This window comes from Chryseobacterium sp. CFS2 (assembly GCF_036543225.1).
Classification (GTDB): domain Bacteria; phylum Bacteroidota; class Bacteroidia; order Flavobacteriales; family Weeksellaceae; genus Chryseobacterium; species Chryseobacterium culicis_A.
Genome location: NZ_JAZHQU010000005.1, coordinates 57672 through 173014, shown reverse-complemented (window position 1 = coordinate 173014; position 115343 = coordinate 57672). Strand labels below are relative to the sequence as shown.

Here is a 115343-nt window from a genome sequence, read left to right as displayed (position 1 = left end):
TTTCATAATGTTTTATTTTTAATTAAATTGTAATAAATTTTGTTACATTTAAAGATAAAAAATTTTATTCGAACTGGTCAGTGAATTCTTGTAATGTCTTGTCTCCTAAAAAGTTTACCACCAAACGATCTGTTTCTTCAAATAAAGTATTTAAATGATTGTTAATCTCTTTTCCAACACTGCATGCCGGATTAGGATTCTGATTTTTTTTCCCTAATACTTCTGTATTTTTTACGGCTTTATAGATCTCAGAAATTGTAATCACATCTGCATTTTTTGCAAGCTGGCTTCCTCCCTCTTTTCCCTGTCTGCTGATAATCAGGCCTGCTTCTTTCAACACACTGATCTCCTTTCGGACGATCACCGGATTCACATTGATACTACCCGCCATCCAGTCAGAAGTAAGCCACTCCTGAGGACTTTTCGCCAATAAGGTCATAATATGTACTGCCGTAGCAAATCTTGTATTGTTCATTGTAATTACAGTGCAAATATACACATTTTTTAATTGTAACAAAATTTATTACAGTTAAATTTTTCTTAAAGGATTAATTTATCCAGATCAAGCAATAAATAATTGATGTTCTGATTGATGGTACGTGTTGCAGACTGCATCTGATTAAGCATGGCCGCACGGTTATGAAGATCATCTGCCCTGTAAAATCCGCCATCACTGAAAATAACAGATGTATCTGCCGTTTCTTTATTGTCATCAAACTGATAGTGAAGCCATCTCATTTTCATATTCCCGATAATGGAATGTTCTTCTCTGTTCGAAAATTTTTTCTCTGTGTACATATACCAGATGAAAGGAGGAAAATTGGGAGATTCTAACTTTTCTCTCCAGATATCTCTCAAAAGATTTCTCTGATGGATAAACTCCACTTTTTTCCCTTTTGGATTAAGGGTCGCCAGACCAAAACCCGCTCCCAGAACCCCTCCGCCGATGTCAATAGCATTACTCCAGCCCTCATCATGTACAATTCCTCCCGCTATGGAAGCTGCTGCTCCGGCAATAATGGAATAAAGGATCAGTTTATTATTTCTTGACGAATTTAGGTTATCCACATAATTTCCGATCTGTGCTACTCTTTCTCCTTCACAGTCAAATTCTGCGGCCACAGCATCCAATTCCGTAAGAGCAATCGTTATTTTACTGTTTATTTTTGTCTTTAGCTGTAAAACTTTAATCTGGGAAGCAAGGGACGAGTCTTTTTTAAGATCAATAATTTCATGAACCTCATCCAGGTTATCCAGTGCATTTAATATCAGGATACTCTGATCGGAAAAAATCTCTTTTAATTCTTTATTGGCCGCTAAAATGGAATCAGAATTGTGAGAGGGAACTTTATTACTGTAGTTATATTTGAACGGAGCCTTGCAGTAGCTGTCTTTCAACGTAAGAATATTCTGCTGAATAGCCTGATTCTTCCTGGAAACGCAGGAAGTAAGAAGCCCGAAAACAATCAAAAGGTAAAAAAGTTTTTTCATTCAGTCATTTTTTTGTGCAGGATTGATATATTGTATCTCCTTCATTTTCCTCTTCTTCTTTACAATTATCAATACGAATATAACACAAATAAAAAAATTTACCTGAAATCAGGTAAATTTTTAATCTATTTTTAAGAAGGATTATTTAATATCCAGCAATTCAACTTCAAAAATAAGAGTACTGTTAGGTCCGATTTCTTTGCTGATTTCCTGATCTCCATAGGCTAAATGCGGTGGAATAATCAGTCTCCACTTACTTCCAACCGGCATTAGCTGAAGTGCTTCTGTCCAACCCGAAATTACTCTGTTTAAAGGAAAAGATGCAGGTGTACCTCTTTTTACAGAGCTATCGAACACTTTACCGGAAATGGTAGTTCCGTGATAGTGGCATTTTACAGTAGATTTAGGACCTGGTTTTGCTCCATCACCTTCAGTAATAATTTCATATTGCAAGCCGCTTGGTAACTGCACAACGCTTTCTCTTTTACCATACTCTTCCATATATTCTTTACCATCTTTCAGGTTCTTTTCTGCTAATTCTTTTTTACGTTTAAATAACATATCTGCTACTCCCATATTATAATTTTTTACAAAGATAAGGCTTTTTTAAGCTTGGAAGATGGAAGCTCGAGGATGGAAACTCAAAAAATCAAGTCTTTCAACATCAAACAAGATCTTATTAATTCATTCTTATTAAAAACAATTAAATACTACTAATCAACAACTTAAATGAATTATCAGTTAAAATTATACAACCATATTGACTTATAATTTTTTATTAACAATCTTCTTTTCCACAAAATTCAAATAATTGTAATACTTGCTTAACACAGATTTCAAAACTTGGCGTTATAATTGAATTTTAAAAACTAAATGCCAAATCCATTAAAATATAATAAGAAGTTTGATGAACTGAATGAGGAGGAAAAAAAACTTCTGGAAATCAATAAAAAAACAATTGCGGATTTTGTTGAACAATCCTCTTCCATCAGTGATGTCAATTATGCGACCAGAAATGCCCATGCTAAAACGTATGCGGTAGCAAAGGGTATATTCTGGATAGAACCCGATATTCCGGAATCGCTGCAATATTTTTTCGATAAGGAAAAGTTTGACCTTACCATACGTTTCTCTAATGCTCAGCTGAAAATCAAAAACTCAAAGAAAGATATTCCGGCTTATGGGTTTGCTGTACAGATCAAGGATGAGAACGGTGGATTGCTTGCCAATTATCCATTGGTCAATTTTCCTTTGTTCCCTATTAATTCTGTTTCTACATTTTTGAAGTTGTTTACAGCAATTAACCAGCTTTATATGAAGCAATGGAGAAAAGTATTCCCTTTGTGTATTCAGATGGTTAAAATGATTCCTTCTTTATTCACTGGGGATATGCTCCGCAATATGATAAAACTTATCGGGAAGAGAAATGATTTTATTCTGTCCTTTGATTATTATTCTGTAGGTGCCTACCGTTTGGGGGACCAGATTATCAAAATAAAGCTATGTCCTCAATCTGTGGATAAGAATTTTGGAAGAAAGCAGAAGGTCAAGGATTCTTTAAAAAATTATCTGCAAACGAATGATTTTGCAGCAGATGTTTTGATACAGATTTGCAATGATTTAAAAGACCAACCCATCAACAGGCTGAATGTTGAATGGAAAAACTCTCCCTTTATCAAAATCGGCGAAGTCAGAATCAATAAAAATTCATTGTTGGATTCACATAATTGTACGACTGAGCTACTTTCATTCAATCCTTTTGAAAGTAAAATATTCTTCCAGCCTATAGGAAAAATACAGAAACTCCGCGATGAAGCTTATAAAGTTTCCGTGCAGACGAGGAGGAAGATTAACAAACTGCTGCATGGGAAAAACAGTTAAAATAATAATGAATTATAAATGATGAGTGATGAATTTACATGCAGATGTAAAGGTTTTGTTCTCAAATAAAAGAGGTTGTCTCAAAAGTCAAATAATTTGGTCTATGTCATTGACTACGTCGAATCTTTGATTTCTGACGAAGGAAGAATGACACTTTTAAGACAGCCTGCTCTATTTTATCTCAACTTTCGGTCTTCTTCTTTGATAGCAAGGTCATTGATGCTTGCATATCTTTTTGCCATCAGACCGTTTTCATCAAACTCCCAGTTTTCATTTCCATATGCCCTAAACCAGTTTCCATCTTTGGTTTGATATTCATACTCAAAACGAACAGCAATACGATTTTCTGTATGAGCCCAATATTCTTTCTTAAGCTTATAATTAAACTCTCTTTCCCATTTCTTCTGGAGAAATGCTACAATATCTTCTCTTCCATTCACGAAGGTATCTCTGTTCCTCCATTCACTGTTGATGGTATAGGCTTTGGAAACCTTTTCAGGATCCTGACTGTTCCAGGCATCTTCTGCCAATTGAATTTTTTCCAGTGCCGTTTCAAGGGTGAAAGGCGGAAGCGGATGTTTCTGTTCCATGATTTATTGTATTAAATTGGTGACTATTTTTTTTGATTTTACAATTAATTCATTTGATTTAAAAAGCTGGCTTTCTATTATACTGCTCTCAAAAAGCATATAGATATGATCTGAAAGCTCATCATCATTCAATAATTCTAAAAAGAAATTTCTCAGGTCTGCTTTATGGGATTGAATAGCACTTAGGATTTTGCTATTATCCATTGGGATTTCTGACAGAATATTCAGGAAGCTGCATCCCCGGAAGCTTTCCTTTTCATTCATATAAACTAAAAAATCGAAAGCTTTGATGGTTTTGGATTTTGCATCTTTTTCTTTTGCTAAAAAAATATTGAGTTCATTGAACCAATAATCATGTCTCACATTCAGAAATTCCACACATAGGTCTTCTTTGGATTTAAAATACTGATAGAAACTTGCCTTGGCAACTTCTGCTTCGGAAATAATCTGATTGATTCCTGTAGAATTATAGCCTTGTCTTGCAAACAATTGAAATGTGGTTTCTATAATTCTTTCTCTTGGAGATTTCATATTGCTTTTCTTTTCTGGAACAAATGTATGAAAAAAAACAACATACATACCAGTCTGTCTGTTTTTATTTTTAAAATATTTTTATTGGGAGTAAGATTGGAAAACGCAAAGGCGCTAAATTTTTATAAATATCACATATTAAAGCAAGGATTTCATCTTCGATAAAATTGAATACCGCTAATAATATGGCTTTGAATAATGCGAATAATTAATATAAGTAATTATCCTTGCTGAAAATCTATGATTTTCTTGCGCCTTAAAACAGTATTCATATTAATACATTACGCCTTTGCGTCTTTGCATTTTCCAACAAAAACATCAAACAAAAAAGCCTCCGGAATTCAATTCAGGAGGCTTTCTATATATTTTTAAATAGAATTATTTTTCTTCTAATTCTTCTTTCTTCTCTTCTTCTTTTTCAGGGAAGATGATCGATAAGAGAACAGAGATCACCAATACTCCTCCTACAATTCCTAAAGAAACCGGAGACGGAATATGAATCCATGGTGCAATAAGCATTTTAACTCCAATGAAGGAAAGGATAATGGCCAATCCATATGGAAGTTTGCTGAACATGTGGATAAAGTTTGCTAACAGGAAATATAATGATCTTAATCCTAAAATAGCAAAGATATTCGATGTATAAAGGATGAATGGATCATTTGAAATTGCAAAAATAGCCGGAATAGAGTCTACCGCAAAAAGAACGTCAGTAAATTCAATAACACCTACTACCACTAAAAGAGGAGTTGCCATTTTAATACCGTTCTGAATAGTGAAGAATTTATCTCCATCATAGTTATCGGAAACTTTCCAGAAACTTTTGATCAGTCTTGCACCTGCTGTATTGCTGTAATCTTCATCGTCATCATCGCCGCCATCGCCCCACGATTTGATTCCTGCATAAACCAGAAATAATCCGAATAATGTCATTACAACGTTGATTTTTACGGCTTCACCGAAGATGTTCATCTCAGGAAGATAAGTCAGGTTAATCAAACCTACTCCAGCAAAGATGAAGATAGCTCTGAAGATCAGGGCTCCAATGATTCCCCAGAAAAGAACCTTGTGATGAAGGTATTTCGGAACTTTAAAGAACCCGAAAACAAGGATAAATACAAATAAATTATCCACAGACAAGGCTTTTTCAATCCAATAGGCAGCCTGATATTGTGTGAATTTTTCTATTGCCAAAGCATGGCTTTCCGGGCTTCCATCGGTATTGAATACCCAATACACCACTCCTGAAAATACCATTGAAAGCGAGATCCATACGATAGACCATATGGTAGCTTCTTTGGAAGATACTTCGTGACTTTTTTTATTAAATACCCCTAAGTCCAGGAGCAGCATGATAACGACTGTTACTGCAAATCCCCACACCAGACCTGGGTGCAGTTCTAAAATACTTTGATGTTCCACTTGAGTTATGTTATTATATGATAAAAGCAATAGATGTACAGAGTACAAATATTGCTATTTTATTTATCTTTTGATTTACAATTGATTATAGATAATTCATCTGCACCGTCTGGATCGTCTGCTCCAGTTTTTTATCTGCTGTAGGATCTCCTATAGCGTTGAATTTCCATTCTCCGTTTCTCTTATAGAAAACCCCCATTACCATGGCAACATGCCCGTTGAAAGAAGCATCATTGGCAATATCATATTTTGCAAAAACTTCTCTCACATTGGTAGGCGTTCCTTCATAGATACGGATAGAAGCAAAAGGAATAGTTCCGAAATCCTGACCTCTGTAGCTGTTCAAAACCATTGCCACATGTTCTACATTGGGCTCCAGCTGGCTGAAATCTACTGTGATTACTTCGTTATCCAATCCGTCATCTCCATCTACGTCACCCGTAAGGTCATCTCCACTGTGTCTTACAGATCCATTTCTGGATTTAAGATTTCCAAAATAGATTACTTCAGTAACGTTTTTGTTTGAATCATATAAAATACAGCTTCCATCTAAGTCTACTGCTTCTTTTTTAGTTCCAAAAAATCCTTTCTTTTCAATTGCTCCCCAGTTGATTCCTACACAAGCCTGGGAAAGTTCAGCACCATTTTCTTTTTTAAGGTTAATTCTCTGACCTTTTTGTAAGTTGATAGCCATCTTTTTATGTTTAGTTATTATTTACATTTTGCAAAAAAGTGAATCTTCTTTGCTTTCAAATTTCGTCTTAGTTATTGTTCAAATTCAAATTAAGCATTGCCCGCAGAATATTTGTTTCTTCGTCAAAATCAAATATTTTGCTCATAATATCCATATTTTCCAGGTTTTTGATATAGTCTTTCAAAACCCCTTCCACTTCTGCCGGCAACGTACGTTTTCTTTCGTTCATACTGTGTTCCAGCAGTTCATTTTTACTTTTCAGCTGATCAATAATGGAACTCTGATTCGATTGATTTTCAGAAATATCCAGCTTGTCCAGTTCTTTGTCAAAAAGATACAATTTCTTTTCGTCAACACTGAAAATAAAATGATCATCAGACTGAAAGATTTTGAAAAGTTCATAATCATGGGTTCCAATGAGGTAACCACATACAAAACGGACTTTAAACCCTTGTATATTAAGCCTTCCTAACAGTTTTCTTTCAATAGAGTAATCTTTATACTGATATGCGGGAAATGAATCGGATTTCAACAGTGTTTCATCTGCTTCCGTTCTGTAAAATTCCTGAGCATATTTTTTATGAAAGTATAATACATTATCCCAATTGGCTGTAAAACTATCTTCCGTAAGATCTTTATACAACGTTTTCAGATGTTGGGAAAATACACCGCTGTACATTTTCCTGTCGGTCTGAAAACTGTCTACCTGTCTTTCTTCAAAACCTGAAATATATTTACTGTTGATGTTAATTTCATTGATGACCGCCAGCATATCATTTTCCTTCTGCTTTTTAATTTTAGTCAGAAGTTCTATGAGGCTGTCCGTATACTGCAGGTGGAAAAGTTCCAGTTTATTGTAATCCAAAGCCGTATTTTCCTGGAACAGATTGTGGATAATATCTGTTTTGATATAAATTGATATGATATCAATATGTTCAAAAAAATTAGCGAGAAGCTTAAGCTTTGTTAATCTTCTTTTGCTTTGCGACAATATGGTTGCTGCATCATCCCCCACCTTAGTATTCTATAAATTAACCTCTGACATTCGCTTTAAGTTCATGCTCCAATGTCTGAAGATCCTGATCCAGTTTTCTTCTGTTATCTGCTCCCTGTTTCTGGATTTGTTTCACTTCATTCAGTGTATTGATAAGCATTGACGTTGTTTCTTTCAATGTTTCTACAGATACAATAGTTTGTTCGTTTGCTCTGGCAACATTTATTGAATTCTGACCAAGACGCTCTGCATTCTTTCTTAAGATTTCTTCTGTAGTAGAAGATACTTTCTGCTGGATCTCAATATTCTGCTGTTGTCTGTACATTGCTACAGCCAGTGAAAGCTGGTTTTTCCAAACAGGAAGTGTAGTGGTAAGAATAGTCTGTGCTTTTTCAGCAATAGAAACGTTGTTATTCTGTACCAGTCTGATCTGTGGAAGCGACTGCATCATGATCACACGCACCACTTTAAGATCGGCCATTCTTCTGTCTAATCTTGCAATGAAATCTCTCTTATCAGCAATCTGATAATCCTGAAAATTCTGAGGATTCGTTTCCATCTGTGCAAGTTCTGCAGCAGCTCTTTCCATTCTTATATTTCCTGCAATCACAAGACCTTCAATCTGCTTAATAGAATTCACATTGCTTTCAAAGATGGTCTGAAGGACAGCATTATCTTTTGTAGAAGTAATGATTCCTGCATTTACTTTATAAGAAATCTGTTCGATATTGTTGATGATCTTATCGTATTTAGCAAACAGGTTTTCTACCTGAGTCATTACCTTTTTCATGAAGGGTAATTTGCTCAGGAAACTTTTTACTTTATTTCCGTTAAGTTCTTCTACATCTACATAGTTAAGCTCCACCAAAAGATCATTGATAAGCCCTCCTACTTCTCCTGAGTTGGATCTTCTTACATTTCCTAAGAAGCTGTCACTCTGGTTGGTTAATGTTTTCTGAAGCTCTGCCCCGAAATTCACGATAGAACCGGGATTGGCTTCGTCAATAGAGTTTGCAAGAACTTCATATTTCTCACGTTCTTCTGACTGCAGCTGAGTCAGATTTACATTCCCTTCTCTATCCACAAGCACTGCCGGTGCTGCATTTTGAACAGGCTGAGCCGGTGTTGGCGGAACCATTGGAGTGGGTTCAAAGGTTTTAAGAGGTTCTATTGATCCCAGCGGATCTATGGGTTGATTTTCCTGATTGTCCATGATTACTTCTGATAAATTGATACAAACTTCTCAAGGCCGTCTCTCTGTCCTGCACCTACAGCCTCAAATTTCCATTCTCCGTTTCTGTTGTAGATTCTTCCGAATTCTACAGCCGTTTCGATTGAGAAATCTTCATCTAATTCATACTTTAAGATCTCTTCATTCGTATCTGTATTGAAAATTCTGATGAAAGAATTTCTTACCTGTCCAAAGTTTTGTTTTCTTGAATCTGCTTCGTGAATAGTTACTACTACTGTAATTTCTTTAATCGCATCATCAATTTTTGTAAGATCAATTTTGATCTGCTCATCGTCACCTGCTCCTTCTCCTGTAAGGTTATCTCCTGTATGGATTACAGATTTGTCCGGAGACTCAAGGTTGTTATAGAAAATAAAGTGATTATCTGAAACTAATTTTTTGTCGTCCCCAAGCAAAAATAAAGAAGCATCAAGGTCAAACCCTGTTCCTGTAGAAGTATTATTGATATCCCATCCTAAACCTACAGTGAATTTAGGTGCGTTAATATTTTCTCTTTGTCCTTTTTGTAAGTTAATAGCCATAATATAATTCCGTTTGTGTTAAAGTATTGATGTTATTTTCGTATTCTTTTATTAAATGATAATTGTTACTGATCGCCAGCTCCAAAAGCAGGTCCATCTGTTCTCTTTTTACTTTAGACGTAAGATAATCAAAATTACTTGATTCCAGTCCTAAAATATATTTTACAATCCTTGTATTGAACTGAAAACTTTCTTTATTCATCACTTCTGCAACATGGTTCACATTTTTTACTGCATAGTAATTGAAAAAGTTTTCAATTTTAGGATCAAGGTCAAAATTCATCAGTTCAGCATAATACATGAACATAAAGTCCGCCTCCACATCATATTCATTCAAAATTCTGTTGACCGTATATTCATGACTTCCAGTGATTTTTATATCGTCTATAAAAATACAAAGTTTTCCTCTCAAAAAATCTTTATCGATGTAATAAGTATCATTTGCGATCAGATTTTTACGATCTTCAAAATTAAGATTGCCGTAATCTGTGATATACGTATGATTACGATTGATCTTAGATAAAATACTTGACTTCTTTCCTTTCTGAAACAGATAAAAATCCAGGTGTTTTTTAAAGTAAAAGCATAAAAAGTTGGATGCCGTAGGAATAGCCATATAAGGGCTTGGCAGCACAACAATCTCTTTATCGGTATTTAAAAGTTCCTCATTTTCAGAAATAAATCCATCGAATAATTCTTTGGCAAATTTTTCAGCATACGACTTATCGCCATATTTGAAATAGCTGTATTCCGCAGGGGAGAAAGTGAACTCATCCGCCGAATGAATGTGGTGTAAGCTGTATCTTTTATTCATGTTTATTTTTAGTGTTTAAGTAAATGTGCACTGAAACCGAAGTCTTTTGCTCCCTGATAGTCTGCCACCGGATTGTCTCCGATATGCAGGATCTGATGCAGCGGCAAATCCTGATCTTTAAGCTTATTCTTCACTTCCTGGAAAATAAGCGGATTCGGTTTGGAACAGTTGATTTCATCAGAATAGATATGAAAATCTATGTACTGATCCAGATTTTCATGGATCAGAAATTTCCTCATTGTTTTTCCTTTGATAAAGCCTGTATTACTCAGAATATTAATTGTCTTTCCTTGATTTTTGATATCCTCAAAAAAATGGTGGATATTTTCAAAAATTACAACCGGCTTATATTCCAGAAATAAATCTTCGCTTTTACTGTAAAACGCATTAAGTTTTTCCTTATTCAATCGTTTTACATCTACATCCAGAGCACCAAGAATCATCAGATAAATTTCAAAAGTATCTATATTCCCACCAGTAACTTCATTGATGGTATTACAAAGATCATCATAATATTTTACGGTTTTCGCAACTTCCTCTATCGGTTTTTCTACGTTGAAAAATGAGGAGAACAGCTCAACTCTTTTTGCCTTAAATTCAGGATGAGATTTGATTAAAGTGAGCCACAGGTCAAAGGAAAAGTGACAGTGGTTGTGGATGTCGATATCTGTTTTCAATAGGTTTTAAGTTAAAAGTTTTTATTTAGCTTCTTGAAAAAGATTTAAAATTTTTTAATCATCAAAAAGTGTTTACAATACTATTCTTCCCAAAGATAAAATATTTATCATAAAAGCATTACGTTCCATATCTGTTTTAAGATATTTTTATGAAATCCCATGATTTTGACAGGTTCCCAGAAGGTGATTGACGAAGTGTTTACTATCAATCCACAAAAAAATATTTTTAAAAATTCTTTGAAAATCAAAAAAAAATTATAATTTCGCAACCGATTAACAATCAACAATGTCAACAAAAATGATAAATATTATAAACTTAAGTAATCCTGTCAGAGCTGTGTTCTTTGGCAGCACTGAATATTTATCTGAATAGTTCTATAGATCTTTTATACCCAAAAATATATTGAAGACCTGTCTATTCGGATAGGTCTTTTTTGCTGCCCTATTTTCAGACTTTAACAATTCAAAGAACTTCTGTTTTTTGTTAAGATCTCTGAAAATTTCCCTTTGATACAAAATACAAAAATGTTTTGCCGGCTTCATAAGTCCGGAGTGTATTTTGTGCTCATTTTTTTCAGAATCTTTTCTCAACACAGATCTAAAAATCAACAATTTAAATCAAAAAAAATGAAATACAACACACGAAATATAGGGATCATAGCACATGTAGATGCAGGAAAAACAACTTTATCGGAACGAATTCTTTATTACACAGGACTCATTCATAAAATTGGTAATGTAGATGATGGAAATACCACCATGGATAAGGATATTCAGGAAAGAAGCAGAGGGATTACAATTTCTTCTGCTGCCATTTCTACTCAATGGAAAAAAGATAATAATGTGTATAATATCAACATTATTGATACTCCTGGACACATTGATTTTGCCGTGGAAGTGGAACGTTCTCTAAGAGTTCTGGATAGCGTTGTTGCTGTTTTCTGTGCTTCTTCAGGAGTACAGCCACAGACTGAGAATGTTTGGTTTCAGGCTGAAAAACACGGAACATCCAAAATTTGCTTCATCAATAAAATGGACAGAATTGGAGCCGATTTCTTCGCTGTTCTTCATGAGATAAGAACTAAACTGAATGCCGTTCCTCTTGCTCTTCAGATTCCGATTGGAGCTGAAGTACATTTTGAAGGGGTCATTGATTTGGTCAAAATGAAAGCATTAAACTGGACAGATGAAAACGGAGAAACCATCGTGGAAAAAGAAATCCCAGATCATTCTATTGCTGAAGCAGAGGAATACAGAACGATATTACTGGAAACTTTGGCAGAATATGATGAGACTTTTTTCGAGATCTTTATGGATGATGAACAAAGTATCACCGTTGAAATGATATCAGGAGCTATACAAAGAGTCTGCAGATCCGGATCAGCTGTACCTGTTCTCTGTGGTTCTGCCTTTAAAAACAAAGGGATCCAGCCTCTTCTTGATGCTGTCGTAACTTATCTTCCGGCTCCTGATCAGCTTGCTGACCTACAGGGAACGGATCCTTATACGGAAGAAACGGTAACATTGGAAAGAAATGAAGCTGCTGCTTTTTCAGGACTTGTTTTTAAAGTCGTGATCGATAAACATATGGGAAGACTGGCTATGCTTCGTGTATATTCCGGAGCGATACAATCCGGAGATACCTTACTGAATGTAAGAACGGGTGAAAGTTTCAGGATTTCCAGAATTTTACAAATGCAGTCCGATAAGACATTATCCATGGAAGAAGCTAAAGCAGGAGATATTGTTGCTCTAACAGGAATAAAGGATGCCAAGACCGGAGATTCTTTATCTTCTACAGACCAACCGATATTACTGGAAGCGATTACGATTCCAACTCCCGTTATTAGAGTCGCTATTGAACCGAAAACCAATGGTGATGAGAAGTCCTTTGGTTTGGTGCTGGCAAAAATTCAGGAAGAAGATCCTTCTTTGGTGGTTGAAAGAGATCCGCAGACCGGAGAAACTTTATTAAGTGGATTGGGAGAACTTCATCTTGAGGTTACTTTGGAGAAAATCCGTCTGAACCATGGTATTGAAATTAATCAGGGAAAACCAAAAGTTTCTTACCGTGAGGTCTTAACGGAAACAAGAATTTACAGGGAAAAGCTTTCCAAACAAAACGGAGGAAGCGGTCAGTTTGCTGATATCACTTTTGAAATAGGACCAAGGGATGATCATGAATATGGATTGGAATTCATCAACATGATTAAAGGAGGAGCTATCCCCACTGAATTTATTCCTTCTGTTGAAAAAGGATTCAGAGAAGCCATGGAACATGGGCCACTGAAGGGATATCCTCTTGAAAACATGAAGATCACTCTTCTGGACGGTTCTTTCCACGCTCAGGATTCTGCAGCATTTGATTTTGAAATTGCAGCGAGAGAAGGTTTCAAAGCAGCTGCAAAAGGATGCAGTCCTAAATTTTTGGAACCTATCATGCAGGTTGAGATCCAAAGTATTGAGGAATATACGGGAGCTGTCACAGCGGATATCAACAGAAGAAGAGGAATAATTACTTCTATTGATGAAAAATCAGGAAGAAAGATTTTTGCAGCGGAAGTTCCGTTAGCTTCAACTTTCGGATATATTTCTGATCTGAGAACGCTGACAAGCGGAAGAGCTTCCATCAGCATGAAATTGTCGCGCTATGCTTTAGTGCCTGATTTTATTGCGAATACATTAATCACCTAAACAAGCAAGGACTGTAGATTTTTTCTTACAGTCCTTGTTTGGTTTGTTGGGTAATTTTGTTGTGAAAAGTCAATCGTCAATTCGCTGACGCTTGTCAATTTTTTCTCTACTGCAAAAATTCACTATTCACTTGCGAAGCAAAATTCACTATTGACTTCTCCCCTACTTTTCCGGCATCACCTTATAAGTTGGATCTTCCTGAATGCTCACTTCTACTACAGCTTCTGCATTTTTAAGGATTTTCCGGCAGTCTTCACTGAGATGCCGCAGATGTACTGTTTTATTTTCCTGTTTATAGCGTTTGGATAGCTTGTCCAGAGCATCTATTGCACTCATATCTACAATACGGCTTTCTTTAAAATCAACAACTACCTGCTCCGGATCGTTCACCGGATCAAATTTATCTGTAAATGCTGTCACAGAACCAAAAAATAGAGGTCCGTATATTTCGTAATACTTTATTCCATTTTCATCAATATATTTTCTCGCCCTAATTCTTTTAGCATTATCCCAGGCAAAAACCAATGCTGAAATGATAACTCCTACTAAAACCGCTAAAGCCAGGTTATGCAGAATCACCGTAATCAACGCTACGGTAACTCCTACAAAAATATCAGACTTCGGCATTTTATTCACAATCCTGATGGATACCCACTGGAAAGTACTGATTGCTACCATCATCATAACTCCTACCAGAGCAGCCATGGGAATTTTTTCAATGACAGGTGCTCCACAAAGAATGATTATTAAAATAAGAAGCGATGCTATTATTCCTGACAATCTCGCTCTGGAACCTGCATTAAGATTCACCAAAGTCTGTGCTACCATCGCACATCCACCCATTCCGCCAAAGAAACCATTGGTAATATTTGCCAATCCCTGAGCTACGGATTCTTTATTGGCGCTTCCTTTGGTATTGGTAATTTCATCCACCATGGATAATGTCAGAAGGGATTCAATAAGTCCTACTCCGGCCATGATTAAAGCATAGGGAAAAATAATCTGTAAAGTTTCCAGGGAGAAAGGAATCTGGGGAATGTGAAAACTGGGAAGATTTCCACTGATATGGGCAATGTCTGCTACTGTTTTTGTTGGAATATTAAACCCAAGGACTACAGCAAATACGATGATAATAGCCACCAGAGAGGCAGGAACTGCTTTCGTTATTTTTGGAAAAAAGTAGACCACGGCAATCGTGAGGGCAGTTAAACCCGCCATGATGTACAAAGGCATTCCCTGCAGCCAGCTTACCGCTCCACTGCTGTCAGTAATTTTGAACTGTTCTACCTGAGCCATGAAAATAATAATGGCCAATCCGTTCAGGAATCCATACATAACAGGCTGCGGAATCAGTCTCACAAATTTCCCGAGTTTAAAGATTCCTACCATCATCTGAAGGATTCCGGCAAGGGCTACAGTGGCAAAAAGATATTCTACTCCATGAGATTGTATCAGGGCGATTAATACAACGATCGTTGCTCCTGCTCCTCCGGAAACCATTCCCGGGCGTCCTCCCAAGACTGCAGTTACAAGTCCCATCATGAAGGCCGCATACAACCCCGTAAGTGGAGACAACCCCGCAAGAATCGCAAATGATAGAGATTCCGGAATCATCGTCATAGCCACAGTAAAGCCAGCCAGCAGTTCATTTTTATAATTGATTTTTTTTGAAAAATCGAATAAGCTTATAGTATTTTTCATTGATAGGCAAAGGTATGGACTGTCCCGATGGTATACAATTTTTTCTTTTTATGATTTTTTCACTGCCCTATCTATCATCTTGAATAATTCACACATTGGTTCTTATAATATGTTAATTTTAATTAAAATAAATATATAAAGTATGATTTTTACATTTTCAACTATTTTTACGTCTTATTTTTGTTTACATTTGAAAGCGAATAAGCAATTATTTGGTACTAATTAAAAATTCATTGTGTAAAAAGCTGTATATCAATTTATCTATAGCTTTTACTCATAGAATTATGTAAAACCTTAATAGGTTATATATTATTTCACACAAATGGCAGGAAAAGAAGTTTGGAAGAGAAGAAGAAGAAACCCATTGAAAATAAAGAATATATCCAAGTAGATTAAGGTGATCCCTACCCGCCTGTTTTTTAAGATGTTTGGTATGTATATAAATCTGTTTTCTAAGATGAATTGTCTTATGAAGCCTATTTTAGTATTCTTAAATCATACGTTATATCTTTTATCAATTTCAATTTCTTGTGAATTGTTTCCTGTTATTCAAAATAATATATCGCCTGTTTTCGTTTTTTTATATATAAGTTTAAACAAAAGAACAATATTCAGTAAAAATGTTATATAAAGAAATCCATATTGGGAAATTTATTAAGGAGAGGGTTGATGAAAATGAAATAACAGCAGAGAGGATATGCAAATTTTTGAGTAAAGATGAAGAGGCTGTCGAAATGATGTATGACAGCAGATCAATGGATACAGATCTTCTTTTAAGATGGAGCAAATTATTGGAATACGATTTTTTCAGACTCTACAGCTCACATTTGATTTTATATGCTCCACCGTCTGCCATCAACAAGAACCAACAGAAATCTGAAAAAACGCCTTACTTCAGAAAAAACATTTACACTCAGGAAATCAAAGACTTTATCATGAAAAGGATTCTTTCCGGTGAGATGACCCAAAGCGAAGTCATTAAAGAATATTCCATTCCGAAAAGCACCCTCCACAGATGGCTTCAGAAGGGTGACAATGCAAACGGATAAACAGATAAGACATGCGCCCGAATTACAAGAAAATATATATGGATATGCTCAGAATGGAATATCCTGAAAAGCTAAAGGATCCAAAGGTTAAAGAGCTTCTTGAAAAGCTTCATACCAGTGAGGATGTACTTAAGTTCAACGAGAAACTGTTCAAACAGTCCAGAGAAAACCAAAAGCTCAAAACGTATGACCGGCAGACGATGCTAAAATTGCTGCAGTATCAGAAAAAACACGGTCATTCCACAAGCTATATGTCCAGAAAATATAAAATAAGCAGAACTACGCTTTCGAAATGGAAAGGGATGTTTGAAGAAGAGCTTGAAGATACAATGAAAAATGCCGGTAAGTAATCTACCGGCATTTTTTAAAGGTAATAATAAGGAAAAAACCGGGCTGTACGTATGCCGGAGTCGAACCGGATAACCTTGCCGGAGTGACCGGCTTCGCTATTCCTCCCATGATTGTGTTACGATGAATTTTTTCCTAACGACACTTTACAATAGTTATAAAGAAGCTGGAAGTGGAAAGAAGAAAGATCGTAAAGTCTGAAAATTACTCTGACTTTATAGAAAATTATGATACAAAGAAATCTTTCAACGTCCCACTTCCGGCTCCTTATATTATGAAAACAAGGCAATACGCGAATAATGTAGTCGTGCTCTAACCAACTGAGCTACTCTTCCTATTATAGACTGTGTTTTTTGTTGTGGAAGAGACGGGACTCGAACCCGTGACCCCGTCGTGATGAGCGAAGTAACATTTTTCTACGGCACTTGTTTATTTTTAAAATAAAAAGAGGCAAGATTCGAAAAGACTTGTACAAGATCACTTTCATGACCTTCTGGAGTCGAACCAAATTAAACCGAAGTAGGCCTTTTCTACGGCACTCTTTTATATCAATCAAGGTAATTTTTTTCAGAATCTTCCGTGCATTTGCTCTACCTGCTGAGCTACCTCTCCTTTTCGGGGGAAAAGGCAGGATTCGAACCTGCGACCCAATGTTTACTCAATCTCGAAGTATGATTCTAAGACGACACCTGATTTTTATTTTAGTAAGGTAATTAAATCAAACAGAGGCTTATACGGGGTGTTACCATTTCTACTATCTGCGATTGCAGAACAGGATTCGAACCTGTATTACCGTCCCTAAAGAAGTAACTCTGTTTTATGACACTTACTTTCTATGTTTATTCATAGTTATTTGTTTTCTTTTTCCAAAATTATATTGTCACTGCGTATTCTATTTACGCACTTATTTTTTATTTAAATTTGTTCGTTTTGCCTTGAAGCAAAAGAACCAAAAGTTCAAGACTTGGAAACTCCAGCTAAAAATAATCTCTACTCTCTAAAAATTCTAAACTTGCGCGAATTTACCATTAGTTCTTCGTTTCCTTTACTGTGTCGCGCTTCAAACAATAGAATTTTCTTAACGTTCGCAGAGTTTATTTTTTTAACGCCTCCGTTTCCTATGTCACATTTCCATAGCTGTCATCGCCGGATATTTCATCCTATTTATTATTATTTTTTCATGTGTGTGATTTAAATAAAAGAAGTTAGGTTCAAAAAGACTGATACAAGATTATTTACATTCTGGAGTCAAACCAACTTATACCGAAGTAAGTATTCTCTACGACAGTCTTTTATATGATCAGGATAAAAGTGGCGGAACCTTTTACTTTCCCTCTGCTCTATCATTTGAGCTACATTCCGTTTACAACAGGAATGGCAGGAATTGAACCTGCATCTGAAGGATTAACTCGAAGTATGATTCCAAAACGACACCTGATTTTAATTTTTCCATTGAGTTCTTCTATACTTCTTCCAGTTTCTCTGGAATTTTGTGTACTTTGCATTCACCACTTCATAACCATGCGGAAAACAGTACGAACAACCCATTTCATTCCCGTACAAGATTCTTGAAATCTGTACACCGGAAATTTTCTTCGGAAAGTCAGTCAATCCATATTCATTGAATCCGAATTTCTTTCTTACTTTTTTAATTTTTTTCATAAGTATTGAGTATTAACCTCAATACAGTGTTCCTTTTAGATTTGGTTTATGATGAATCATAATTATTCGTTTTATCTTTTGCAAATTTATATCGCTAGTACGCATTCTTTTTACGCACTTATTTTTTTATTAAAAAACCAAGCAAATTAATAATAAGAGTAAATGATATTCAATTGGAAGTTGACGATGAAACTCTTATCGACGGCATTGGTTAGCTAGCGGGCAATCATGTGAAAGACTCTGTCTGTTTTTGGAATCGAAGTAGGTCTTTCTAACGGCACCGATAGTATTAACACTGCAAAATTATATTACATGTACGCAATCTTTTTACGTAGTTTATTTTTTTATTGAAAGAATAATAATTTTATCAATTCAAACAGTTTATATATTCCGAGAATAGGAATCAAAATAATTGATCCAATGAATAAAAAAGTTCCAAGTGTACTTAGAAAACCTGTTTGACTTTCTGGATATTTTCCCTTTTCTCTTATTTTAGCTTTAAAAACAGGAATATGCTTTGTGGCTTTGAAACTATCTTGCTCAAGTTCAGCCATTACTTTCATGGCATACTCATCAAGACATTCTTTGTCTCCTCTGAAAACAATATCTTTTAGAATTGCGCTTCCTGAATTACTCAATGATTTTCTGTAAATCTCCACAGCATTTTTCATTTCATTATTCTCTGAAGTACATAGAATCCAAAATTTACCTGCTTCATCAAGAAATCCTGCTTCAAAATAAATCTGTCCTAATTTTTTTCTCAGGGAAATATCATTGGGAAACTGATTGATCATATTTCTTAGCCTGTCACATGCTTTTTTCTTTCTGCCTGCTTTAAGATCCTGTTCAATTCTGAACATTAAATTACCCATAGTATTATTTTAAATTAAACCAAGTAACCATGTATAAGAGTTTTTGATTCTGTTCGTTTTGCCTTGAAGCAAAAGAACCAAAAATTCAAGACTTGGAAACTCCGGCTAAAAATAATCTACGCTCTCTAAAAATTCTAAAACTTGCGCGAATGTAATATGAGTTCTTCATTTCAATTTCTGTGTCGCGCTTCAAACAGTAGAATTTTCTTAACGTTCGCATAGTTTATTTTTTTAACGCCTCCGTTTCCTATGTCAGTTTCTGATCCCAGCTAAAAGTTCTGAAATTTTTTCGGCTTCGTTAATTTCCATTTTTCTGAGTATTTCTAAGATTCTGTTTTTAAAATTGATTTGTTGTTGCATTACTTTTTCAAATTCTGTCTTTAGCTGATATTCATCTACTTCAAAAATGGCTTTTATGTCTTTAAAATCTTGTAGATTTTCATCTGAATAATCAGAAAACTTAATTTTGCCATTCTCTTTTTTATAGAAAATCCAGGGATGCCCGATCCATAAATCTGACCAATCTGAAGATTCTTTTTGAAAGATTCTTTGCCATTCATCACTATTTCCGATATCACTGCAACAATTTGGAGCAATTTTAATTTCATCATCCATCATTAAAACAATTCCGCCATCAAGGGCCAGTATATGATCCAATACTTCAGGATCATCAAAATCTATATCTTTAAGCCTTGCTTGAACAATGAGTTCCAGATTGTCATCATCAATATCTTCAATATCAACCAGATAAGATCCTTTTTGAATGGTCTTAAAATTGAAATTCAATCGAGAAGCAACTTCTTCCCATTTTGTATACCACTCTTCAGGATCCGGATAATCAGAAATTTCCGGCAGTTCGAATTCTTCTTTAGCATATCTCAGTGGACTAATTTCAATGGTATTAATAAGTTTCATAGCGTATCGTTTTTTTTTAGCCCCGATTGCAACGGCATCCTTTTTCTTAATGGCTTGCAAAAAGCTTTGGCGAAAAAGATACAGTGGAAAGCGGGATTAAGCTCCTAAATATATTGATTGTTTTCGTGGTTATCTGTTTTTATGTAAAAGCAGTGCCTGTTACAGCACTACTTTTTGAATCATTTTTACGGCAGATTTTTTGTCTTCCAAAGCATTCAGTACATCGAAAATTTTGTCGGACCAACCTGCAATAAGGTATACATCATTTTTTCTGACATCGAGCGGCGGCTGACCGTAACCTGCCAGGTCAAAAATATACAGTTTTGCATAAGGAGCGATGGTTTTATATCTGTTCCAAAGGTCTTCGAAAGAATTTCTGTTTCCAGTGCTATCCCACAGTTGGGTATCGGTGAAAAGCATTACTTTATCCACCTGTTCTTTTCTTTTGATCAGATCTTCGATGACCAGATAACCATTGGTAGAATATCCTACTTCACCTTCTCTCTTGTAGAATGCATCTACATTCCTTAAGATACCGTTTTTCGGCATTGGAACTCTTAACCAGCGATCACCAAAGATACCTGTCACCACGTTTTTACACTGTGACTGCAAGATCATAGACATCAGCAAACCGATATCATACAGCAATATTTTACTTTTGCTGGAAACCGCTTTCTGCATAGAGCCTGACACATCCGCGGCAATTACTACAGAAGTGTCAAAGCCAAAACCTTTGATGTTTTTAGCACTTACCACCACCGCATTTTCCAAGGCTTCCAATACTGAAGACAGATAAGGAGAATCTATTGTTTTTAATTCTCTATAGGCTGCCAGGAATCGGAACGGAAGCTGCTTTGAGTTGGATACTGCTTTTTCATCGGAAAGATATCTGCAAACTTTATTCATTGCATCAGGTGATACTCCGGCTTCCAGAATATTCCTCAGGTTTCTCATGGTTGCCATATAGCCTAATTTGTTACTGAAAATCAATTCTTCCCACTTGTTTTTGAAGGCCATTTTTCTTTCTGCATCGTTTGCAAATTTCTTCTGACCCAAAACGGAAAGTTCTACTTCCCAAGTGTAAGGGGTTTCCAGTGTATTATTGGCAATTTTGTTGAAAACAGACTGCTGATTTTCATCTTTAGCTTTCGGATGAACCAGGAAGAGCGCATCTTTCAGGGTTACTTCTGCTTTTCTGTTGTATTTTGCAAACTGATATTCATCAAATTTATTGAATGATTTTACCAAACCTTTCTGAATCTGCTTTGAGAGTTTATTGAGTTTTTTGGTATCCGTTCTTTTATTCGCAAGCTGGTAATACGCCAGTAATTCTGTAATTTCATCCGCTCTCTGTACCACTCCATCTACTGTTTTGCTTACAAGGTCTGTACCGGAAGTCTGCTTTGCCAATTCGGTCGTCAAAACCAAAGGAATGGATCTTAAGTACATATCTTTTCTAGCATACACGGCAAGTTTTGCAACAAACTCAGGGTCGTTTTTTTTGATCAGAGACTGTATTCTTTTTAATCTGTCATTTCCCTTTTCATAGTTGGCATCGGACAGTCCTGTTGTAACAACAGCACTATACAATTCTTCTGCAGGTGTCATCGCATAAGCTTTTGCACCTTCGTAGTTCTGTACTACTTTATTTTCTTTTCTTAAAAAATTAAATTTCATGGTTACTGTTTTTTTGTTAAACATTGGAGAGATTGATACTTCCTCTCTGATTTCTGATGCAAAGTAAAAACAGTATTGCGCAATCTATTTGCGTAGAAAAATTTTCTTAGATTTTTTATTTTAAAATGTAATTAAATGATAATGTATGCTGGATATTTTGTGCTTAAATAACTCTTGCTGATCTTTCAGATTATCCAGATTTCTAAGTTTCGGCTAAAGCCATTTGAATAGAGCTTTCTTATAAGGCGGGCTAAAGCCCACCCCTATTGAATAAAAGTTGAAAACTGATATTGATATTTAATGACAATCTAATTCCTAATTCCTAATTCCTAATTCCTAATTCCTAATTCCTAATTATAAAATCCTTCTATCATTCATTTCCATTTAAGAAATCGTTTATAGTGAGTTTTCCGGAAAGGGTTTTCTAGCTTTGTTATTATTAAAATTAAGCTATGATTAAAGGAATATATGAGACTCATGTTCAGGTGAGCAATCTGGAAAATGCTATAGAATTTTATACAGAAGTATTAGGATTAACACTGGCTCACAGAGATGAAACCAGACCTATTGCTTTTTTATGGGTTGGCGAAGGGAAAGAGTTTATGTTAGGACTATGGGAACAGAAGGAGAATCTTCAGACCAGGCATTTTGCTTTTTCCAGCAGTAAGGAAGATATTTTAAATTATTCAGTAGAATTCCTGGAAAATAAGAATTTAAAGCCTTACAATTTTTTGAAAAACGGCAGTATTGAACCTATGGTATTTGCATGGATGCCTGCACTGGCCATTTATTTTAATGATCCTGATGGAAACCAGCTTGAGTTTATTTCTATTCTTGAAGGTGAAAGCAAACCGGAATTGGGTGTACTGAGCTATGAAGAGTGGATGAAACAGGCCGAAAACTGATAGAAGTATATTCGTTGAATGTAAATACAACGCAGAGGCGCAATAAAAATATGAGCTTACCGTAAAGCTCGTCTCAAAAAATTAAATTTTTGCGCCTGTGCGATTGTTGACAAAATAATAAAATGAGCATCAGCAATTTTTAAACATTTACCAGTTTTTTTACTGCCAATACATGTTTACAGGGTCCTCTTTCACCCTGATATTTACTGAACCATTCGCAGGTACAACGTTCTTTTTCTTCGTCAATGATTACCGTATGATGCACTCCGGTTCCTTCTACTCTGGCTTCTGTTCTTTCTTTACTATTATTTAAAATTTCTACTTTTCCGGATTCTATAAGCTTTTCAGCGTTTTTTATGCGGGGATTGAGCCCGATAATACGGCTTAACTTAAAAGGAAGCCTACGGTAGAAAAATTCTTTTTCATCAAGATCGTAGCCGAGTAATCCCATTGCAGCAAGCCGCCTGGTAATGTTTTCAGCTTTGATAAAACTAATATTTTCCTCCAAAGCAAGTCTCTCCGGATTGAAAGATTGATTAGCATAAGCATATTTATCCAGAACATCAATCCATTCATCTGAAACATCAGAAATCAGACTTTCCAGAATAGCTCCTTCTCCTGAAAAACCTCTCCAGCTTTCTCTCGACAAAGAAAAACTGAATCTGATATTCCCCATATAGAGCTGCCATGTTGTAGATTGTCTATTGGTATGGGAAAAAACCTTCATACAATCAATATAAGGAAGAAGAGGTTCTAAAAGGCGAAGCCTGTTAAGCCCTCCAATACAAACGGCATCTGCAGATTTTACCGGAGAAAAAATGGGTTTATTTCCTCTGACTATCAAATAATAATCTGACTTCACTATCCCTTTCGGCATTCCGCGAAACAGTTGTTGAGTTTGGATTTTATTAAAAGTATGACGTTCCTCAGATTCTGATAAATAGACCTGAACAGTTCCCAGTCCTTTAATCCATTTTGTAGGCAAAGGCACTTTTCTTTCTATTATTTTATTTTCCTCTTTATATAGACCGACTTCTTTCTGCCCTACAGAAAGCATAATCTTTTCATTCGGACGGATACTTCCCAGAGCCGTTATCATAGGCTGATTAAAATCCACATTCGTTGTTCCGTTTTCCAGAAACTCACCATCCAATCCATCAGGCAGTACATCTACTCTTGCATAAACTCCTGCACAGTGTGAGAAACCTTCAAACCTTAATCTTTCATTTCCTGCTGTCACGATAGGATCTTTAAGAAGTCCCATCTGAAACGGAGAAAGGTTAAAGCTGGATTTCACAATATTGGAAAGCGTGATAAGACATCGAGCTAAAATAAAGGGCTGCCCCACATTTCCCCAGAAAAAACAGGGAGCATCTGTATTTTTATGAATTTCACTGTATTTGGCGAGAAACAACTCTTCAAGAGCAGCTCTTCTGACTAAAGAGGATACTCCTGAATAGTTATAAATAAGCGTATCTTCCATAATCTATTTTTTCAGAAGAAGATTGCAGATTTTTTTCAGACTCGAATTTTCTTTCCAGCTGTTTATTTTTTCTATAACTTCTTTATGGACAGATGACTGGTTCAAAGCCAATACTTCATGATAAATTTCAAGAATTCTTTTCAGATTGGTAACCGGTTCTTCCATTTGAAGCAGAATATTGGAAATCAATTCCTCAAGGGCAATATTATGATTCTTACTTACATTCAGCATGTGATGCTGCATAAGATCTGTTAATCTCTTAACCGGAGCCCACTCCAGCTTCTCGTGTAAACCAATCACTCTTCCCAGCCATGCATTATCCATCATCTGGCAAGAAACATGTTCAAGCCAAATTTCAGCAGCTGTCCCACGGATGGTTTTATCACTGTCCAGGAAAATAGTGCCTAGAAACAGATAGCCAATTTCATCCAAGGGCTTTTTGATCTGATACAGTGTACTGGCAGTATTTAAAACAAGGCTTCTTTCATACACTTCTGCAATTCCGGAATAGAAAAGGCAGTACTTGATTACCTTCGCCAGAGCGTTTGCAGGGGTATTGGGAAAGCAAAGCATGAGCGCAGGAATTTCATTAAGCTCTTTCTGTTCAGCAACAAAATATTCCATGAATAAAGGTTCTTTTCTTTTTTCAAGATGATATTTTGGAATGACAATATTCAGCTCCACAGGATAGTATGAGTTTTTCTTATTATCAATTGTTTTCCATTGGTAAGCTCCTGAAAAGAATTCTGCAGGAATATTATCATATCCGAAACTTTTGAATTCCTCAAAAACAGTCTCTGGTGAACGGGTAATCCCAGCTGTCATCCACCATGAAGGGTGTATAAACTTACCTTCAGGATTGCCATTTTTACCAAAGAAAAAAAGCAGCAACTCTTTATATTCACCTTTTAATCTTTTCTCAACTTCCGCAATAGCTTTTGAAGTATCATCTAAAGCACAACGCTGCAGTGCCAGCTGAATATCCAGATGATGAGGCTCTGTATTACTATTCTGATAATGCTCCAGCCTCTCTACCAAAGTAACGGGAGAAATCCAGCATGGAGCATGGGTGATAGGAAATAGCAAAGGAATTTTATCTCCGGATGTTATTTTTTCAACCGCATAGATAGCAATTTCCTTAAACGCCTGCCTTGCAGGACAATCTGCCCCAACTTCTTCTATTGGACCCAATTTTTTCTGATAATTGGAATAAGACTCTCTTGTGGATTCTTCTTCCTGGGTTTTCTGGTATATTTTTTCCAGATTCTTTAGCTGAACCGGATATTCTTCCTTTAAAGCCAGCCCATAATTGATAATTGCATTGCATAACAAAACATTGAGATAAGGGACTTCCCATTTCGCAATGGTTTTACAGGCTTTCAAAAATACAGGTTCTATCAGTTTTACAGATTCAGCATCTACATCTCCGGCAAATTTGATAAACCCTGTCAAAGCAATATCACAATGATAACTATACGGATCATCCATTGCCAAAGGAAGATAGAACATCAGATCTTCAAAATTCTGAAGGATCTGTACTGCATTTTCATCTGCTGCCAGCTGTCGTTTTTCTGAAGCTATCGCCTCAAGTTCCGGCTGTTTTTCTTCAATATATTTTGCCAAAAGAGGACGCACATTGGTGAGTATATTATCTGAATAATGAGAAAGCGCCTCAATCATATTTTCTGAAGCCGGAATATATTTAAGGATAATCTTTGCTGCTTTTGACTGTATCCCGTCATCTTTACTGACAAATGCTGTACTTAAAGCCATTCCAAGCATATCAGGATCCATTTTCTTTCTCTGAAATATTTTTTCAGTAAGCCCCAGACTGGAAACCACTACTGTTTTCACCTCTGAACTCAACAGGTTAGGGAGATAATGTGAAAATTCCTCATTTTTAAACTCAGGAGTTCCCACTATTTTTTTCAAATGTGACAGAATCGTATTCACTGCTTTTGACTGTGAGGAAGCCAGCCCTGCGAGTAATTCATCCTGCAGATCCGACAGTTCTTCTTCAGTAGGTTTTAAAGAGGTAAATGTGTCCATAAACCAGCCTGTAACATTTTTATTAAAGTTTCTGTTAGAAGCCAAAAGACATTCTTTCAAGAATCTTTTTCTTTCAATTTTCTTCTCATTAATCAATTTTTGTACGATAGGAAACCATTCTTTACGGAAGGGCAAAGATTTGGAAGGATATTCACACAAATACCAAAAATGAGTACTGAGGGTTTCAGGATGATGGTCAAGATCCGCCGGATAATTACTTAGGTGATGTCCCAGCAGTTCCGGTTTGGGCTGTACATAGCCTTTCTCTGTCCATCCTAAAATATCTTTATAATTGAATGCCGTAAATTCAGCTTCTACCGATTCATTGATAAAGTCTGAAAACCATTCCGGACATCCCCATTCCAGTATCTGTTCGGTTTGTTCTGCATTACGGAAAAGGCTCCAGTAGTTTTTACCAAAGTTCTTTTTGTCCATGCAGACAAAAGATGCGATATCTATAATGGAGTGTTGGTTTACAGATCCTGCCGTATGGTAGGAGTTTTTAGTCATTATAATTTTACTGATTTCACGGTCCATTTTCTTTATAGACGGTATCAGTGTTTTCCTTTCTTCAATACTAAGCTCTTTTAGAAAGGGGATAATCTCATGTATTTTTTCCTCATTAAGGATCTCATAAAGTCTTTCTTTCATGTGCTTTAATTTGATGTATAAATTTGTTTTCAGGTTATTCATTTTTTCCATTCTTCGGGCAGTCTCATAAGAACTATTTCCTGTCCATACCCATTTTGTTGTAACAGTTTATGATAAAGCCCGAGGAGCTTTTTAGCATTAAAAACCGTTTTCGTAACCGCTGAAAGAATGGGAATCAGCAGCTTTCCAAAAGCAATATTGCAACTGTTAATCAGACTGGTAAGTTTTGAAAAACCGTGGGCAAACCCCTTTACTTGATTCTGTTCAAAACTTAACTTTTTACCAATTATTATTCCCAACTTCATTTCTTTTAAATCATTCAAAACTGCCTTGTTAAATACGGCTTCAAAAGCCGTACCACAGAGTGTTTCATATTTATTAAACAGTCCGGAAAACAGGAATAAATATATCCTCTTCCGGGAAGGTAAATCCAGATTTATCCCAACATTTGGAAGCACTGTATTCTACCCAATATTAAACTGATATACAGCACTTAATAAAATTCCATTATTTTCTACTGTAAAAACAGAGCCTGAAAAAACAGGATGCTCTCTATAAAATTCTGATCATGTCATGATGATAAACACCACCATAAGAATTGAATCATTTATTAAAAAAAACAGTTTTTAAGGAAGGTCAATCTTAACAAAATCAGTCGGTATCTCATTGTATCCGGAATTTTATTCTTTATTTCTCAGTTTAAATATATTACCTCAAAAACCTCATCAATAAACATAAGTTCATTCTTGTCGGCTAAAATAAAAAAAAATGACTGACAGACAGTAAATTATCCCATTAAAGTGAATTTTTTAACAAAATATTAAGTTAATAAAACAACTGTCAGCATACTTCCAGCTCTTAATTAATAATTCTCTGTTTAAAGATATATTACTATAAAAGGATATAAAACCCCTCTGCTTTGAGATTTACACATCATTTGGTGTCTTAATTTTAAAATTTGTACTGCCTTACCATAAAATCATTTTATCATACAGATACGTTAATTTTTTTTAAAATAGTAAAAACAGGGCTGTAATTCACTAAATTTTATATAGTTACAAAATAAAAAACTGCCTCATTATTTGAGACAGTCTTCATTTTTAAACTGAGCTGTAGTTACTTCCCTGTCATTTAATAATTCTTCAGGCACCAATGCAGAATTTTCGCAATGTTTTTGGCATCATCAACTCCTCTGTGGTGCGTACCTTCTAAAGTCATTCCCAATTCACCCAAAGCACGGTTCATTCCTACACTTTTTCTGATGGTAGGATGAATTTCACCGAATAATGTCTTCACATTGATGTGGTCATCGCTCATTGGATAATCAGTGTAGAATCTCCTTGCCTGGTTCTGAAGCATGTTCAGATCATAATTTCCATAACTTGCCCACGTCAGTTCTTCCGAATCATATTCTGCTCTCAGAATATCGAATGCGTCATCCAGCATGATTCCTTCATGATCCAGCATATTTTGGGTAAGAGTGGTAAGCTCCGTACAGAACGGACTTACTTTTGAATGTTGAGGCTTTATTAAAATCCCTTCATTTTTAGAGATCTTCCCGGTTTTTGCATTCATGATGCATACACCAATCTCGATGATCTCGCTTTCCTGACCTCTTGGCGGGCGGTTTTCCCAACATGTTGCTTCGAGGTCTACTATTAATATATTTTCTGTTGTTTTCACGTGTTTAAAATTTAATTGTTAAAGGGCGGAAGATGGATGCAGGAAGAGGAAATTTTTTTATTATAACTAAATTTCCTTCCAGCTTCAGTCTTCCAGCTTCCTTCCTAATTACAGAATCTTAGTTAAAATTCTGGCTGTATTATAAGCATCGTCTGCTCCGCTGTGGTGGGTGCCTTCAAAGTTCATGTTCAGATAATCCAGGGCTCTTTTAAGTCCTATTTGTTTGTGTAATCCGAAATGTCTTTTAAATTCATACATCACATTCATATAGTTTTCTGAAAAAGGATTCTTTATACCGAGCCAGTCACATTGTTCTATAATCTGTTCTCCGTCGAAGTTCCCGTATCCAGCCCAGGTAAGTGGTGCAGAATGGTATTGCTCTCTGATTATTTCACAGGCTTCTTCGAAATATATTCCTTTTTCTTCTATCAGTTGCGGAGTAATTCCCGTCAGTTTTGTACAGAATCTGTTGATTTCTGATCGTTCCGGAATTACATAAATGCCTTGTTTCTGGGAAATTGCTTTTGATGTTAAGTTTAACTTGCAAATTCCTATTTCTATAATATCAACTTTCTGTCCGCTGGGAATTCTGTCGTTTTCCCAACATGTCGCTTCCAGATCGATGATTATAATCTCATTGGTTGTTTTCATTGTTATTGTAAAATGTACTTTGTAAAAAGTAAAATGTATGATAAAGGCAGTTGAATATTAAATGAATATCTTTTTCTTATATCAATCCACTACTTTTTACCAGCAATTAATTTCTGGGAGCAAATGGAGGCGTCCATTTTTTCCTTTTCATCAATTCTTTGACTTCCTCGTAGGAAACGGGATAAAAATTGTGGCAGTCTACCCCTACATCAAAACTCAAAGCCATCTCATCATCCGGCAATGTTCCGTGTGAATGACCGTATAATTGCCAGACACCTCGGTGCGAGCCATTCCAGGTGCGCATGGCATAATGGAAAAGAATGATTTTTTGTTTTCCGTTGCTGTTATCTGCTTCATCAATTTTCAGTTCGTGATAATCTCTGATGGAAGCAAACCGCTTGGGATAGGTTAAAGCTGCCCCTTCGTGATTGCCTTTGATCAGATGGATATTGCCATTTAACCTGTCTAAAATATCTTTGGTAAAATCCGGTTTTCCTAAACTCATGTCTCCTAAATGGTAGACGGCATCACCGGGTTTTATTTTCTCATTCCATCTTTTAATGAGTTCTTCATTCATATGATCCAGTGATTCAAAGGGTCTCTCTGAAAATTTTATAATATTTTCATGACCAAAATGATGGTCTGCTGTAAAAAATATATTGGGTTTCATTTTTTTAATTGTTTTTTTAACTACAAAATTTTCAACACTTTGCTGTCATTCTGAATGAAACAAAGAATCTCTTTCACTTTAAGCATATTCTTCCTTCCTCAGGATGACAACTGTATAGATTATTATTCTGTGAATACTGTAGTTTTAGTTGGTAAATATTTTTAATTAATTTTTACGAAATGCTTTATAAAAAGCAGTTTCAATTTCTTCCTGATCGCTTTCTGTGTATCTTCTCGAAAAGTGAATCGGAATGGCTTCTTTCACCTCGCATTCATTCATGATATTCCCTGATGCGGAAGCAAAGCTGTGATGATTGATCCTGGCAAATTCCTGATCAGAATCCTTATAAAATGTTTCAATATACACCAGATCTGCTCCTCCAAACACTGCTTTTATTTTCTCATAATTGCTTTTGTCTACAGCATGATCCATGATGACACCAAGCTTATAGCCTTCATTACGGGTTAACAAATGAAAAAGATCGGCTGCTTTATAAACAGTTCCTTCAATTTCAATTTCTTTGTCTCTGCTATTATTTTCAAAAGCGGTCTTCAGTTCGCTGATCCATTTTCCTTTTTTAAATCCGGACTCAACCTCATTGAAGCTTACTGTATCTTTTTCTTTAAACAAATAAGCTATAGAATCTGTTTTGTGATCAAGAATGGCAAAATCAACGTTGACATATTCGTCTTCAAAAAGGAAATTTTGGGTATTGATGAGTTCCAGATTCCAGTGTGGCGGACGAAGAGCATAGATATTAATTTCGTCTTTTGAAACAATCTCACGGATTTCATAGGCAATTGCGTTTTCTTCAATCAGATTCCAGGTGTAAGATTTCAATCTTGCCTCAACTTGTTGGTGAATATTTTTCGGTCCACTAATTACAACCTTTTCTCCGCTTCCGATCTGATGTCTGAAAATTCCATCGAAATTTGAAAAGTGATCGATATGAGTATGACTGATGAATATTGCGGATATAGACTGAACTTCTTTCACAGTCAACAAACTCGCTTCTCCACAATCACACAGATAATGCTTTCCGGAATTAGGAATTTTGATTAATATACTGATGTCTTCTTTTAAAAGACTTTTTATTTCTGCCTGTAACATAGTTTTTTCTTTTTTGAACCATAAATCTCTATAACATTTATCATTTTGAATGAATCTTAGATATATTTTCACTTTTAATTGAGATTCCTAACGGAATGACAAACTTACTGCATAATGAAAATCAAGTTTCTAAGACTTATGTTGCCTCTATGGTTTGGTTTATACATAAAAAAGTTTCGGTAAAATTTACCGAAACTACACTTTAAGAGTCATCAACTCTTCTTTTATAAAATCAATTACTAAAGAATTGAACTTTTTATTGATCCTTTTCTGCTCTTCTTTTTCAATAGCTGTAAAAGCAGCAGGGAAATCTTTCTGGAAATCTTCTAAAATATCCTGTGAAAAAAGACCAATCACTTTACCTATTATTTTAGGTTCGAATTCGCCGATTTTGCTTACCACATTATTCAATCTGTTGGCTGTAGCATATTTTTGTATTTCTTCCCAGATTTCCTGAGCTTTTTCACTGAAGTAGATCTGTTTATGAACAGTTTTTCCCTCTTTTTTAACCATTTTGGATTTCTCGATCCATTTTTCATTCTTATTTTTCAGAATGATCCTTGCCCCGTTTCCAAAATATTGGGTTTTCAAAGTTTTTACGATAGTACCTTCACACATATTGTTCTCCAATTCAGGTAATCCCAGCCAAGCCGGAATTTTTGAATTGAAAACATTGGGATACCTCAAAGCATCCTCAAGAGTCCCTTGAAACAAGATTTTAGCATAGAAAAAACCGGTCTCCTCAAAAATATGATTGACTACTTCGGTATCCAAATAGGTAATTCCATTCAGTTTAATATCAAAGGCGTAAAATTCGTTGTAAGGTGCATACTCAATACCTTTCTGTACCTTTACCGCATCTTTTACAGGCTCCACTTCTTTATGTTTGTAACCGCCACCGAACAATTCACCGTAGATGACTACAGTTTCTACATCCGGGTAGATGGTTTTCACTTTTTGAAACACTTCTATTACATTTTTTCTGTAGCGTTCCAATATCTGATAGGCATTGAAAAATTTCTCATCTTTTTCGATGAAAGCAGTTCTCTTCGCGATTTTAATTTCCTTTCCGTCGGTAAAGAAAGAGAAATTAGCCCCGTGAACTTTTTCCTGTACAATGAAAACCTCATCCCCAAAACCCTGCATTCTGATCTGTTCGATCACGCGGGCCTGGTAAGCATTTTCTATAGAGTTATATGTTTTGAAAATCATTTTGTTTTAGTTTTTAATCGTTTCTGATTCGTTTTTCTTCATCTGGGTAATATGCCTTTGGGCATGGAGGGAAAGAAAATAAATATATTCATATACATTAATTTTCCCAAGTTCATTTACTGTCATTGTCGTTTTATACAAGAAACCTTCACCATTTCCCATTACTTCCAGATATTGTAAACACTGAAGATATTGCTGAGTAATGAGGCTTCTGATTTCATCCAGACTCATTTCTCCTTTCGGTTCCATATGTTCCGGTCTTATCCATTCAAAAGCGCCATGCTCACCTACCCTGTCAAAGTTTTCTTTATTGAAACTGTAGTTTTTAATTTCAGATTCAAGGTCAAGATTCAAAGAATTTTTCATTGCTTTTTTGGAACCTTTTTCAATAAGGATCAGTAAGTAAAAATTCGTAAGATAAATATGTTCTAAAATCTGTTGAATCGTCCAACCTCCGTTTGAAGGTTGATGATTCAACGTTTTTTTATCTTTTCTGAACCATTCGTCCACCTCACCAAATGTGAGTTTCAGGTGTACTTTTATATCTTGAATATATCTAAAAATGTCCATTACAGTTTTTTAAAGTTATCTAAAAGGCTAAGAATATTTTCCTTTCCTACAGGGTTCATAGAATGACAGTAGAATTTTGGAAGGTCAAGATAATTGTCCATACAATATTCTATCAGCCATTTGGCACAGTCATACCCTGTCTTTTCGACATATTCCTGAGAATGCTGATCCACATAATGCTCATCTGCCAGATCATGGTCAAAAGAAATCATTTCCGGAAGTCCTTTTTCCAGGATTCTGTTGACAAACTGCTCGTAATTCCGAACAATATGCCAGTCATTTCTGAGGAAAATATCTTGTTTGGTATAATGATAAGCCTCAATCGGGTATCTTATATCATCCAGAAATAGTAATCTTTTTGTTTTTTCCATGATTTAATTTATATAATTTTTAAGCTTCCCGCTTTATTACACCATCATATCAGCACAATTGGAACTTGCGAAGGCATAAGGTTTTGCTTTAAACACATATCCCATTCCAAGAATATATCCCATTGCATCTTTCAATGCGACATTGGATTTAAAATCGGGATCGGTATTAATGTCTGCGTGTACCTCCATTTCCACACCATAAGTATCCAACACAGAGCAGATCGCGTATGCAATTTCTACGGATTTGTTAACCTCATTAAGCATTCGCTCCTTGATACTGATACTCTGTATTTCTCTTTCTTTTCTGATAAAGGTAAACGCTCCTTTTCCCTCACGAATAAATACTACTGCCGTAGCATAATTGATGGCATCTCCGTATACATGAGAGTCTGATCCCACACATACTTTCAGACGGTGTCCGTTTGCCTGTTCGCGGATGATGGCTTCTTCTACCAGCTGTGTGATAGAGTTTTGGAAAAATTTCCCGTTCATATTCTGCCATGTTTGTTGTTGCGTTTCCATTTTTTCTACATGTTTTAATTCATAAATGATTGTTGATAATTGATAAATGATTACTAGAAATCATAATTTCTAACTTCTAGTTTCTAATTTCTATTTTTTGCACTCTGAATCGGATTCGAACCCATACCATCAGTTTTGGAGACTGAGATGCTGCCATTACACTATCAGAGTAAATATTGTTAATTCATTAGGACTCGAACCTAAACTCCAAGAATCAAAATCTTGTGTGCTGCCTATTACACTATGAATCAGTTTTATAATTGATCAATGATGATTGATAATTGATCAATTGCTCAGCAATTATTGATCATTGATCTCTTATCATTTATATTTTGTGGAACAGACAGGAATTGAACCTGTACCTTTAGTTTTTCAGACTAACGTGCAGACCTTCTACACCACTCTTCCGATTATAATTGATCAATGATAATTGATAATTGATGGATTGCTCAGCAATCGTTTATCATTGATATTTTATCATTTATGTTTTTGGTACGGAAAGAGGGATTCGAACCCCCAAAAGCTTGATCCTAAATCAAGAGTGTCTGCCATTCCACCATTCCCGCAGGTTTTTTATTAAGTAATGAGTAATTGGTAATTAGTAATATTTTCTATTTTCATTATTACTTATTGCTCATATTATGTCTAGGTTTGAGAAAATTCTGTCTGTTGATGAACTATGCCTGTTAGTGTTTGTAAAGATCTTCTGTGCTTGACAAACCTTTCTCATTTCCTAATGTATTTTGTTTTAAAAAAGTAAAAGGCTGCCCATTTTTATTGACTAAAGATCTTCTGCTCTTGACAGTCCTTTTCTCTTTTCTTCATTTTCTGTGTGAATGGCAACTGGCCAATTTTTTTTAAATCTGAACTTTCATGGTATTAAATCAATTCAATATTGACCAGTTATTCACATCCAGTACTCTATAAGGGAATCGAACCCTTATTTTCTGCTCGAAAGGCAGGCGTCCTCACCGTTAGACGAATAGAGCATTACCCACTGACCAGGAATCGAACCTGAACGACAAGAGTACATTTCCTGCATGCTGCCATTACATTATCAGTGGTTGGGTGGAAGTAGTAGGATTCGAACCTACTCAGCAATGAAGCAACAGATTTTAACTCTATTACTTTCATTTTTTTAAGGAATCGTTCAATTCGTTCCTCATGTCAGTCTGCCCCGACTCTCCAACTTCGGCGTACTTCCGGATTTTTATGAGCAATTAGTAATGAATAATAAGTAATTCCTCAATTTTCCTTTGAAAAAAGAAAAGGCTTGTCTTTATTGAATGTTTGATTAAAGATCTTCTGCGCTCGACAGCCTTTTTCTTTTATTAATAAAGGATATTCTTTGCTATAGATGATAAAAGATCATTGATAAAGATTCTTATATCTTCTATAGTTTTTACATTGAGAAGGTTATGGGATTCAAACCCACTCAGTTTACACAACGGTTTTGCAGACCGCCCCGACTCTTCCACTTCGGCGAACCATCAGATTAAAAAATAAAGTCTGTCTTAATTTGTTTGATATAAGAACTTCTGCGCTCGACAAACTTTATTTTTACCTAAAAATTTATAAATGATATCTTTTAATTCTAATTCATCCGGAGAGAAGAAAAGCCTGTCTGTATTTTTTGTGTTTGGCGTAAAGATCTTCTGCTCTCGACAAACTTTTACTTTTTCTCCTGAAACAATTAACAATTAGTTACTGTAATTCCGGAAGGACTCGAACCTTCAACCTTCGGTGTATCAGACCGATACTCTAACCACTTGAGCTACGAAATCATTTGTATTCCATAAGGGCATCGAACCCTTGTCGTTCGGTAGAAAGCCGAATGCACTTACCACTATGCTAATGGAACAAATTGTCTGGAAAGCAAGATTCGAACTTGCGACCTCCCGCGTCCAAGACGGGTAAACAACCACCGTTATCTTTCCAGTTTTGCAGATTCACTTTAAAATCCTTTTCCGAGAGACAGTCGGAACCGAAGTTTTTTATGAATCTTTGCGGTCTATGCGAGAATCGAACTCGCAGTGCCCAAGAGACAGTCGGGCAGGTTAGCCATTACCTCAATAGACCTTTTTTTGTGATTCCGAGAGGACTCGAACCTCTAACCCTGGGTTTAGAAAACCCATGCTCTATCCAGTTGAGCTACGGAACCGTTTTTGTAATCCCAGAAAGATTTGAACTTTCAACCCCCGGTTTAAAAGACCGGTGCTCTAACCCATTGAGCTATGAGATTGTTTTGGCTTGTGAATCATTAATAATCAGCTCGCTTTGTGTGCCAATTTTTAATTTCGTAATTCACATTTTTTGTAATCTCAGAAGGACTTGAACCTTCAACCTTCGGTGTCGTAAACCAACGCTCTATCCAATTGAGCCATGAGATTTTATATTGGGTATCTCCGGGGATCGAACCCTGTTCTCCGGTTCCACAGACCGGCGCTTTACCAAATAAGCTAAAGAAACCATAAAAAAAAGCGCCTCTTTTCGGGAGGCGCTTCATATATTTTAACGTAAGAGATCATTAGCTGACCCACGTATATAAGCACCTTTTATCCACAATTCCACGATCAAGAATACACGCAACACCTGTCGGTTCCTGTCCGAATAGTTTTGAATATTGATTGAATATGCTGTGTAACTGTTTCATTTTATTTTTGTTTGTTTCTAAATTATTTTTAACTGAATCCTGAAAATCTGTTGCTTTCAATTTTCGGTTGCAAAGTAAATATGAATTTTTGGAATCCGCAAATAAATTTTCAAATTAAATTATTGATAATCAATTAATTACGTTTAAATTTAAGCATAGAGAATTTCTGTCCGCAATATTTTGCGGATATCTTAATTACCTAAATGACTGTCTCTCATCGGGTTGCTTATCACTCTATTTTATCGTATTAAAGTTTCATTGTTTATTAAAAAATTTTCATGTTTATGGTTATTTTTTTTCATTCTAAATAATTTCTGACCTAAAAAACAAAAAACGCCTCGGTTTTCCGAGGCGTTTCTGTTGTATTTTGTTTAATTTTTTACAAGTTTATAGTAAATAATTTCCAAAGTCAGCACATTTCGCCTCATTCCATATCACCTCATCACGTCCAAATAATCCTTTATTAGAAGGACTTTTGAATAGTTCTGCATTGATATGTGCTCTTTGTATTGTCATAATTTTCTGGTGCAAAGATAAATCTTTTTGGTATCATTTTTATAATATTTACAATTTCTGGAAGGTTTTATATACGCAAAGGCGCAAAATAATATCAAAAAATTGTGCTTTAAGGCGCGAGGATTTTATCTCCGATAAAATTTAATACTGCTAATTAATATTGCTAAATAATGCAATTAATTAATAAGCTAACCTTGTTGAAAATCTTTGATTTTTTTTGCGACTTAAAAAAATTATAGATAAAACTTATAAAACCTTTGCGTCTTTGCAATTTTCCAACAAAAACAGAATTGTTAAGTTATCTTTTATTTCAAGAGTTTCTTATCGTTATGGATCAATTACAATTGATTTGATGAAGCGGATGATATTTCTTTTCCAAAGAGAAATTTTTCTTTAATTTTTTAATCTTTCAATCTTTTAATATTAATTTCTAAACATTTTATTTCTTCCTGTTTTGAATCTTGAGATATCTTTCAAAATCACTTCATCATTTGGATTAAAAAACTTCAGTTCATTCACAATTTCGGATCGGGTGCTTACTTTTTCAGCAATGATTTCATAAGCTATATTTCTTGTAACGGTGTGGAGTTTTGGATCTTTCTTGAATTCATATTTCATAACGTCCAGATACGTGATTTTTTTGTGAGCCGGAGCTTTTTCATATAAATTCTGTATTTCAGACTCCAGTTTTTTAATATCAAAAATATTGGCGAAATAATTATTCAAACAGTTGAAGGCATCTTTATCTTCTTCCCATCCTTTCAGTAAAACTTTTTGAGCCTCTTCTATTTTTTCCATTTTTCTGCGGTATACCAAAGAAGCTTTTACCATCTGACTGTTTTTCACATAATCATCAGCAACCATTTGATAATAGTGATGAGCATTTTTAAGATCGTTGATTTCTTTATAGAGATCTCCTACTTTTTCTTTCTGCTCCATTTCTTTATAAAGATCAATGGCTTTTTTATGTTGCTTTGCTTTTTCATAACAAACGGCAGCATCGGATTTATTGTTCAGCTTTTTTAGGTATACTACTGCTGCTTCATTGTAGAGCTCACCATTTTCTAATGTTTTTGCTCCTCTGTAGTTATCCTGAAGGAGATTCATATAAACTCTCGCAGCTTTTTTATAATCTTTTTCAGCAATGTATTTTTCGGCCAGCTCTTCATATTTGCTCCGGATTCTGTCAAAAAGTGAGTTTTCCAGATAGAAACTGCTGCTCCCACTGCCTTTTCGTCCTGCTGAATTTCTGTTGTTTTGTTCTTTATCTTTTAAGGAAGTGATCACAATGAGGATAATAAACGCCACAATTAAGAAAATACCCAATGTTCCTGCCACACTCCAGAAACTTTCACGGAATAGCTGGGCAACAATTCCGATAATCTTAAACATCGCCAGCAACACGAATGCCGCCATAAATTTGTCTATAAATTTCTGTCTATTCATCATCATCGGATTTTAAAATGGTTTTATCTTCTCTGAAAAGACGATAAAGAAGTAACATCACAGCCATCACAAGTACCCATACAAACCAGTTGTATCCGAACATTTTCACCAGTGGATAAAATAAATACACAAGCATAACCACAAGGATTGTTATTAAAATAAATTTAATCCATGCCGGTACATTATCTCCACCAAGATGTAATGATTTATTTTTAAAGAGAAACGAATACAATCCTACTCCGGCAATCATGAGAATAACCATGTACAGAATATCTGAAACCGGAGCCTTTTTCTCTAGCGGAGTACCTTCTGTACCCAAGCCTTTTACTTTCGATTTGTCTATGGAAGCAGAAGAAGGGTCCACGATATCCAATGTCCCATAAAGTTTCCCAAGTGAATCAGCCATTAAAGCCTTTCTTTTTTTCAGGAGATATTTTACCACATCACCGTTCACGGGTTTTCCTTTGGTATATTGTTTCAGAGAGTCTGAAATTTTGCGTTTTAGTTTTTCAGTTTTTTCTTCAATATGTTTTGTAATTATCTTAGTGTAAATGGTTTTTAATGAATCTCGGCTCTGTTTTTCTTTATTCACAAGCTTACTGATATCTCTTCCTATTTCACTTACCTCTCTGCCACCTGCTTTTTTATAGTTTTCTTTGTCTTCTTTTGTTTTGGATTCTATAATTCCCGCATGAATAAGTTCCTGGGACAATCCTTTTCTCTCCTGATGATACATTGAATCTATCTTAAGATCAATTTCCGAAGTTCCGGACTGAAAAGCAATCATATCAGAAGGAGCCTTTACGGCATTGTTTACAATAGTTCCTGATGAATTATTATGTTCTTCCTGACCTGAATTTGTTTTATCTGAAGGCAGTGCAATCTTTAAAACAATAGCTACAATAATGAGCGCCCAGAATGCTCTACGAAAATTCCTCGTTCCTGCACTTTCTGTTTTCCCACCTGAACCCCCGCCAAATAATCCTTCCAGCCAGGTAAACTTACCAAAACCATCTCCTCGGGAAGTTCCCATAACATCCAGAGAGATGCCTAACTCCACAGCTCTTTCAGGATATTTTTCAATATATTGTAAATATTTCTCTATTTCTTTTTTGTTCCCGGCCATCACTTTTTTAAGGTCAAACGGCAGGCTGTTCATCCATTCTTCTTCAGTTTGTTTTGGTTGTAATGCTTCCATGACTTTTTCGTCATCTATTTCAACCGTATAGCTTTCTATTTTTTGAGGAATTGAAACGCCCTTCAGAGGTTTTCTGATGCTTTCATCTATCGTTCCGGGCTGTTGAATCAGAGCAATCCAATCAATTTCTTCAGACAGCTTTACCAATCCGAATTCAGGATGCATAATCAGAAAACGGGAATCAAGCTGTGCCCAGTCTTCCGGATTTATTTTGGGATAAAAAGTTGTATTTTCAGGAATGAAAAGCCTGTCGTCCACATTTTGAAAGTAAGCATTTCTGCCTATTTCCTGTGGAACATGGTCATTAAAAACCAGAAAACAACCATACAGCACATTGGGAATATCCGCCGGGATCGCATAAGACCTGACCTGGTTCAAACTGATTCCAAGGATTTCCATTTCCTGAAGCCATACCACAGGTGAAGAGCCTCTGATCAAAAGTCCTTTTTTGGGAAAATTATTTTTCGGGAAAGGTTTTATTCTAAGCTCCATAATCCAAAATCTGTTCTATAAACGGTTTTAAAAACCTGTCGCACATATCATCCATGGTTCTTACTTTCAACAGGGCATGCTCCGGAAGATAATATTCTGATCCTCCAAATTCCGTATAAGTTGCCAGTGATAGAAAGCCTCCCAAAGTAGAGGGAATAAAGAATTCTTCAATGCTTTTATTACTGCTTCTGAACGTCAGCATTCCCCGTGAATCGGTAATAATTTCACTTCCATCCGGAAATGTAAATTTATTTTTATTCTGCTCTGCGAAAATTTTAATATCATATTTATTTTTGGAAAAATCCAGGGTGTTTTCAGAAGCACTATATAATTCATTTCCTGAAACAACAAGATTTTGAAAGGTGTTGATTCCGATCTTATTGAAATTATTAACAATTCTCAACCCGCTTCCCTGCAATTTTGCCACTTCGGCTTCTGCTTTTATGGTATTTTTTTCAAATTCTTTTTCTTTTCCGGTAATAGGTTCTATAGAAATGTTTCCATCCATATTGATTTTATAATGGGTAGCATTGTCAGGGTGATGCAGATAAAAATTTCGTCCAAAATAAATCAGTATATAAGATTCCGGAATATTCATCCCTGTAAGATTCTGCTCAGAATATTCTCCAGTATTAAGATTAAGCTTTGAAATCAGTTTCTGACCAGGCTGATACTGACACAGAATAAACTGCTGCTGTCTGTTTTTTGCAAGAGCAAACTGTCCTTTGGGTTTTATGGAAATTTGATCAAACAGTACTTCACAGCCATGATGTGTTTTATAATAATCATAGGAATGTCTGTCATAATAATTATCGGAAAGATAAGTCTTCAGCAATTGTTTTTTTGAACTCAGAATGAAAAATTCGCCTTCATATAAGAATTTGGCAATCTTATTAACAGGTGTTGGGAATAAGATCGGATAATTCTGCGGAAGATCTGTTTTCTTTCCATTAAAGTTCTGAGCAGATTGTTTTTGCTGCGGCGGATTGGCCCACATCTCCTGCAATGGAAGTTTTATTTTCTGAATATGTTTTCTTGCTCCTTTATGATGTTTATAAAAATTAATTTCACCATCTGAAGCTGTTGTCACCAAAAACTTCAGTTTATCTCTGTTCTGATATACAACCCGCTGAATTTTCTCATCATCCATATTGTCCTGATGGGTAATGAAGAAAACTTCAATATCTTTTTGTGAATGGTGTTCATTAAAAAATTTTTCCAGAACTTCTGAAACTTCCAGCACAGGACTTACCTGGTTGAGGTTTTCCACCACTTCTTCCACTTTGTTAAGCGCAATGGGCAGGTTTGTCTGGCCTAGTGCAAAAACTTTACATTCGGAATGGGCTTTCGGATGTTTGATAATGGCTATTGCAGAAGCATAAGCCAATACTTTCGGGGTTCCCCAGTTTCTGAGGGAAGTATCAATCAGGATAATTCTTTCAAAAATATTTTCTTCAGGGGGAATTTCTCTTTGAATATAAAGGGCTTCATTATTTGCTACACGATTCATGAAAACATCATCTTCATTGGCAAATTCGGTGAGAAGCATTCTGTGAAAATCACCTTTATTGGTCATATCAGAAATCCCTCCGATAGGCTGTTCACCTGGAGAGAGATGACGCATGGGAATTTTCAGCCCGCTCCATATTCTTTTAATGAGGCTTCCTACCTGGAAGGTCTTGGGTTCATCAATTAATTCTTTGATAAAATCTTTATCCGTATTGGCCGTTGTTTCTTCTTCTACCACTTCATCTTCAAGCTCTGGCTCATCAATCAAGCCTTTCATGGCATCAATGATGGATTGTACGGTTGGAAACTTTTCGTTCAGATCCAAAGCACTCAGATCTTTTTTCAAAGCTAATGAATCAGCATCTTTTTTTTCTGCGCTTATGGCAAGCTCATGAGGTCTTTTATAGTAGATTTTTAGACTAACCTCTGCCTGAAGGATTGCTACTCTGTTATAACCATTATTAAATAAAGTCAGCAGCAGTACAATTCTGTTTTGTTTCTGTTTATAAATTTTGGGAAGGGATTCTATTTTTTCAAGAAATTCAATTTGTTTTTCCGCATTGAACTCAAAATCTTCTCCACTGTAGAAATCTACTGTACGTCTCAACGGGCCGGCAAAATCTGTATAACCATCCTGCATGGCATACAAAACCATAAGCAATGCTCCAAACGGAGGCCATCCCTGCGGTTGAAGTTCTTTCAGAATCTCCATTACATAAGGCCTGTAAGCAATGGCTCCCACTCCAGGGATGGAGAGGAGATTATTTTCATGATAACCGGAGTCACCGGGAACATCTTCATCCGTTTTCCATTCCCAAAAGTAGTTTTCATAGGACTGGAAATAAGTCTTTAATTCCATTCTCTTGATTTTTCGGTAAGACGGAATGAGCTTACGGACAGGGGACGAAAATCAGTATCTTTTATTAAAATACTATTTCCATTTTCATCCCATAACAACCATCCTTCAAGCTCTTTATTATATTTCTGCTGCAACAGCATACTTACATTTTTAAATTCAAAATCCAGACCGGCAGGCAGCAGATGTTTGCCTTTGGTCCAATAGGCTTTTCCGGGAAAGCTTAATAATGGAACGCCTATAAACAGAGCTTTATCTCCCAGTAACGTCCATTGTATTTTTTCCAGTTTAAACTTAGGCAAAGTGACGATAGTTTCTTTAATATCAGCAATGTTGCTGAGCAGAGCAATTACCGTCTGTTCTTCATCACTTTCTTTCAGTTTTATCTGAATCTGTTCCTGAATTCCAAAATAGTTTTGGTTCGAAGGAGGAAGACGAAGCTGTAATGCCTTGTCTATGGAAATCCAAAGCAATGCTGTTCTCATTTTTTTACTGGGAACTAAAGCATCTTTTCTGAATAAAAGTCCATCACGAAGTTCATATAAAATAAAATCCGGCAATTGTTGTATTTCGGGAGCTACTGCCTGTTCATCCGTAAATCCTTTCAACCAGATTGTTTTATCATCTACAGCAATCTGAACGTTTTTCCAGTCTCGGATTGAGCCCAGAAAATCTTCATCTACCCGGGGAATTTCTGCCCAGAATTCTTTTAAACACTTTGAAGAATCTTCTGCCATAAGCTTTCAATTTCTTGCTGAATATATTGTTTCTGATTCGGATTTCTGATCCACTCACAACGGGTCTGCAGATATCTCAATTTATCTTTTATTACGTTTTGTTCTTCAAAACTCAGTATTCCTTCATTCCATTTTTCCACCAGAATCTTCACATCTTTCATCACTTCTTCCGGATTGGGAGTTTTGTTATGCATTGCCTGTGGATGGGAATCCGGATGATCATCTTTCTCGATCGTTCTGTTGATAATTCCTTCCAGAATTTCAATCTGCTCTTCTGTATCCCAGATATGTTTCAACACCCATAAATCAGAAAGTACGGCTTCTGTTCTCCCACAGATCAGGGCACTTGCGGCAATCAGGTTCTGAAGTTTTACGGCTCTACGGTCTGAAATAGCAATCCCTGTATTTCTAAGACTCATAATGGTATTCAGATATACTTCATAAATGGGTTTAAGGTCTATTGTACGGCATAAGCTCTGGAGCTGCCTGATCTCATCGGCATGGATTTCCGGAACTTCTGTTTCTTCATCATTCTCCAGTTTTCTTCCGGCTAAAAGTACCTGTTGTAAAAGTTCGGGATTTACATAGTCTACATTAATTCTTACCAGAAAACGGTCAAATAATGCATTCAGTGCTTCATCTTCAGGAAGAACGTTACTTGCTCCTACAAACATCAATGCTGGTAAGTGTTTTGTTTCTTTTCCTCTTTTAAAGATCTTTTCGTTGAGGGCTGTCAGAAGTGAGTTCAAAATTGCAGAATTAGCATTAAAGATCTCATCCAGAAAGACCATTGAAGCTTCGGGCATCATTCCTTCCGTGTTGGTCAGAAGTTCTCCTTCTTTCAGTTTTCTGATATCAAAGGGTCCGAAAATCTCGTTCGGTTCTGTAAAACGGGTTAGCAGATATTCAAAATTTTTGCCGTCTTTTACTGTTTTAGCCAGAGTTCTGACAATCGCAGATTTTGCGGTCCCCGGAGGCCCGTATAAAAAGGCATTCTCTCTTGCCAAAAGGCATATTCCCAAAAGATCTACGACATCATTTTTACCTACAAAAGTATCTTTTACGTAGTTAAGGACTGTATTAAGCTGATTTATATTCTGATTCATTGATTTAAAAAATTAAAATTTCCACCACTTTTTCTTCTCGGATTTCTGTTCTTCTTTATTTTCTACCTCTTCATTTCTTTTGCTGAATGAAAAAGCCAGTCTCTGGTAAGGATCTTTAATATCGAAGTATAGCTGCGTTCCATCATCCAGTGTAAGGACATCCATCATCTTATTTCCCTCCTTGATCAGGCTTTGTGAAACATCGTGTTTATTAAAATGCTGCCTGATCAGATCTCTTTCATCGGAAATTCTTGTGATAATATAGGGAGAATCTTTGGTTCCGTCACCTGTTTTTTCAAGGCATTCAAAAATAAGCTGTGCTATTGTCATTTCAATATGCCTGCCTTTTTCATCACCCAATTCTTTGTAAGCAAAATACTTATAAATATGTGCCCTTGGGCTCAGCAGAATATTGACATTGGTATATTGTACAACTTCTTCAAATTTCCCTTCATTCAGTAAATCCTGCATGTTTTCAATATCTTCCGAATAGGGATCGTATTCCGGATCACTGAGTACCATTTCACGGCATTTCAGGAAAGTTTCTTTGGTTGGGTCGGTTAAAAATTCAAATACTTTCTCATACGTTTTCATTGTGGTCTTCGGTTATAGTTTTTAGTTCTCGCCAGAAGGCATCTTTGTGCATTCCGAATTCGGCTATTAATAGTTTATTAATGAACGGAATTTCTGCCAGTTTATAATCTTTTTTTTCAACAATTCTTTCCAGGTAGAGCTTCCGGTAGGTACTGTCTTTTAATTCTTCCTTCCAGTTCACATTCTTCAGGTTAAGATCATATCCTATTCCGGAATAGTGAAACCGGGTCAGAATATCTTCCAGCATGGCAATTAAAGGGTCTTCAGGATCTACAGAGTTTAAAGCAACAATCACCGGCGGTAAAAACCTTAATGATAAGTCTGCGGATAAAATAGAAGAAGTATCCCGGGTTCCTTTAAATCCAGGAATAAGATTTCCAATATTTTTTTCTGTATTTTCTCTGATGAGATAAAGCTGTGCACTGTGATAGAGCACTTTTGCAGCCCATACGGCAGCATCTTTGTTATAAGTCAGTTGATCGGATAGAAACTCAAGTCTTTCTTTTTCGAATTCTGTTTCAAAATAATCTCCTGCATCCGCCTCTTCCTGAGGGGAAATTTTCTGTAAGCTTGAAAAAAGAGTAATACATTCTTCCTTACGAAGCAAAAAGATCGTGTCTAAAAACGGTGACTTGGTTTCCATGATCTAACAAAAATAAAATTATTTCGTTGAGAATAAAATTTTTGTGAAGAAGATTCATGTTAAATGTGGAATTAAAGTGTTGGAAAACGCAAAGGCGCAAAATTTAATATATGTAATGTAATAAGTCGCAAAGATTTTATCTTCGATAAAATTTAATATAGTGAACTATCATTCTAATAAAGTAAATCACTAAGAAGTATCTTTGCTAAAAATCTTTGATTTTCTTGCGCCTTCGCGTTTTCCAACCCTTTCAATTATTCTGAGAAGATTGCTTCGTCGCTAAAGCTCCTCGCAATGACGGTTTAGGCTACGATTTCAATGATATTATTTTCCGGATCAAGGATTACACTTTCATAATAGCCGTCTCCCGTGGTACGTGGCTCTCCTGCAATTTGGTATCCATCATTTCTCAATATTTCTGTAAGCTCATCCACTTTTTGTTCACTGGCTACGGAAAATGCTAGATGAATGATTCCATACTGCTGGGATTTGTAAGAGTTTTCACTTTCTTTAATATCCGGTCTGGTCATGATTTCAAGACGGCAGCCATTCTCAAAACTTAAAAAGTAGGATTGAAAATTTTTAACAGGATTATGGTATTTTTCATTGGAAACCGCTCCAAAATACTTCTGATAGAACGCTCTTGATCTTTCAAGATCTCTGACCCAAATGGCAATATGCTCTATTTTCATTTTTAAAATTTTAATTATTTAATTCCTGCAAATGTAACCGCCCTGTTTCTACAATACCTGCTCCTAATTATTCTTTTATAGTTCTGTATTTGCCAGGTTATGTTTTGAATTATACAAAAGACTTTATCTCAAATCCTATTTAAAGCATTTATTGATAACATCTTATATATTCTATTGATATGAGAAGCCTTCATTGTTTCCATTATCGCAATCACGGAGACAATCTAAAAGTTATTATCTTTGCTCCATTCAAAATAACATTATGAGTATTCACATCAGTGCAAAAAAAGGAGAAATTGCTAAAGTAGTATTGCAGCCGGGGGATCCGCTTCGTGCACAGTATATTGCTGAAAATTATTTAGAAAATGCTAAACTGGTAAGCAAAACCAGAGGAATTTTTTATTATACAGGTCTTTATAAGGGTAAAGAAATCACTGTAGGAGCAAGTGGAATGGGATTCCCAAGTATCGGAATTTATTCTTTTGAATTGTTTACAGAGTACGAAGTAGATACGATCATCAGAATCGGGACTTGTGGTGCTTACAACACAGATCTTAAACTTTTTGATATTTTAAATATTGATAAAGCAGCCAGCGAAAGTACTTATGCCAAATATGCATGGGGAATTGAAGATGAAATCCTTTCTCACCAGGGGAATATCTTTACGACCATCAATGAAACGGCTAAAGAATTATCATTAAATGCTAAAGCCATCAATATCCACAGTAGTGATATTTTCTACAGAAAAGATCCTGCAACTCCGGAAATTGCTACAAAATACAACTGTCCTGCAGTAGAAATGGAAGCTTTCGGTTTATTCGCCAATGCTCAACATTTAGGAAAAAATGCTGCGACTATTCTTACGGTAACGGATATTATCCCAACCCATGAGAAAATTTCTGCTGACGAAAGAGAAAAAGCATTGAATCCAATGATGGAGCTGGCTTTGGAATCGGCAATCAAGAGTTTATAAGAACCGAAAAAGCAAATTCGCTATAAAAAAAGAGCTTTACTTTATCAGTAGAGCTCTTTTTTATAGTTTGAAAAAATTTCTGGCGGTTTCTGTAGTCTCATCCGCCACCTCAGAAATGCTGATCCTCTTCAGATGGGCAACCGTTTGGGCTACGTAAGGTAAAAAGGATGGTTCATTCCGTCTGTTCTGCATTCTGGGCATATTTTTCGGAAGCATAAAAGGAGCATCTGTCTCAATCATCATCCTGTTGAGAGGAATATATCTTATAACATCTTCCAGGTGTTTAAATCTTTTTTCATCACTGATTGCGCCTGTGAATCCTAAATAAAATCCTTTATCCAGATATGTTTTTGCTTCGTTCAATGTTCCGGTAAAGCAATGTACTACGGCTTCGGGTAATTGGGAAAGATATTCGTCTGTGATCTCATTAAACCTTTTAAATGCAGATCTTTCATGAAGAAAAAGCGGTTTATCAACTTCTATTGCAAGCTCCAGCTGAGCTTTGTAACATCTTTCCTGAATGGGTCTCGGAGAGAAATCCCGATCAAAATCCAGTCCGCACTCACCTACTGAAATCACATGATCTTGTTTCAATAATTTCCTGAGTTCATTGATACTTTCATCGTTAAATGATTTGGCATCATGAGGATGAATTCCAGCTGTTGAAAATAGAATTTCCGGATATTCTTCTGCAATTTCTGCAGATTCTTTGCTACCTCTTACGCTGGTTCCAGTGAGAATCATATGTTCTACCCCCTGATCCAAAGCGCGGTTGATAATTTCTTCGTGTTCATTATAGAACTGTTTATTGGTCAGATTAATGCCAATATCAATGTATGTGTTCATTTGTTTTTAAATTTTTTATTATTTCTTTAATCATTGTCTTTAATTGTGGTAATGCCAATGTGCTGCTTTCCCGGATTGAATAGAGTGTTTTGCTTCCCTTCAGAATATAATCGAAATAAGTATCACTTTCAGGGTTAATAAGCACAATCCATTTGGCTCTTATTTTTACTGTTTCTACAATATTGACAGGGAGTGCCGTAGATCCTGAAGTTCCGATGACAAATAAAATATCTGTGTGATCAGCAATATCATAGGCGGTATCAAAATAGTAGTATTTTTCGTTATAAGACTCATCAAACCATAATGTATGAGGTCTTAGCCAGCTTCCACATTTTTTACATTTCAAACCTTCAATATCTTCTGGTGTAAGATCTTCAGTATATTCTTTCTGCTTCACATTTTCAGGAAAGTCAATAGGTTCGCTGCATTCTTTTGAACAACGTACTTTCTGTTTATTTCCATGGATTTCATAAACTTTCTGTGTACCAGCTCTTTGATGAAGGCCATCTACATTCTGAGTGATCAGCTTACATCTCTCTCCCAGAAGATTTTCTATTTCTGTCAGTGCAAAGTGTCCTTCGTTCGGTTGTGCTTCTTCAATAAGTTTCTTCCAGAAAAGATTGTACTGCCAGACTTCTTCTGTTTCTTGTCTGAAATATTTTAATGTTCCAAATTCTTCCGGACGATGGTACTTAGTACCTTTGATCCAGATTCCATCAATGGAGCGATATGTTGGAAGACCGCTTTCTGCAGAGATTCCCGCTCCGGTAAGAAATGTAATATATCCTTTTTTTTCTTTGATAATGGTATGTAAAATTGATTGTAATTCTTCCATAATTTTTAGTTAAAAAAAATAGAAACAGACCGGGTTCGAACCGATGACCTTCCTTTGAGTGGAATATTTTTCCAGTTAAACTACTGTTTCTTGTTTATGTTTCGGCTCTCAGAAGATTAAAGTATTCTGAAGCTGTAAGAGGTCGTATTTCTCCAATAGGAGTTACTTTTTCTTTCAATTCACAGATGAGCAAATCTCCCTGTCTCTTCAAGCATTTTATATAAGGAATCAGATTACTGTGTATTCTGAAGGTAGATGCAATGGCTGTCAAGGCATCACCTTTATATCCCTCCTCTATCCACAGCCAGTGTTCTTTTTCCGTAGACGGACACCAACATTTCACTGCATAAGAATATTCTGCCCGGCTTCCCCAGATGAATACTCCCAATTTACGGTTTTCAACTTCATGCACTTCATAACGGTTAACTTTTTGGGTTAGTTTTTCATTTCCGTTTTCATCATACTCCTGGTAGGCAATTTCAATTTCTTTTTCATTGATCTTTTTGGCTTCAAGTTTTTCCATCAGATTTCCTACGCCATAATAACTGAAGCAGAACAGTTTAAAATTCCGATCTTCTGATTTAAAGAATTCTTCATATTTCATGGGCTCCACTTCCGTCCAGAGACTTTCAATTTTATCCAAAACCTGTGTGAAAAACGGAGTAGCAAAAGACTCCCATTGTCTTTCATATTCACGGGTTTCAAAATTCTGAAAGCTGCTGTGTCTTAATCTTAAGATTGCAACCAGTTTTCTCAAAGGATAACGCTTTTCCTGGAAAATATAAGGGAAAGATGTCCGTGAGACCATGAAATGATCTTTCGTAATATGCAGGTTATTATTTATTTTAAAATAAATATTTTTTGCAATATGTTCAAAGCCATCATAGGTACCGTACAAATAATTGTTGATACATTCCAATGCTGGAAACTTCAGGTCCTTCATCCTGGAATCTCCCCATTCTCCAAGATACTCCAACGATTTAAAATCTGTTGTAGGGTTCACATTATACAAAAACTGAATTTTCCCGTTAACTTTTTGAAGGTGTTCAAAACTATCGGTTTCATGGATAATCAGATCTCCTACTTCAGCAATGTTGGGAGCAACCGTATTATAGGTATTGAAAACGCCTTTCACATATCGAAGAGCATTCAAATTGCACTTTTCAGAACCATTATACATGAAATTTCCATTAATATCAGTCAAAACAGGAAATGATCCTCTGCTTCCTCCATTGAGCATTATATTACCTGATTTCTCAAGCGCCGGAAAAGTAACATAAGAACCATTTTCCATATGAATACTTCCGCTTGTTTCCTGAAGCACCGGAAATGAAGCACTGGTATTTTCAAATTTCAGGTTACCAATCAACTTCTTCAGCACAGGAAAATGATGGGTAAATTTATGCCCAATATGATATTCACTTCTTATTCTAAGCGTACCATGCACGAATTCCAGATTCGGAAATGAAACATTTCGCCCCACAATCGTAATTTTGCCACGGATTTCCTGATGAGGAATTATAATATTATCTCCAAGGATATTCATATCAAAAATACCATCTTTCAGAAGCAAATCCGCCTGAAACTGATACTGAACAGGAATAACATCTCTTGTTTTCAGCAACTTTCCATTCCTTGTATTTACCGTAGCATTCTTTACAGAAATACATCCTCCGATAGTTTCCAGGTTTTTAAAAGTAGTATCAACAATACACTTAAAATTTCCTCTGACTTGTTTAAGGTCGTTCATCACGGTATGACAATGCATGGTAAAATGACGTTCTATTGTTTCCAGTTTTGGCAATTCACAATTTTTGGCGTCAATAGAGAGGTTTCCTGTGATACGTTTCAGCTCCGGAAAACGGCATCCTTCGCCACGCAAAAGCAAGCTTCCTTGTATTTCTGTACAATGAAAGGTGATGTTTTTAGCATACACTTCTATCAGAGCATGGTCATCAAAAACAATATTCGCCCAGTCTTCTTTGGAGAATATTTTATATTTTTTTAGGGTATCAGTCGTATGCATTTTCTATCATTTGAGTTATCGGGTTATATTCCTGCTGGATATATTTTACAAAGTAATCGCTCTCTATACGGAGCATCTTATGCTCATTATGGGTTATAAAGGCATCTTCAGAAATCTGGAATGCTTCTGTAGTTCCGGCTTTAGCATAGATATGATATTCTTCTGTTTTCAACATATGCTGGTTGCTTGTTTTCTCAAGACAGTATTCTTTATAATCCTTTGCCTGTTCTGCAAGATTTTTAATTTTATTACGATAGCTTCGATTTGTTTTTCTTTCTCTCAGGGTAAGAATAGGTTCTGTCACTTTCTTTTCTCTCACTAAGCTTTCTGAGGCTTCTCTTTTTTGCTCCTGTAAAATTCTTTGTCTTTCTTTTAGCATTTCATTACTGGAAAGTTCCAACGCTTTTTCCATTGGGGTTCTTTCTTTCCATTGCATAGGTACCGGAACTTGAACTTCATCAATAATGTTCAGATAAATCAATAATTTTTTAAGCATGGTATTATATTTTAAAATGAAAGCCAAAGAGACCGGGATCGAACCAGCAACCTATCCTCCATGGATATGCTTTTCCTGATTAAGCTACTGCTCTGACTTTCTAATTAGGGAGATAAGCACGATTCGAACATGCATCGATTCCGGGCAGGGAATCGTTTTTCCGTTAAACTATTATCTCCATTGTTTATATTGGAAGTACAGCAGGATTTGAACCTGCAGCTCGTCCGTGCTGAGGACGTATTCCTTTCCTTTTGAACTATGTACTCCTGTGAACGGACAGGAATCGAACCCGCAACCTCTGGCGTGGCAGGCCAGCGCTCTTCCGTTGAGCTACCGTTTCTATGATTGGGAGATAAGCAGGAATCGAACCTGCAACTCATTTTAGCAAAATGTATTTTTCCATTTAATACTATTATCTCCGTTTGGATTTTACCAGGTGTGAACTTTATAGTTTTTCAACAAAACTCCGCTGAAATAATTTCCTTTTATACCTTCTATAACAGGGTGCAGAATTCTGGCCGCTCCATCCACAGAATCCAGTGGCGGAATGTATCCCATCTCAAACTGCTTCTTTCTAAGGCTTTCCTTGGCTCCTGTAGAAATCCATCCTACATCTACGGCACTCATATAAATCTGGTCATTTTCAAATTCTCTTGCAGACGTCAGAGTCATCATATTCAGAGCTGCTTTTGTCATATTGGTATGTGGATGAAAAACCGTTTTATTTTCGTAGCTGAAAATTCCTTCTGATGAAGTGACATTGATGATAAATTTTTCTTTAAACGCTGAGTTTTTCATCAATGGTTTCAATTCTTTGATCAGGAAATAAGGAGCAATATGATTGATGAGATTCACCTCTACCAGTTCATACATAGAAACTTCTTCCAGTGTAGAATTCCAGCTTGTTTTTTCTCTATCATCTACCGGCTGTCCAAAACGGGTAATGGCCACCTGCGTTTCTTCATGATGAGCATATTCCAATTTTGCTATTTCATTTGAGATTTCCGCCTGGTTCGGGATCAGAGTATGGACATCTTTAAATTCTACCAGTTTTTCTTTTTCACGTTTTATAATCGGAAGATAATATGCATCAGGATATTTTATGGTCTGTGCAGCATTATTGATCAGAATATCCAGCGTATCAAAATTCAATTTATAAAAGTCTATAAAATCCTGAATCGCCTTCAGATTTCTAAGATCCAAACCATATATCCAAAGTCTGTCTTTCCAGTTTCATAATCTGCCTCCTGCTGCATAAGCTCCATCGCCAGTGCCGGAAAACGGGTTGTCAAAACCAAATTGGCCCCGTTTCTCAACACCTTCAATGCAGTAGCAAAACCTACTTTCACTCTTCCTCCTGTCAGGATTACATTTCTTCCTGTAAGATTTACCGTTTCAAAACGTTTTTCATAATTTTCTCCGGCACATACAGAACATAATCTGGAATAGAAAGAATGGGCATACTGATAACTTTGATTACAGCAGTAGCAGTTTTTGGGAATCTGAAGTTTTGTGAGTTTTACTTCTTCTTTTTCATCATCATAAAAAGCAGAGACACCAGCCAATGCTTTTTGCATCAGTACCGCATTGGAATTTACAGCCAGATCATGAGATTTCATTTCAGAATAATTTTCATGACGGCTTTGTTTTTTGGCATTCTTATGAATCTTCGTAATCAGGCCTGAAAATATTTTATTATCAGGGTTCAGGAAAGGGTCTTCTTTCAGGGCATTCAAAACCTTAAGACATGTTTCCCATTCTTCGGTTGAAAATTTTTGTTCTGATTGATTCATAGCTTCTGTTTTATATCTGCAAAACTAGAAGCATAGTGCGCAATGTTTTTACGCAGTTAAAAAGAAGGTGAAAAAAGACGAAAAAAGAAAAGAGAAAATAGTTTTAAGATTAAAAAATCTGATTAATCTGTCTAATTTGCAGGCTTATGTATTTTCCCACAGATTTCACAGATGACACAGATGTTTATGCTTTATTTATTCATTGATAAATTTTTCGAGAAAGCCGATCAATTTTGTTCCTCCATGGCTCCATCGGATACCGTGGCCTTCTTTTTCCCGGACTTCAAAAACCAGTTCGTGTTTGTAGTGGAAGAAAACATTCCACCAGGTTTTATGATCAAGAATATCATGGATTTTCGCCATTACTTTCTCCTGTTTCTGCTGATTATTTCCTTTGATCTCACCCCAGAAATCGTCATCCATTCTCCCGATGTGCTTCTCCCAGGCTCTCTGTGCAATAGTAATTTCATTATTAAATGGCTCCTGACAGGCATTGATCAACATTGATTTCAACGGAGGAATTCCATTTTCATCACGAATACTTGCAGAGGTTAATCTTTGACCTAAGATATTCAGCCAATGTTCAAACGGAATGGCTTCCAGAAGTTTTGCTTTTACCTCATCGGAATGGTTACTTTCAAGAATGGTAATAAATTGTTCAAAGCTTTCCTGTCTGTTGATCTTTATTTCTTCGTTAAAATAAGGGAAGTTCCATTCCAAAGCATTTTCCTTAAATCTGTATATATTTTTTTCCAGGTTTTCCAGATGTTCTTTTACTAAAACGGATTGATATTGATCTTTCCAGGCTTCGGAAAATAGGTAAATATAAGGTTCAAACAGATTCATACTTATTTCGTTTTGATGAGGTTAACAGAAATATTTTCTTCTGTAATCAAATATCCAATCAGATTAAACCATTCTTTACAGTGATCCAGAATCCAGGCATCTGAGGAAATGATGAGTTCCGAACTCTCCGCCAAAAATTTATCGGGATTGTATTGCAGGTCCGCTTCCCAATTGAGCTGGTGCTGCTCCGCAAATTCAAGAATACTCTGTTTGATTCTTCCGCTGTTGGAAACCGGTTTATCAAAAATCCATACCAATTTCTGGATCTGCTTTTTTTGATGAAAAGCAGCCACCAATTCCATTGCTTTCAAGGTTTGATTAACTCTTTTATAAGTGCCATGAACTCCGGAAAGATCACGGATACAGCCATCCAACCCTTCAAAAATATAGGCTTCCGAAAGCAGACTTTCCAGCAAGATCAGAACATTAAAACCGTCAAGATAAATTGTTTTTCCATTTAAATCAGATGCTTCTAAGTGTTTCAACTCTCTGTTGTGAAGCTGTACAGCAGATGCGGATGCTCCACGCAGAGCCTGTATCTGGCGGGTTTTCAATCTATATCTGTTACCCACAAGATCAGAAGCCGCTTTTTCCGGGTACTCTCTGGTCAGCAGATACTTCATATCTTCAACAGCCAGTTTCAGCTTATTGATCTGTTTCTCCGAACCGAAAAGGGTATCATCACCAGTATTTTTTCCGCGGTTTCTGTTATTCATACTCAAAAATAGAATTTTTGGTGAATTTTATGGCAGAAAATTTATTTTATTGGTGAAAGTCAGCAACCATAACCACCCCGTCACAAATTCTTTGAATTTTTGCTACCCCTCCAGAGGAGGGGAATTAAGTACCACTTTTAGCAGCATTTGTTTACAATATCATTTTTCTCATTCTGAATCGGAATCTGTTATGTTTTCTACAACAAAAGAAATGTTTTATACAATGTATTGATATTTATTAGGAATAAGTTTGCAAAGACTTAAAAAATACCCTTATGAATACCCTGAAAAAATTATGTTATTTGTCTGCAGCTGTTTTGTTGTCAGCATCTTTCGTTTCATGTTCAAATGATGACGATGAAATTATTATTGAACAGCAGACTCCCTCACAGACATTGTCTTCTACTCCATGGGAAACGACAGGAGCTAAAGATAAAAACGGAAATAGTGTAGCCCTTACTGATGCCAGTGTTGCCGGATATGTAGGTTTTGCTTATTTCAAAGCAGATGGGAAGTTTGCCATTTACAATCTTACGGATGTGCTGAGATCTATGGGAACATGGTCTGTAGACGCACAGGGAAAAACCAGAACTATTGCAGCATTGAATCCGGATGGAACTACTATTTTCACCCGTGACGTTGAAATTCTTGTTTTAAATAAAAATGAATTTACCTACAGAATTCGTCCCAACTCCAGCGATCCGTCTGTTTATTATGATATCATCCATACGAAAACTGCTCATGCAGAACCCACCAACGGACAGCTTACCCTGGCTTCCACTCCCTGGGAAACAACAGGTGCGAAAGATAAAAGTGGTAATAGTGTAGCGTTAACTGATGCCAGTGTATCCGGATTTGTAGGCTATTCTTATTTCAAAGCTAACGGAACTTTTAAAATTTTTGGATTGAATGATGTGTTGAGGTCTGAAGGAACCTGGTCTATTTCTCCGGATGGAAAAAAAAGAACCCTTACCACTCCTACTTTTACGCGTGTTGTGGATATTCTGGTTCTGAACGAAACCACGTTTACTTATAGAATTACCCCTGATGCAGCCAACCCAGCAGTATTTTACGATATTATACATACTAAGGTAAACCATAAGGAGCCTTTGTAGTGATTATTTTTTTGATAAGAAGGAAAAACCTGCTCAGTGATGAGCAGGTTTTTTAATTTTAAATATATTCTTCCCACCACTTTTTCCAGGTGATTGTTCCCAGCTGATCTAGGTTTACTTTTTCTCCGATCACAGGAAGTGTTATTGGAATATTACTTTCTTCTGCATGTTTCGAAGCAAGCTCCAAAGGTTCATACCAGGTATGCTGCGCCAGCTTGAATTTGGAGTTGTGTACCGGAATAAAGTTTTTGGCTTTCAGTTCTTTTATTTCTGTCATCAACTGATCCGGCAAAGTATGAATGTAAGGCCATTTTTCATTGTATTGCCCGGTTTCCATGATGGCTAAATCAAATGGTCCATATTGTTCTCCAATTTGTGTAAAGTGATTTCCATAACCGCTGTCACCACCTAAAAACAGATTTTTCGTTGGAGTTTTTAAAACAAAGGAAGTCCAGAGTGAAATATTACGGTTCAGTAATCTTCCGGAAAAATGTCTTGCCGGAGTAAGGGTAACTCTGAAACCTTCTGCAATGTCTATACTTTCCCACCAGTTTTTTTCGATGATTCTGTCAAAATTCCAGCCCCAGTATTCAAAGTGCTGCCCGGTTCCCAAGCCGCAAATAACTTTACCTACTTTATCTTTTAATTCCTGAACAGTTTTATAATCCAGATGGTCCCAATGGTCATGTGAAATAAGCAGGAAGTCTATATCCGGCATATGTTCCGGTTTATAATAATCGGCTCCCTGAAAAGCCTTTATAGAACCTGGCATGGGGGAAGCATTTCCACTGAAAACAGGATCTATCAGAAATTTCTTTCCATCCACCTGTATGAAATAGGAACTATGCCCAAACCACACCAGTACATTTTCATCAGGCTGAAGATTGTTGAGATCAGTTACTACAAAAGGAAGAGCTTTCTTTGGTGATGTATTTTCTACCTTGCAAAGGCTTTGCAGAAGCAGTTTGGTCATACTTTCGCCTTCTAATAATGCAGGTGTTGTCAATATATTCTGAAATCTTCCGTTGAGATAATTGGGAAGTGTACTGAAATATTCTTTTCTTTTTTCATCGGGAAACTGTCCGAGCTGTTTTTTCAAATTCTTCATTCACTTAATTTTAAATCCAGCATTAGTTTCTAAAGAAATACTCTCTATCTTATTGGCTGGCCAAACCTTAATATAAAATAAATATAAGCATAAGATTTTGAGATGGGAAAATAAAATTGAAGGGAGGTGGAAATTTTAATCCTCCATCATCTGATGAGGTCTATTCTTAAAAAAGCCATTTAACCAGTCCCAACATAATAATTCCTAATACTGTACAGCATACGATCAATATTGCAAAAGTCTGCGCAAATGCTGTCCAATACTTTTTTTTATCAAATGTAAAATCAACAGGATTGATATAGTAGACGTCATAAACTAAGGGATCAATGTGCAAGTCCGGTCTGAAGTACACAATTCCCTGAATATATCTTCTTCGTAAGGCTTTTAAATTTCCAATATAAGAACTGTAGCCTGCTTCTATTCCATCAAAATCAACTTCTGCTACTGAGCCACCGTCATTTACCCACAATACATAGATTTTGTTTCTTGGGGTAATGCTTACATCATATTCATCTGAAAAACAATATTTTTTCAGGTTCTGATAAAGGACATGATCTGTCGTTCCATCTGCTCTTTTATAATGAATTCCCTGATCATCAACCCTTATCTTTCTAACCACTCTTTTTCTGATTTTCTTCTGATGAAGAAAGAAACGATATAAACCGAATGCAAGAGCCGGATAATATAGTATTGCTATGACAACAAATAGTACCACTTTATCGCTAATCACAACAGGCAATCCCAATATCAACAGAAAGGCGGCCAACAATAAAAGCATCCCAGAAATCCTGGTCAGCCAGGTCATGAACCACCATGTTTTAGAAACTAATGGTAAAAAATCTTTTCTTATATCCTCTTGCATCTGTTCAAGATACGAAAAAAGGGAATAACATAAAAGAGCCACAGTGGCACACCATGACTCTTTTTACTTAATTGAAAATAAATATGTTTATTGAAACTATGAAATTGTATAGGTTTTTTCCCTTGTCGTATTGTAAGTATCGGAGATCACATTGTCTACAAATCTCCATTCTGCCACAGAACTGCCAGCAGTAAATTTCACATGCAGATATCCTCTTTTGTAGAGATTGGCATATTCCAGATCATCAATCAGCAATGAAAATGCCTGAGCCAGTTCTATTGCTTTTGTAGGATCTGAGCTGATTCCCAGATATCCTTCAAGACCAGGAGAAGAAACGGAACTGCAGGCTAATTCTGTTCCGATGAATTTACCCTGAGCATCGGTCAGCTTTCCTAACCATGCATTGTGGGTATCTCCAGCCAGTACCACTACATTTTTTCCCGCGAGAAGAGAATAAAGCTGTTCTCTTTCCATGAAATATCCGTCCCATGCATCTAAATTATAAGGCAGAGTTGTTGTAATTCTGGCAATTTCCTGTGCAGTTAATGTAGGATCCTGCTGTTTGTATCTTGTTTTAAGAATAATCAGTTGTGTGATGGTATTCTGAAGTGCCTGCATCGTAGCCGGCTGTGCGCTTCCATGTTGTTTTATTTCTGCTAAAATCTGATTCAAAAGCATCAATAATTCAGCTGGAACCATCATTTTAGTCATTAAAATCTGCTGTCCAAGCACTTTCCACTTTGCCGTATCACCATTGATCTGCGAGCTCAGCCATGACATCTGCTCATTTCCGATCAGTTTTCTGCTGGTGCTTAAGAAATCGGTTTTAAACTGTAGCTGATTAAAATTTCCCGTGTTATCAAGATAATCCGAATATTCCATCTGTTTGTCTCTTGCAATCACTCTCGTATCCATCATGTAAAGGGAAACGATATTTCCGAAGTTGAAACTTCTGTAAATTCTCATGTCCTTCCCAGTTTTAAGAGGAATATATTCACTGTATGCCTGGAAAGCGGCCATTTTTCTTGCCTGAAAATCTCCTTCATTAGGCTGATGGTTTTCTGCTCCTGATTTATAGGTGTCATTGGCAAATTCATGGTCATCCCAAACACAGATGAATGGCTTTTTCTGGTGAAGAAGCTGAAGATTTTTATCGCCTCTGTACTGTCTGTATCGTTCTCTGTAATCGCTGAGGTTAAGAATTTCTTTTGCTGGCTGATGGGCTCTTCCTAATGGGTTGGTGTAAGGATTCGTACCATATTGTCCCGGTGCGTATTCATAGATATAATCCCCAAGATGTACCACTACATCAGCTTCCGATTTTGCAATCGCTCCATATACATTAAAAAGCCCTGCAGGAAAATTAGAACAAGACACTACTGCCATCTTCACTTCACTTACGGCATCTGATTTTGAAGGTAAAGTAAGAGTTTCCCCTGTTACACTCACTTCTTTGGTTTTGGTATTATAGAATCTGTAATAATATTTTGTATTGGAAGAAATATTTTGTACATCCACCGCTATTGTAAAGTCATTCACTCCCGTAGCATTGGTCTGCCCTCTTCTTACTACTTCTGAAAAGTTGCTGTTTTTACTTATTTCCCATGTAATCTCTGCATCAGTTCCTTTGGAATATCGGGTCCAGATGATGATTCCTGTAGCACTGGGATCAAAACTCGCTACACCGGATTCAAAACCTCCGTTTTTAAGATCATCGGGAGCATTCCCATTTTCGGTAAAATCATCGCTGCAGCTTTCAATTAAAGGAGCAATAAAAATTCCTCCGGCTGCTAATAATGAATTTTTAAGAAATCTTCTTCTGTTGAATTGGTTGTTGTTTTCCATCATTACTTTTTTTGCAAAGCAACGGTATCTCAGGAAGAAGGCTGTTAACTGAGTTTTAAATATCTTTTATGGTTTTTTAAACAAATGTTTAATGTTGTGCATAGGAAGTTTAGTGGTATAAAATGTCTCTTTTAAAGAAAATAGGAACGGAAATTTGTATAATTGATTTTCAATTGTTTTAACTCGAAATTGATTTTTCAATCTCTTTAATATAGATAGAAGGGGTAGTTCCCGTTCTTTTCTTAAATGCAATAGAAAATGCCTGTACATTATTATAGCCAATTTCTTCTGCAATAACCGGTAATTTATAAGAACGAAATTTTTTATCTTTTACAAGTTGATCTAAAACATAATCAATCCGTAAATCATTAAGATAAGTTGTGAAATTTTTATCCTTGTGGGTATTAATAATTTCCGACAGATACGCAGTATTGGTTTTTATATTTTTTGCAAGACTTGTTAATGTAATACCATTTTTTAAAAAGTGACGTTTGTTTTCAAAAGTGTCCAGGTCCTTTAAGATAGATTGCGCTACATCTTCAGGAACAGTTTTAATCGTTTTACTTTCGCTTTCTACTTTTACCGGTTCATCAGTCTCTATCTGTTGATCATTTTTATTTTCAATGGTTTCAAGGTTTCTTTTTTCAATCAAATGAATCAGATCCTGAGCAATTTTTCGATGTCTTTTCTCAGCTTTCTTCGTTTTGTAATAAAAATATATAAACATCAACAGTATTAATATTAAAATACTAACAGAAGCATATAAAAATGTCTTCTTATTTTTTAATTCGTTTATTATATCTTCTTTTTCTTGTAGAAGATTGGGAGTATCATACTTTTTGTGTAGTTCTGTTGATAAGTACCGAAACTGATCATCAAGCTTTTTGTCAACTTTTAGAAAACGGTCAATATAATAGAGCTGTTTTTCTTTATCCCCAATTTCCCTATAATAATCTATTAGAGAAGTATATACATCTCCTAATTCTGGAAAAGTAACCTCTGTTTCTTTTACGTGAGCATCTATTTGGGTAAAATATTTTATCGTCTCTTGTTTATTATTTAATTCTTCATAACATTTTCCCAGGCTATATAAGACAAAGTTTTGATTGTTATCATTAATGCTTGAAAAATAATTATATGCCTTGGTGAGCTCAGCAATAGCGGTTTGATAATTTTTGGTTTTAAGATTCAGTTGACCCGATAAATATAAATATTGATTCATATTATATTTATTCTTTTTCACGAAGGGAGAATGTAATCCTTCCTGAATGAAAAATCTGGCAGAATCAATTTTATTTATTTTAATATAGCAGTAAGCAAGACTTACCCGCATTTGATCATGCTGATATTCATCTGTTATATTTTGGGAGTTTAATAAATAATACCGAAATGTTTTTGCTGCTTCTTTATTGTTTCCCATATAACTATTTAAATAGGCAATATTCATATTGGCATAAGCGATCTGCTTTACATTTTTTTGCCTTTTAGAATATTCTAAACCTAAAATATAATTATCAAGGGCAGCTTTTAAGTTGTCATATTTATAGTATAAATTTCCTTTTATGATAAATGTTCTGGCCGGATATATATCTCCTTTCACATTTTTTGTAATCAAGGCCATACTATCAACATACTTTAAAGCCAGTGGAAAATCTTCGGTTAAATGTATAAGGTTATAGCCTTCTGCAGTTTCAAGGATATTTTTTTCTTTTTTTGCTTTTGATAAATAATATCGAGAAATAGCTTTTGCTTCTAACCTTTTATTAGATTCATCATAAACATTAAACTTATTTTTTAACTCTTCATAATTCAATAATCTTAAACTATCAATTTTGCTTTGAGTAAAAAAGAGACTACAAAAGAAGGTAAATAAAAGTAGGAATATCTTTTTCATTAATTTTTCTATACTGTACAAAAATATTCTTTTTTTCAAGAAAATACATTATCTGTATTTTGATTTTAACTTATTGATCATTATTATTTTATTCACATTTTATAAACGTGTATTTATAAATCTATAAATGTTTTATTGGTTAGGTCAAAGAAATATTACTTTCTTTGTAAACTAATAATTTTTAACAAGAACAATCATGAAAAAAGAAAACAAAGGGCAAAAGAAATTGTCTTTAAAAAAAGTACAGATTATGAGGATTAATGATTTAAGAACAATTAAGGGAGGTCTTGGTTATCAACTGGGTCTTGATGAAAATGGTGATATTGATCCAAATACTCCCATTAGACAGACAATCAAGCCTTAAATAAATATGAAAAAATTAATATTTGTCATTATTGCAATCTTTTTTGTACTTCCTTTATATGCTCAAAAAAACAATGCAGCACCTTCAAAACCTATAACAGAAAATTATTTTGGAACTAAAATAATAGATGAATATAGAAATCTAGAGGATCTTCAAAACCCCTCGACTACAAATTGGATGCAATCCCAAACAAATTATACAAATTCTATATTAAATCAAATTCCCAAAAAAAATTATTATCTGGAAAAAAGGCTGGAATTTGACAGAAGGCAGGGCTACTCTATATCGGATTTGAAAATTACCAATAATGACAAATATTTTTATTTAAAGAAAAATGGCGATGAAAAGATCGCTAAACTATACTATCGGGAGGGTTTCTTAGGTAAAGAAATATTACTATATGATCCTGTGATGTATAAAGAAAAAGATGGAAATCATTCTTTTGTTATCAATTACATCAGCCCAAGCTGGGACGCTAGCAAAATAGCAGTTTCAATGTCTGAAAAGGGAAAAGAAGTATCAGAAGTAATCATTATGGATGTAAAAACCAAATACGTTCATCCTGAAATCATTACCAACTCCGCACCTGCCACTTTCGATGGAATAAAATGGACGGATGACAATACCGGATTTATCTATGTAGAATTTTCTACAACCGACCCAACATCTCAGAATTTTTATAAAAATACGAAAACGGTCTTCTATAAAATAGGAACTGATCCCAATACTTCTATAGACGTTTTTTCGGCTAAGAATAATCCAGATTTGCATATTACCGAAGATCAGTTTCCCATAATTTTAGACTATAACATCGAGGATCAATATTATATCGGAATGTTAGTTGATTTCCAATCTTACAGAAAAACATTTATCATCAGTAAGCAGGATTTATTATCAGGTAAAAAAAATTGGAAATTATTTTCCAATCCGGCCGATAAAGTAAAGAGTTTAGATTTTCAAAAAGATAAAATATTTTTTATATCAGGTTATAATACATCTCTTAATAAGTTATGTAAAACCAGTGTTATCAATCCAGACTTTAAGAATGGTGAAGTTTTGATTCCTGAAAAAAAGGATGAGATTATTAAAAGTTACAGAATTACAAAAGATGGCATTTACTATACCACTACAAAAAACGGTGTGGAAGCCAAGCTATATTTACATAAAAACGGGCAAAATCATGCTATTGAGATTCCCTATCCTTCCGGAGACATTAATTTAAGATCTAAAAGCGAAAGCTATTCTGATATTTGGATCACTTGCTCTGGCTGGGCAAATGAGGAACAAACATTTAAATATGATCTAAAAACCAATACTTTTACACCAGAAAATCTTGCACCCGTTGCAAATTATCCTGAGTTCAAGGATATTGTTGTAAGTGAAATTGTTGTAAAATCAAGAGATGGGAAAGAAATCCCTGTATCCTTACTCTATAATAAAAATATAAAAAAAGATAGTAAGAATATGACCCTCATTGATAGTTACGGTTCTTATGGAATTTCTACCAATCCCTATTTTTCAAAGACTTATTTATTATGGGTTCTTCAGGGCGGAATGGTTGCCATAGCTCACGTCAGAGGTGGAGGAGAAAAAGGAGAAGAGTGGCGTTTAGGAGGATATAAAGAGACCAAACCTAATACATGGAGGGATTTGATAGACTGTACAGAATATCTGATAAAAGAAAAATATACTTCAAAGGAAAAAGTAGCGATTTGGGGTGCCAGTGCAGGAGGAATTACTGTAGGAAGAGCCATGACAGAGAGACCAGATCTTTTTAAAGTAGTTATTGCTGAAGTAGGAGTAATGAATCCGCTAAGAGATGAAATAACTCCTAATGGCCAGCCTAAAGAATTTGGAACGGTTAAGGATCCAAAAGAGTTTAAAAATTTACTGGAAATGGATGCTTATCATCATATTAAAAAAGGAGAAAAATATCCTGCGACCTTTATAACCGGAGGAATAAATGATCAACGAGTTATTGTCTGGGAGCCCGTAAAATATGCTGCTAAATTAATGTTTAATGATATTTCTTCAAATCCTCAATTATTAAAAATAGATTTTGAAGGAGGTCATGGAAATAATGTTGCAGTGGATCAACGATATACCAACATTGATGATATATTCACTTTTGCATTCTGGCAATTAGGACATCCTGACTACCAACCCAAAGAACATACAAGAAAATAAATGTCACGTTTCCCTTATGATTTTTTTAGTGAGTATGTAGTACGTACCCCTTTATTCTCACGAAAGAGCTTTCAGGAACAGCTCAATCAAGATGAAATTTCAGATGTGAAATTAAAAGAAATTGTTAATAATCCTGTTTTTAAGGAGTCTATTTATCTTGCTTCCTCCAATTTATATGAGGAGTTTGAGAAATGGCTGAACTCAGAAAAACAATTTTCACCCAAAGAACATCACAAGCTAAAAAATACCCTACTAAAATATTATAGCCGAATGAGTACACGTTGTACCCCATTCGGCTTATTTTCTGGAATAGGGTTAGGTGAATTTTCTGTAGAAGCATCTAACTTTTCCAACCACAAAACAGGAAATCAGCTACCAGCAGACCAATTATTACGGGATACCAAATTGGATATGCATTTACTTGTTTCTCTGGCTCAATATTTTACACAGCTACCAATTGTAAAGAACAAGCTTTTATTTTCGCCTAATAACACGATCTATAAAATAGGCCACAAAATCCGTTATATAGAATATCAATATAGAGGAGGAAAAAGAGAATACATTATTTCCTCTGCGCCAATATCTGCAGAATTACAGCAAATAATAAATTTTTCAGAACAAGGTAAAACCATTAGCGAGATTTCGCATATCCTTATTAATGAAGAGATAACAGAAAATGATGCAAGAGAATTTGTAGAAGAATTAATTGAAAATCAGGTTCTGGTAAGTGAACTGGAACCTAATGTATCAGGAACCGATTTTTTAAACGCTATCATTACTGTTCTCAACAGATTAGGAATAAAAAACGAAACTGAAATGTTGGTTTCCTTAAAAAATAAGCTGGAGAAACTGGATTTAAATATTGGGAATCCAACTAAATTATATGATGAAATCAGAGAGATAGTACAATCCCTTACAATGGATTATGAACAAAAATATCTCTTTCAAACGGATCTCTATAATAAATCTTGTTTTTACTTATCAACAAGTTGGAAAAAGGAAATAAAAAAAGGAATAAGTTTTCTGAATAAGATTACTTTAGAACAAAAAGAAACTCAATTTTCAAAATTTAAAAAAGCTTTTACCGAAAAGTTTGATACTCAGGAAATGCCCCTACTCTATGTCTTGGACACTGAAATAGGTATTGGATATAAGCAAAATGTATCTTCAAAGGGTATCCATCCTTATATAGAAGATTTGGCACTTCCTACTCTGCAGGAAAAACAAAACAAAAAAATTGAGTTTACTCCGGTTCAGATCATACTTAATAAGAAATTACAGGAAGCTTTATTAGACAGTCAATACAGTATCAAACTAACAGATGCGGATTTTGAAGGTTTTGAAGAAAACTGGGATGATATGCCTGATACAACATCTATCATGGCTGAAATTATTTCTGAAAATCATCAGGAAAAAATATTTTTAAATGCAAGTACAGGAAGTAGTGCCGGTACCCTGTTAGGGCGATTTTGTTCCGAAAAATCGGAAGTACAGAATCTCCTCAAAAATATTGCTCAAAAAGAAGAAGAACTCAGACCTGATGAGATCCTGGCCGAAATCATCCATTTACCAGAAGCAAGAATAGGAAATATAATACGGAGGCCTACTTTGAGAGCGTATGAGATTCCTTATTTAGCTCAATCTCTATTGCCCGCAGAAAACCAGATTTCAACAGAAGATCTTTATATTTCTTTAAAGAATGATGAGATTATTTTACGTTCAAAAAAACTAAATAAGAGGATTATCCCTTATCTGACAAACGCTCATAATTATTATACAAATACATTACCTGTTTATCATTTCCTATCCGACTTGCATGCACAGCATATCAGACCTGGACTTTATTTTAACTGGGGTGATTTAGAATATATTTATACATTTTTGCCAAGGATAGAATACCATAATATCATTCTTTCAAAAGCACGATGGAAGATTACAGAAAAAGATATTTTTTTGTTAGATCAGCTAAAGAGTAACAAAAAAGATTTTTTAGAAGAAATAAAAAGCTGGAGAAATAAAAGAAAAATTCCAAACTGGATTCAATGGTCTAAATTCGATAATACTTTAACCATGACTCTCGAAAATTATGACATGGCAAAGCTTTTTATTCAAACCGTTAAAAGTGAAAAATCAATCATTATAGAAGAATTTTTATATGATGAAAATGATCATTTTAGACGAGAGTTTATTTTTCCAATGTATAAAGCGATTAAAGATAAAAATAAGTAAGATTTAACAATGCAACGAACTTTTATCCCCGGAAGCGATTGGTTATACCTGAAAATATACACAGGTATAAAAACTTCTGATGGTATCCTTGAAGAAGTGATACAGCCTTTAATAGAATTTTTTCAGACAAACGGCTATATATCCGAGTGGTTTTTCATACGGTATTATGATCCCAGATCCCATTTGAGGATAAGATTAAAATTAAATGATCCCCAATATTACAATGAAATTCTTACTGCAGCCCATAGACTTTTTCAGCCTTATATAGACAGCGGAGAGATCTTTACCATTATGACCGATACCTATAACCGGGAAATGGAAAGGTACGGAAAAAATACAATGGAAGAAGTGGAAACACTCTTTCACAAAAACAGTGAGTTTACGCTGAAATGTCTGCATTATAGTGATGAAGAAAAGATCATGGTTAGCTTGTTTTACATTGATGAGATGTTGAATAAACTGAATCTTTCCATTCAAAAAAAACTGGAGTGGATCAAACATTATAATACTACTTTTAAACAAGAATTTAATGCAGATAAAAGACTCAATAGCCAGCTAGACAAAAAATACCGAGAGTTTAAACCTACATTTGTACACTTTATTAATTCCGAAGAGTTTTTGGAAGAAAGAAACGCTATTATTTATAATATTGAAGAAAAACACTCAGCGCTGCAAAGTATTCTTCATAAACAGAACAACCACTCTTTAGAAATGCCTCTGCAAATTTTATTTCAGAGCATTTTTCATATGAATATTAATAGATTATTTGTTTCTCAACAGAGATTATTTGAAATGGTGATTTACGATTACCTACTGAGATATTATAAAACGATGGCCTATCAATCATCTTTATAAAAATTTTTTCAAAATCACCGCTTCTACTTCCATTTTCTGATATTATTTCCCTTCCCCAAAGAAACTTTACATGAGTTTCTCATAAGTTTTTATGCAGGATATTTTATCCAATATAAAAAACTAATAAACAACTACTTAAGCTTTAAAAATCCCTTATCTAAATTTATAAATTCATAAGGATATTCACCCAAAATTTATAAATCCCGCGATCCTTTTCTTGTGTCCCCAAAAAAACACACGCATCTTTGCCTTGGTTAGAACAACAAATAATCTTAACCTTTTTATTTTAATATCTGCGCAATATAAAAATGAAATAACGCTGATCAGCAAAACGCCCATGCCAGGGATTATATGGCAAAATTAATTATCAAAAAAAAACAAAATTTATCATGAACAAAAAAATCAGAAACTCAGTTTTCGCAGGTGGAATGGCATTCGTATTTGCATTAAATTTCTTAGTGCCTAATGTAGTTAAAGCACAAGGTATCGCTTATGGTGACCAAGTACAGTCTTCTAACACATCACGCCAGGCACTTCCTCCAGGTTCAAGTGTATCTGCTGTTGCCGGTACCGTTCTTCTTGCAGTAATGGTTGTTTCAGCTATAGTAGATGGTCTACATGCAACAGATGAGGTTTCAGCAAGCACTCAGAACTTAGACTAATAATGATTTAATGGCTCATTAGTACAATGAGCCATTTTTTTTCCCAATAATTATGAAAAAAGCAATTAAAATACTTATAGTTACTTGTGTATCAATTTATTGGCTTTTTACATTTTTATATAATTCACCCAATAATTTTATAAAAATTGAGTACCAAAAAGAGATGAAAATATTTTCTACCTTTTTTGCTCAAAAGTGGAGTTTTTTTGCTCCTCCACCGCAATTTAACTACAAGCTTTATTTTACTTATCTGGATGAAAATAAAAATGAAATTGCCGCTTTCGAAGTTTATTCTTCAATTATAGAATCAAAACGAAATACAAGGCCATTTAATGGTAGAGCCGAAATGGTAGATTATACAATTTATGGATCTATTGAAGGTATTGTGAATACAATCGTGAAAGAAAGAACTGAAATAAACACCGAACAGCCTGGATTAGATCTTCACAATGCAAATCTTCTTGCAGTAGAAAGACTCAATAAAGTCCCTGAACAGGTTCAAGGTTTTCTTTTATTGAAAGACTATGCAAAGATTGTTGGAAAAGATAAAATGTCCGTAGAGAAATTAAAGTCAGTAAAATATGTAACCATAAACATAAATTCTGAAGAAATTAAAAAGTTTGCCAATAGAGAAAGTAAAAAGCCCAATGTAGAATCTAAAGTAATTGCATTCAATCCATATCCTTTTTAAAATGAAAAAACTATTCCATTCAAATCACTATATATACCTTTCTGTTTTCAGGATATTGATATCAATACATGTGTTTAAAAAATACTTACAACTATTTTTTAATAAGGATTTAATCACTGATGCTACATTTCTGAAAGCAGCTCCGGTGAATCAGATATTTCAGCTATTTGGTATTCATCAGTCTACTATTTTTCAAAACATTAATATTATTCTTAGTGTCATATTGTTACTAAGCATTTTATTTGCCTTTGGAATTTTCAGGTATATCACTCCATTATTGTTATATATCTCTGTGGAAATCGTTCAAAGAGCCTATCCTTTTATATTAAATGGTGGTGATAACTTGCTGAAATTTCTTTTACTATACATGATTTTTACAGATTGTTACAGATATTTTACCTTGAATAACAGTACCGAGCAAAAAAAAGACAGTATCAGCTATTTTGTCAATCAAATATCGGTTTTATCTATAAAAATTCATTTATCTTTGATTTATTTCGTTTCTGCCATATTCAAATTCAATGCTAAAGTTTGGTTCAGTGGTGTTGCCACTTATTATACTCTGCAATTAGAAAGATTTAAAGGAACAGAAATGAATAACATCTTAGCAAAAAATGGAATTTTTGTGACGCTTTCCACCTATATTACGTTAATTTGGGAGTTAGCATTTCCTTTTCTTGCCTGGCATAAAACCGGGAAATATGTTGTATTCGCTCTTGGAATACTGATCCATCTGGGAATTTATATTTTTATGATGATTCATGATTTTGAGATTCTATTTATGATGTGTTACGGTTTTTTCATAAGTGATGAGGAATGGAAAAAAGCAGGAGTTTATTTTCAAAAAATTGCATTGCTATTCAAAAGAAAAATATTTAGTAAAGAATATGCTTAAAAGATATCTGAAACTGAGATTAAAATTATTACTTAAAGCTTCAAACCAAAGTATGGATATTGGTCTTTTAGTAAGTATAATACTTTTGTTTTTGGTCTTTTTTAAAACAAATAACACTAGTTATTATGCATTAATTTCATCAACTGTTTTATTTATCATTCATTTTACGCGAAAGGATATTAATTTTTTAAAGAATATTTTAGGAAAGCAATTTTATATAAGCCTTGCATTAGAATATTGTATAATTTGGACATTCATAAATTTATTTTTCATTTTTAAAGAAAGCAACTTTGTCTTTTTGGGAAATGTTTTTTTATGCTTCATTTTGCCCTTATTAAAGTTTAAAAAATATGTTGCAAATCCAAAATTTATCAATAAAATTCCAAATGCCTTATTAGAATGGAAAGCTTACATCCGAAAGAATATTGTAATTTTCTTTTCTTTTGGATTATTTTCTGCTTTCTTAGGATATCATCCGGCAACTTTACTAATATTAGGATTATGTTGGCTGCACATTCTCCTGCATGTATATTCACTCCAGGAAAATAAAGAAATTCTCATTCTGCAGTTTTCAAAATTGAGATTAGAAAAAAAAATCATGTCTTCTTTTTTGATTTGCTGGATGATTTCAATTCCGGCAATCATCACCTTTGCATTTTTAAATCCTTTACAAAGAGAATATATAATTTATTTCAGTCTTTATCTTTTACTTTCAAATTATATCATTGTTATTCATAAGTATATAAGTTATAATGAAAAAATAAAGACGACCCATGTCAATGATGCAGACTTTTTCAAATTTGCCCTTATTATTGGGTTGATAATTCCAGCAATAATTTATATAATAAATAATAGAAAATCAGCCTTAAAGAAAATTGCTCAATATGTTTAGGATACAAAATATTACAGTGAAGTATAACGCCAAAGAAGTTATAGATAACCTTAATTTAGAAATAAATGAAGGGCACATATTTGGGGTTTTAGGAAGAAATGGTGCAGGAAAAACAACTTTATTTGAATCTATTTTTCAAAATACAAAATACAATGGGCAGATATTACTACAAAATCAACCTATAAGTAAAAGAGATATTTCTTATCTGGAATCTGAAAATTATTTTTATCCTTACCTATCAGTTAACGATATTTTAAGTCTGTTTATCAATGAAAACGAGGATGAAAAAATGAAAAAACTGACAAATTTCTTTAATATTCCCACAGATGCTATTGTTGAAAAGCTTTCATTAGGAACAAAAAAGAAACTTGCAATCCTTTGTAATATTTTAATTGACAGGCCAGTATATTTATTTGATGAACCATTTAACGGGCTTGATTTTGACAGTGTCGAAAAATTCTATTTTATTATTGATGAATTAAAAAAAAGGAATAAGATCGTTTTAATAAGTTCTCACATCATGGAAACTCTTACCCATTGCTGTGATTACATCGGTCATTTACAAAATGGAAAATTCGTTAAAATTTATCTTTCAGAAGAATACCATTTAATAAGGACACATCTTACAGAAGATATTCAGAAAGATTGGGTCTCTTACACAAACATTTAGCATTTAAAACTAATTTCTATGGACAATAATCTTATTTCATTGGAGTATATTTTTATTACTTCAATAGTGATCGCTTTATCCTTTACAGGATGTATTTATGGCCTTGCATACGCTCTTTCTTATGATAATTTCAGTATGACGGCCGTTTCCTTTTTCCCTGTTTTTTCATTGCTTATTGCTTTTATAATAGCCGCCATTATTTTGTTTCTATCCTTAAAGAAATATAAGAGTGTAGAAGAAATAAATCATATCGCAAATTTTTATTATATCATTTGTACGTTTATCCTAAGCAGCATTATGATTTTTTTAATTGATGTTTTCGTCTATGCTTTAGTTGATAAAACGCTGTCTTTAAAATATGCGGAAACATTGCAGATTATATCCAGACAATATGCGGTAACCTCAAAAAATATTGATTACATGAAAAGAATTCCATTTATTCTCCAAAGTGGCGTAATGATATTTACAGGCCTGTTGGCAGGATCATTTTCTTCGCTATTCATTTTATCACAATATAAAAACATAAAAAATCATTCGGACTTACAACCGAATTAAAATTTCACAAAATGAAAGTTATTATTTATGATTCTGAATGTAAGTTTTGCACCCGGTTTTCAAAATGGAGCCAATCAAACATTGAAACATTGGAAATCACATCCGTAAGAAGCAAAGAGGCAAGAAAAATTCTTCGTGATAAAGGAATAAAATTTATAGATCTTCAAACCATATATTATGTCAATAACAATGAAGTTTGGGTAAGATCAAAGGCAATATTTGAAATATTGGCCAACTTTACTTCTCCCTGGAGGTTTATTTCTTTTTTCTCTTTTTTGCCTATTTTTTTTACAGATTTTTGTTATAAAATTTTTGCAAAATACAGATACTATTTTTAAAAATTACCCTATGAAATACTTATTAATAATACCATTATTTTTCTTAATAACGATCAAAACCAAAGCCCAGGAAATAAATCGCTTTTTTTATGAGGTACAATATAAACCTAAAAAAGATTCTTTAAGAAATGAAACAGCGATGATGGTTTTGGATATTAAAAAAGATCAATCAATCTTTAAAGATTATCAATTAATCGTTTCAGATTCGATCTCCAACGAAGTATTTAAAAAAATGCAAAAAACAGGTATCTATGAAAATCAAACAGCTCTTCCCAATGTTCGGTTTACCTATTCTGTAACAAAAAAACATCCTGATATGGAAGTTCAATATACTGAAGATATTATGAACGGATTGACTCCTATTACATTTGGCTATCAGGAAAAATTAAATTTTAATTGGAAAATTCAGAAAGAAACACAAAAAATCGGTGAATATAATGCCCAGAAAGCAACATTAAATTTTGCAGGAAGAAAATGGACTGCCTGGTTTTGTAAGGATCTCCCTTTTAATGACGGTCCCTACAAATTTAATGGTTTACCTGGATTAATTGTAAAAATAGAAGACGATCAACAACATTATTCATTTACCTTAAAAGGAAATAGAAAAGCTAAAGATAGCAGTGAAGATTCATTGGTTAAAAAATTTACCAGTGGTAATGTGAAGATCGTAGAAAAAGGAAGATTCACAAAAACATTCGAAAATTACAAACAAGATCCTTTAGCTGCCATGAGAAGTGAGCTAACCCCTCAATTATTAGGTATGACAATGCCTGGAACAGACATGAAGGTAAAAGACTTTATTGAGAAGCAAGGGAAAGAAATAAAAGAATCTTATAAGCTTAACAATAATCCTATTGAAAGAGAATAAAATATTTAATTAAAAGTATAGGCAGGGCAGTTTTGTCCTGTTTTTTTTGTCTTATTATTTCGGAAACTACAAATCCAGAAAACACAACTACCACCTGTTTATCAAGAAGTTACAACCATATATACTATAATTCACTTCTCTTTTCCCCATAAGATTTTACTTTAAGTAATCCTTAAAAATTGCTCTGTTTACTTCAATTGTTCCACACATTTCAAATTTGAAAAATGCAAAAAGAGTTCAGCATTGTTGCAGTTAACAAATAAAAAAAGCACTCACATTTCTGTAAGTGCTTGATTTTATGTGGTCCCACCTGGGCTCGAACCAGGGACCACCTGATTATGAGTCAGGTGCTCTAACCAACTGAGCTATAGGACCTCAAAATTTGGTTAAATTTTGTGTTTGCAAAAATAGTAAAATTTCTTTCACTACAAAATTTTTTATTGCTTTTCTTGGCAAAGTTCCACCAGTACTCCGTTGGTAGACTTTGGATGAAGGAATACAACTAATTTGTTATCAGCACCTTCTTTCGGTTCTTCAGAGATAAACTGAAATCCTTCTTTTTTTAATCTTTTTACTTCTTCCAGGATATTTTCAACCCCAAATGCCAGATGATGGATGCCTTCCCCCTTTTTATCAATGAATTTTGAGATCGGGCTTTCAGGATTGCTGGCTTCCAGTAATTCGATTTTGCTCTCCCCGGTTTCATAAAAAGAAGTCACCACGCCTTCTCTCTCTACAGTTTCTTTTTTGTAGGATTCTTTTCCTAAGAGTTTCGTAAAAAGTTCATCAGAAATGCCTAAAGACTTTACAGCAATACCAATATGTTCTAGCTTCATAACTATTAATAAATATAATTAAATCGTAAATTTGATACTGCAGTTGAATTTCAAAGTATCAATTCAAACAAAAGTACTAAATTTGCAGAAATTATGGAAAGTAACAGACAAAGAAAAGTAGCACAGATCATTCAGGAAGACTTCGCAGAGCTTTTCCGCAAACAGGCTGCAGAAAGCAAACAGAGCATATTGGTATCTGTTTCAGATGTAAAAGTAACTGCCGACTTAGGAATTGCTAAGATTTATTTAAGCATTTTCCCGCAGGAATTCCGTACCGCTGTCATGAAGGAGATTGAAGAAAACAAGACTCAATACAGAAATTTTATTGGCCAGAAAATGGCAAAACAGGTACGTATCATTCCACAACTGAACTTTTACCTGGATACCGCTCTTGATGATGTTGAAAAACTGGAAAGAGAATTAAGAGGCGAAGGCGACAATCCTGTTTTATAGATCTTGAAGAATATTGCATTTTACATAGCATCCAGATACCTTTTGGCTAAAAAAGGAAGTACTGCCGTTACGTTCATTACGTGGCTGGCTGTAGGTGCCATGACGGTTGCTGTGACTGCAATGTTCGTCATCATTTCTGTTTTTTCAGGCCTCGAAGACCTGAACAAGGACCTTATTTCCAATCTTCATGCTGATCTTACTTTAAAAAGTGCTTCCGGAAAAACTATCAAAAATCTGGATAACGTCAGTAAAGTTTTGGGCAGTAATAAAGAAATCAAAAGTTTCTCGCGGGTTATTGAAGAAAAAGTGTACATCAGTTTCAATGGTAAGGGTGACATTGCTTATTTAAGAGGTGTTGATTCTGCCTATGTGAAAGTAAACCCTATTAATAAAGAGGTTTTCTATGGAACTTACCCAAGTTTCAGATATTCCAATGAAGTATTGATGGAAAACAGTCTGGATAACAGACTTTCAATTCCTGTGGATTCTTCCAATCATTATGCGACGATCTTTATGCCCAAACCGGGAACAGGGATTATCAGTAAGGAAGAAGATATCTACAACAAAAGAGATATTTTGGTAACAGGCGTTTTCCCAGGAAAAGATCAGCTGGATAACTATATCATCTCTCCTATTGAACTTACAGAGGAATTACTTAGTCTTCCAAAAAAGTCGGCTTACCAGATTGTTATTAAACTGAAAAATCCGGAAAATGCGGATGCAGTAAAACAAAGCCTGCTTCCTTCGCTTGGGAAAAATATTGAGATTAAAACCAAGGAAGAAGAGAATGCTGCTTTCTGGAAAATGATCAACACGGAAAAACTTTTTATTTACCTGATTTTTGCACTCGTCATTTTTATTACCACTTTTAATCTTGCCGGAGCCATTATCATCCTTCAGCTTGATAAAAAAGAGCAGGCAAAATCATTGATATCACTTGGATTCCCTTTAAGCCATTTAAGAATGACTTATTTCTACACCGGAATCCTGATTGTTATTTCCGGAGTGATTACCGGATTGATTCTTGGAACAGCACTTTGCTACTTCCAGCTCTACACAGAGTTTTTCAGAGCTAATGAAGTTCTTCCATTCCCTGTAAAAATTGTGGGCAAAAATTACCTTATCGTAGCACTTACAGCGTCCTTATTTGGAATCACAATTTCATGGTTCTTTTCAAAAATCAGTAAAGAATATATTACTAAAAACTAATATTCTAAGTTTATATATTACATTAAGTTAATATACTTCGGTTTCATTTTTTCGTACCTTTACGCCCCAATTTTAAAGAAATGAAACGAATTTTATCTTTTTTTCTATTAAGTCTGACATTTATCAGCACTTTAGCACAAGCTCCGGCTGGATATTACAATCAACCGGCAGGATTAACAGGTGCAGCTCTTAAAACAGCTCTTAAGAACATCATCACCAATGGACATATAGATAATGGCTATGGTGGCTTATGGACAGGTTATGCGACCACTGACCGCGACTATTTTTATGAGAATGACGGAACTATTCTGGATATCTATTCTGAAAATCCAAATGGACCGGACCAATATAATTTCACCCTGGGAACCAACCAATGTGGATCTAATGGCTACTCTAATGAAGGCGACTGTTACAACAGAGAACACGTTATTCCTCAGAGTTTATTCAACAGTGCTTCTCCCATGGTAGCTGATATTCATTTTATCCGTGCTACAGATGGAAAAGTAAACGGAATGAGATCCAACTACCCTTTCGGACTCGTAGGAAATACTTCGTTTACCTCTAAAAACGGATCAAAATTAGGCACCTCCGTATCAGCAGGATACTCGGGTACTGTATTTGAACCCATTGATGCTTTTAAAGGAGATATTGCCAGAATGTTCCTTTATTTTGTAACAAGATACGAAGACAAACTTTCCAATTTCACTTCCGGTGATATGCTTGGTAACACACCATTCCCGGGACTGCAGCCTTGGGCACTCAATCAGTATTTAATATGGAATGCAATGGATCCTGTATCTGCAGAAGAAATTGCAAGAAACAATGCTTCTTATACTTACCAGGGAAACAGAAACCCTTTCATTGATCATCCTGAATATGTTTCTCAAATCTGGGGATCTCCGGTAATTGACAACCAGGCTCCTACAGCAGCAACCAACCTTGTAGCCAACAATCCTACTTCAAATTCTATCGCTCTAAGCTGGACAGCTGCTACGGATAATGTAGGAGTAACTACTTACCAGGTTTATGCAAATGGTACATTAAAAGCTACGGTTTCCGGTACAACAACATCTACAATTGTATCAGGATTAGCTCCACTTACTCAATATACGTTCTATGTAATTGCTAAAGATGCTTTCGGAAACTCTTCTCCACAAAGTACAACTGCTACAGCAACTACTCTTGACGTTCCTGCCGGAGGCGGAAGCTGTGGAACGGAGGATTTTGAAATGATTACCGGAGCAGCAAACACTTACATGACAGCAACCTGGACGAACAACGGAATCTCCTGGACAGCAACTGACGCAAGAGTTGACCAGACCATCAACAACAAAGCCATTACCATCAGAAATGGTAACTTAACAAGTTCAACCCTTTCAAGCGGAATTCAGAATTTAACTTTAACCACACAGTTGAAATTCTCTGGAACCGCTGGTAATATCAATGTTTTTGTAAACGATGTGAATGTAGGAACTATTCCTTACAGTAATGTGGCAACGACAACTACCCTTAACAATATAAATGTAAGCGGAAACGTTGTCATTAAGCTGACAAACTCTTCTACTACCAACAGAGTTGCTTTGGATGACCTTAGCTGGGCATGTTTCGGTACGTTAGCTACTGCTGAAAACCAAAAAGCTCAATCAGCATTTACCATCTACCCTAACCCGGTAAGAAATAATGAATTATTTGTAAAAGGAGACAACCTTGACAAAATTTCAAAAGCTGGTATCTATGATCTTTCAGGAAAATTAATTGAAACGATTGTTAATCCTTTCAGACATTCAAACAAAATCAGTCTTAAAGGCTTGGTAAAAGGAACTTACATTCTGAAAGCAGACCATTTCTCTACTAAATTTATCGTAGATTAATTATTAAAAAATATTTCAAATCAAAGGCCGGATTTATCCGGTCTTTTTTTTATTTTTGATGTATGGATTCCAATAAAAAATTAGGATTGATAGGAAGAAATATTTCCTATTCTTTTTCTAAAAAATTCTTCGAAAACAAGTTCCAAAAGCTCATGCTGCAGAATTTCTCCTACGATATTTTTGATCTGAATGAAATCAATGAAGTGGAAAATCTTTTTGCATCTCCGGAGCTGTTAGGATTTAATGTTACCATTCCTTACAAAGAAAAAATAATCGATTATCTTGATGAATTAAGTGATGAAGCTGAGAAAATAGGCGCTGTCAACTGTGTTCTTATTCAGGATGGTAAGAAGACCGGTTATAATACAGATGCTTTCGGGTTTGAAAAGACGCTTCTTTTACACAGAAAACCTTCACAGGACAAAGCTTTGATCTTAGGAAACGGAGGTGCGGCAAAAGCTGTCAAATATGCATTAGACAAACATAATATTCCTTCTGTGACCATTTCCAGAAGTACGGAAATCAATTTTGAAAACCTTGATCAGGAAACTGTTGCAGAGCATAAAATTATCATTCAGTGTACGCCGGTAGGTACTTTCCCGAATGTTAAAGACTGTCTGAACTTTCCTTTTGACGGGCTTTCTTCAGACCATCTGGTTATTGATCTGATTTACAACCCCAACTACACTCAATTCATCATCAATGCCTCTGAAAAAGGAGCAAAGACCGTGAATGGATATTATATGCTTGAACAGCAAGCAGAAAAAGCTTGGGAAATTTGGAATTTTCAAAAAAAATAACATAAATTAGTGCTTTAATTGGCCTTTCAGCTATATTTAAAGGATATTAACGCCACTCACATAAAAGATTTGCTATGACTACAGAAAACAATCTTTCTGAAAACGAAGAAAAGAAAAATCCTAACGAAGTATCTCAGGACACATCAGAAAACGCAGTTTCTCATGATGCAAACCAACATGAAGATGATGCAGCAGAACACCTGGAAGAACATGAAGAAGAAATTTCCCTTGCTGATGCTTTAAAGGAAATGGAAAAAATCATCAACACTCCCAATGCTGGTGAGAATTTCAAAAGATTCAACCAACTGAAGGAAAAAGCAAGTCATTACATCCATGATGAAGTGGAGGATAAAAAACATGAATATGTAGAAGCCGGAAATCCTGTTGAAAACTTCAGCTATGAACACCCTTCTCAAACTAAGTATTCTGCATTGGTCAATATCTTCAGAGAAAAACATGAAGACTTCCAGAAAGGACAGGAAGAAGAGCAAAAGAAAAATCTTGACCATCGCCAAAGTATTATCGAAAGACTTAAAAACCTTTATACCAACTCTGAACCCGGAATCAATCTTTTCAAATCCATCCGTGAGATTAAAGAAGACTGGTCAAAAGCCGGACAGGTTGCAAAATCTGAATTCAAAATTCTTAACAATAACTATTTCCACCACCTGAATCAGTTTTATCAGATGCTGGATCTGAACAAAGAGTTTTTGGAACAGGAATACAGCCACAACCTGGAAAAAAGAGAGCATATTATAGCCAGAGCTAAAGAACTGGAAAACGAACCGGTAATTCAAAAAGCTTTAAATGAGCTTCAGTACCTTCATAAATTATGGAAAGAAGAAGCTGAACCCGTAGCAGAAGAATTTCGTGAAAAAACATGGGAAGAATTCAAAGAAATTTCCAATAAGATTCACGAAAGAAAATCTGAACTTTCTGCTTCTATCGAAAAAGAACAGGCCGTTAACCTTGAAAGGAAGAACGAGATCATTGCTGAAATCAAGAAACTTTCTGAACCTTCAGAAACGCCTAACCACAACTACTGGCAGAATTCCATCAAAAGAGTGGAAGATCTGCGCTCTGACTTTTTAAAAACAGGAAGTGTTCCAAGAAAACTTTCCAACCAAAACTGGAATGATTTCAAAACGACACTAAGAGGTTTTAATACAACGAAAAACAACTACTACAAATCGTTGAAAGGCTCTCAGCAAGCTAATCTTGAAGAAAAATTAAAACTGATCCAGACTGCACAGGATAATATGAATAATGAGGAATGGGATATTGCTGTTCCGTTATTCAAAAAGCTTCAGGAAGACTGGAAAAAAATTGGTCACGTTCCTAAGAGTATGACCAATAAAATCTGGGATGAGTTCCGTGATGCCTGTAATGCATTCTTCAACAACTACAGAGAGAAAAGCAATACCTCTACTGACAACTGGAAGGAGAACTACAAGAACAAAAAAGCCCTTCTGGATGAACTTAAAGAAGTTTCCAATGAAGAAGGCAGCATAGAAAAAATTGAACAGATCAAAACTTCATGGAATAATATTGGAAAAGTTCCTAGAGATAAAATTTCAATCAACTCTGAATTCAACAAAACATTAAGAGAGAAATTGAAAATAAACAAAATCAACGAACTTGAACTGAAAGAAGAAGGCTTATCTGAAAATCAGCTTACCGACAAAGCGAGAAAGATCAAAAATCAAATCTCGGATCTTGAGGCAGAAATCGTAAAACTGGAAAACAACCTTTCTTTCTTCAATAAACCGTCAAGAGAGAATCCTCTATTAAAAGACACATACAACACGATTGATGAGAAAAAAGCTCATCTTGAAACATTAAAACAAAATCTCCACAGCATCATCAGCGGAGAATAACAGATAACAAAATAAATAAAGGCGGAGCAAAGCAATTTGTCTTCGCTTTTTCTTTTTATACTATGAACAACGACGAATTTTATATCAAAAGATGCATCGAGCTGGCTCAGAAGGCACTTGGCAACACGTATCCTAATCCACTTGTGGGAAGTGTGATTGTACATAACGGAGAAATCATTGGCGAGGGTTATCATCATAAAGCCGGAGAAAACCATGCTGAAATCAATGCTATCAATTCGGTCAGAAATAAAGATCTTATTCCGGAATCAACGATCTATGTATCTCTGGAACCTTGTGCTCATTATGGAAAAACGCCTCCTTGTGCTTTAAAGATTAAAGAATTAGGATTTAAAAAGGTGGTGATTGGAGCAATGGATTCCCATGATAAAGTGAATGGTAAAGGAAAAAAAATCATTCAGGATGCAGGAATTGAAGCCGTTTCCGGAATCCTGGAAAAAGAGTGCATTGAACTTAACAAAAGATTTTTCACTTATCACGAAAAGAAAAGACCTTATATCATTCTAAAGTGGGCAGAATCCGGTGATGGATTTTTGGATAAGGATTTTAAACCAACTGCTGTTTCCAACACCTTGGTGAATCAGTTTGTTCATCAGTTGAGAGCTGACGAGCATGCCATTCTGGTAGGAACTCAAACCGCTTTGCATGACAACCCAAGTCTCACTGTAAGAAATACAGAAGGCGTAAATCCTGTCAGAATTCTGATTGATTTTGATTTAAAAGTTCCAGCCCATTTCAATATTTACAACAATGAAGCAAGAACATTGGTTTTAAATTCTACAAAAGAGTCTACTGAAGGACATATTCAATTCATCAAAATCAATAAGGATAATTTTCTTCAGGAATTGATGGAAGCCTTATACAAAGAACAGATACAATCTGTTATTATTGAAGGAGGCCGTTTTACGCTGCAGCAGTTTATTAATGCTGATCTTTGGGACGAAGCCATTGTTATTAAGAATGAAAATCTGAAACTGGAAAACGGAACAAAAGCCCCGGAATTCAATCATTCAAACGCTAAAACTGAAAATTTCAGAGACAATACAATCTCTTTTTTCAAAGCAAAATAAAACCTTTTTATCACCGTTAAATGAAATAATTTATTTACATTAGTTACACAAAAAAAATTACTATGAAAAATGTAAAGAAAGTTTCACGACAGAATCTAAAAAAAATAAACGGAGGAAATGCTCCTGAATGCTGTTCATTTTATCCACCTTCATTGCAGCATTGCTGTGCTACTCCATCCAGTATGAGTTGCCCACCACCTTGGGCAGACGGAACATTCTCATGCTAATCCAATAGTATTCAATAAAAAATAATACTATGAAAGATTTGAAAAAAATATCAAGATCCGGCCTAAAAGCAATCCAGGGAGGAGTCTTTGTAAACTGTACTCTACCGAATGGACAGCCTACGAGATGCAGAGATAAATGCCCTACAGATTTTTGTGGCCCTACAAGCTATTTATGCTTGATTCCTGAGGATTTATGTACTTAAAAAGTTTAAAAATCTTAGATAACAAAATATAAGCCGTCAAAATTGACGGCTTAATTTATGATAATGATGGAAGTTACTACAGCATTTAATACTTTTGCATAAACAAAGCAGGAACTCTAATGACGTTTGAATACAAAACCATAGAAAAACCCATAGAAAATACCCTTTTAAAAGAAAAAGGAAGCAAATTTATCGGATTTGCTTATCCGGTGACCAATGAAAAGGAATTAAAGGGTGCACTGGAAAAAATAAGGGAAGAACATCCGAAAGCTACCCATCACTGTTATGCTTTCAGAATGGGATTAAATGGTGAGAATTATCGTGCCAATGATGATGGTGAGCCTTCCGGAAGTGCCGGGTTACCTATTTACAACCAGCTATTAGCGAATGAAATCACCAACATACTGGTGATTGTAGTCCGTTATTACGGAGGAACCAAACTGGGAGTTTCAGGACTGGTAAAAGCCTATAAAGAATCTGCGAAGATTACGTTGGAAGAAGCTCATATCATTACCAGAGAACTGGAAACAGAAGTTGAAATCCAGTTTAATTTCAATCAGCAGAATACAATTTTCACATTGCTTTCTAGATTTGATGCTAAAGTTTTGAATTTTGATGCTAATGAAAACTGTATTCTTACCGCATCATTAAAACTGGCACAAAAAGAAAGCATCTCAGAAAAACTTTCCGAGATGCAATATGTTTCATTTGAATTTAATGATTAATCCCTTCTTCCACCAAGAAGCAAAGATGCCCAGTAAAGAAGCTGTGCCAGAGAACCTAAGGCAGCTACCACGTAAGTTCTTGCAGCCCATTTCAAACTGTCCTGTACTCCTACAAATTCTTCTGCAGTTACAGTGCCTGTATCTTTAAGCCATTTCATAGCTCTGTTACTCGCGTCATATTCCACCGGAAGTGTTACAAAAGCAAAAAGCGTTGTCATTGCGAACATAGCGACTCCAATCGCAAGAACAGTTGTATTTCCATTCGGATTTTCAATCGTTCTTGATGCAGCCATTACTGCGATACCCGCAATAAGAACAAACTGCATCAGATTGGAACTTATATTCACAATAGGAACCAGTTTTGAACGTAAATTCAACATAGAATACCCTACTGCATGTTGTACTGCATGTCCGCATTCGTGAGCTGCTACTGCCGCCGATGCTGCGTTTCTCTGCATATAAACTCCTTCTGAAAGGTTAACTGTTTTATCTGCCGGATTATAGTGGTCCGTCAACTGCCCGGGTACTGATATGACCTGAACATCATTTATTCCGTTATCTCTCAACATTTTTTCCGCTACTTCTTTCCCCGAAAGTCCATTTCGAAGGTGTACATTGGAATAATATTCAAATTTCGATTTCAATCTGGACGAAACCCACCAGCTCACCAACATTGAAATACCAATAATGATATAATAACCCACCATTTTATATAAATTTTGTGTTTAATTTTACCCATAATCATATAAAAACTGTGCCAAAGTATAAGATATTATTATTTATATTTGTCCTCTAATTCATCCCCAAAAACATGTCTACAATTTCAATTATTGAAGTAAAAACAGCTGACCAGCTCAAACAATTCGTAAGGTTTCCTATGGATCTGTACAAAAATAATCCGTACTATGTTCCATCTTTTATTAAAGACGAAATGAAAATCTGGGATAAAAAAGAAAATCCAGCCCTGCAATATTCAGAATCCAGACAATTTTTGGCCTTAAAAGATAACAAAGTTGTAGGCAGAATTGCCGTGATTATTAATCATAAAGAGGAAAAGGAATTAGGTATTAAAAAGGTACGATTCGGCTGGATAGATTTTATTGATGATGCTGAAGTTTCAAAAGCTTTGATACAAACTGCTACCGACTACGCCAGGGAACATAATATCAACATGATAGAAGGTCCAATGGGATTCACCAATCTTGACAAAGCAGGGATGCTAACCATGGGATTTGATAAACTGGCGACAATGATTGGAATTTATAATCACGCATACTATCCAAAACACCTGGAAAATCTTGGACTAACCAAAGAAAAAGAATGGGTAGAGTATGAAATGAATTTCCCAAAAGTACTTCCCGAAAAAGTAGAAAAATTCAGTGGATTAATTGCTCAGAAATATAAACTGAAGGTTCTTAATTTCAAGTCAAAGGAAGAAATTCTTCCTTATGTAGAGCCTATGTTTAAGCTTTTAGATGAAACATACAAACATCTTTCCACTTACACTCCTATTTCGGATGAACAAATCAAAACATACAGAGAAAAATATTTCCCTTTCATCAATAAAAATTATGTAATCTGCGTGGTAGATGAAAATCAGCAGCTGGTTTCATTTGCTATCACAATGCCTTCATATTCCAAGGCACTACAAAAATCAAAAGGAAAATTATTTCCATTCGGATGGTGGCATTTTTTACAAGCCGGAAAAAAGAATGACCGTGCCAATTTCTATCTTATCGGAATTCATCCGGAATACCAGAGACGTGGGGTAACCGCTATTATTTTCAAGGAAATTTTTGTACGATTTACAAGCATGGGAATTGATTTTGCTGAGACCAATCCTGAACTGGAAGAAAATAAAAGTGTGCAGGTTCTTTGGCAGGATTATAACCCTGTCAACCATAAACGAAGAAGAACCTACTCAATGGAAGTGAATAAGTAGTGTACATTTCTACAATGTAGAAGCAGTCTCACAACCTTAAACTCTAAACCCTGAACTTTATGAAACCACAACTCATTATTTTCGCTATTTTAATTGTAGGATTTATCAGTTACAACTTCTTTTTCCAGTCACCGGATGACAAAACAAATACGGTGATTAATATTCTTTTTGCCAGTATTCTTTTTGGATACATTTCCTTTATGGCCTATACTCTTTTGAAAAAAATGAAAAAATAAGATCTAAAATCAACGTCAATAAGTCCTTTACCACCCTATTTTCATCCTGAATTGCGTACATTCAAAATATCCAAACTGCATGTAGTGAATGCAATTTTTCCAGAGTCACTACAAAAAAAGGGGAAAAACACAACAAAAAAATAGTCCCAAAAAGCTAATTTTTATTGATTCTAAATTACCGATTTAACTCATTTTCATCCGACTTTTAAGCTGATAAATTTCATGCTTTCTTGTTTATTCGCTAAATTTGCAAATTGAGATAATAATGCAAAAATGAATTTACCTGAAAGTTATATTCCAATCCTTATCCAGGCTGGTGTAGCAGTAGGATTTGTAGCTGTTTCTTTGCTTGGGGCACATTTCTTGGGTCCACAACAGAAAAAAGGAGACTCTGTAAAAAACCAAAGCTGGGAATGTGGAGTTCCTGTAGAAGGAAATGCAAGAACGCCGTTTTCTATCAAGTACTTCTTGACTGCGGTATTGTTCGTACTATTCGATATCGAAATCGTATTCTTTTATCCTTACGCTGTAAACTTCAGAGAATTCGGTATGGAAGGATTCCTTGCTGTACTTACATTCGTTGCCATCTTCTTCATGGCGTTTTTCTATGTTTGGAAACGCGGTGCACTGGATTGGGATAAATAAATTTTAACATTAAAAGATTGATTTTATTTAAGTAATTTAAAGATTGTAAAGGTCTTGTTTTCATCTTTAAATATTTTAATCTTTAAATATTTACTAAAAATGTCAGATAAAAAACCAGTAATAAGAACAGATGCACCTGCTCCCGAAGGATATGAAGGAGAAGGGTTTTTCGCAACAAAACTGAGCAGTGTAATCGGGATGGCAAGAAAGTTTTCACTTTGGCCATTACCATTTGCTACCTCTTGTTGTGGTATTGAGTTTATGGCTACCCTGAACCCAACATATGATGCTTCAAGATTTGGTATGGAAAGAAACTCTTTCTCTCCAAGACAAGCAGATATGCTGATGGTTTGCGGAACTATATCAAAGAAATTAGGACCAGTCCTGAAAGAAGTTTACACTCAGATGGCTGAACCGAAATGGGTAGTAGCAGTGGGAGCATGTGCTTCCAGCGGTGGTATTTTTGATACCTACTCTGTACTTCAGGGAATTGATAAAATTATTCCGGTAGACGTATATGTTCCTGGATGTCCTCCAAGACCTGAGCAGATCATTGAAGGAGTAATGCAGGTACAAGCTCTTGCAGAAAGCGAAAGCATCAGAAGAAGAGACATGCCTGAATATCAGAAGTTATTAGATTCTTACAACATAAGCAACTAAACGGAAATGACAAACGAATTTGTATTAGAAGCAATCACAAGAGAATTTCCGGAATCTGTTATTTCAAGCTCAGAACCTTACGGAATGCTGACGATTGAGGTGAAGAAAGAAGATATCAAGAAGATCATTCACTATCTTAAAGATTCATCACTGGAATTTAATTTCCTGACGGATATCTGTGGTATTCATTATCCTGAATTCCCTGAGAAGGAAATTGGTGTTGTATACCATTTGCATAATATGATGGCCAATTTCAGATTACGTCTGAAAATCTTTATGTCCAGAGAAAATATTGAAGTAGACTCTCTTGTAGAGTTGTATGCAGGAGCTAACTGGATGGAAAGAGAAACGTATGATTTCTATGGGATTAAATTTAAAGGACATCCGGATCTGAGACCTATTTTGAATATGGAAGATCTTGGATACCACCCAATGTTGAAAGAATATCGCCTTGAAGACGGTACAAGAACCGACAAGAACGATAGCATGTTCGGAAGATAAAAAATAAAATATAAATGATAAATGATGATAGATAAATGATTATCGATTATCAACTATCAATTATCAATTATAATACTTATGAAAGATAACTCATTATCTAATATACTAAACCAGTACGAGAGTAAGGAACAGATTGACGGACAATTATATACCCTGAATCTGGGACCTACCCACCCTGCTACTCACGGGATTTTCCAGAATATCTTAACGATGGACGGAGAAAGAATCCTTCACGCAGAGCAAACCGTAGGATATATCCACAGAGCATTTGAGAAAATTTCTGAAAGAAGAAACTATTCTCAGATCACTACCCTTACAGACCGTATGAATTACTGTTCTGCACCTATCAATAACTTAGGTTGGCACATGACAGTAGAGAAACTGATTGGCGTTAAAGTTCCAAAACGTGTAGACTATATGCGTGTTATCTTGATGGAGCTGGCAAGAATCGGTGACCACCTGATCTGTAACGGGGTAACCGGAATGGACTCAGGAGCAATTACAGGTCTTACGTATATGTTCATCGAAAGAGAACGTATTTATGATATGTATGAGCAGATCTGCGGAGCCAGAATGACAACCAATATGGGAAGAATCGGAGGATTTGAAAGAGATTTCACCCCTAAGTTTCATGAGTTATTAAAGGACTTCTTAAAAACTTTCCCGGCAAGATTCAAAGAATTCTGTACGCTATTAGAAAGAAACAGAATTTTCATGGACAGAACCATCGGTACAGGAGCTATTTCTGCCGAGAGAGCATTAAGCTACGGGTTCACAGGTCCGAACTTACGTGCAGCAGGAGTAGATTATGATGTAAGAGTTGCACAGCCTTATTCTTCTTATGAAGATTTCGATTTCATCATTCCAGTAGGAACTTCTGGTGACACTTACGACCGTTTCATGGTTCGTCAACAGGAAATCTGGGAATCTCTAAAAATTATCAATCAAGCATACGACAATCTTCCAGAAGGACCATTCCACGCGGATGTTCCTGATTTCTATCTACCTGAAAAGGCAGATGTTTATCAGAAAATGGAAGCATTAATTTACCATTTCAAAATCGTAATGGGAGAAACGGATGTTCCTAAAGGAGAAGTTTATCATGCTGTAGAAGGTGGAAACGGAGAATTAGGATTCTATCTTGTGAGTGACGGAGGAAGAAGTCCTTACAGACTTCACTTCAGAAGACCATGCTTCATCTACTATCAGGCATATCCTGAAATGATTACAGGTTCTGTAATTTCAGATGCCATTGTAACGATGTGTAGTATGAATATTATTGCGGGAGAATTAGACGCATAACAATTGTAAAAAGTACAATGTAGGATGTACAATGTACTTGAAAATATAAATAGTTAATAAATACTTTGTACTTTGTACAATGTACATTTTACAACAAAATAAAATGAGCGAAACAATAGCTTTTAAACCGGAAAGTTTAGCACAGGTACACAAAATTATCGCAAGATACCCTGAAGGAAGACAGAAATCTGCTCTTCTTCCTGTACTTCACCTGGCACAGAAAGAATTCGGAGGATGGTTAGATGTTCCTGTGATGGATTATGTTGCCGGACTATTAAGTATCCAACCGATCGAAGTATATGAAGTGGCTACTTTCTATACCATGTTTAATATGAAGCCGGTTGGTAAATATGTTTTGGAAGTTTGCAGAACAGGACCTTGTATGGTTTGTGGAAGCGAAAAAATCCTGGATCATATCAGAACCAAACTGAACATTAAGGATGGAGAAACTACTGAAGATGGTATGTTCACATTAAAGCCAGCTGAATGTCTTGGAGCATGTGGATATGCACCAATGCTACAGTTAGGAAAATTCTTTCATGAAAATTTAACGATAGAAAAAGTAGATGAAATCCTTGATCTTTGCAGACAGGGACAAGTTGCTTTAGACTAATAGAAATTTTAAATTCTAAATTTTAGATTTTAAATTATTCACTTAACGTTTAATCATAATTAATGCAAGAAGCCAAAAGCCTATTGCAATAAGCAAATAACAATGAGTAAAAAACTTTTACTTAAAGACGCACATATAGAAGGTATTCGCTACTTTGAAACATACCGTAAACAGGGAGGTTACACCGCAGCTGAAAAAGCCTTGAAGATGACTCCTGACGAAATTCTTGAAGAAGTAAAAGCTTCAGGATTAAGAGGTCGTGGTGGAGCTGGATTCCCAACAGGAATGAAATGGAGCTTTTTGGCAAAGCCAGAAGGCGTTCCAAGACACCTTGTTGTTAATGCAGATGAGTCTGAGCCTGGAACATTCAAGGACAGATATCTGATGGAGTTCCTTCCTCATTTATTGATTGAAGGAATGCTAATTTCTTCTTACTGTTTAGGTTCCAATACTTCTTATATCTACATCCGTGGAGAATATTCATGGATTCCGGATATCCTTGAAGAAGCTATTGAAGAAGCCAAAGCAGCAGGATTTTTAGGTAAAAATATTTTAGGAACAGGTTTCGACTGTGAAATCTATGTACAGAGAGGTGGTGGAGCATACATCTGCGGTGAGGAAACTGCATTGCTTGAATCCCTTGAAGGAAAAAGAGGTAACCCGAGATTAAAACCGCCATTCCCGGCTGTAAAAGGTCTTTGGGAGAGACCAACCGTAGTAAACAACGTTGAGTCTATTGCTGCAATTGTTCCGATCATTGATATTACAGGTGCTGAGTATGCTAAAATTGGAGTTGGAAGATCTACAGGAACGAAATTAATTTCGGCTTGTGGAAATATCAACAAACCAGGAGTATACGAAATCGACATGACCATCACGGTAGAAGAATTCATTTACTCTGATGAATATTGCGGTGGTATTAAAGACGGTAAAAAATTAAAGGCTTGTATCCCCGGAGGAAGTTCTGTTCCGATCGTTCCCGCTAACTTATTGCTGAGAACAGTGAACGGAGAGCCAAGATATATGAACTATGAATCATTGGCAGATGGTGGTTTTGCTACCGGTACCATGATGGGTTCAGGAGGTTTCATCGTTTTGGATGAAGACCAGTGTATTGTAGATCACACGATGACTTTAGCGAGATTCTACAATCACGAAAGCTGTGGACAATGTACTCCTTGCCGTGAAGGAACGGGATGGATGTACAAGATTTTAAAGAAAATCGAGAAAGGAGAAGGAAAAATGGAAGATATCGATCTGCTTTGGGATATCCAGAGAAAAATCGAAGGAAATACGATTTGTCCGTTGGGTGATGCAGCAGCTTGGCCGGTTGCAGCAGCAATCCGTCACTTCAGAGATGAATTTGAGTGGCATGTGAAAAACCCTGAATTGTCTCAGACACAAAATTATGGATTGGCACATTATGCAGATCCTATCCCGGCCGTTGAAAAGAATGCGTAGGTAAGATGAAAAAATTATTGGTTGTCGGCTTAATGATGTCGAATCTTGTATTTGCACAGAACAAGAAGAGTGATACTGCAAATTATAACAGATCCGTAGAAGAGGATTTGTCATATTTAGTGAGTGAGAAAGAGCAGATTAAAGCTGAGAAAAAGGAAAAACCTCTACCATTAAGCAAAAAGGGTCAGGTTTTCGTATTTTATGGATGGAACAGAGCCGCTTATAGTAATTCTGACATTCATTTTACCGGAAACGGATACGATTTTCAATTGAATAACGTAACCGCACAAGACAGACCTACAAAATTCGGAATTGTCTATTTTGATCCAAGCTGGTTTACTGTAACACAGTATAATTTCAGAATAGGATATTTCATTAAAGACAATTTAGCATTGGTATTAGGGATAGACCATATGAAATATGTAATGGATCAGAACCAGACTGTTGGTTTCAAAGGACATATTTCAGATCCTGAATATGCAGCAATGGTTCAAAACGGGCAGGTGAATCTTGCAGATGAGAAGTTCCTTACTTTCGAACATACTGATGGACTTAATTATGAAAACTTAGGTCTTGAGAAATACAAAAATCTTGTTCATAAGAAAAATATAGATTTAGTATGGTCTTATGGAGCCGGAATCGGATTTATGTTTCCGAAAAGTAATGTAAAGCTTTTTGGTAATGAAAGAAGTGACCGTTTTCACGTTGCAGGTATGGGAACTGATATCAGATCTAGTCTTAACTTGGTATTCTGGAAAAACTGGATGCTGAGATTAGAAGGAAAAGCCGGTTATATTAATATGTGGGATATTAAAACTACATTGAATAATAAACCAGACAAAGCACGTCAGGATTTTGTTTTCGGACAAATTCTGGGAGGAATTGGATATACATTTAATACAAAGAAATATAAATAACAAAGCCTATTGCTTAACGCATAAAGCTTAAAGCATATCATATGAGCGAAGAAGTTAAAAAATTCAAAATAACTATAGACGGACAAACTACCGAAGTGATGCCTGGGACTTCTATTCTGGAAGCTGCAAGACAAATCGGTGGTAAATCTGTACCTCCTGCAATGTGCTACTACAGCAAGCTGGAAACCAGTGGAGGAAGATGTAGAACTTGTCTGGTAGAAGTTTCTAAAGGATCTGAAGCAGACCCACGCCCTATGCCAAAATTAGTAGCAAGCTGCAGAACTAATGTAATGGACGGTATGGAAGTAAAAAATCTTACTTCTGAGAAAGCTCAGGAAGGAAGAAAAGCGGTTACCGAATTCCTATTGGTAAACCACCCGCTGGACTGCCCTATCTGCGACCAGGCAGGAGAATGTCATCTTCAGGACTTAGGATATGAGCATGGTGTGGAAAATACAAGAACAGAATTCGAAAGAAATACTTACGAAGCTGATGATCTTGGTCCGAACATCAAATTGAATATGAACCGTTGTATTCTTTGTGCAAGATGCGTATTAACAGCCAATCAGCTTACAGAAACAAGAGAACACGGTATTCTTTTCAGAGGAGATCACGCTGAAATTTCAACCTATCTAAATAAAGCGCTAGACAATGACTTCATCGGAAACGTTATCGACGTTTGCCCGGTAGGAGCATTAACAGACAGAACAGCTCGTTTTGCCAGCAGAGTATGGTTCACAAAACCTATGAATGCTACTTGTAAATGTGATAAATGTTCCGGAAAAGCTTTAGTATGGTTTAAAGGTGACGAAATTGTAAGAGTAACCGCAAGAAAAGACCAGTGGGGTGAAGTTGAAGAATTCATCTGTGATACATGTCGTTTTGAAAGAAAAGCATTATCAGACTGGAACATTGAAGGTCCTAGACATATCGACAGACATTCTGTAATTTCATTGAACCACTACGAAAAACCAAAGGATGAGCTAAGAGTTTTAGACAATCCGATGGCTAAAGAAATCAGTGAAAAAGACGAAAAATAATTTTAATAAGATTTCAGATTTCAGATATTAGATGACAGATTTTCTTCATTCTAATTTCTAACTTCTAATATCTAACATCTATAAAAATAAAAATGGATTTACTTACATTTAAACTTATACTTGTATTAGCACTTTTCCTGCTATCATTAACGATTGCAGCCTACTCTACCTGGGCAGAAAGAAAAGTAGCCTCTATCATGCAGGATAGAATTGGTCCCAACAGAGCCGGACCTTTCGGATTACTGCAGCCTCTTGCTGATGGTGGAAAATTCTTCTTTAAAGAGGACTTTACACCAGCCAATGCAGAAAGATTCCTTTTCGTATTAGGCCCAGCTTTGGTAATGTTTATTTCATTGATTACAGGAGCTGTTATTCCTTGGGGTAAAAGTTTAAATATTGCAGGTACTTCTTTTGATCTTCAGGTAGCGAACATTGATGTTGGTGTACTTTTCATCATAGGAATGGCTTCCATCGGGGTTTACGGAATTATGATCGGAGGTTGGGCTTCGAACAATAAATATTCATTACTAGGTGCTATCCGTGCTTCTTCTCAGATGATTTCTTACGAATTGGCAATGGGACTGGCACTTCTTTCTATCATTATGATGACAGGAAGTTTAGATTTGAAAGAAATTACTGAAAGCCAGACTACCGGAAAATTATGGGGCGTTATTCCTTGGGGTTCCGGAATGAACTGGAATATTTTCTACCAGCCGATTGCTTTCCTTGTTTTCTTTGTAGCCGCTTTAGCAGAAACCAACAGACACCCTTTCGATTTACCTGAGTGTGAATCTGAACTGGTAACAGGATACTCTACAGAATACTCTTCCATGAAGTTAGGTTTATATATGTTCGGAGAATATGTGAACATGTTTATTTCCAATGCTTTCATGGTAGTTCTTTTCTTCGGAGGATACAACTATCCTGGTATTGAATGGGTAACTCAGAACTGGGGTGAGAATACTGCAGGAATCTTAAGTATCGTAGCATTCTTAACGAAGACGGTAATCGGAATTCTAATCTTTATGTGGATCAGATGGACGCTTCCAAGATTCAGATACGACCAGTTAATGCACTTAGGATGGAAAACATTAATCCCAATGGCATTGGTAAACCTATTAATTACAGGAGCTGTAATTTTAGCATTTGCAAACTAAGAAAATTTGAAAATGAGCTGATTTGAAAATTTGATAATGAAATCAAAGTTTTATCTTTAGCCTGTCATATTTCAATCGTCAATATTAAATAATTAAGATAGCAGACAAGATTAGTCTAAAATCTGGTGTCTAACATCTAATATCTATAATTAAATGAAACTTACAAACAGATCAAAAGTTGTTTCCAATAAAGAAATGACCCTTGCTGAAAAAATCTACCTTCCTGCCATCTTTACAGGAATGGGGATTACATTTAAGCATGCTGTAAGAACCGTGATAAAGGGTGCTCCCGCAGTATATTCGTATCCGGAAGTACAGAAACCAAGAACTACCATCTGGAGAGGTCAGCACGTCTTGAAAAGAGACGAGGAAGGCAGAGAAAGATGTACTGCTTGCGGACTTTGTGCGGTAGCTTGTCCTGCAGAAGCCATTACGATGACGGCTGCTGAAAGAACTAAAGAGGAAAGAGGTCTTTACAGAGAAGAAAAATATGCTTCAGTATATGAAATCAATATGCTAAGATGTATTTTCTGTGGTATGTGTGAAGAAGCTTGTCCTAAATCTGCCATCTATCTTACGGATAGATTAGTGGATGTAGAAACGAATAGAGGTTCTTTCATTTACGGAAAAGATAAACTAGTTGAAAAAATAAATGAAAGGATTGATATCACGACAAGACAATCCGAGAAACAAAAAAATGCGGTAAAATAATGGATCAGTTTTTATTTTTCTTGGTGGCGTTTTTAGCAGTGGCAAGTGCAGTTTACTTTGTATTTGCAAGAAATCCTCTCTATGCTATTTTGTCATTAATTGTTACAATGTTTTCAATTGCAGGAATGTACATTCTTTTAAATGCACAGTTCCTGGCAATTATCCAGATTATAGTGTACGCAGGTGCCATCATGGTACTTTTCCTTTACATCCTGATGATGCTTAACCTTAATAAAGGAGACGAAAGTAAGAAGAACAATACTTTAAAATTTGTTGGAGTTTTTACAGCATGTCTTTTATTAATTGGAGTTTTAGGAGTATTCAGAGGAGTACAAGACAAACACATTGTTGTTGAAAATGTAGACAGAGGTATTGGTCTTACGAAAAATCTGGGTAGACTTTTGTTTAATGAATATGTTTTACCGTTTGAGCTTGCTTCCATCCTAATTCTGGCAGGTATTGTAGGCGCGGTATTAATCGGTAAAAAAGATTTATAAAATTATGGGAGAAGTAAATACATTTATACAAAGCATCCCTTTGGACTACTTTATCATTCTTTCATCAGTATTGTTCTGTTTGGGAGTAATGGGAGTATTGCTTAGAAAAAATGCTATTGTGATTCTGGGCTGTGTAGAGCTTATGCTGAATTCTGTAAACCTTTTATTGGCAGCTTTTTCAGCATATAAAGGCAACGGCGACGGACAACTTTTAGTTTTCTTCATTATGGTGGTAGCTGCTGCTGAAGTAGCAGTAGGTTTGGCAATTATTGCTATGCTATATAGAAACACCCGTTCTGTTGATGTGAGTATATTTAATAAATTAAGAGGATAAGAATGGAGAATCTAGTATATGCAATAGTACTTTTACCACTTTTAGGGTTTCTTATTAACGGGTTATTCGGAAAAAATCTTCCAAAAATATTGGTAGGATCTTTGGCTACTTTGATGGTTTTTGGATCTTTCTGTATTGCAGTAAGTATTTTCATGAATTTCAATTCTGAAAGCCAGCCTGTTATTGTAAAAGCTTTTGAATGGTTTAGAGTAAATGGAGTTCAAATCAATTTTGGATTCCAGATTGATCAGCTTTCTTTAATGATGGTAATGATCATTACGGGTATCGGTTCACTGATCCACTTATACTCTATCGGATATATGAGTCATGATAAAGGGTTCTACAAGTTCTTTACTTATCTGAATCTTTTCATCTTCTCCATGTTACTGTTGGTAATGGGAAGCAACTACCTGATCCTGTTCATCGGATGGGAAGGTGTAGGTCTTTGTTCTTACCTGTTGATCGGATTCTGGTACACTAACGAAGAATACGGTAAAGCAGCAAGAAAAGCTTTCATCATGAACAGAATTGGTGACCTTGCGTTATTGATCGGTATCTTCATGATCGCTTCACAGACCAATGCTGTAGATTATCTTTCTGTAGCAGAAAACGCTTCAAAATTTGAATTAGACGGAACAGTGATTATCTTTATCACAGCGAGTTTATTCATCGGTGCTACCGGTAAATCTGCTCAGGTTCCATTATATACATGGTTACCGGATGCGATGGCCGGACCTACTCCTGTATCAGCGTTGATCCACGCGGCAACGATGGTAACAGCAGGGATCTATTTGGTAGTAAGATCAAACTTCTTATTTACTTTGGCACCTACTGTACAGGGAGGAATTTTATTCATCGGATTCTTAACAGCTGCTTTGGCAGGATTCTATGCACTACGTCAGAACGACATCAAAAAAGTATTGGCATACTCTACCGTTTCACAGCTTGGATTTATGTTCATCGCTTTAGGTCTTGGAGCCTATACAACAGCAATGTTCCACGTAATGACGCACGCATTCTTTAAGGCTTTGTTATTCCTGGGTGCAGGTTCTGTAATCCACGCAATGAGCAACGAACAGGATATGCGTTTCATGGGAGGTCTTAAAAAATATATTCCTCTTACACACGCTACATTCCTTATCGGAACATTAGCCATCTCAGGTTTCCCTTTACTATCAGGGATGATCTCTAAAGACGAAATTTTAGTAGCAGCTTTCGCTAAAAACCCTGTTTACTGGGTAATCTTATTTGCATTAGCGGCAATGACTGCAACCTATATGTTCAGACTGTACTATTTGACATTCCACGGAGAATTCAGAGGTACTGAAGAACAAAAACACCACTTACATGAAAGCCCGTCTAATATGACATTACCATTGATCGTATTGGCTATTCTTTCTGTAATCGGAGGTTTCATCAACCTGCCACACTTCATCGGTCACGGGCACTATGCTAAACTGATGGAATGGTTAAAGCCGGTTCTTACAGAACAAAGCTTCAGCCAGATGGAAGCTACTCTTTCAGGAGTACCTTTTAATACTGAAATGATCTTATTAGCAGCTACAGTGCTTATGTTCTTCTCTGTATGGTTCATCGTTAGAAATACTTATGTAAGTAAGAAAAAGATGGCTGTTGCAGAGGAAAACTACACCGGATGGGAAAAGCTTTCTGCTAAGAAATTATACGTTGACGAACTTTACAACGCATTGATTGTAAAAACTGTTGAAGGATTAGGACGCGGAGGAAAAATGTTTGATAAGGGTATCTTAGACCGTTTTGTAAACTTTGTAGGTGATGGTGCTGAAGACAGCGGAAAAGCTATGAAGCGTGTACAGAACGGAAATGTAGAGACATATATCCTTATCATGTCTTTAGCGGTGGGAATTATATTAATTGTTAACTTTTTATTACAATAATAATGTCTTGTTTATTATTAACATTATTACTTTTACCTCTAGTAGGTTCGGGATTAGTTTTTGCCTGGAAGAATAATTCCAGCAAATATTTGGCGCTTGGAATTGCATTGGTACAAATGCTCCTTACGTTTTACATACTTTCGGATTTTGATTTTACTCCGACAGTAGACAGCGTATTGCAGCATGAGATCAATTATCCATGGTCACAATTTATGAAGAGCTCTCTTCACTTCGGTATCGATGGAATGAGCATGCTTCTTTTATTATTGACCAACATTCTGGCTCCAATCATTATTTTATCATCTTTCAACGAAAGTGTAAACTACAGAAATACATTCTACGGATTGATTCTGTTAATGCAGTTCGGTCTTGTAGGAGTGTTTACTTCTTTAGACGGATTGTTATTCTACATTTTCTGGGAAGTAACTTTGATTCCAATTTGGTTCATTGCCGGACTTTGGGGACAAGAGAATAAAAGGTTTGAATTCACTACGAAATTCTTCGTATATACATTCGTTGGATCGTTATTTATGTTAGCCGGATTGATCTATGTGTACAACCACTCAGCATCATTCGCTTTAACAGATTTATACAATGCACAACTGAATGAAGTACAGCAGACGGTGGTATTCTGGTTTATTTTCTTTGCTTTTGCAGTGAAATTACCGGTATTCCCTTTCCATACATGGCAGCCTGATACCTATACCTACTCTCCTACTCAGGGATCGATGTTGTTATCAGGGATCATGCTTAAGATGGCAGTATATGGGGTAATGCGTTACTTACTTCCAATCACTCCGCTTCCGATAGCAGGGATTTCAGGACAGATCGTAATTATTCTTGCTATTGTAGGAATTGTTCACGGTGCTCTGATCGCTATTATACAGACGGATATGAAGAGAATCATTGCGTATTCATCTTTCTCTCACGTAGGATTGATGGTAGCAGGGATCTTCGCTTCTGCAGTAGTAACTCTTAGAGGAACTTTCAATGTGGAAGGAGCTGAAGGAGCATTGGTACAGACATTTGCCCACGGTATCAACGTAGTAGGATTATTCTACTGTTGTGATATTTTATACAAGAGATTTAAATCAAGAGACATCAGACAAATGGGTGGTTTAGCTAAAGTAGCTCCTAAGTTTGCTGTATTGTTCTTGATCATTATATTAGGTTCAATGGGAGTTCCATTAACGAATGGATTCATCGGGGAATTTATTTTGTTGAAATCAGTATATGATTTTAACGGAACAGCAGCAGTAATTGCTGGTCTTACGGTAATTCTTTGTGCGGTGTATTTATTGAGATTCTACGGAAAAGCAATGTTTGGAGAAGGAGATGAAGCAGTTTTAAGTACAGCAAAAGATTTATCAGGGGTAGAATTTTCTGTATTGGCAAGTTTAGCGGTTTTTGTGATTTTACTAGGTATTTTCCCACAACCGGTAATCGACATGGTGAGTAGTTCGGTGAAGTTTATCTACCAATCAATGGTAAGTTAATTTGATATTTTAAGAAATGAGTGTTTTAATTATTGTTTTCCTAACGGCAGTTATTGCGTTATTTTCAGGAGTTTTTGAACAAGGAAAATTCGCAAGATACATTGGGATTTTGGGATTAATCATCGCATTGTACGTAAGTTTTATGCCGGAATGTTCGTTTTTCGATCATTACAAGCATATGTATGAGTACAGTGACAATACTGCATTATTCACTAAAATATCAATCGTAACAACTTTATTGTTATTCTTTCTGGGAGGTTTTGCTTTCAGCAATCACAGAAGCCACCAGTCAGAATTATATGCATTGATGCTATTTGCATTATGTGGAGGGATCATCCTTTTCGGATATCAGAACTTAGTGACGATGTTCTTAGGCGTTGAAATCCTTTCTATTCCATTATATGTAATGGCAGGAGCTAACAAAACGGATCTTAGATCAAACGAAGCTTCTATTAAATATTTCCTTATGGGTGCATTCGCAACAGGTTTCTTACTGTTCGGGATTGCGTTCATCTATGGAAGTGCAGGAAGTTTTGATTTGTACAAGATTCATGACTTCGGAGTGGCAAATGCCGGGAATGTAATGTTCATCTTAGGAGTATTACTAATCCTTTGTGCATTGGCCTTCAAAGTAGCATTGGCGCCTTTCCATATGTGGAGCCCTGATGTATATGCAGGTTCTCCTTCATTAATCACCGCTTTCATGGCGAGTGTGGTAAAGATCTCAGGATTCTTTGCGCTGTTCAGATTGATGACTCTTGGTTTTGCCGGAGTTACTCACGAATGGATCAATGTTTTAGGAGTATTCTTAATCATTACTTTACTTTTGGCAAACGTTATGGGTCTTGCTCAGACGAATGCAAAAAGAATGTTGGCATACTCTTCAGTTTCCCACGCAGGATATATCGGATTGGTATTCTTCGGAATGACAAGCCTTTCTACCTATAACCTTGCCTTTTATTTATTTGCGTATTCTTTATCTACAGTAGGAGTTTTCATGTGCCTGATCTGGGTAGAGAAATTAAAAAGAGAAACCTCTTTTGGAGCATTCAAAGGATTGGCGAAAACTGAACCTTTATTAGCAACAGCAGCTACGATCTCTATGCTTTCAATGGCAGGAGTTCCGTTAACAGCTGGTTTCATGGGGAAATTTGCTTTATTCTCCCAGGCTATGAATGGTGCTGCTTTCTTAGTATTGGTAGCAGTATTGGGTTCTGCCCTATCTATCGCTTACTATTTAAGACTGATTATCGCAATGTTCTTCTTCAAAGAATCAACATTCAAGTCATCAGAAAAAGTAACACTTACCTACAACATCATTGCAGTAGTTGTTATTGCTTTGATTATCATCCTTGGGGTTTTCCCGGATCTGTTTGCAAGAATGTTCGGGTTGTAAAACGACCTTATTATAAATGATATTAAAACCTTCCATTTAACGGGAGGTTTTTTTGTTGATATAATAACTTTAAAATCTATTTATCACTTATCGTAGAATTACTACAGTTTATCTTTTCAAAATTTTATAGATTTACATTATTTGAAATAAAATTGATGATGAAAAAAGATTTTATCAAATATAAAGTAAAGCCAAGTGATAGCCTCAACTCTATTGCATTTCGTATGAATATGAACAAACACGACCTAAAAGAGTTTCATAATCAAAACTGTGGGAAGATGGATAAGTTGTGGTTTGACAGCCTGAGGGGAGTCGAGTTTATTTTGATACCTATAGCCTATATTTCAAAAGAAGAACATGAAGACCTATTACAAAAAAGACTTCCTTCAGTCCAGGATTTAGCTTCGTTTCACGCTGATGAATATAATATCAAAGAAAATATACAGCAATTCAATAAAAGTGAACTAACATTTAATTATAAAGTTAATATTGAAATAGAGCAGAAAGCAGACCAGGTTATTGCCACAACGAGACAAAAAGATGTCAAAAAAAATAACAGCACACCGGTTGACAAAATATCCTCACTTGCACTAGCTTGTATGGAAACAGTTTCTCCTATTCCCTTTATTATATCCCCTGATGGGAAAATATCTTTATTTGCTGATCATGAAACTTTAGTACAAAAATTTAAAGATAATCAAACAGCGATCGGAGATTTTTTTACAGGTGCGCCTTCAAAAGCCTATATTGATTTATTTTATGAAAATATCTCAAATGAAAAATATTTTCTAAAACAGATAAGCTCTACCTTATTAAATAAAATATTATTTCCCAATATGAATTGGTTTAGCAGAAAATCAAGGTGGGTAGAATGTTTCAAAATATACCACAATTCTTTTCCATTGAAATTTGATTTTAATGCCGAATATTTTCATGAAAATATAGAATATGTTGAAACAGTCATTAAAGGAATAATTGCAGAGAATTGCAGCCTTCAGGAATTAATAAAAGGATCTCGTTTTGAAAATGAAAAACAGGAAGAAAATATAAATGCCAGCATATATATACATTATTTCACGGATAAACTTACTAAACAATTAGTTGAAGTAAGTGCCTCAGTACTTATCTGTCATAGGAATGAATTATTTTATAAACACGATTTAAATATAAAAACACAAAAAACAAATGAAAATTTATATCACAAAGGACAATGATACTTTTGCCAATATTGCCCAAAAGTTCAATATAAAAGATGAAAACTATTTAAAAACTTTTCACAATCTTTCGTGCCCCCAAAATGATATTATACATGGAGAATTAAAGGCAGGGAAACAAATTTGTATTCCTGAAGACCTACAGTTTTTAACCAATGATAAAATCATCAGACCGAACGAAGATAACAATTCTGATGTGCAGAAAATCAATACTAAAACTCATCCTGATAATAATGAAAGTTCAAACGAAGATTCATCTGCGGGGGAGTTAGGCAATACTTCTTCAAAAAATCAAAAAGAGACTAAGAAGACTGAAGAGGAAAATAAGGGCACCAATGAACATGATGGAAAATATTTCGTTATTCAAAAAGGTATGTGCCAATGTAATCAGGGGTTCAAATTTCCAAGATTTAAAGTGACAAGTCATCAAAAACATTACTGGAATAATGCAGAAGATCAAGGTGATTATCTGGCTGTAACAGAAGATGATTTACAATTCGATCCAGCTGTACAACCTTTCGGTCAATGTAAACTCAAGCCGAGTTCTGGAGGATATCTACCTTGTATCTATGCTCCTGCAGGAAAATGGCAGAAAACCTATGAAAAAGTGAAGGTAATGGGGAAAAACTGTCTAACAGAAATTTCTGAATTGATGTGCACTACCGGCGGAAAAATTACGGTCCTGAAGCATGGGCAACAAAGCGGAATCAGCAAAACGCAGATTGCCAATGCTGATTCTCAGGAACAGCATATTTATAATCCCGTAGTGAACATTGATGAGCTGAAAGAAGAGATTGATAATGAAAATAGTTATGCACATTAAAATTATAAGGCAATGTCAAAAAAAGGTGTAGCAAAAATAACAGGCCCCACAAATCCGCAAATTGGTGTTCCGGCATCCTATTCAGTTACAGAATGGTATAAGGAAACTCCTGCCAGCCAACGAAATGGGAATAATGTCACTTGGGAACTCTTCAGAAAAAGAAATAATGGAAGTTATACTTCTACCAATATCAAAAAGAAAGGGGCAACGGCGACATTTACTTTTGAAGAAAAAGCTCTTGGACAGGAATTCTTTGTAGAGGGTTATCTAAATTCTCCTGAAAAAAAGGGCAATACCATTATTTACATAAAACCCAGGAAAGGAACACCTAAAATTATATCATTAACGCTCCTTGACAGCAATAAAAATAAGATTACAATAAAACCTAAATATGGTCAGACCATAGTTGCTGAAATAAAAACGCAGAATATGTTTAAAGAAAAGCTGCTTTTACAGGTTTGGGAACGAGACACAACAGCAGACACCGGACACAACAGAGACGAAAATACACTACTTTATGAAAAAGAAATTACAGTTAATGCTAATGGAGTAAATGATGAAAATATAGTCCTTACTGAATTGATGATGAAAAAAGCTCAGGGAAGTGGAATATCTTTTATGATAGATGGAGGAGAACATGAATACTATTTGGTAGTTAAACATAATAATATTTCCACTTTCAGCCCACAAACAGTTCAGGTCCTGAATCAGATCATTGCGGTAAAAGGAAATGGCATCAATCCTCCACCAGAAAACCCCGAGACCGCCACCAATGTGGGACAGGATCCTAATCAGCAAAATTCTGAAGGGAAATGTCCGAGGTGTGAAAAAGATTTTACGTGGGATGAAATAAAAGAAATATTTGGGGAAAGTGACAAAACTTTCAGAATGGATTGTGTTAATTGGATTAATAAATATAAATTAGATTTTGGAATAAATACGTGTGCAAAAAAAGCTCATTTTCTAGCTCAAATTGCAGCAGAAACCCATTTTAGAGAAAAAGAAATGGCAGAAGGAAATGTAAAATATATTCCAAGAAATATCCGTAGTGGTACTTTTGGGGATCGCGGTAAATTATTGGATAAAAGAGGACAGATTGAAGAATTCTGTAACGAAAGACCCGATCAAAAAAAGTTATTCAGTTTTTTATATGCAGCTGAAAACGGATTTGGTAACGGTAATGGAAATGAAGCCAGCGGAGATGGCTTTAACTTCCGGGGAAAAGGCTTGATTCAGTTAACGGGCAAAGGTAATTACAAATCTGCAATGGGCTTGATTAAAGAATATGTTCCCGCAAAAATCTACAACGAATTAATATCTTCGGAAAAAAGGATAAAGCATTTTGATAAATTTGAATTTGAAGAAAACAGAAAACAAAAAACTATAAAAGATGTAGATTTATTTGATTTTGTTACTTATTATGATATGCCCACAGAACCAAAATATGCTGTTCTCAGTGCATTAGCAGACTGGAAAGGTAAAGGGCTGAGTAATTCTGCTTTAATGGTTAATGATGTAAACAAAGTTATAGATATCAGAAGGAAGATCAATGTTGGTGTTAAAAACTTAAAAGTAGCTGAGGAATATTTTAAAAAAGCAATAATAACCTTACAACTTGATTCTTGCTCTCCTCCTTCAAAAAATAACAAACAAAATAAGCTGCAAACTTATGATGGAATCTATAAAGCAACTACAAAAAATGCTTACATTGACGTTATTGTACCTTCAAATAGAAAAAAAGAAGGGTTATTAGTGTTTTTTGATGATACAAAGGTTTTACACAAGTGCTATGTACTAGGGTTAGGAACAGGAGGTGAAGACAGATACACTAATGGTGGCTATGGTAATGTCCCCAATGGACTTTGGAATACAAAACTAGAATTGGATACTCCAAATACGGGTGTATCATTTGGTAACCACGGCGTCATTAGACTGAGCCCAGAAGCAGGAGATGCACTAAAAGCAAGTTCACGATCGGGTATTCTTCTTCATTGTGGACATACTATGGGAGATGGTAAAAAAGGATTAACCGATAATGGCCCTTTAATGGTTACACATGGATGTCTAAGAGTATACAATGCGGATATGCCTAAGATAACAAAAATATATTCAGAATTAACAGCAAAAGGGAAGAAAATTCAAATCTATATTGAAGAAGTTTCTCCTGAAAAAATAAAAGATATGTTTAGTTTTTATGGTACAGTTCCTGACCCTAAAGATGCAAATACTAACCGCAAAAATAAGAAAGATGATGCTCAATAAAAATAAGATATTAATACTGTTACTATCAATAAATATAGCCTGTAATGGGCAAAACGACAAAAATAATGATAAACAAACAATAATAAAATCGGAAATAATGGATGATAAAGAAATAGATTTATTCACAGAATACTTTGCCATAAAAAAATATTCCTCTCCTTCAGCCATTGATTTTGATACCAGAAATAAAACCTATTTAGGAATCAGTTCAAAAGATCTTGCCTCTAAAGGATATAGCGAAATTATTATTAATAACGAATATGCTGATTACATGATTAATAAAAATGATCGATTTATCAAGATTGGTCAAGATAATCTTCCTGATTTGGACCAATTAAAGGTCCAAATCAGGGAAAATAAAAAGCATCCTTATTTTGAAGAAGTATTAGCCTTAAACAAAATATTATACCATGATGATAAAAATGCTATAACTGATGCTACGAACTGGAAAAAAGATCTTGCCACAGATATTGTCATCCTGTTTGATTATGAGAAGGATGACCTGTTGATAAAAACAGCCGTCAAAAATATAACGTCAATAGAGGATCAGCCCAAATACTTTAATTGGAGTATTTTATTTTATAATGATAATAGTAGAAAAGAAACAATAAGAAAAGGGCTCATCTTAAAGTTATTTAATCATAATCCTGCCTTAATTTCCCAGCTTATAAGATTTATGATGAACAATAAAAGCCCTGTAAATCAATCAAAGACAGATGAAGCTTTAGCTTTTCTACTCCACACTCAGTTGAAGAAAAATGAAAATAATGACTGGAGCCAAAATGAAGGCTTTGGAATGGTATCTTATTGTTATGATAAAGACAAAGAGCTGATGAAGCGTTTTAAAAACAATGACTTTTATAATGATCCTTTGCTCAGAAATGCCACAGAAGCTTACAGTACATTTAATCAGGGGAAAACTTTAGAATCATATGCCGTTATTAATGACCCTGACGGGTATACTAATTTAAGAAAAGATAAAAATACCACTTCAGAAGTTTTACAAAAAATAAAATCTGGTGAAAAGGTAAAAGTTTTAGATCAAAGTGGAGATTGGTGGCTTGTGGAAACAAAGGATCGCAAACAAGGGTATGTACATAAAAGTAGAATAAAGAGCGAATGAATCGCTGTAAATATACTTGCAATAGTTATCATTTAGACAATTTCCTATTTTTATATTTTGAGATATAAAAATGATACATATATATAAAACCTTCCATTTAATGGGAGGTTTTTTTGTTGATATATTTACTTTAAAATTTATTTATCACTTATCGTAGAATCACTACAGTTTATCGTTTTAAAATTTTATAGATTTACATTAAAATCAAACAGTCAACAGGAAAATTATTTTAGATCAAAAATTACTAAGGAAATATTCTCATCAATATCTTGAAACCACCAACAATTTTTGAAAGGTTAGCTATCCAAAACTTTAAAAAAAGCAAATAAACTTTAATAAAAGTATTACAAATGAAAAAATGTATTTTAATATTTCTCCTATTCATTTCGCTGATTTATTGTTCTGATAAAGCACAACAAAATAAAGCTCCCTATAACCTGGTTGAAGAAGGTGATAACACTAAGTTCAATTATGATAATCTTTCACCAGATATTATCAATTACGGAGCTAAATCTTTAGAAAACTTCAATTATAAATTTCCTGATTCAGAATTATTTTCCAAAAGAATATCAGAAGTTTACGGGGTAAATATTGATGAATATACCAATAGGATTGTCTCCCTGAGAATGTCGGATTTTCCAGAAGTTGCTATAAAAAGTAAAGCATTTATATTAGTACAGAAGAGCGATTCTGATGCTAAATATTCTATCACGCCAGATATTTTATATCAGTATAATAAATTTATTATTTATAAAGATAAAACGGCGTTAAAAATCCTGAAAATGAGAGATCCTTATCTTACAAAAGATCTGGTTTTATATTATGGATATAATGAAGATAAAGATCTTGTAGATTTTGCTTTCAAAGATTTCGATTTTTCAAACATAACATCCTTCCATGAATTAATTTTCGGAAGAAAAAATAAAAATCAACAATTTGTACTTAGAAAAGGTATAGTGGATGATATTGAACAAATTGTTTATAAAGGCAAAACAAAGGAATTCCTCTCTGAAGCCAAAGAAGGAAACGGATATGATTCATTGGGAGAAATTCTCAATATGATGTATAAAAATCAGATCGATTATGCAGAGGGTGATAAAAGTATTGCTTTTTTATGTGAAAAATCACTAAATGTAGGTGATATTGGAGATGTTCAGAGCTTTATCAATAAAAACAAAGATTTTATTAAAAAGTTAGAACACAATAGCTATTATTGCAACGAAAGATTAAAAGTCTTTTGTGAAAACTTAGAAATATTCAATGGTTCGGACGACAATAAAGTAATTAGTGATCCTGATGGATATACCAATCTAAGAAAAGATAAAAATATCACTTCAGAAGTTTTACAAAAAAATAAAATCAGGTGAACAGGTAAAGCTTTTAGATCAAAATGGAGATTGGTGGCTTGTGGAAACAAAGGATGGCAAAAAAGGTTATATTCATAAAAGTAGAATAAAGAATGAGTAATACGTAATAAAATATATTTCGGTTAGTAACATTTAGACGATTTTTCCTTCTTTTTCGCCATTGTCCACATTTTTAACTATAAAAACTTTTCTATAGTCAATGGAAGTTTTTATTTTATTAAAACTGTATTACCATTTGAAAAAGCTCAGATATTTTTATAAAAAGAAACAGAGATTCACTAAATTCAATATTCTTTTTAATAATTTCACTATAAAACAAAAATAAAGTGATAGAAAAGGCTATTTTCAACAATTAATAACAAATTTATAAATAGTGATTTTTTCATAACTTTACTTTAAATTTCTCACCTCTTGGCTAATCTCTATAAAAAAGACTCTCCCTTTCAGGTTTATATATCATTCAAAAAATATTTGGATGTTCTGGAGCATATCCGATATAATGACAGATTGGAATACAGGGTGAACTATGCAGAGTCTTTAATTGAGAGTACCAGAAATTTTAAAGAGCTAAGAGAAGGGTTTCAGGACACTGCTCTTCTTGATAAATATGAGGACCTCATCAGACTGCTTCTTGCCGATCTTTTCCCCACTGGTCTCACCAGAAATGAAATAAAAGCAGCAAGTATTCCTCTTTCCAATATCACCTTCAACTATACCGAAAGGTTTAAAGATATTCTGAAAGATGCAGGGAAAGACTTCGAAATAGAACTTCGAAATATTTCAGATAATGAATTTTATGTTTTCTGCTGCTGCCTGATTCTTCAGAGCTACTTCAAAAAAGATATTAAAAGTACACTTCCGTTTTATTATGATATCCCCAACAAACAGGGAATCATGAAGCATTATAAAATTACAGTCAATTCAGATTTCACGGAAATTACACCTACAGAAGATGCCAAAATTCCATCTGATGATATTCTGGATATGTTGCTGGAAAATCTGGATGATTTTAAACTGTGGAAAAAATATTTCCCTTCGCAATCATGGATACTGAAAGGATTCACCATTATTTCACTGGTAGACTGTACCTCTGAGGTAGCCCTTTCCGATCTGAAATCAAGTATGATTGAGATTGATCCGGAAAATATGAATCCCAATGAAAATCTGACGGAAATTTTTAAATCCTATTTTGATGTCTCTGAGCTCAGTTTCGGCCTGATGACCTTTAACAAAAAGGAACAGAAACTGGATAAACTCCCGATTTATGAGAGTCTTCTCACCAATCATATCCTGGATTTCTGGATCAACGCTTTTGACGAAGATACCCGTAAGACGACTTTTAATAACTTAAATCATAATTCAAAACCTGTCGTTGTTTCCAATGTAAACAATCTGGATGAAAATGTAAAGCTGCTTCCCTCCTTTAGTATATTAAAGGATAATAATGTCAACAGCTTCATGGTAATTCCGATTATGAAAGACGGTGAGCTCCTTGCCATCATGGAGTTTACTTCTCCAATTGCAGGAAGTTTCAATGGTTTAAAGCTTAAAAAACTGGAGTTTTTCACCGATATGGTTCTTTTCTCTCTGAACAGATTCTACTTTGAAAAAAACTATCAGATAGAAGCCATTATCCAGCGTGAATATACAACCATCCACGACAGTGTGGTGTGGAAGTTCAGAAATGAAGCAGAAAAGTATTTTACAGCATCGCTCGGAAAGAAAATATATACTTTAAAGCAGATTGCCTTTAAAAATCTTACTCCTTTGTTTGGCGTTTCAGATATCCGTTCTTCTTCGGAAAAACGTTTTAATCTGATGCTGCAGGATCTCAATCAGCAGATTGAATGGCTGAATGAAATTTTAGTGTTGACCAATTCAGATTCAGAGAAATTTGTACTGGCACTGGATGTTTTTGAAAATGAAATCAACAATGAGATCAAAGCAGATACAGAACAACGTTTTCAGAGATTATTAAGAGAAGAAATTCATCCTTTTTTACAGGGCAAGCTGGAAGTAAGAACTTCAAGGGAAATAAAGACGAGGATTAAAGACTATTTTTCACACATCTTCACCTCTACGGACCTGTTTTATCATCACAGAAAAAACCTTGATGATTCTATCACTCTGGTCAACCGAAAACTGGCAGATATGCTGGACGAAAGCCAGGTAAAAGCACAGGAAATATTCCCACATTACTATGAAAGATTTAAATCTGATGGTGTAGAGCATAATCTTTACATTGGTACTACCATTGCTCCTGAGCTTCATTATACCTCAAAAGTAGTTCATAAACTAAGATACTGGCAGCTGAAGACCATCTGTAAAATGGAACTTGAATTTCAGTTGTTCAAAAAATATCTCCCTGTACCGCTGGATATCGCATCACTGATCTTTGTATACAATGAAAAAATAGACATCCGTTTCAGAATGGATGAAAAACGCTTTGATGTAGACGGCGCTTACAATTCATACTACGAAATTATCAAAAAACGTCTGGATAAAGCCCATGTGAAAGATTCTTCAGAACGCATCACTGCACCCGGAAAAATCACCATCGTCTATTTCGGAATGGAAAATCAGAAGGAATATCTTGACTACATTTCTAAACTCCAGAAAAAAGGAGTTCTACAAAATGATATAGAATTTTTAAGAGTAGAAGATCTTCAGGGAATTACGGGATTGCTGGCATTAAGGGTTTCTTTTACCCTACCGCAGGAATAGAAATTATTCTAATCCACAAAATAAGTATCCGGTTTCTTCAATTCACCTTGAGGAATTCCTGCCTGTTCAAAAATAGAAAACTCAATCGTACGGCAGATACTGTTCAGGGCAAGATCATTTTCTTCTTCACCAAAAGGTTCACCGATTTCCTGGATAATGGCATCAAGAGCAATAAAGGTATAGCTGATCAACAAAACAATCATAGGCATCATCCATCCCAAAGAATCTACCAGTCCGAAAGGAAGCCAGAAACAATAAAGATACACCGTGCGATGCAGTAAAACACTATAAGCAAATGGTAATGGAGTATTGTAAATTCTCTCACAGCCTCCGGAAATGTTAGAAAACTGATTGAGCTGATGATCCATAGAAGTCATCACAATAGTATCTATATTTCCTTTTTTATGCTGTTCGTTGAGCCAGTCTGCAATAAATCCAAGAATAATACTGGGAATAAATTTCTTATTCTTTACCTGTTCCAGTTGTTCAGGAGAAAGAAGCCTTTCAAGGTGTTCCGTTCCGGATTTATCTCTCAGCTGAAAGTTCAGTGCCCAGGAAAATGCAGAGATCAGCTTAATAATTTTCTCTTTTTCCACTTTAGCTTCAGGTGAAGAATCGTTTACTAAGGATAAAATCTGTCTCGTCAAAGACCTGGTTTCAATTACAAGTAATCCCCAAAGCTTACGTCCTTCCCAGAAACGGTCATAGCTTGCAGAATTACAGAAACCCATAAAAATAGCCAACGCCAATCCTATCAATGTAAAAATGGTAGGATTGAGATGCACTTTATAATCAAATATTTTTCCTTTGAAAAAATAGATAGCCAAAGAAAACAGCGTGATAATGCTAAGCTGAACAACAATTTTCTTTAATACGGAACCTCTCCATATAAATAACATTTTCAGCCAATTCGTACGCTGTCTGACTATCATTCGTGTGTGTTTATTAATTAAAGACTAAGAAAAGCCATTCCGAAAGATAAAACGGAAATAATAATTCCTGCCATAAAAATCTTATAGGTAATGGATAAAAGTTTATATTTCCTATCCAGAACTTTTCCAAGATAATACAGATCCTTCACCATGGAATCATAGATATAATCCCTGTCTTTAATAAGGTCTTTCATGGCATTGTTATAATCATCAAATAACATCTGCTGAAAGTTTCCGAAGAACAGCAGGTTTACTTTTCTGTTGGCAATATCCTGAGGAGTAAACGTTGTTTTCGTCACATTAGGTTTTGTAGACAAAATAGCAAATATGATCGTAAATACACTCGATAGCAACAGAATAAAACTCGGAAGAATCAGATGTGAATTTTTAGGGGCATCCAGCTTTGGAACCAATACGGAAAGACAAACTGAAATGATAATGGCATTTACAGATAAAAGAATATTGGCTTTACTGTCTGCAATATCACTCAGCCTTGTATGGTTGTTCAGGGTTACCCTGAATAAAGTATCCACACTTCTGTCTGATTTTTCTTTTTCCTTTTTACCCTCTGCGCTATCCTTTTTATTATCTTTTTTCTCTTCTTCTTTTTCCAATTTCTTTTCTATCTTTTTGATGTTCTTCTTTTTCAGGGGCTCCCAGTTTTCTTTAGCATAATCCGTATAAAAAGTATGCTTGTTTTTCAGCATATCAAGATTTCCGGCATTCCATTCTTCATTGGAAAAACATCTTACATTGGTCAGTTCCCATTCTTTTCTCAAAGCATCGGAAATATCGCTGTAATCGTGACCCGCAAAATGACTGAAATCGGCATCCTTTACAATTTTCTCAAGCAAATTCTGAGGTTCATAATGTATTTTCGTTGCCAGAATCAGCTTTTCAACATCTGCAATATAGTTTTCCGGATAGTTTTCCTGATGTAAGAAGGCTTTCATCACCTCCACGCTCCTTTCCTCATGGTTCAGAGCACATTCTATATACCCTGTATCATGAAACCATAATGCTACAAGTACCTTCTCCTGATCCTCTTCAGAAACAGGAGTATTTTTCATGATTTCCTCCGCCTTATTGACAGTATAGGCAGTATGGATAAAATTATGATAAAAATATACCGAAGATAACTTATCTTTGAATAAGATTTCAACATAATTTTTAGCTTTGTGTAGAATGCTCATCCCTGAAATTTTGTTAATGTAAATTTATGAATTTATCCTTTAAAACTCATCTAAAAAATACTTCTATTGTTCTTAGAACAGTAATGTCCGCAGGAGTCCTTTATTCCTGTGCTACCTATAACGTACAAAAGGGCAAAAACTTATTTGAAGTAAAAGATTCCGAAATAAAATCCGAAAATGATTTTAAACTTTTTCTGATTGGAGATGCAGGAAATGCAGATGAACCTCAGGCCGAAAAAACTCTGAATTTACTGAAAAGTAAGCTGGATTCTGCCAACAGTAACTCTATGCTGATCTTTCTGGGAGATAATATCTATCCCAATGGAATGCCCAAAGAAACAGATAAAGACTATGCCCAGGCCAAACAGAAACTGGAAAACCAGCTTGCCATTACCAAAAATTTCAAAGGAAAAACACTCGTAATTCCCGGAAATCATGACTGGTACAATGGAATTGAGGGATTGAATACCCAGGAAGGACTGGTTAAAAAATATCTTGATGATAAAAAAGCTTTTCTTCCTAAAAACGGCTGTCCTATTGATGACATTAATGTTTCTAAAGATATCAAGCTTATCGCAATCGATACAGAATGGGTAATTGCCAACTGGGATAATTATCCGGGAATCAATAAAAACTGTAATATCAAAACCCGTGAAGATTTTTTTACCGAGTTTAAAGATCTCATCATTAAAAATCAGGGTAAAAGAATAATTGTTGCTTTACACCATCCTATCATTAGCAGTGGAACCCATGCAGGTTTCAATTCTGCAAAATCTCATCTCTTTCCTTTAAAGAGTAAAGTTCCCGTTCCTGTGGTGGCAAGTGTAATCAATATTTTAAGAAGTTCCTCAGGAGCCAGTCCTGAAGATATCAATAACCAACATTATGCAGATCTGGCCAACAGGCTGAAAAGCATTGTTCAGGATAAAGAAAATATTATTTTCGTTTCTGGACATGATCATAACCTGCAATATCACGAAGATGGAAACCTGAGACAGATCATCAGTGGTGCAGGCTCTAAAACAGATCCGGCAACCATTGTAGAAAAGACAGACTTTTCCTACGGAGGCAGCGGTTTTGCTGTTTTAAATTTCAGAAAAGATGAAAGTACAGATGTTGAGTATTTTTCAACCAAAGATGCCCAGCTTCAAAAACTGACTCATATTTCCGTGATTTCCAAACCTGATGTATTTGTCAATAATTTCCCTAATTCTTTTCCTGCAACGTTCTCTTCAACCATTTATCCGGTTCAGCTTACTGAAAAAAGAAAGTTTTACCGTTGGCTTTGGGGAGATCATTACAGAAGATATTATGGAATTTCCATTGAAGCTCCCACGGCCAACCTTTCAGAATTGAACGGAGGATATATTCCTTTTAGAGAAGGTGGAGGAAACCAATCCAACAGTTTGCGGCTGAAGTCCGCAGACGGACAGGAGTTTGTAATGCGAGGGGTGAAAAAAAGTGCAATTCGTTTCTTAAACAATATGGCTTTCCAGAAAAGTACATTAGGAGAAGAACTTGCAGATTCATATCCTGAAAAATTCCTACTGGATTTTTATACTACCAATCATCCATTTACTCCGTTTACGATTGGAAATATGTCGGAAAAGCTCAATATTTTCCATAGTAATCCAAAACTATACTATATCCCCAAACAACAAGCTTTGGGAAGATACAATGAGAATTACGGAGATGAAATGTATATGATTGAAGAGCGTTTTTCTTCCGATCCTAAAACATTGGCTTCCCTTGATCATGCAAATGATATCGTTTCTACGGATGATGTATTAAAGAACCTCAACAAAAGCAATAAATATTCTGTCGACAGGGAATCTTATATCAGAGCAAGATTATTTGATATGCTTATCGGTGATTGGGACAGACACTCGGACCAGTGGAAATGGGCACAATATGAAGAGGGCGACAAAGTGGTTTACAAACCTATCCCTAAAGACAGAGATCAGGCATTCAGTAAATATGACGGTGCAGCCTTCAGGATTATTATGAATGTTCCTGCCATCCGCCACATGAAAACCTTTACAGAAGATATCAGCAGTGTGAAATGGCTTGCGATGGAGCCTTATCCTATGGATCTTGTATTTTTAAAAGGTGCTGACCAAAGTGAATGGGAAACTCAGGCAAAATACATACAGGAACATCTGACTGATGCTGACATTGATGATGCATTCCATAATCTTCCGAAAGAAGTACAGGATGACACCATTGCTGAAATCCAGAGAAAACTGAAAATAAGAAAAACAAAACTTCAGAGCTACGCTGCACAGTATTATGATGTATTGCAGAAAAAAGTTCCTCTGGCAGGAACGGTAAATCCTGATAAGTTTGTGATCACCAAAAACGGACACTCCGTACTGGTACAGCAATATAAGCTGGGTAAGAATAAAGACCAGAATGAACTGGTTTTTGAAAAGACTTACCATGATTCAAAAACTAAAGAATTATGGATCTATGGTCTGGAAGATGATGATACCTACGTAGTAACAGGTAGTGGAAATCCTAAAATGACCATCAGACTGATTGGGGGATATAACCATGATACCTATAACGTTGCGGATGGAAGAAAAGTGAAGATTTATGATTTTAAATCTCAGAAGAACACCTATAATGCAGGAAATGCAACCAAGAATATAACTGATGATTATGATATCAACAGTTATAATTATAAACACCCGAAATATAATTCCGTTGCCGGATATCCAAACCTGGATTACAACCCGGACGATGGAGTCATTGTGGGGGTTCTGGCCAATTATACGGTGAATAATTTCATTCGTGATCCTTTTACCCAAAGACATAGCTTAAAAGCTAATTTTTATACTGCAACTGCAGGATTTAGTCTTACCTACAAAGGTGTATTTAAAAAAGCCATCTCAGGTTGGGATATCAACCTTGATGCATTTTATACAACCCCTAGATTCTCTCAAAACTTCTTCGGACTTTCCAATGAAAGTGAATACGACAAGGAAGATACAGAAAGGGAATACAACAGAGCCAGAATTTCCAAGTTCAACTTTGCTCCTTCTATTTCTCAAAAGAGCTGGATGAACCTCAGCCACCAGTTTCAACTGACTTTTGAAGATAATAAAGTACAGAGAAAAGCGGACCGTTTCATCAACCAGTCACCGGATGTGAGACCAGGCGTATTCAACAGTCAGCAATTTGTGGGAGCAAATTATACATTCGGATATAAAAATGCAGATAATGCGGCCTTCCCTACTCTTGGTTTGGAATTTATGTTGAATGCAGACTGGAAAGCAACACTTTCTGATTTCAACAAAAACTTTGTGACCGTAAAAGGAAAGCTCGCCATTGACCACAGAATTGATAAGAAAGGGAAATTTGTATTTGCCAACTCCAGTAATGTCATGTGGATCAATAATAATCATTTTGAATTCTATCAGGCTGCAGCTATCGGAGGGAATAACGGCATGAGAGCTTTCAGAAATGAACGGTTCTCAGGAAGATCATATTTTACCAATAACTCAGAAATCCGCTGGGATTTTGGAAGGGTCAGAAATAATATTGTTCCGGCAAACATGGGAATTCTCATCGGATATGATATCGGCCGTGTATGGAACGACAATGAAAATTCCAGAAAATGGCATCAATCTGCCGGCGCAGGGGTATGGCTGAGTATTGTGGAAATGATGTCTGCAAGATTGAATTATTTCTATGGTTCAGACGGTGGAAGAATTTCTGCCGGAGTAGGAATGAAGTTTTAACCTTCTTCTATTAAAATGAAATCAACTCTGTGTTTGCTATTAACATTGAAATCCTAATACAACACAAGACACTGTTTAACAGTATATTAAACTACTTACAAATTGAATCTTCAAAAAATATCAATTTTAATGAAATTTAATATTTAAAATTTTCAACTCACATTTTTTACTGATAACATAAATATGGCTTTTAAATAAAAGCCATATTTTCAGCTATATAAGTCAAACTTACACATAGTCCAATATGTTTATCAATTCTTTAAAAAATAGACATTTTAAAAACATTTTATCTTTGCGGCAATTAAAAAATCAACAAATGATGAAAAAGAAGCTATTGTATATGGCATTATTTGTCATGTTCATTCACTTAAATGCACAGATAGGGATTAAAACTCCAACACCTCAAAATACATTACATGTCAACGGCTCGCTTCAGGTAGTTAAAGATCTGAATGTAGGCGGAGATGACAGAACAAAAGGAAATTCCGGAAACAGAGGTGAATTCTTAATGTCAAACGGAGCCGGAAATACTCCGGTATGGAAAACCATTGAATCAGAAAACTTTCTCAAGGTAGTGTATGTTGGAAACAAAACAGATATCAGCCCGGCAAGCGGAAGTTATACAGGCACCCATTCTACTCCGGTCAGTACGCATGAGAATTATTCACAAACCTATATTTTCAATGTGAGTAATAAAATTGATACAGCTTATTTAACCTATAATTCAACAACAGGTCTCTTCACAGTTGTAAAACCGGGATTTTATAATATTGTTCCTTATGCTACCTATGATCTCAATTTAAATCCATCAGGACAAACGGCAGGAACAGCCAATTCTTATATCCAAAAAGTATCACCTGCCCTTACAACACTTGCAGGAATATCCACCGGGCACGGAGAACGTACTACAGGATTGAATCATAATCTTTCATCCATTAATTTCTTCAATACCGGAGAAACCTTCAGAATACGCTGCCGTTATACGCAGGATTTCCGTTTATCGAGTGGTAATATTCACATTTCTTATCTTACTCCATAGTCTATAAAAAGTCAATCACTTCAATACATTCATATATTCAAAACCCCACAGATTTCTCTGTGGGGTTTTATTTATTCATTTATGGTACTGGGAAGTATAAGAGTACTTGTCCGTTGACATCATATTTATAGTTCCATGTTTTTGT

108 protein-coding genes and 19 tRNA genes (1 of these 127 only partly in view) are annotated in these 115343 nt (G+C 35.3%); 54 read left to right on the top strand and 73 right to left on the bottom strand.

Annotation, left to right across the window (positions count from 1 at the left end):
* The 4 genes from ODR02_RS13590 to ODR02_RS13575 form a co-directional block, all read right to left on the bottom strand.
* Positions 1-6, bottom strand: partial view of an NAD(P)-dependent oxidoreductase gene (locus ODR02_RS13590; protein WP_105684268.1) — the 5' portion only. It extends 648 nt beyond the left edge of the window; only the first 6 of its 654 coding nucleotides appear in the window; the start codon lies at positions 4-6; its stop codon lies off the left edge, out of view.
* 58 nt (positions 7-64) lie between these two features.
* Entirely contained in the window at positions 65-475 is a 411-nt protein-coding gene (locus ODR02_RS13585; protein ID WP_309513077.1) for an Rrf2 family transcriptional regulator, read from the bottom strand.
* 65 nt (positions 476-540) lie between these two features.
* Positions 541-1491 carry a hypothetical protein gene (locus ODR02_RS13580; RefSeq protein ID WP_209785903.1) on the bottom strand — a complete coding sequence of 317 codons (951 nt, stop codon included), beginning with the start codon at positions 1489-1491 and terminating at the stop codon, positions 541-543.
* A 141-nt stretch (positions 1492-1632) separates the two neighbouring features.
* Entirely contained in the window at positions 1633-2067 is a 435-nt protein-coding gene (locus tag ODR02_RS13575; protein WP_105684271.1) for an FKBP-type peptidyl-prolyl cis-trans isomerase, read from the bottom strand.
* Positions 2068-2364: 297 nt separating this feature from the next.
* Between ODR02_RS13575 and ODR02_RS13570 the strand changes: the two genes are divergently transcribed.
* Positions 2365-3372, top strand: coding sequence for a catalase (locus ODR02_RS13570; RefSeq protein WP_309513078.1), 1008 nt, complete (start codon positions 2365-2367; stop codon positions 3370-3372).
* Positions 3373-3548: 176 nt separating this feature from the next.
* Here ODR02_RS13570 and ODR02_RS13565 read toward each other — a convergent pair whose 3' ends face one another.
* From ODR02_RS13565 to ODR02_RS13525, 9 genes are all read right to left on the bottom strand, one after another.
* Complete coding sequence (locus ODR02_RS13565; RefSeq protein ID WP_309513079.1) at positions 3549-3962, bottom strand: nuclear transport factor 2 family protein; 414 nt, start codon at positions 3960-3962, stop codon at positions 3549-3551.
* A gap of 3 nt (positions 3963-3965) precedes the next feature.
* Complete coding sequence (locus ODR02_RS13560; protein ID WP_309513080.1) at positions 3966-4493, bottom strand: TetR/AcrR family transcriptional regulator; 528 nt, start codon at positions 4491-4493, stop codon at positions 3966-3968.
* 378 nt (positions 4494-4871) lie between these two features.
* Positions 4872-5915: a TerC/Alx family metal homeostasis membrane protein gene (locus tag ODR02_RS13555; protein WP_209785907.1), complete on the bottom strand. Its 1044-nt coding sequence runs from the start codon at positions 5913-5915 to the stop codon at positions 4872-4874.
* A gap of 85 nt (positions 5916-6000) precedes the next feature.
* A complete protein-coding gene (locus tag ODR02_RS13550) occupies positions 6001-6609 on the bottom strand; it encodes a TerD family protein (RefSeq protein ID WP_047382295.1) in 609 nt (202 codons plus the stop codon).
* 67 nt (positions 6610-6676) lie between these two features.
* Positions 6677-7624 carry a hypothetical protein gene (locus tag ODR02_RS13545; RefSeq protein ID WP_209785909.1) on the bottom strand — a complete coding sequence of 316 codons (948 nt, stop codon included), beginning with the start codon at positions 7622-7624 and terminating at the stop codon, positions 6677-6679.
* Between the two features lie 16 nt (positions 7625-7640).
* Positions 7641-8816, bottom strand: a complete 1176-nt coding sequence (locus ODR02_RS13540) for a toxic anion resistance protein (RefSeq protein WP_309513081.1) — start codon at positions 8814-8816, stop codon at positions 7641-7643.
* A gap of 2 nt (positions 8817-8818) precedes the next feature.
* On the bottom strand, positions 8819-9376 hold the full coding sequence (locus ODR02_RS13535; RefSeq protein ID WP_047377805.1) for a TerD family protein: 558 nt from the start codon (positions 9374-9376) through the stop codon (positions 8819-8821).
* Positions 9366-10190: a phosphoribosyltransferase family protein gene (locus ODR02_RS13530; RefSeq protein ID WP_209785911.1), complete on the bottom strand. Its 825-nt coding sequence runs from the start codon at positions 10188-10190 to the stop codon at positions 9366-9368. Before ODR02_RS13530 ends, ODR02_RS13535 begins: the two co-directional genes overlap by 11 nt.
* Before the next feature lie 8 nt (positions 10191-10198).
* The gene (locus ODR02_RS13525; RefSeq protein ID WP_309513082.1) at positions 10199-10867 is read right to left on the bottom strand and encodes an HAD family hydrolase; all 669 of its coding nucleotides are present in this window, start codon (positions 10865-10867) and stop codon (positions 10199-10201) included.
* A 627-nt stretch (positions 10868-11494) separates the two neighbouring features.
* On the opposite strand from ODR02_RS13525, the gene fusA reads away from it, so the two are divergent.
* A complete protein-coding gene (fusA, locus tag ODR02_RS13520) occupies positions 11495-13561 on the top strand; it encodes an elongation factor G (RefSeq protein ID WP_309513083.1) in 2067 nt (688 codons plus the stop codon).
* A gap of 162 nt (positions 13562-13723) precedes the next feature.
* Here the strand turns inward: fusA and ODR02_RS13515 are convergent, their stop codons facing one another.
* A complete protein-coding gene (locus ODR02_RS13515; RefSeq protein ID WP_309513084.1) occupies positions 13724-15262 on the bottom strand; it encodes a SulP family inorganic anion transporter in 1539 nt (512 codons plus the stop codon).
* A gap of 620 nt (positions 15263-15882) precedes the next feature.
* Between ODR02_RS13515 and ODR02_RS13510 the strand changes: the two genes are divergently transcribed.
* Both ODR02_RS13510 and ODR02_RS13505 read left to right on the top strand, forming a co-directional pair.
* Positions 15883-16311, top strand: coding sequence for a transposase (locus tag ODR02_RS13510; RefSeq protein WP_105684282.1), 429 nt, complete (start codon positions 15883-15885; stop codon positions 16309-16311).
* 11 nt (positions 16312-16322) lie between these two features.
* On the top strand, positions 16323-16661 hold the full coding sequence (locus ODR02_RS13505; protein WP_105684283.1) for a hypothetical protein: 339 nt from the start codon (positions 16323-16325) through the stop codon (positions 16659-16661).
* Between the two features lie 1438 nt (positions 16662-18099).
* Here ODR02_RS13505 and ODR02_RS13500 read toward each other — a convergent pair.
* The 4 genes from ODR02_RS13500 to ODR02_RS13485 form a co-directional block, all read right to left on the bottom strand.
* The gene (locus tag ODR02_RS13500) at positions 18100-18321 is read right to left on the bottom strand and encodes a phosphate ABC transporter substrate-binding protein (RefSeq protein WP_209785914.1); all 222 of its coding nucleotides are present in this window, start codon (positions 18319-18321) and stop codon (positions 18100-18102) included.
* Positions 18322-18665: 344 nt separating this feature from the next.
* A complete protein-coding gene (locus ODR02_RS13495) occupies positions 18666-19193 on the bottom strand; it encodes a DUF6584 family protein (RefSeq protein WP_309513085.1) in 528 nt (175 codons plus the stop codon).
* Positions 19194-19445: 252 nt separating this feature from the next.
* The gene (locus ODR02_RS13490; protein ID WP_309513086.1) at positions 19446-20108 is read right to left on the bottom strand and encodes a hypothetical protein; all 663 of its coding nucleotides are present in this window, start codon (positions 20106-20108) and stop codon (positions 19446-19448) included.
* A gap of 159 nt (positions 20109-20267) precedes the next feature.
* A complete protein-coding gene (locus ODR02_RS13485) occupies positions 20268-21785 on the bottom strand; it encodes a TROVE domain-containing protein (protein ID WP_309513087.1) in 1518 nt (505 codons plus the stop codon).
* 452 nt (positions 21786-22237) lie between these two features.
* On the opposite strand from ODR02_RS13485, the gene ODR02_RS13480 reads away from it, so the two are divergent.
* A complete protein-coding gene (locus tag ODR02_RS13480; RefSeq protein WP_309513088.1) occupies positions 22238-22690 on the top strand; it encodes a VOC family protein in 453 nt (150 codons plus the stop codon).
* A gap of 139 nt (positions 22691-22829) precedes the next feature.
* Here the strand turns inward: ODR02_RS13480 and ODR02_RS13475 are convergent, their stop codons facing one another.
* From ODR02_RS13475 to ODR02_RS13320, 32 genes are all read right to left on the bottom strand, one after another.
* Complete coding sequence (locus ODR02_RS13475; protein ID WP_309513089.1) at positions 22830-24173, bottom strand: SWIM zinc finger family protein; 1344 nt, start codon at positions 24171-24173, stop codon at positions 22830-22832.
* A 3-nt stretch (positions 24174-24176) separates the two neighbouring features.
* Entirely contained in the window at positions 24177-26873 is a 2697-nt protein-coding gene (locus ODR02_RS13470; RefSeq protein WP_309513090.1) for a DUF6493 family protein, read from the bottom strand.
* A gap of 38 nt (positions 26874-26911) precedes the next feature.
* Positions 26912-27331, bottom strand: a complete 420-nt coding sequence (locus ODR02_RS13465; protein ID WP_309513091.1) for a DUF7825 domain-containing protein — start codon at positions 27329-27331, stop codon at positions 26912-26914.
* A gap of 673 nt (positions 27332-28004) precedes the next feature.
* Entirely contained in the window at positions 28005-28556 is a 552-nt protein-coding gene (locus tag ODR02_RS13460) for a 3'-5' exonuclease (protein WP_105684294.1), read from the bottom strand.
* Between the two features lie 108 nt (positions 28557-28664).
* Positions 28665-29207 carry a 3'-5' exonuclease gene (locus tag ODR02_RS13455; RefSeq protein WP_309513092.1) on the bottom strand — a complete coding sequence of 181 codons (543 nt, stop codon included), beginning with the start codon at positions 29205-29207 and terminating at the stop codon, positions 28665-28667.
* A gap of 106 nt (positions 29208-29313) precedes the next feature.
* Positions 29314-29877, bottom strand: coding sequence for a metallophosphoesterase family protein (locus ODR02_RS13450; RefSeq protein ID WP_309513093.1), 564 nt, complete (start codon positions 29875-29877; stop codon positions 29314-29316).
* 165 nt (positions 29878-30042) lie between these two features.
* Positions 30043-30987, bottom strand: coding sequence for a peptidase (locus ODR02_RS13445; protein ID WP_209785925.1), 945 nt, complete (start codon positions 30985-30987; stop codon positions 30043-30045).
* A gap of 195 nt (positions 30988-31182) precedes the next feature.
* The gene (locus ODR02_RS13440) at positions 31183-32199 is read right to left on the bottom strand and encodes an RNA ligase, Rnl2 family (RefSeq protein WP_309513094.1); all 1017 of its coding nucleotides are present in this window, start codon (positions 32197-32199) and stop codon (positions 31183-31185) included.
* Between the two features lie 6 nt (positions 32200-32205).
* The gene (locus ODR02_RS13435; protein WP_309513095.1) at positions 32206-32769 is read right to left on the bottom strand and encodes a DinB family protein; all 564 of its coding nucleotides are present in this window, start codon (positions 32767-32769) and stop codon (positions 32206-32208) included.
* Complete coding sequence (locus ODR02_RS13430; RefSeq protein ID WP_309513096.1) at positions 32769-33140, bottom strand: cyclic-phosphate processing receiver domain-containing protein; 372 nt, start codon at positions 33138-33140, stop codon at positions 32769-32771. Before ODR02_RS13430 ends, ODR02_RS13435 begins: the two co-directional genes overlap by 1 nt.
* A gap of 36 nt (positions 33141-33176) precedes the next feature.
* Positions 33177-33662 carry a ribonuclease H-like YkuK family protein gene (locus ODR02_RS13425; protein WP_209785929.1) on the bottom strand — a complete coding sequence of 162 codons (486 nt, stop codon included), beginning with the start codon at positions 33660-33662 and terminating at the stop codon, positions 33177-33179.
* Positions 33663-33762: 100 nt separating this feature from the next.
* Positions 33763-33833 (bottom strand) — tRNA-Trp (locus ODR02_RS13420).
* A 164-nt stretch (positions 33834-33997) separates the two neighbouring features.
* Positions 33998-34070 (bottom strand) — tRNA-Phe (locus ODR02_RS13415).
* Between the two features lie 82 nt (positions 34071-34152).
* Positions 34153-34228: transfer RNA gene (locus ODR02_RS13410), tRNA-Leu, on the bottom strand.
* 351 nt (positions 34229-34579) lie between these two features.
* A tRNA-Glu gene (locus ODR02_RS13405) sits at positions 34580-34651 on the bottom strand.
* Between the two features lie 421 nt (positions 34652-35072).
* Positions 35073-35154, bottom strand: a tRNA-Cys gene (locus ODR02_RS13400).
* Between the two features lie 218 nt (positions 35155-35372).
* Positions 35373-35446 (bottom strand) — tRNA-Ile (locus ODR02_RS13395).
* A gap of 83 nt (positions 35447-35529) precedes the next feature.
* A tRNA-Pro gene (locus ODR02_RS13390) sits at positions 35530-35601 on the bottom strand.
* Between the two features lie 68 nt (positions 35602-35669).
* Positions 35670-35741, bottom strand: a tRNA-Asp gene (locus ODR02_RS13385).
* A gap of 8 nt (positions 35742-35749) precedes the next feature.
* Positions 35750-35823 (bottom strand) — tRNA-Arg (locus ODR02_RS13380).
* Between the two features lie 7 nt (positions 35824-35830).
* Positions 35831-35904 (bottom strand) — tRNA-Lys (locus tag ODR02_RS13375).
* Positions 35905-35978: 74 nt separating this feature from the next.
* Positions 35979-36052, bottom strand: a tRNA-Arg gene (locus ODR02_RS13370).
* 6 nt (positions 36053-36058) lie between these two features.
* A tRNA-His gene (locus tag ODR02_RS13365) sits at positions 36059-36126 on the bottom strand.
* Positions 36127-36702: 576 nt separating this feature from the next.
* Positions 36703-36831, bottom strand: a complete 129-nt coding sequence (locus tag ODR02_RS13360) for a penicillin-binding protein (protein WP_167595381.1) — start codon at positions 36829-36831, stop codon at positions 36703-36705.
* A gap of 423 nt (positions 36832-37254) precedes the next feature.
* On the bottom strand, positions 37255-38277 hold the full coding sequence (locus tag ODR02_RS13355; protein ID WP_209785930.1) for a hypothetical protein: 1023 nt from the start codon (positions 38275-38277) through the stop codon (positions 37255-37257).
* Positions 38270-39967: an APC family permease gene (locus tag ODR02_RS13350; RefSeq protein ID WP_309513097.1), complete on the bottom strand. Its 1698-nt coding sequence runs from the start codon at positions 39965-39967 to the stop codon at positions 38270-38272. Before ODR02_RS13350 ends, ODR02_RS13355 begins: the two co-directional genes overlap by 8 nt.
* Positions 39957-42335 carry a hypothetical protein gene (locus ODR02_RS13345; protein WP_309513098.1) on the bottom strand — a complete coding sequence of 793 codons (2379 nt, stop codon included), beginning with the start codon at positions 42333-42335 and terminating at the stop codon, positions 39957-39959. The genes ODR02_RS13350 and ODR02_RS13345 overlap by 11 nt, the downstream gene beginning before the upstream one ends.
* A complete protein-coding gene (locus ODR02_RS13340; RefSeq protein WP_309513099.1) occupies positions 42326-43069 on the bottom strand; it encodes a hypothetical protein in 744 nt (247 codons plus the stop codon). Before ODR02_RS13340 ends, ODR02_RS13345 begins: the two co-directional genes overlap by 10 nt.
* Positions 43042-44175, bottom strand: coding sequence for an AAA family ATPase (locus ODR02_RS13335; protein ID WP_309513100.1), 1134 nt, complete (start codon positions 44173-44175; stop codon positions 43042-43044). The genes ODR02_RS13340 and ODR02_RS13335 overlap by 28 nt, the downstream gene beginning before the upstream one ends.
* Positions 44176-44187: 12 nt before the next feature.
* Positions 44188-44769 (bottom strand): DUF4919 domain-containing protein, encoded by a 582-nt coding sequence (locus tag ODR02_RS13330; protein WP_209785935.1) that lies wholly within the window; start codon positions 44767-44769, stop codon positions 44188-44190.
* Complete coding sequence (locus ODR02_RS13325; RefSeq protein ID WP_309513101.1) at positions 44756-45412, bottom strand: hypothetical protein; 657 nt, start codon at positions 45410-45412, stop codon at positions 44756-44758. Before ODR02_RS13325 ends, ODR02_RS13330 begins: the two co-directional genes overlap by 14 nt.
* Positions 45413-45714: 302 nt before the next feature.
* Positions 45715-46104 (bottom strand): VOC family protein, encoded by a 390-nt coding sequence (locus ODR02_RS13320; protein WP_309513102.1) that lies wholly within the window; start codon positions 46102-46104, stop codon positions 45715-45717.
* Positions 46105-46366: 262 nt separating this feature from the next.
* On the opposite strand from ODR02_RS13320, the gene deoD reads away from it, so the two are divergent.
* Positions 46367-47077 carry a purine-nucleoside phosphorylase gene (gene deoD / locus ODR02_RS13315; protein ID WP_209785938.1) on the top strand — a complete coding sequence of 237 codons (711 nt, stop codon included), beginning with the start codon at positions 46367-46369 and terminating at the stop codon, positions 47075-47077.
* A 60-nt stretch (positions 47078-47137) separates the two neighbouring features.
* Here deoD and ODR02_RS13310 read toward each other — a convergent pair whose 3' ends face one another.
* The 14 genes from ODR02_RS13310 to ODR02_RS13245 all read right to left on the bottom strand — a co-directional run bounded on the left by ODR02_RS13310 (position 47138) and on the right by ODR02_RS13245 (position 54635).
* Positions 47138-47923: a TatD family hydrolase gene (locus tag ODR02_RS13310; RefSeq protein ID WP_209785939.1), complete on the bottom strand. Its 786-nt coding sequence runs from the start codon at positions 47921-47923 to the stop codon at positions 47138-47140.
* A complete protein-coding gene (locus tag ODR02_RS13305; protein WP_209785940.1) occupies positions 47907-48758 on the bottom strand; it encodes an SIR2 family NAD-dependent protein deacylase in 852 nt (283 codons plus the stop codon). The genes ODR02_RS13310 and ODR02_RS13305 overlap by 17 nt, the downstream gene beginning before the upstream one ends.
* 20 nt (positions 48759-48778) lie before the next feature.
* A tRNA-OTHER gene (locus ODR02_RS13300) sits at positions 48779-48848 on the bottom strand.
* Between the two features lie 4 nt (positions 48849-48852).
* On the bottom strand, positions 48853-50784 hold the full coding sequence (locus ODR02_RS13295; protein WP_309513103.1) for a hypothetical protein: 1932 nt from the start codon (positions 50782-50784) through the stop codon (positions 48853-48855).
* Entirely contained in the window at positions 50771-51280 is a 510-nt protein-coding gene (locus tag ODR02_RS13290) for a hypothetical protein (RefSeq protein WP_309513104.1), read from the bottom strand. The genes ODR02_RS13295 and ODR02_RS13290 overlap by 14 nt, the downstream gene beginning before the upstream one ends.
* A gap of 23 nt (positions 51281-51303) precedes the next feature.
* Positions 51304-51375: transfer RNA gene (locus tag ODR02_RS13285), tRNA-Pro, on the bottom strand.
* A gap of 13 nt (positions 51376-51388) precedes the next feature.
* Positions 51389-51458, bottom strand: a tRNA-OTHER gene (locus tag ODR02_RS13280).
* Between the two features lie 14 nt (positions 51459-51472).
* Positions 51473-51546, bottom strand: a tRNA-Ala gene (locus ODR02_RS13275).
* A gap of 3 nt (positions 51547-51549) precedes the next feature.
* A tRNA-Gly gene (locus ODR02_RS13270) sits at positions 51550-51620 on the bottom strand.
* Between the two features lie 8 nt (positions 51621-51628).
* Positions 51629-51699 (bottom strand) — tRNA-Ser (locus ODR02_RS13265).
* A gap of 10 nt (positions 51700-51709) precedes the next feature.
* Positions 51710-52483 carry an SDR family oxidoreductase gene (locus ODR02_RS13260; RefSeq protein ID WP_309513105.1) on the bottom strand — a complete coding sequence of 258 codons (774 nt, stop codon included), beginning with the start codon at positions 52481-52483 and terminating at the stop codon, positions 51710-51712.
* On the bottom strand, positions 52465-53073 hold the full coding sequence (locus ODR02_RS13255; RefSeq protein WP_309513106.1) for a hypothetical protein: 609 nt from the start codon (positions 53071-53073) through the stop codon (positions 52465-52467). The genes ODR02_RS13260 and ODR02_RS13255 overlap by 19 nt, the downstream gene beginning before the upstream one ends.
* Positions 53074-53268: 195 nt before the next feature.
* Complete coding sequence (locus tag ODR02_RS13250) at positions 53269-53919, bottom strand: hypothetical protein (protein WP_309513107.1); 651 nt, start codon at positions 53917-53919, stop codon at positions 53269-53271.
* A 2-nt stretch (positions 53920-53921) separates the two neighbouring features.
* Entirely contained in the window at positions 53922-54635 is a 714-nt protein-coding gene (locus ODR02_RS13245) for a DUF434 domain-containing protein (protein ID WP_309513108.1), read from the bottom strand.
* Positions 54636-54910: 275 nt separating this feature from the next.
* Between ODR02_RS13245 and ODR02_RS13240 the strand changes: the two genes are divergently transcribed.
* The gene (locus tag ODR02_RS13240) at positions 54911-55750 is read left to right on the top strand and encodes a DUF4822 domain-containing protein (protein ID WP_209785946.1); all 840 of its coding nucleotides are present in this window, start codon (positions 54911-54913) and stop codon (positions 55748-55750) included.
* Between the two features lie 58 nt (positions 55751-55808).
* On the opposite strand, the gene ODR02_RS13235 is transcribed toward ODR02_RS13240, so the two are convergent.
* The 4 genes from ODR02_RS13235 to ODR02_RS13220 form a co-directional block, all read right to left on the bottom strand.
* Positions 55809-56858 carry an MBL fold metallo-hydrolase gene (locus ODR02_RS13235; RefSeq protein WP_309513109.1) on the bottom strand — a complete coding sequence of 350 codons (1050 nt, stop codon included), beginning with the start codon at positions 56856-56858 and terminating at the stop codon, positions 55809-55811.
* Positions 56859-57024: 166 nt separating this feature from the next.
* Positions 57025-57720, bottom strand: coding sequence for a hypothetical protein (locus ODR02_RS13230; protein WP_309513110.1), 696 nt, complete (start codon positions 57718-57720; stop codon positions 57025-57027).
* Between the two features lie 96 nt (positions 57721-57816).
* Positions 57817-59568 carry an alkaline phosphatase D family protein gene (locus ODR02_RS13225; RefSeq protein WP_408915820.1) on the bottom strand — a complete coding sequence of 584 codons (1752 nt, stop codon included), beginning with the start codon at positions 59566-59568 and terminating at the stop codon, positions 57817-57819.
* Positions 59569-59743: 175 nt separating this feature from the next.
* Positions 59744-61459 carry a helix-turn-helix domain-containing protein gene (locus ODR02_RS13220; protein ID WP_309513112.1) on the bottom strand — a complete coding sequence of 572 codons (1716 nt, stop codon included), beginning with the start codon at positions 61457-61459 and terminating at the stop codon, positions 59744-59746.
* Between the two features lie 196 nt (positions 61460-61655).
* Here ODR02_RS13220 and ODR02_RS13215 point away from each other — a divergent pair, with 196 nt between their 5' ends.
* The 12 genes from ODR02_RS13215 to ODR02_RS13160 all read left to right on the top strand — a co-directional run bounded on the left by ODR02_RS13215 (position 61656) and on the right by ODR02_RS13160 (position 72665).
* Positions 61656-61823, top strand: coding sequence for a hypothetical protein (locus ODR02_RS13215; protein WP_209785951.1), 168 nt, complete (start codon positions 61656-61658; stop codon positions 61821-61823).
* Between the two features lie 6 nt (positions 61824-61829).
* Positions 61830-64010 (top strand): prolyl oligopeptidase family serine peptidase, encoded by a 2181-nt coding sequence (locus ODR02_RS13210; protein ID WP_309513113.1) that lies wholly within the window; start codon positions 61830-61832, stop codon positions 64008-64010.
* Complete coding sequence (locus ODR02_RS13205; RefSeq protein WP_309513114.1) at positions 64011-66239, top strand: lantibiotic dehydratase family protein; 2229 nt, start codon at positions 64011-64013, stop codon at positions 66237-66239.
* Between the two features lie 9 nt (positions 66240-66248).
* Positions 66249-67094 carry a thiopeptide-type bacteriocin biosynthesis protein gene (locus tag ODR02_RS13200; RefSeq protein WP_309513115.1) on the top strand — a complete coding sequence of 282 codons (846 nt, stop codon included), beginning with the start codon at positions 66249-66251 and terminating at the stop codon, positions 67092-67094.
* A 458-nt stretch (positions 67095-67552) separates the two neighbouring features.
* Positions 67553-67756 carry a hypothetical protein gene (locus ODR02_RS13195; RefSeq protein ID WP_123864365.1) on the top strand — a complete coding sequence of 68 codons (204 nt, stop codon included), beginning with the start codon at positions 67553-67555 and terminating at the stop codon, positions 67754-67756.
* A 52-nt stretch (positions 67757-67808) separates the two neighbouring features.
* Positions 67809-68447 carry a hypothetical protein gene (locus tag ODR02_RS13190; protein ID WP_309513116.1) on the top strand — a complete coding sequence of 213 codons (639 nt, stop codon included), beginning with the start codon at positions 67809-67811 and terminating at the stop codon, positions 68445-68447.
* Between the two features lies 1 nt (position 68448).
* Positions 68449-69342: a hypothetical protein gene (locus tag ODR02_RS13185; RefSeq protein WP_105720503.1), complete on the top strand. Its 894-nt coding sequence runs from the start codon at positions 68449-68451 to the stop codon at positions 69340-69342.
* A 52-nt stretch (positions 69343-69394) separates the two neighbouring features.
* Entirely contained in the window at positions 69395-70234 is an 840-nt protein-coding gene (locus tag ODR02_RS13180; protein ID WP_309513117.1) for a hypothetical protein, read from the top strand.
* Positions 70227-70904, top strand: coding sequence for an ATP-binding cassette domain-containing protein (locus ODR02_RS13175; RefSeq protein ID WP_309513118.1), 678 nt, complete (start codon positions 70227-70229; stop codon positions 70902-70904). Before ODR02_RS13180 ends, ODR02_RS13175 begins: the two co-directional genes overlap by 8 nt.
* An 18-nt stretch (positions 70905-70922) precedes the next feature.
* On the top strand, positions 70923-71459 hold the full coding sequence (locus ODR02_RS13170) for a hypothetical protein (protein WP_309513119.1): 537 nt from the start codon (positions 70923-70925) through the stop codon (positions 71457-71459).
* Between the two features lie 11 nt (positions 71460-71470).
* Positions 71471-71797, top strand: a complete 327-nt coding sequence (locus tag ODR02_RS13165) for a thiol-disulfide oxidoreductase DCC family protein (RefSeq protein ID WP_309513120.1) — start codon at positions 71471-71473, stop codon at positions 71795-71797.
* The gene (locus ODR02_RS13160) at positions 71679-72665 is read left to right on the top strand and encodes a GLPGLI family protein (protein WP_309513121.1); all 987 of its coding nucleotides are present in this window, start codon (positions 71679-71681) and stop codon (positions 72663-72665) included. Before ODR02_RS13165 ends, ODR02_RS13160 begins: the two co-directional genes overlap by 119 nt.
* Before the next feature lie 301 nt (positions 72666-72966).
* Here ODR02_RS13160 and ODR02_RS13155 read toward each other — a convergent pair.
* Positions 72967-73040 (bottom strand) — tRNA-Ile (locus ODR02_RS13155).
* Between the two features lie 62 nt (positions 73041-73102).
* A complete protein-coding gene (mce, locus tag ODR02_RS13150; protein WP_105684333.1) occupies positions 73103-73501 on the bottom strand; it encodes a methylmalonyl-CoA epimerase in 399 nt (132 codons plus the stop codon).
* A gap of 93 nt (positions 73502-73594) precedes the next feature.
* Here mce and rbfA point away from each other — a divergent pair, with 93 nt between their 5' ends.
* From rbfA to ODR02_RS13105, 9 genes are all read left to right on the top strand, one after another.
* A complete protein-coding gene (gene rbfA, locus ODR02_RS13145) occupies positions 73595-73954 on the top strand; it encodes a 30S ribosome-binding factor RbfA (protein ID WP_209785966.1) in 360 nt (119 codons plus the stop codon).
* A gap of 3 nt (positions 73955-73957) precedes the next feature.
* Positions 73958-75163 carry an ABC transporter permease gene (locus ODR02_RS13140; protein ID WP_309513122.1) on the top strand — a complete coding sequence of 402 codons (1206 nt, stop codon included), beginning with the start codon at positions 73958-73960 and terminating at the stop codon, positions 75161-75163.
* A gap of 80 nt (positions 75164-75243) precedes the next feature.
* Positions 75244-77034 carry an endonuclease gene (locus ODR02_RS13135; protein ID WP_309513123.1) on the top strand — a complete coding sequence of 597 codons (1791 nt, stop codon included), beginning with the start codon at positions 75244-75246 and terminating at the stop codon, positions 77032-77034.
* A gap of 62 nt (positions 77035-77096) precedes the next feature.
* Complete coding sequence (locus tag ODR02_RS13130) at positions 77097-77834, top strand: shikimate dehydrogenase family protein (RefSeq protein ID WP_105684336.1); 738 nt, start codon at positions 77097-77099, stop codon at positions 77832-77834.
* Between the two features lie 74 nt (positions 77835-77908).
* On the top strand, positions 77909-79711 hold the full coding sequence (locus tag ODR02_RS13125) for a DUF349 domain-containing protein (RefSeq protein WP_309513124.1): 1803 nt from the start codon (positions 77909-77911) through the stop codon (positions 79709-79711).
* A 62-nt stretch (positions 79712-79773) separates the two neighbouring features.
* On the top strand, positions 79774-80799 hold the full coding sequence (gene ribD, locus ODR02_RS13120) for a bifunctional diaminohydroxyphosphoribosylaminopyrimidine deaminase/5-amino-6-(5-phosphoribosylamino)uracil reductase RibD (RefSeq protein ID WP_309513125.1): 1026 nt from the start codon (positions 79774-79776) through the stop codon (positions 80797-80799).
* 62 nt (positions 80800-80861) lie between these two features.
* Positions 80862-81026, top strand: coding sequence for a bacteriocin-like protein (locus ODR02_RS13115; protein ID WP_309513126.1), 165 nt, complete (start codon positions 80862-80864; stop codon positions 81024-81026).
* 29 nt (positions 81027-81055) lie between these two features.
* On the top strand, positions 81056-81229 hold the full coding sequence (locus tag ODR02_RS13110; RefSeq protein ID WP_309513127.1) for a bacteriocin-like protein: 174 nt from the start codon (positions 81056-81058) through the stop codon (positions 81227-81229).
* A 119-nt stretch (positions 81230-81348) separates the two neighbouring features.
* The gene (locus ODR02_RS13105) at positions 81349-81954 is read left to right on the top strand and encodes an IMPACT family protein (RefSeq protein WP_105684339.1); all 606 of its coding nucleotides are present in this window, start codon (positions 81349-81351) and stop codon (positions 81952-81954) included.
* Here the strand turns inward: ODR02_RS13105 and ODR02_RS13100 are convergent.
* Positions 81951-82661: a zinc metallopeptidase gene (locus ODR02_RS13100; RefSeq protein WP_185126835.1), complete on the bottom strand. Its 711-nt coding sequence runs from the start codon at positions 82659-82661 to the stop codon at positions 81951-81953. The genes ODR02_RS13105 and ODR02_RS13100 overlap by 4 nt on opposite strands.
* Positions 82662-82765: 104 nt before the next feature.
* On the opposite strand from ODR02_RS13100, the gene ODR02_RS13095 reads away from it, so the two are divergent.
* From ODR02_RS13095 to ODR02_RS12985, 24 genes are all read left to right on the top strand, one after another.
* The gene (locus tag ODR02_RS13095) at positions 82766-83896 is read left to right on the top strand and encodes a GTP cyclohydrolase (protein ID WP_309513128.1); all 1131 of its coding nucleotides are present in this window, start codon (positions 82766-82768) and stop codon (positions 83894-83896) included.
* Positions 83897-83955: 59 nt separating this feature from the next.
* A complete protein-coding gene (locus tag ODR02_RS13090) occupies positions 83956-84132 on the top strand; it encodes a hypothetical protein (RefSeq protein WP_002983535.1) in 177 nt (58 codons plus the stop codon).
* A gap of 273 nt (positions 84133-84405) precedes the next feature.
* Positions 84406-84777 (top strand): NADH-quinone oxidoreductase subunit A, encoded by a 372-nt coding sequence (locus tag ODR02_RS13085; RefSeq protein WP_047096005.1) that lies wholly within the window; start codon positions 84406-84408, stop codon positions 84775-84777.
* 99 nt (positions 84778-84876) lie between these two features.
* Entirely contained in the window at positions 84877-85437 is a 561-nt protein-coding gene (locus tag ODR02_RS13080; RefSeq protein ID WP_002983540.1) for an NADH-quinone oxidoreductase subunit B, read from the top strand.
* A gap of 6 nt (positions 85438-85443) precedes the next feature.
* Positions 85444-85938 (top strand): NADH-quinone oxidoreductase subunit C, encoded by a 495-nt coding sequence (locus ODR02_RS13075; protein ID WP_034693433.1) that lies wholly within the window; start codon positions 85444-85446, stop codon positions 85936-85938.
* A 78-nt stretch (positions 85939-86016) separates the two neighbouring features.
* A complete protein-coding gene (locus ODR02_RS13070) occupies positions 86017-87240 on the top strand; it encodes an NADH-quinone oxidoreductase subunit D (protein ID WP_209785973.1) in 1224 nt (407 codons plus the stop codon).
* Between the two features lie 103 nt (positions 87241-87343).
* Complete coding sequence (locus tag ODR02_RS13065; protein WP_034693429.1) at positions 87344-87853, top strand: NADH-quinone oxidoreductase subunit NuoE family protein; 510 nt, start codon at positions 87344-87346, stop codon at positions 87851-87853.
* 102 nt (positions 87854-87955) lie between these two features.
* Positions 87956-89314: an NADH-quinone oxidoreductase subunit NuoF gene (gene nuoF, locus ODR02_RS13060; RefSeq protein ID WP_105684342.1), complete on the top strand. Its 1359-nt coding sequence runs from the start codon at positions 87956-87958 to the stop codon at positions 89312-89314.
* A 5-nt stretch (positions 89315-89319) separates the two neighbouring features.
* Positions 89320-90231, top strand: coding sequence for a hypothetical protein (locus tag ODR02_RS13055; protein ID WP_185103645.1), 912 nt, complete (start codon positions 89320-89322; stop codon positions 90229-90231).
* A 41-nt stretch (positions 90232-90272) separates the two neighbouring features.
* Positions 90273-91271 carry a 2Fe-2S iron-sulfur cluster-binding protein gene (locus ODR02_RS13050; RefSeq protein ID WP_105684344.1) on the top strand — a complete coding sequence of 333 codons (999 nt, stop codon included), beginning with the start codon at positions 90273-90275 and terminating at the stop codon, positions 91269-91271.
* 92 nt (positions 91272-91363) lie between these two features.
* Positions 91364-92428: an NADH-quinone oxidoreductase subunit NuoH gene (gene nuoH / locus ODR02_RS13045; protein WP_105684411.1), complete on the top strand. Its 1065-nt coding sequence runs from the start codon at positions 91364-91366 to the stop codon at positions 92426-92428.
* 153 nt (positions 92429-92581) lie between these two features.
* Positions 92582-93139, top strand: coding sequence for a NuoI/complex I 23 kDa subunit family protein (locus ODR02_RS13040; RefSeq protein WP_034693420.1), 558 nt, complete (start codon positions 92582-92584; stop codon positions 93137-93139).
* Positions 93139-93636 (top strand): NADH-quinone oxidoreductase subunit J family protein, encoded by a 498-nt coding sequence (locus ODR02_RS13035; RefSeq protein WP_209785974.1) that lies wholly within the window; start codon positions 93139-93141, stop codon positions 93634-93636. The genes ODR02_RS13040 and ODR02_RS13035 overlap by 1 nt, the downstream gene beginning before the upstream one ends.
* Positions 93637-93640: 4 nt before the next feature.
* Entirely contained in the window at positions 93641-93970 is a 330-nt protein-coding gene (gene nuoK, locus ODR02_RS13030) for an NADH-quinone oxidoreductase subunit NuoK (RefSeq protein WP_002983557.1), read from the top strand.
* 2 nt (positions 93971-93972) lie between these two features.
* Entirely contained in the window at positions 93973-95886 is a 1914-nt protein-coding gene (gene nuoL, locus ODR02_RS13025; RefSeq protein WP_309513129.1) for an NADH-quinone oxidoreductase subunit L, read from the top strand.
* Between the two features lie 2 nt (positions 95887-95888).
* Positions 95889-97382 carry a complex I subunit 4 family protein gene (locus ODR02_RS13020; protein ID WP_105684346.1) on the top strand — a complete coding sequence of 498 codons (1494 nt, stop codon included), beginning with the start codon at positions 95889-95891 and terminating at the stop codon, positions 97380-97382.
* A 16-nt stretch (positions 97383-97398) separates the two neighbouring features.
* Positions 97399-98778, top strand: coding sequence for an NADH-quinone oxidoreductase subunit N (locus ODR02_RS13015; protein WP_105684347.1), 1380 nt, complete (start codon positions 97399-97401; stop codon positions 98776-98778).
* Between the two features lie 155 nt (positions 98779-98933).
* Complete coding sequence (locus tag ODR02_RS13010; protein WP_209785976.1) at positions 98934-99992, top strand: hypothetical protein; 1059 nt, start codon at positions 98934-98936, stop codon at positions 99990-99992.
* Entirely contained in the window at positions 99964-100815 is an 852-nt protein-coding gene (locus ODR02_RS13005) for a DUF4280 domain-containing protein (protein WP_309513130.1), read from the top strand. The genes ODR02_RS13010 and ODR02_RS13005 overlap by 29 nt, the downstream gene beginning before the upstream one ends.
* Positions 100816-100827: 12 nt before the next feature.
* Positions 100828-103077 carry a hypothetical protein gene (locus ODR02_RS13000; RefSeq protein ID WP_309513131.1) on the top strand — a complete coding sequence of 750 codons (2250 nt, stop codon included), beginning with the start codon at positions 100828-100830 and terminating at the stop codon, positions 103075-103077.
* The gene (locus ODR02_RS12995; RefSeq protein WP_309513132.1) at positions 103064-104200 is read left to right on the top strand and encodes an SH3 domain-containing protein; all 1137 of its coding nucleotides are present in this window, start codon (positions 103064-103066) and stop codon (positions 104198-104200) included. Before ODR02_RS13000 ends, ODR02_RS12995 begins: the two co-directional genes overlap by 14 nt.
* A 350-nt stretch (positions 104201-104550) precedes the next feature.
* Positions 104551-105567: a hypothetical protein gene (locus tag ODR02_RS12990; protein WP_309513133.1), complete on the top strand. Its 1017-nt coding sequence runs from the start codon at positions 104551-104553 to the stop codon at positions 105565-105567.
* Positions 105521-105667: an SH3 domain-containing protein gene (locus tag ODR02_RS23590; protein ID WP_442879483.1), complete on the top strand. Its 147-nt coding sequence runs from the start codon at positions 105521-105523 to the stop codon at positions 105665-105667. Before ODR02_RS12990 ends, ODR02_RS23590 begins: the two co-directional genes overlap by 47 nt.
* A gap of 311 nt (positions 105668-105978) precedes the next feature.
* Positions 105979-108291, top strand: coding sequence for a GAF domain-containing protein (locus ODR02_RS12985; protein WP_309513134.1), 2313 nt, complete (start codon positions 105979-105981; stop codon positions 108289-108291).
* Positions 108292-108299: 8 nt separating this feature from the next.
* Here the strand turns inward: ODR02_RS12985 and ODR02_RS12980 are convergent, their stop codons facing one another.
* Both ODR02_RS12980 and ODR02_RS12975 read right to left on the bottom strand, forming a co-directional pair.
* Positions 108300-109223 (bottom strand): bestrophin family protein, encoded by a 924-nt coding sequence (locus ODR02_RS12980; protein ID WP_309513135.1) that lies wholly within the window; start codon positions 109221-109223, stop codon positions 108300-108302.
* 17 nt (positions 109224-109240) lie between these two features.
* On the bottom strand, positions 109241-110416 hold the full coding sequence (locus ODR02_RS12975) for a Pycsar system effector family protein (RefSeq protein WP_309513136.1): 1176 nt from the start codon (positions 110414-110416) through the stop codon (positions 109241-109243).
* Between the two features lie 26 nt (positions 110417-110442).
* Here ODR02_RS12975 and ODR02_RS12970 point away from each other — a divergent pair, with 26 nt between their 5' ends.
* Both ODR02_RS12970 and ODR02_RS12965 read left to right on the top strand, forming a co-directional pair.
* Positions 110443-114159 (top strand): metallophosphoesterase, encoded by a 3717-nt coding sequence (locus ODR02_RS12970; RefSeq protein ID WP_309513137.1) that lies wholly within the window; start codon positions 110443-110445, stop codon positions 114157-114159.
* A 316-nt stretch (positions 114160-114475) separates the two neighbouring features.
* Entirely contained in the window at positions 114476-115198 is a 723-nt protein-coding gene (locus ODR02_RS12965; protein WP_209785985.1) for a hypothetical protein, read from the top strand.
* The last annotated feature ends 145 nt before the right edge of the window (positions 115199-115343 follow it).

Bases quoted from the DNA above. Each gene is read 5' to 3' on its own strand.
- ODR02_RS13240 (WP_209785946.1), top strand. From the start codon at position 54,911: ATGAATACCCTGAAAAAATTATGTTATTTGTCTGCAGCTGTTTTGTTG.
- ODR02_RS13345 (WP_309513098.1), bottom strand. From the start codon at position 42,335: ATGGAATTAAAGACTTATTTCCAGTCCTATGAAAACTACTTTTGGGAA.
- ODR02_RS13115 (WP_309513126.1), top strand. From the start codon at position 80,862: ATGAAAAATGTAAAGAAAGTTTCACGACAGAATCTAAAAAAAATAAAC.
- ODR02_RS12990 (WP_309513133.1), top strand. From the start codon at position 104,551: ATGAAAAAATGTATTTTAATATTTCTCCTATTCATTTCGCTGATTTAT.
- ODR02_RS13475 (WP_309513089.1), bottom strand. From the start codon at position 24,173: ATGGAAGATACGCTTATTTATAACTATTCAGGAGTATCCTCTTTAGTC.
- ODR02_RS13255 (WP_309513106.1), bottom strand. From the start codon at position 53,073: ATGAATCAATCAGAACAAAAATTTTCAACCGAAGAATGGGAAACATGT.
- ODR02_RS13135 (WP_309513123.1), top strand. From the start codon at position 75,244: ATGAAACGAATTTTATCTTTTTTTCTATTAAGTCTGACATTTATCAGC.
- ODR02_RS13080 (WP_002983540.1), top strand. From the start codon at position 84,877: ATGTCAGATAAAAAACCAGTAATAAGAACAGATGCACCTGCTCCCGAA.
- ODR02_RS13450 (WP_309513093.1), bottom strand. From the start codon at position 29,877: ATGAAACCCAATATATTTTTTACAGCAGACCATCATTTTGGTCATGAA.
- ODR02_RS13130 (WP_105684336.1), top strand. From the start codon at position 77,097: ATGGATTCCAATAAAAAATTAGGATTGATAGGAAGAAATATTTCCTAT.
- ODR02_RS13340 (WP_309513099.1), bottom strand. From the start codon at position 43,069: ATGGCAGAAGATTCTTCAAAGTGTTTAAAAGAATTCTGGGCAGAAATT.
- ODR02_RS13225 (WP_408915820.1), bottom strand. From the start codon at position 59,568: ATGATGGAAAACAACAACCAATTCAACAGAAGAAGATTTCTTAAAAAT.
- ODR02_RS13010 (WP_209785976.1), top strand. From the start codon at position 98,934: ATGATGAAAAAAGATTTTATCAAATATAAAGTAAAGCCAAGTGATAGC.
- ODR02_RS13235 (WP_309513109.1), bottom strand. From the start codon at position 56,858: ATGAAGAATTTGAAAAAACAGCTCGGACAGTTTCCCGATGAAAAAAGA.
- ribD (WP_309513125.1), top strand. From the start codon at position 79,774: ATGAACAACGACGAATTTTATATCAAAAGATGCATCGAGCTGGCTCAG.
- nuoK (WP_002983557.1), top strand. From the start codon at position 93,641: ATGGGAGAAGTAAATACATTTATACAAAGCATCCCTTTGGACTACTTT.
- ODR02_RS13310 (WP_209785939.1), bottom strand. From the start codon at position 47,923: ATGAACACATACATTGATATTGGCATTAATCTGACCAATAAACAGTTC.
- ODR02_RS13200 (WP_309513115.1), top strand. From the start codon at position 66,249: ATGCAACGAACTTTTATCCCCGGAAGCGATTGGTTATACCTGAAAATA.
- ODR02_RS13510 (WP_105684282.1), top strand. From the start codon at position 15,883: ATGTTATATAAAGAAATCCATATTGGGAAATTTATTAAGGAGAGGGTT.
- ODR02_RS13245 (WP_309513108.1), bottom strand. From the start codon at position 54,635: ATGAATAACAGAAACCGCGGAAAAAATACTGGTGATGATACCCTTTTC.
- ODR02_RS13515 (WP_309513084.1), bottom strand. From the start codon at position 15,262: ATGAAAAATACTATAAGCTTATTCGATTTTTCAAAAAAAATCAATTAT.
- ODR02_RS13180 (WP_309513117.1), top strand. From the start codon at position 69,395: ATGGATATTGGTCTTTTAGTAAGTATAATACTTTTGTTTTTGGTCTTT.
- ODR02_RS13055 (WP_185103645.1), top strand. From the start codon at position 89,320: ATGAAAAAATTATTGGTTGTCGGCTTAATGATGTCGAATCTTGTATTT.
- ODR02_RS13585 (WP_309513077.1), bottom strand. From the start codon at position 475: ATGAACAATACAAGATTTGCTACGGCAGTACATATTATGACCTTATTG.
- ODR02_RS13230 (WP_309513110.1), bottom strand. From the start codon at position 57,720: ATGCAAGAGGATATAAGAAAAGATTTTTTACCATTAGTTTCTAAAACA.
- ODR02_RS13440 (WP_309513094.1), bottom strand. From the start codon at position 32,199: ATGATTTTCAAAACATATAACTCTATAGAAAATGCTTACCAGGCCCGC.
- ODR02_RS13035 (WP_209785974.1), top strand. From the start codon at position 93,139: ATGGATCAGTTTTTATTTTTCTTGGTGGCGTTTTTAGCAGTGGCAAGT.
- ODR02_RS13015 (WP_105684347.1), top strand. From the start codon at position 97,399: ATGAGTGTTTTAATTATTGTTTTCCTAACGGCAGTTATTGCGTTATTT.
- rbfA (WP_209785966.1), top strand. From the start codon at position 73,595: ATGGAAAGTAACAGACAAAGAAAAGTAGCACAGATCATTCAGGAAGAC.
- ODR02_RS13050 (WP_105684344.1), top strand. From the start codon at position 90,273: ATGAGCGAAGAAGTTAAAAAATTCAAAATAACTATAGACGGACAAACT.
- ODR02_RS12965 (WP_209785985.1), top strand. From the start codon at position 114,476: ATGATGAAAAAGAAGCTATTGTATATGGCATTATTTGTCATGTTCATT.
- ODR02_RS13215 (WP_209785951.1), top strand. From the start codon at position 61,656: ATGAAAAAAGAAAACAAAGGGCAAAAGAAATTGTCTTTAAAAAAAGTA.
- ODR02_RS13095 (WP_309513128.1), top strand. From the start codon at position 82,766: ATGTCTACAATTTCAATTATTGAAGTAAAAACAGCTGACCAGCTCAAA.
- ODR02_RS13105 (WP_105684339.1), top strand. From the start codon at position 81,349: ATGACGTTTGAATACAAAACCATAGAAAAACCCATAGAAAATACCCTT.
- ODR02_RS13360 (WP_167595381.1), bottom strand. From the start codon at position 36,831: ATGACAATACAAAGAGCACATATCAATGCAGAACTATTCAAAAGTCCT.
- ODR02_RS13565 (WP_309513079.1), bottom strand. From the start codon at position 3,962: ATGGAACAGAAACATCCGCTTCCGCCTTTCACCCTTGAAACGGCACTG.
- ODR02_RS13330 (WP_209785935.1), bottom strand. From the start codon at position 44,769: ATGAAAACGTATGAGAAAGTATTTGAATTTTTAACCGACCCAACCAAA.
- ODR02_RS13430 (WP_309513096.1), bottom strand. From the start codon at position 33,140: ATGGAAAAAACAAAAAGATTACTATTTCTGGATGATATAAGATACCCG.
- ODR02_RS13165 (WP_309513120.1), top strand. From the start codon at position 71,471: ATGAAAGTTATTATTTATGATTCTGAATGTAAGTTTTGCACCCGGTTT.
- ODR02_RS13540 (WP_309513081.1), bottom strand. From the start codon at position 8,816: ATGGACAATCAGGAAAATCAACCCATAGATCCGCTGGGATCAATAGAA.
- ODR02_RS13580 (WP_209785903.1), bottom strand. From the start codon at position 1,491: ATGAAAAAACTTTTTTACCTTTTGATTGTTTTCGGGCTTCTTACTTCC.
- ODR02_RS13070 (WP_209785973.1), top strand. From the start codon at position 86,017: ATGAAAGATAACTCATTATCTAATATACTAAACCAGTACGAGAGTAAG.
- ODR02_RS13335 (WP_309513100.1), bottom strand. From the start codon at position 44,175: ATGAATCAGAATATAAATCAGCTTAATACAGTCCTTAACTACGTAAAA.
- ODR02_RS13320 (WP_309513102.1), bottom strand. From the start codon at position 46,104: ATGAAAATAGAGCATATTGCCATTTGGGTCAGAGATCTTGAAAGATCA.
- ODR02_RS13455 (WP_309513092.1), bottom strand. From the start codon at position 29,207: ATGAAAACAACCAATGAGATTATAATCATCGATCTGGAAGCGACATGT.
- ODR02_RS13250 (WP_309513107.1), bottom strand. From the start codon at position 53,919: ATGAATCTGTTTGAACCTTATATTTACCTATTTTCCGAAGCCTGGAAA.
- ODR02_RS13205 (WP_309513114.1), top strand. From the start codon at position 64,011: ATGTCACGTTTCCCTTATGATTTTTTTAGTGAGTATGTAGTACGTACC.
- ODR02_RS13305 (WP_209785940.1), bottom strand. From the start codon at position 48,758: ATGGAAGAATTACAATCAATTTTACATACCATTATCAAAGAAAAAAAA.
- ODR02_RS13560 (WP_309513080.1), bottom strand. From the start codon at position 4,493: ATGAAATCTCCAAGAGAAAGAATTATAGAAACCACATTTCAATTGTTT.
- ODR02_RS13175 (WP_309513118.1), top strand. From the start codon at position 70,227: ATGTTTAGGATACAAAATATTACAGTGAAGTATAACGCCAAAGAAGTT.
- ODR02_RS13500 (WP_209785914.1), bottom strand. From the start codon at position 18,321: ATGAAAAAAATTAAAAAAGTAAGAAAGAAATTCGGATTCAATGAATAT.
- nuoH (WP_105684411.1), top strand. From the start codon at position 91,364: ATGGATTTACTTACATTTAAACTTATACTTGTATTAGCACTTTTCCTG.
- ODR02_RS13185 (WP_105720503.1), top strand. From the start codon at position 68,449: ATGAAAAAACTATTCCATTCAAATCACTATATATACCTTTCTGTTTTC.
- ODR02_RS13065 (WP_034693429.1), top strand. From the start codon at position 87,344: ATGAGCGAAACAATAGCTTTTAAACCGGAAAGTTTAGCACAGGTACAC.
- ODR02_RS13210 (WP_309513113.1), top strand. From the start codon at position 61,830: ATGAAAAAATTAATATTTGTCATTATTGCAATCTTTTTTGTACTTCCT.
- ODR02_RS13085 (WP_047096005.1), top strand. From the start codon at position 84,406: ATGAATTTACCTGAAAGTTATATTCCAATCCTTATCCAGGCTGGTGTA.
- deoD (WP_209785938.1), top strand. From the start codon at position 46,367: ATGAGTATTCACATCAGTGCAAAAAAAGGAGAAATTGCTAAAGTAGTA.
- ODR02_RS13125 (WP_309513124.1), top strand. From the start codon at position 77,909: ATGACTACAGAAAACAATCTTTCTGAAAACGAAGAAAAGAAAAATCCT.
- ODR02_RS13170 (WP_309513119.1), top strand. From the start codon at position 70,923: ATGGACAATAATCTTATTTCATTGGAGTATATTTTTATTACTTCAATA.
- ODR02_RS13005 (WP_309513130.1), top strand. From the start codon at position 99,964: ATGAAAATTTATATCACAAAGGACAATGATACTTTTGCCAATATTGCC.
- ODR02_RS12995 (WP_309513132.1), top strand. From the start codon at position 103,064: ATGATGCTCAATAAAAATAAGATATTAATACTGTTACTATCAATAAAT.
- ODR02_RS13435 (WP_309513095.1), bottom strand. From the start codon at position 32,769: ATGGACATTTTTAGATATATTCAAGATATAAAAGTACACCTGAAACTC.
- ODR02_RS13485 (WP_309513087.1), bottom strand. From the start codon at position 21,785: ATGAAATTTAATTTTTTAAGAAAAGAAAATAAAGTAGTACAGAACTAC.
- nuoL (WP_309513129.1), top strand. From the start codon at position 93,973: ATGGAGAATCTAGTATATGCAATAGTACTTTTACCACTTTTAGGGTTT.
- ODR02_RS13355 (WP_209785930.1), bottom strand. From the start codon at position 38,277: ATGAATAGACAGAAATTTATAGACAAATTTATGGCGGCATTCGTGTTG.
- mce (WP_105684333.1), bottom strand. From the start codon at position 73,501: ATGAAGCTAGAACATATTGGTATTGCTGTAAAGTCTTTAGGCATTTCT.
- ODR02_RS13295 (WP_309513103.1), bottom strand. From the start codon at position 50,784: ATGCATACGACTGATACCCTAAAAAAATATAAAATATTCTCCAAAGAA.
- nuoF (WP_105684342.1), top strand. From the start codon at position 87,956: ATGAGTAAAAAACTTTTACTTAAAGACGCACATATAGAAGGTATTCGC.
- ODR02_RS13570 (WP_309513078.1), top strand. From the start codon at position 2,365: ATGCCAAATCCATTAAAATATAATAAGAAGTTTGATGAACTGAATGAG.
- ODR02_RS13495 (WP_309513085.1), bottom strand. From the start codon at position 19,193: ATGGGTAATTTAATGTTCAGAATTGAACAGGATCTTAAAGCAGGCAGA.
- ODR02_RS13480 (WP_309513088.1), top strand. From the start codon at position 22,238: ATGATTAAAGGAATATATGAGACTCATGTTCAGGTGAGCAATCTGGAA.
- ODR02_RS13090 (WP_002983535.1), top strand. From the start codon at position 83,956: ATGAAACCACAACTCATTATTTTCGCTATTTTAATTGTAGGATTTATC.
- ODR02_RS13445 (WP_209785925.1), bottom strand. From the start codon at position 30,987: ATGTTACAGGCAGAAATAAAAAGTCTTTTAAAAGAAGACATCAGTATA.
- ODR02_RS13325 (WP_309513101.1), bottom strand. From the start codon at position 45,412: ATGGAAACCAAGTCACCGTTTTTAGACACGATCTTTTTGCTTCGTAAG.
- ODR02_RS13220 (WP_309513112.1), bottom strand. From the start codon at position 61,459: ATGAAAAAGATATTCCTACTTTTATTTACCTTCTTTTGTAGTCTCTTT.
- ODR02_RS13425 (WP_209785929.1), bottom strand. From the start codon at position 33,662: ATGGAAACGCAACAACAAACATGGCAGAATATGAACGGGAAATTTTTC.
- ODR02_RS13040 (WP_034693420.1), top strand. From the start codon at position 92,582: ATGAAACTTACAAACAGATCAAAAGTTGTTTCCAATAAAGAAATGACC.
- ODR02_RS12970 (WP_309513137.1), top strand. From the start codon at position 110,443: ATGAATTTATCCTTTAAAACTCATCTAAAAAATACTTCTATTGTTCTT.
- ODR02_RS13075 (WP_034693433.1), top strand. From the start codon at position 85,444: ATGACAAACGAATTTGTATTAGAAGCAATCACAAGAGAATTTCCGGAA.
- ODR02_RS13530 (WP_209785911.1), bottom strand. From the start codon at position 10,190: ATGAATAAAAGATACAGCTTACACCACATTCATTCGGCGGATGAGTTC.
- ODR02_RS13550 (WP_047382295.1), bottom strand. From the start codon at position 6,609: ATGGCTATCAACTTACAAAAAGGTCAGAGAATTAACCTTAAAAAAGAA.
- ODR02_RS13350 (WP_309513097.1), bottom strand. From the start codon at position 39,967: ATGGAGCTTAGAATAAAACCTTTCCCGAAAAATAATTTTCCCAAAAAA.
- ODR02_RS12980 (WP_309513135.1), bottom strand. From the start codon at position 109,223: ATGATAGTCAGACAGCGTACGAATTGGCTGAAAATGTTATTTATATGG.
- ODR02_RS12975 (WP_309513136.1), bottom strand. From the start codon at position 110,416: ATGAGCATTCTACACAAAGCTAAAAATTATGTTGAAATCTTATTCAAA.
- ODR02_RS13190 (WP_309513116.1), top strand. From the start codon at position 67,809: ATGAAAAAAGCAATTAAAATACTTATAGTTACTTGTGTATCAATTTAT.
- ODR02_RS13490 (WP_309513086.1), bottom strand. From the start codon at position 20,108: ATGAAACTTATTAATACCATTGAAATTAGTCCACTGAGATATGCTAAA.
- ODR02_RS13505 (WP_105684283.1), top strand. From the start codon at position 16,323: ATGCGCCCGAATTACAAGAAAATATATATGGATATGCTCAGAATGGAA.
- ODR02_RS13110 (WP_309513127.1), top strand. From the start codon at position 81,056: ATGAAAGATTTGAAAAAAATATCAAGATCCGGCCTAAAAGCAATCCAG.
- ODR02_RS13290 (WP_309513104.1), bottom strand. From the start codon at position 51,280: ATGCTTAAAAAATTATTGATTTATCTGAACATTATTGATGAAGTTCAA.
- ODR02_RS13575 (WP_105684271.1), bottom strand. From the start codon at position 2,067: ATGGGAGTAGCAGATATGTTATTTAAACGTAAAAAAGAATTAGCAGAA.
- ODR02_RS13535 (WP_047377805.1), bottom strand. From the start codon at position 9,376: ATGGCTATTAACTTACAAAAAGGACAAAGAGAAAATATTAACGCACCT.
- ODR02_RS13470 (WP_309513090.1), bottom strand. From the start codon at position 26,873: ATGAAAGAAAGACTTTATGAGATCCTTAATGAGGAAAAAATACATGAG.
- fusA (WP_309513083.1), top strand. From the start codon at position 11,495: ATGAAATACAACACACGAAATATAGGGATCATAGCACATGTAGATGCA.
- ODR02_RS13020 (WP_105684346.1), top strand. From the start codon at position 95,889: ATGTCTTGTTTATTATTAACATTATTACTTTTACCTCTAGTAGGTTCG.
- ODR02_RS13100 (WP_185126835.1), bottom strand. From the start codon at position 82,661: ATGGTGGGTTATTATATCATTATTGGTATTTCAATGTTGGTGAGCTGG.
- ODR02_RS13000 (WP_309513131.1), top strand. From the start codon at position 100,828: ATGTCAAAAAAAGGTGTAGCAAAAATAACAGGCCCCACAAATCCGCAA.